Below are 113810 nucleotides of genomic sequence, written 5' to 3' on the forward strand. Positions count from 1 at the left end.
CGCGGTGCAGCGCGCGGTCGAGACGCGCGGCCTGCCGGAAGGGGTGTTCTCGCTGCTGTTCGGTTCGGGCAGCGAGATCGGCCAGGCCTTGGTCAGTGACCCGCGCATTCAAGCCGTCGGCTTCACCGGCTCCCGCGGCGGCGGCACGGCGCTGATGAAGACCGCCCAGAACCGTCCACAGCCGATCCCGGTCTACGCCGAGATGAGTTCGATCAACCCGGTGTTCCTGCTGCCGGAAGCCCTCAGGGCACGCGGCGCCCAGATTGCCGAGGGTTTCGTCGCCTCGCTCAACATGGGCGCCGGGCAGTTCTGCACCAACCCCGGCCTGGTCATCGCGGTGAAAAGCCCCGAGCTTTCCGCCTTCGTCGAGGCCGCGGCCGACGCCGTCAAGCAGAGCGCCGCCCAGACCATGCTCACCCCGGGCATCCACACTGCCTATGAGCAGGGCGTGGGCCGGCTCTCCGGCAACGGTAAGGTCAGGGAAGTGGCCCGCGGCCAGGTGGGCGAGTCGGCCCATCCGTGCCAGGCGGGGCTCTACGCCACCGCGGCCGAGGATTTCCTGGCCGATCCTGAGCTGCAGGAGGAAGTGTTCGGTTCCACCTCGCTGGTGATCGAGTGCGCCGACCAGGACGAGGTGCGCCAGGTCGCCTCACAGATTGAAGGCCAGCTCACCGCCACCCTGCAGATGGACGACGGCGACCTCGACGCAGCGAAAGCGCTGCTGCCGATCCTCGAGCGCAAGGCGGGGCGGATACTCGCCAACGGCTGGCCCACCGGCGTCGAGGTGTGCCACGCCATGGTCCACGGCGGCCCCTACCCGGCGACTTCCGACTCACGCACCACCTCGGTGGGCAGCGCGGCGATCTTCCGCTTCCTGCGTCCGGTGTGCTACCAGGCGCTGCCGCAGGGGCTGTTGCCCGAGGCGCTGCATGACGGCAACCCCTGGGGTGTGTCACGGTTGGTCGACGGCAAGCGCGAGGCATGAGAAGCGCAGCACCCCAGGGCGGCTAGAAGCAGGTTGCCAGGCTGTCCTGGACCTCCAGTGCCTCGTTCACCAGCAGCAGGTGATGCCACTTGTCGAAGGTGAGGCATGGATGGGAGGCGCCGAAGGCGACGATGTCGCCCACGGTGACATCGTCGGCGGCGTCCGGCAGGTGCACGAAGGCGTGCTGGTCCATCAGCTTGGCCACCTGCCACCCCGCAACGGAAAGCGTTGCGTCCGGCGCCCCCCCTTCGCGGTAGCGACGCAGGGGCACCGGCAACTGGTCGTGGCCGATGTCGCGCTTGCCCAGGGCGACGATCGCCAGGCCCGGCTCGGGCAGCGACTGCACCTGAGCGAAGACTTCCAGCGCCGGTTCGAGCCCGTGCTGCAGATCGGGGCGCCGCCTCAGCACATCGCGCTGGGCCTCGCGGTAGAGGCCGTGGTCGTGCACCACGTAGCAGCCCGGGCGCAGCACCGGCACGAAGCGATCGTCCAGCGAGGCGGCCTGGAACGCTTCGGCGATCAAGTCGTACCAGGCCGAACCGGAAGCCGTGACGATGGGCTCGGCCACGTCGAAGCGCCCTGCCGCATCCAGCGCCAGTGCAGTCTCGACCAAACGCTGGGCATAGTCGCTCACCGCGGCGGCGGGGTCTTCACCGTGCACCACGCCTTCATAGCCCTCCAGCCCGGCGAGGACCAGTGCCGGTTCGGCCGCGATGGCCTCGGCCAGTGCCTCCACGCCCGCCTGGTCGCGACAGCCGCAACGCCCTACCGGTACGCCCAGCTCGATCAGCACCGCTAGCTTGAGATCCCGCTCGGCGAAGAAACGCCCCAGCTGGCGCACGTTCTCGACCCCATCCACTACGCAGTAGACCTCGGCGCCGGCTGCGATCAGCTCCGCCACCATGGCCATGTTGGCGCGTCCCACCAATTGATTGGCCATCAGCAGGCGCCGCATGCCATGCGCGAAGGCCGCGCGGCACTGGGGCGCCGTGGCCAGGGTGATCCCCCATGCCCCAGCCTCGAGCTGACGCCGGAACAGGGCCGGCGTCATGGTGGTCTTGCCGTGCGGCGCCAGGCGAGCGCCATGCGCCTCGGCGAAGCGCTGCATCCATGCCAGGTTGTGCGCCAGCGGCGCCTCATGAATCACTGCCGCCGGCAGACTGACCCCACCCAACAGGTCGGCCCCCAGCTCGACGGTGCCCTTGTCGACGCGTCCGCCAGCGCCTGCGTTAGCCGCTCTTTTCATGTCACTGCCCTCTTCATGTCATTGCCCTCGGCTTCCTGCATGGCTGCCTCCTCTCGGCTTTCATTGCTCTCACTTGCTGCCTGATAGTTATTTTCATGGTAACTTGACGATTAGTTAGAAACTAACATAACTTTCAAGCGAGGCAAGACACAGGAGCCCTTCGGTGAGCCAAGAGATCGACATCCTTTCCCGCATTACGGCGGACTTCGCCAGCCTGCGCGACGCTGAAAAGAAGGTCGCCGAGCTGATCTTCGCCGATATCGACTTCGTCACCGAGGCCAGCATCAGCGAGATCGCCGCCCGGGCCGGCGTGAGCGATGCCAGCGTGACACGCTTCGCCCGCGCCGCGGGTTGCCACAACGTGCGCGATCTCAAGACCCGCCTGACACGATCGCTGGCCGCGGGCCGGCGCTTCATCCAGGAGTCGGCTCCCGAGGACGGCCCCGCCGCGGTCTACGAGATCGCCACCCAGACCCTGGCGGTGAACCGCGACCTGATGGCCCAGGCCGACGTGGCCGGCGCCGTGGATCGGCTCGACGCCGCCCGCCAGATCCTCGTCTTCGGTGCCGGCGGCGGCTCCAGCATGCTGGCGCAGGAGATGCAGTTCCGGTTGGTACGCCTCGGCTATGCGATCTGCGCCTATCCGCAGGCGCTGTTGCCACGCATGGTGGCCTCGACCCTCGACCCCGCTGACGTGGTGGTGGTGCTCTCGGTGACCGGCCATACGCCGGAGATGGTCGAATCGGCACGCATCGCCCGCCAGTACGGTGCCCAGGTCGTGGCGATCACCGCGCAGGGTTCGCCCCTGGCGGAAAATGCCGACGTGACGCTGCCGGTGGCGGCCCGCGAGACCGATTTCATCTATCACCCCTCGGCGTCGCGTTACGCCATGCTCGCCGCCATCGACGTACTGGCCTTGGAACTCGCCCTGCGCCATCGCGAACGCTCCCGCGACAAGCTGCGCCGTTTGAAACTCACCCTGGACGCCCATCGCGGCGGCGACAACCGCCAGCCGCTGGGAGACTGATATGCGCTACGACCTGCTGATCCGTAACGCCCAGGTCGTCGACGGCACCGGCGCCGCCCCCTTTCGGGCCGACGTGGCCGTACGCGGCGACCGCATCGCCGCCGTGGGCGACCTGGGCGATGTCACAACCACGGCCAGTGCGGCGGACGAGATCAACGCCGACGGTCTTTATCTGGCCCCGGGCTTCATCGACGTGCACACCCATGACGATACCAACGTGATTCGCACCCCCGAGATGCTGCCCAAGCTCTCCCAGGGCGTGACCACGGTGGTGGTGGGCAATTGCGGCATCAGCGCAAGCCCGGTGACGCTCGCGGGCGAGGTGCCCGACCCCATGAACCTGCTGGGCCAGGCCGAGGATTTCCGCTATGCGAGCTTCGCCGCCTATGCCGAGGCGGTGGAGGCGGCGACCCCCAGCGTCAACGTCGCCGCCCTGGTGGGCCATACCAGCCTGCGCAGCCAGGTGATGGACGACTTCGCCCGCCCCGCCAGCGATGCGGAAATCGCCGGGATGGAACGTCTGCTTTGCCAGGCGCTCGGCGAAGGCGCCCTGGGGCTGAGCTCGGGTCTCGCCTACCGCAACGCCTTCCATGCGCCCACGGCGGAGATGGAACCGCTGGTGGCCGCGGTGGGCCGGGCCGGCGGCGTCTATACCACGCATCTGCGCGACGAGTTCGCCGGACTGTTCGGCGCCATGGACGAAGCCTTCGCCACGGCTCGCCACGGCCGGGTGCCGCTGGTGATCTCGCATCTGAAGTGTGCCGGTGCCGGCAATTGGGGCGGTGCACCGCATGCCCTGGAAAAGCTCGAACGGGCGGCTCGTCACCAGGGTGCGCATTGCGACTGCTACCCGTACACGGCGGGCTCCTCGACGCTCGATCTGGGTCAGGTCACCGACGAGATCGAGATCGTCATCACCTGGTCCGAGCCGCATCCCGAGCAGGCCCGTCGGCCGCTCGCCGACATCGCCGCCGATTGGGACGTGTCGCTGCTGGACGCGGCGCGGCGCCTGCAGCCGGCCGGGGCGGTCTACCACAACATGAGCGAGGACGACATGCGCCGGGTGCTGGCCCATCCGCTGTCGATGGTCGGTTCCGACGGCCTGCCCAACGACCCGCATCCGCACCCGCGGCTGTGGGGGGCCTTTCCCCGCGTGCTGGCACGCTACAGCCGCGATCTAGGCCTGCTACCCCTGGCCGAGGCGGTGCGCAAGATGACCGGCCTGTCGGCCGCCAACTTCGGCCTCGACGATCGTGGCGTGATCCGCACCGGGGCCTTTGCCGACCTGACCCTGTTCGATCTCACCACTCTCGCCGATAGCGCCGACTACGAGACCCCCATCGCCCCGGCACGGGGGATCGAGATGGTCATGGTCAATGGCGTCATCGGCTATCGCCAAGGCGCGGCCACCGGCGAGCGTGCCGGGCGCATGCTGCGCCGTACGAGGCGCATCACCGATGCGCCTTCCCGACCCATTCACCCCATGGAGAACTTGTAATGAGCATTACCCGATACGGCGTCGAAGGCGGCGTCGGTACCGGCGGCCAGAAGCTGCCGTTCGCCCGCGCCGTGGAGGCCGGCGGCTGGCTCTACGTCTCCGGCCAGACGCCGATGCGAGACGGCGAGGTGGTCGAGGGCGGCATCGTCGAGCAGACCCGGCTCGCCTTCGACAACTGCCTGGCGATCATGCGCGAGGCCGGCTACGGCGTGGAGGACGTGGTGCACGTCACGGCGGTGCTCACCGACGCGCGCTACTTCTCGTCGTTCAACAAGGTGTTCCGCGACGTGTTCGGCGACAACCCGCCGGCACGCATCTGCAGCGTCCAGGACCTGGTGGTGGACTGCAAGGTGGAGGTGGACGTCAAGTGCTTCCGGCGTGACCGGACGTAAGAAAGGGGGTGCCGTGCCCCGGCAAGGGCACGACACCGGATCGTCGGCGGGGCCTCACAAGACAAGACCGGCCCGCCGGCAATCGTGACATTGCTTACACCGGCCGCGGCAACGGCCGGGCAAACAACGACAAGAGGCTACCATGAACAGTCAAATATTCCTTGCCACCTTTCTGGTGTACGTCGCCGCCATGATCGGCTTCGGCTGGTGGATCTCCCGCCACAAGCGCGGCAGCGGCGACGACTTCCTGCTGGGCGGTCGCAGCGTGCCGCTGTTCCTCACCATCGGCACCACCGTGGCCACCATGGTCGGCACCGGTTCGAGCATGGGAGCGGTGGGCTTCGGCTACGCCAACGGCTGGGCCGGAGCGCTGTACGGTATCGGCGGCGCCACTGGCGTGCTGCTGTTGGCACTGCTGTTCGCCCCGGTGCGCCAGCTGAGATTCATGACCATGAGCGAGGAGCTCGCCTACTACGTGGGTGCCAACCGCCTGGTGCGCAACCTGGTGGCAGTGCTGATCTATATCGCCTGCATCGGCTGGCTGGGCGCGCATATCCTGGGCGGCGGGCTCTATCTCTCCTGGATGGCGGGCATCGACCTCAACACCGCACGCATTCTGGTGGCGCTGGGCTTCGGCATCTACTGCGTGATCGGCGGCTACTTCGCCGTGGTGTGGACCGATACCGTGCAGGCGGTCATCCTGTTCGCCGGTTTCCTGCTGATGGCCGTGCTCGCCCTGGTCGAGGTCGGTGGCTTCTCGGGGCTGACCGCCGGAATGGATGCGGGCGCGGCCAGCTTCCTCGGCATCGGGGCGATCGGCGGCCTGCCGGCACTGTCGCTGGCGGCGGTGATCGCCATCGGCGTGCTAGCCACCCCCTCGTTCCGCCAGCGCATCTACTCCGGCGAGTCGGTCTCCTCGGTGCGCCGCTCCTTCGTGATTACCGGCGTGCTCTACCTGGGCTTCTCGATCATCCCGGCGATCATCGGCATGGCCACCCACGCCCTTAATCCCGGCCTCGACAACAGCAACTACGCGTTCCCCTTCCTCGCCACCGAGGTGCTCCCCCTAGGGCTCGGCCTACTGCTGCTGGTGGCGGGGCTCTCGGCGACCATGTCCAGTGCCAGCTCGGATGCCATCGCCGGGGTCTCCACGCTGATGCGCGACATCTACGTGCTGGCCACGGGCCGGGCGCCCTCGGCCCGCAACGTCGTACGCTTCTCCCGCATCGCCCTGGTTGCCACCATCGGCCTGGCGCTGGCGTTCGCCCTGACCTCGGACAACGTGATCACCTATATCACTCGCATGATCGCCACCATCATGGCCGGACTCTTCGTCTGCGCCCTGCTGGGTCGCTTCTGGCCGCGCTACAACTGGCAGGGCGCGGTAGCCACGCTGGCCAGCGCCTCGGCGACGTCATTGACGATCATCGCCAACGCCGACTGGAGCGCCTACTGGGGCAATCCCAGCCTGCCGGCGGTATCGGTGGCGCTCGTGGTCGGGGTGGTGGTCAGTCTGCTCACGCCGGCTTCTCGAGTCACGCCTGAGCAGGCCCTGGAAGTCCTCAACGAAGAGCGTCGGCGCATGGAGCAGGTTCCCGATGCAGCATTGTCGGAAGGCCAGGTCGCCGCACCCGGCCAGTAAAGGCACTACCGACTAACGACACGGCCCCGCCGAACGCTCGGCGGGGCCGTGCCGTTTCACCCGGTAGGCTTCAGCTCGTCAACCGCCGCACCGCCAGCTCCACGCCGCGCAGCTCGGCGAGCCCTTTCATGCGCCCGTAGAGCGGATAGCCCGGGCGGGTGTCGCGGTCCTGGTCGTCGAGGATATGGTGACCGTGGTCCGGCCGCAGCGGCAAGCGCGGACCACCTTCACGTTCGCGGCGACGCTCCTCCTCCACCAGCGCCTGGATCACCGCCACCATGTCGACGTCGCCGTCGAGGTGAGGCGCCTCATGAAAACTGCGGGGGTCGGGCGTCTCGCGCCGGGTCGAGCGCAGATGGGCGAAGTAGATACGTGGCCCGAAGCGCCGCGCCATGGCGGCCAGGTCGATGTCGTCGCGCACGCCGTAGGAGCCGGTGCACAAGGTCAAGCCGTTGGCCGGGCTGGGCACGGCATCGAGCAGCCACTGGGCGTCCGCCGGCGTGGAGACCACCCGCGGCAGGCCGAGCAGCGGGCGAGGCGGATCGTCCGGATGGATGGCCAGCCGTATCCCGACTTCCTCGGCGACCGGCACAATGGCGTGCAGGAAATACCCCAGGTTCTCGCGCAGGCGCTCGGCTCCGATATCGGCGTAGACATCCAGCGCCGCCTGGAAGCGCGTCAGGGTGTAGTGCTCCTCGGCCCCCGGCAGGCCGGCGATGATGGTATCGATCAGCGAATCGCGCCCGTCGGCATCGAGGCCGTCGAGATAGCGCCTGGCCTCGGCTTGCTCGGCATTGCTGTACTCGGCCTCGGCGCCGGGGCGCTTGAGCAGGTAGAGATCGAAGGCGGCGAAGGCCGTCTGGTCGAAGCGCAGCGCCAGTTCCCCATCCGGCAGGTGCCAGGCGAGATCGGTGCGGGTCCAGTCGAGCACCGGCATGAAGTTGTAGCAGACGATGTCGATACCGCAGGCCGCCAGGTTGCGCAGGGTTTCCTGATAGGCCGCGATGCAGCGTTCGCGCTCGGGCGTGCCCTGCTTGATTGCCTCGTGTACCGGCACGCTCTCCACCACCGACCACGAAAGTCCCGCGGCCTCGATCGTCGCCTTGCGCTCGCCGATGGCCTCGACCGACCAGACCCGGTCGTTGGGCACGTCATGCAGCGCCGTGACGATGCCGGTGGCACCGGTCTGGCGAATCTCGTCGAGGGTGATCGGGTCGCTGGGGCCGAACCAGCGCCAGGTATGTTCCATGACGGACCTCTCGCTATCAGGTGGGTGTATCGAGCCGCGCAAGCGCGGCGTCGAGGCCAAGCGTCGTCAGGCAGCGGTAGGCCGACACCACCTCCGCCGCGAAGCCGGAGTGCTCGGCTAACGCCGGAGGAACCACGGCATCGAGTTCGAGAAAGGCCAGCACCAGATTCTCATGATCCTCGCCATGGGCTTCGTGCAGCAAGGCGAACGTGCCCGCCATAGGATCGTCAACGGCATGGGCATTGCCGTGCAGGTCGCTTCCGGCGGTGTAGCGGATCCATGCCGCAAGACCAAGTGCGATGCACGGTACATCGCCTCCCGCTTCTAGCCGCGCCAGAGCGCCATGCAGCCAGCGCTGGGGCAGCTTCTGCGAGCCGTCCATGGCGATCTGATGCAGACGATGGCGCAGGCTGTCGTTGGCGAAGCGATAGAGCAGCTGCTCGGCGTAACCTTCGAGGTCGGTGCCGGCCGGCATCGCCAGGGTCGGCGCCGCCTCACGCAGCATGTAGCGATGCAGCAACGCCATCAGGTCATCGCGGCTCACCGCGTCGAACACCGTCTCGATATCGTCCAGCGCGCCCAGGTAGGCGAGCAGCGAATGGCTGCCGTTGAGCATGCGCAGCTTCATGGTCTCGAACGGCGCCACGTCGGCGACCATCTCCACGCCCTCGTCTTCCCAGGCCGGCCGGCCGAGAGGAAAATCGTCCTCCACCACCCATTGCGAGAACGCCTCCCCTACCACCGCATTGGGATCGTCGATACCCAACTCGGTAAGGCGGGCGAAGTCGGCCGCGGTCATCGCCGGCACGATGCGGTCGACCATGCTGCAGGGAAACGCCACCTCGCGCTCGATCCAGGCGGCCAGCTCGGTATTACCACAGGCGGCCAACTCGACCACGGCGGTGCGGGTGCGCTTGCCGTTGTCCGGCATGTTGTCGCAGGAGAGCACGGTGAACGGCGGCAGTCCCGCCTCGCGGCGGCGTGCCAGCGCCTCGACCAGGATGCCCAGCGCCGTGCGCGGTGCCTGGGGATGCTCGATGTCATGGGCGATCAGCGGGTCGTCGCGCAGCAGGCTGCCCTCGGCGGGGCTGAGAAAATAGCCCTTCTCGGTCACCGTCAGGGTGACGAGGCGCGTCTCGCGCGACACCAGCCGAGCCAGCAAGGCATCGAGATCGCGGCCCCACTGGCCGCCTGCATCGCGACCGCTGAACAGGGTTTCCTCTATCACCCCGATCTCGCGCAGGGTGACGTGGTCGCGATCGGCGTACTCGGCAACATGGTAGTGGTAGTCGGCGTCGCGCAGCGCATCGACCAGCGCCACGCCGCCGCGCAGGTTGGCGCTACTCACGCCCCAGGCGCCATCGCCGCTGCGCTGGCGATAGCGCTCCAGGTAGACCGCCTGGTGGGCGCGATGGAAAGCGCCGAGCCCCAGGTGGACGATGCCGATGCGCCCGGTCGACGTGGCGGCGGGTAGGCGTATCACGTCGTTCATCTTGCCCCCATCATCAGGTCGGGAAGCCAAAGCGAGATGGCCGGCACGTAGGCCACCAGTAGCAGTACCACGAGGTTGCAGGCCAGAAACGGCAGGATGGCGCGAGCCACGGTGAGCATCTGCAGCTTGCCGATGCCCGACACCACGAACAGGCACACACCCACCGGCGGCGTGGTCAGGCCGATCATCAGGTTGAGGACCGCCATCACCGCAAAGTGCACCGGATCCATGCCGACCCCGGTGGCCACGCCGAGCAGCGCCGGGAACAGGATGATCAGCGCCGCGATGGTTTCCATGAAGGCGCCCACGAACAGCAGGATCAGGTTGATGATCAGGATCACCACGATGGGGTTGTCACTGATGGACATGATCAGCGCGGCGATGGTCTGCGGGATCTGCTGGCTGGTGAGGATCCAGCCGAACAAGTTGGCCAGGCCTACCAACAGCAGCAGCGCCGACGAAGTCAGCACGGTGTCGGTGAGAATCGCCGGCAGCTTGCGCCAGGTCAGCCCCTTGTAGACGTACATGCCGACTACCAGCGCGTAGAGGCTGGCGACAACCGACGCCTCGGTGGGCGTGAAGAAACCGCCGATGATGCCGTAGAGGATGATCGCGGTCATCAGCAGCGCCCAGAAGGCGGTGCGGCCTTCGCGCAGCAGCTCGCGCAGGGTGGCGCGACGCTCCTTGGGATAGCCGCGCTTCACGGCCAGCAGGTAGACGGTGATCATCATCGCCACGCCCAGCAGCAGGCCGGGCACGGCCCCGGCGAGAAACATGCGTCCCACCGAGATGCCCGCCAGCGAGCCGACGATGATCATCGGCACGCTGGGCGGAATGATCGGGCCGATGGTCGACGAGGCGGCGGTGACGGCGGCGGCGAACGGCTTGTCGTAGCCGGAGCGCGCCATGCCGGGAATCATCACCGAGCCGATGCTGGCGGCATCGGCCACCGCGGTGCCCGAGATGCCACCGAAGATCATCGAGCCGCCCACGTTGGCCAAACCCAGGCCGCCGCGGATATGACCCACCACGGCGTTGGAGAAACGCACGATATGCTCGGTGATGTTGCCCACGTTCATCAGGTTGCCGGCCAGCACGAAGCCGGGAATGCACAGCAGCACGAAGGTATCGATGCCCGAGTACATGCGCTGCGGCACGATGGTCAGCGAGATGTCCTCCAGCAGCAGGTAGGCGAGCGACGAGATGCCCAGCGCAAAGGCGATGGGCAAGCCCAGCACCAGCAGCACCAGAAACACGCCGAACAGCACCATCACTTCCATGATGCGGTCTCCCGGTCGGCGCCAGCGGGTGCTCGCAGCACTGCGGCCAGTCCTTCGACGAGACCGATCGCGCTGTAGAACAGCACCAGGGCGAACAGCAGCACGGTGGAAAAGAAGATGTAGAGCATGGGCACTCTCAGGGTGGGCGAGGTCTGCCAGGCCCCGTTCTGGGCGAACTGCCAGGCGCCGGGCAGCACCATCAAGGCGAAGCCGCCAATCAGCAGACAGATCAACGCCTGGTAGGCGGCACGGGCGCGAAGCCCCAGCAGATGATGGTAGAGTTCGACGTTGACGTGCCGGTGGCGGCGAATCGCCACCCCGGACGCCAGTGCCACCATGTAGATGAACAGGTAGCGCGACAACTCCTCGGTCCAGGCTAGGGTGAATGGCAGGAACAGCCGGCCCGCGATCTGCAGCAGTACGGTCGCGGCAATCGCGACCAACGCCAGGTTGGCGAGCAGTACGAACAGGGTGTCCACCCAGCCGATGACCCGGCCCAGCGAGCCTTGGAGCCTGGGTACCGCGGATAAGGCGTCGAGGCTGGCCACTATCTCCTGACCGTCGGGATCGGCTTCGCCCTCGGCACGCTGTGGGGAAGTGTCCATAGGCGTTCCTCGCTGGGGCCCGGCGGACCCCGTTGGAATGGGCGGGCACGCGGCCCGCCCCGGTGTATCAGAGGGCCTGGATGGCGTCGAACAGCTCGCGCTGCTCGTCGTCGAGGGCCGCTTCCACGGCCGGCCGCGCCTTCTCGGCGAAGGCCTCGGTATCGACCTCGACGAACTCCATGCCGCGCTCCTGCAGGGCCTGCTCCAGGCGCTGCTGATCCTCCTCGAACAGCTCGGCCTGGTAGGTCTGCATTTCCTGAGCCGCGTCGCGCACGACCTGCTGCAGCTCCTCGGGCATGCTCTCGAGCTGGCTGCGGCCGATCACCACGTAGATCCAGCTACGCACGTGGCCGGTGAGGTTCACGTAGTCCTGCACCTCGTTGAAGCTGGCGCTCTCGATCAGGCTGAGCGGATTCTCCTGGGCCTCGATGGTGTTCTGCTGCAGGGCGGTGAATACCTCGCTGAAGGCCATCGGCGTGGGTCGCGCGCCCAGCGCCTCCCAGGTGTCGACGAACAGCGGCACGTTGGGCACGCGCAGGCGAAGGCCATCGAGATCGTCGGGATGGCGGATCGGCCGGTTCGAAGTCAGCTCGCGCGGGCCGCGCTCGAACCAGGCCAGCGGCACCAGGTTGGCGCGCTCGGTGATCTGGGCCTCGATCTGCTCGCCAATCTCGCTATCCACGGCCTGGCGCAGATGCTCGGAATCGCGGAAGGCATAGGGCACCGCCATCATCGCCGCCTTGGGCGCCCAGTTCTGCAGGCTCTCCCCGGTGATGGTCATGTCGGCGGTGCCGAGCTGGATGCTGTTGATCACGTCCATCTCGTTGCCGAGTTGCTCGTTGGGATAGAGCTGTACCTCGATGCGCCCTTCCGAGTTCTCCTCGACCAGTTCCTTGAAGCGCTCGGCGGCCTGGTGCCAGATGTTCTGCTCATTGGCCAAGTGGCCGAATTTCAGCGTGACGTCGACAGCCAGGGTGGCCTGGCTTGCGATCAGGGCCGTCCCGAGGACGGCGCCGGTGACGAGTCGTTTGATCATGGCGTAACTCCTGTTTTTTGCCAAACTGGCTGTTGTTGCTGTTATGGGCATCGCGTCAACGCGATGCGGCTATCACGTCATGCTGGCTCAGGTAGCGATATCGGCGCTTATGTCGATAAGCACCTTGCGAGCCCTTTCGGGATGATGATCGAGCATGTCGATGGCTCCGGGCATCTCGTCGAAGGGCAGGCGGTGACTCACCAGCGCCAGCGGATCGAGACGTCCGGAGGCCATGCGCTCGAGCACGTCCGGAAACTTGCGGTTGTTGAGCCGGGACCCCACCAGGGTCAGCTCCTTCTTGATCACCTCCAGTTGCACCAGGTCGCTGGGAGTGGGATTGAAGCCGAGCAGGCCGATGCGCCCCGCCGGCGAGGCGATGCGCAGCATCTGCGGCAACAGGGCCGGCACGCAGGCGGCATCGGCGATCAGCGGAATGCCCTCGCCGCCCGTCAGTTCGCTCGCCGCGGCCTCGACGTCCTCCTTTCCGTGCCAGGTGCGCGTGGCGCCGAATTCGCTGGCCGCGGCCAGGCGCTCCTCGATCAGGTCGATCACGGTGATGTCCTCGATGCCCTGGGCGCGGGCCATCTGCAGGAGGGTCAGACCGATCACCCCGGCGCCATAGACCAGCAGGCGGTCGCCGCGCAGCGGCTGCATCCGCTCCAGCACGTTGGCGGCGATGGAGTAAGGCTCCACCAGCGCACCGGCTTCCAGCCCCAGACCCTCGGGCAGACGATGGACATTGCCGGCGGGCACGTTGACCCACTCCTCGAAGCCGCCGTCGCGATGCACACCGATCACCTGCAACGCGCTGCATACGTTGGGGCGACCGATACGGCACGGATAGCACTTACCGCAGTTGACCACCGGGTCGACGCACACCCTGTCGCCGAGCTCGATACCCTCGACGCCCTCGCCGAGCGCCTCGACGATGCCGGCGAACTCATGCCCGGTGATACGCGGAAAACGCACGAAGGCGTTATCGCCGTGGATGATGTGCATGTCGGAACCGCAGATCCCGGCGAAGGCCACCTTCACCAGCACCTCGCCGGCAGCGGCGCGGGGCACCTCGACATCGGCGATGGCGTAGTCCAGCGGCGCATTGACCTGAAAGGCTTTCATCGATGCATTCTCCTTACCAGTGCCACAGGGTGCCGTCCTCCAGACGGTTGACCGGCAGGCTGGCACGCTTGTAGGGGTGCTGCTTGGCCATGGCTTCATCGATGTCGACACCGTGCCCCGGCGCTTCGCCAACCAGGAAATGGCCATCCTCGAAACGATAGTCGTGGGGGAAGACGGCGTCGGTCTCCGGCGTATGGGGCATGTGCTCCTGGATGCCGAAGTTGGGCACCCAGGTGTCGAAGTGAACCGCCGCACCCAAGCACACCGGCGACAGGTCCGTCGGCCCGTGGAAGCCGGTGCGCACGTGGTAGAGCCCGGCCAGGTCGGCGATCCGCCGCATGTGGGTGATACCGCCGCCGTGGGAGAGCGGCGTACGGATATAGTCGATCCACTGGTTCTCGATCAACTCGCGATAGTCATGGATCGAGTTGAACACCTCCCCCACCGCCAGCGGCGTGGTGGTGTGCTGGCGAATCAGCCGGAAGCTCTCCTGGTTCTCGGCCGGCACGCAGTCCTCGAGCCAGAACAGGTGATAGGGCTCGACCGCCTTGCCCAGCCGTGCCGCCTCGATGGGCGTGAGTCGATGATGCACGTCATGCAGCACATGCAGCTCGTCGCCGAAGCGTTCGCGCACCGCGGCGAACAGCTTGGGCACGTGGTTGAGGTACTTCTCGGTGCTCCACACATGCTCGGCGGGAAGCTCGGCATCCGCCGGCTCGTAGCGCTCGCCCTCACGCTTGGCCACGCCGTAGATGGTGGGAATGCCGGGCACGCCGGCCTGCACCCGCACGGCGCGATAGCCGAGCTTGACGTGCTTCTCCACCTCGGCGAGGCAACCCTCGATATCGCGTCCGGTGCAATGGGCATAGGTCATCACCTGTTCGCGACTCTTGCCGCCGAGCAGTTGGTAGAGCGGCATGCCCGCCGCCTTGGCCTTGATGTCCCACAGCGCCAGGTCCACCGCCGAGACCGCCGCCATGGTCACCGGCCCCCGACGCCAGTAGGCACCGCGATAGAGATAGTGCCAGATATCCTCGATGCGACTGGCGTCGCGCCCGATCAGGGCGGGAATCACATGCTCCTCAAGGTAGGCGACCACCGCCATCTCACGCCCGTTGAGGGTAGCGTCGCCGATGCCGTAGGTGCCCGACTCGGTGACGATCTTGAGGGTAACGAAGTTGCGCCCCGGCGAAGTGACGATCACATAGGCATCGCTGATTTTCATGAAGGTTCCATCGCTGTGAAAGGAATTAGGGCACGGCTCATCTCTCGAAGAGATAGCGCTGCACGTTGTCGTAGCACACCGCCCGCACCAGCTCGCCGATGCGATCGAGATCGTTCGGCAGCTCGCCACGCTGGATCTGCGCGCCGAGCATCTGGCAGAAGATGCGGCGGAAGTAGTCGTGGCGGGAGAACGACAGCAGGCTGCGCGAATCGGTGAGCATGCCGACGAAATGGCGCAGCAGGCCGAAGTTCATCTGGGTGACGAGCTGGCGCTCGATACCGTCGCGCTGGTCGTTGAACCACCAGGCGGCGCCGAACTGCAGCTTGCCGGGGATGCCGTCGCTGGCGAACGAGCCGACCAGGCTCGCCAGCATCTCGTTGTCGCGGGGGTTGAGGTTGTAGACCACGGTGCGCGGCAACGCCCGGTCGCGGTCCAGGGCATCGAGAATCGCCGCCAGCGGTTCGGCGTAGGTCACATCGCCGATGGCGTCGAAGCCGCTGTTGACGCCGATCTCGGCCAGGCCGCGTTGGCTGAGGCTGCGCAGCGCGCCGAGGTGGAGCTGCATCACCCAGCCGCGGCGGGCGTATTCGCGCCCCAGCCACAGCAGTACTGCGGTAGTGAAACCGGCGTTCTCGTCGCCGGAGAGCGTTTCGCCACGACGGCGGCGGTCGAGTCGCCGGTCGAGTTCGGCCGCGCTCGGCGGCGCAACGAACACCGGCCTTTCCAGGCTGTGGTCGGAGAGGCAGCAGCCGTGGGTGGCGAAGTGATCGAGACGCTGGTGCAGCGCCGACAACAGGTCGTCGAAGCCGGCAATGGTCACGCCGCTGGCACGTTCCAGCTTATCGAGGTAGTCGGCGAAGCCGGGCTCGCCGATCTTGAGCACGGCGTCGGCACGGAATGTCGGCAGCATGGTGGGCACCGCCCCGCTCTCGGCATGCCGCCGGTGCAGCGCGAGGTCGTCCACCGGGTCGTCGGTGGTACACACGGTGCGCACCTTGAAGCGCCCGAGAATGCCCTGGGCGCTCAGTTCCGGCGTGGCCAGCCGCTCGCGTGCGGTGGCCCATATCTCCTCGGCCGTGGCCGGCGAGAGCAGCGTGTTCTCGATCCCTAGCGGATGACGAAGCTCCAGGTGCGTCCAGTGGTAAAGCGGGTTGCCGAGGCAGTCCGGCACCGTTTCGGCCCAGGCCTGGAAGCGCTCGCGGTCGCTCGCCTCACCGGTGATGCGCCGCTCGTCGATGCCGGCGATGCGCATCGCCCGCCACTTGTAGTGATCGCCCTTGAGCCACAGCTCGGTGAGGTTGTCGAAGCGCACGTCGCCGGCAATTTCCTCCGGGCTCAGGTGCGAGTGGTAGTCGCAGATCGGCATGGCCGCGGCATGCTCGTGGTAGAGCCGGCGAGCCGGCTCGTTCTCGAGCAGGAAATCCGATCCCATGAAGGCGATCTTGTCGGAGAAAGTCATTGAATCCTCCATGATTGACGCGCCGTCGAGCTCAGCCCATCAGCAGGTTGGGCAGGAACAGCACGATGTCGGGGAAGAAGATGATGCCGAGCACCACCACGAATACCGCCAGGGCGAAGGGCAGCAGCTCGCGGCTGTAGTCGAAGAAGGAGCAGCGCAGGATGCCGCACACGGTGTACATCGAGATGCCCACCGGCGGGGTCATGCCGCCGAAGGTCACCAAGGTCATCATCAGCAGGCCGAAGTGCACCGGGTCGACGCCGGCGGCCTTGACCACCGGCACCAGGATCGGCGTGAGCAACATCACCACCACGGTGGCCTCGAGCAGCATGCCGAGCAACACCAGAAGCACGGCCAGTGTCAGCAGCAGCGTCGCATGGCTGGAAAACACGCCCAGCGTCAGCTCGGCGATGGTCTGCGGTACCCGCTCGAAGGAGACCACGTAGCCGATGATCCCCGAAAACATGATGATCAGCATGATCATGCCGATGTCGCGTACGCTGGCATGCATCGCCGTGAGGATCTCGCGCAGTCCCATCTCGCGATGGATCACACAGCCCACCAGCAGCGCATAGGCCACCGCGAACGCCCCCGCCTCGGTGGGGGTGAACAGGCCGTAGCGGATGCCCACCAATAGCCACACCGGGAACAGCAGCGCCCAGATGCTGCTGCGCGCGGCCGCGAGCACTTCGCGCCCAGAAGGCAGCCCCTCTCGCACCGGCGTGTAGCCGCGGCGCCTGGCCACGAAATAGGTGGTCACCATGAGCGCTACCATCAGCAGGAAGCCGGGCACCACGCCGGCAATGAACAGCCGTCCGATCGATACCTCGCCCAGGTAGCCGTAGAGGATCAGGCCGATGCTCGGCGGGATGGTGGCGGTGATCAGCCCGCCGATGGAGAGCACCGCACCGGAGAAGCCCGGGCTGTAGCCCTGCTGAATCATGCCCTTCCCCAGCACCCGCGATTGCATCGCGGCATCAGCCACCGCCGAGCCCGATACGCCACCCATCAGCGTGCTGAGAACGATGCTCGCCTGGGCCAGCCCGCCGCTCATCCAGCCGGCCAGCAGCGTGGAGAGACGCATCAGTCGCGGCGTGATACCGCTGGCATTCATCAAGTGGCCGATGAAGATGAACAGCGGCACCGCCAGCAGCGGGAACGATTGAGTCGCCGAAACGATGCGCTGCGCCCCGATGTTGGTAGGCAAAAACGTCTCGGGAAGGAAGAAATAGGTGAACCCGGCGATACCGATGGCAAAGGCCACGGGCATGCCGATGGCCATCAGCACCAGCCCCAGGCCAAGTAGCAGAGCGGCCGTCATAGCGTCTCCTCCACCCCTTCGTCATCCGGCATCAGGCTCGCCACGATGCCCTTGGCCACGATGCGCCGCAGGAGCGAAACGATCATCAGTGCCGCCCCCACCGGCAGCGCCAGGGTGATATAACCATAGCTCAGCCCGGCCACGCCCATCGGGCGCTGCCAGTTGGACAGCGCCAGCGGAAAGCCGTACCACACGAGCAGGGCCAGGAAGCCCAGCATCAGCACCAGGCACAGCCCGGTGACCAGATGCTGCAATGGCAGCGGCAGGCGTACCGACAGGGCGTCGATGCGCACCTGCCCGCCATGTCGCAAGGTGATGTCGGCGCCCAGCACGGCGGTCCAGATGAACAGCAGCTGGGCCAGTTCGGCGCCCCCGGCGAAGGGCTGGCCGATGGCGCGAGCCGTCGAACTCACCAGCAGCGTCAGTGAGGTGCCACCCAGCAGCGCAACGGCCAGCCACGCCTCGAATCGGTCGTACCAGTACCACATAGGAGAAATCCTCGAACCAGGATGCAGTCAGCTCGGCCGCCTCGGCGGCCCGGCCCCTGCCGCATGCTCGGCAGGGGCCGGCCGGCTCACTCTCCCGCGGTCAGTTGGTCGCGGTATTGGTCGTAGCCAAGCTCCTCGTAGACGCCGGCCACGCGTTCGCGGAACCGCTCGACGTCCACCTCGGTGAAGGTCACCCCCTCCGCCTCCATGCGCTCGCGCACGGCATCCTGGGCATCGGCGGTGGCCTGGCTGGCGGCCTCACCGGCGCTTCGCAGTTCCTCGTCGAGAATGGTGCGCAATTCCTCCGGCAGCGACTGGTACCACTGTTCGGACGTGGCGAGCCCGGTCATCAGATGAATATGGCCGGTCAGGGCGATGTGGGTGATCACCTCGTGCAGGTTCTGGCCTTCGGCAGCGGTGAGCTGTGCCTCGGCGCCGTCGATCGCGCCCAGTTGCAGCGCGGAGTAGACCTCCGACCAAGGCAACGGCGTGGGCGTGGCACCCATCGATTCGATGGTGCGCAGCCAAACCGGCGAGTTGATGGTGCGCACGCGCACGCCGCTCAGGTCCTCAGGCGTCTCGACCAGCTTCTGCGTCAACATATGGCGCGAGCCTTGGAACCAGTTGTAGTTGAGCAGGCGCAGGCCGCTGCTCTCGGCTAGACGCTCGACCCACTCCCGGTAAAGCTCGGACGAGGTGATGCGCTCGTAGTCGGTGTAGTCCTCGACCAGGTAGGGCGCGCTGAGAATGCCCAGCTCCGGCTGGTATTCCGAGAGCCGCCCGGCATCGATCAACACCGCGACATTGGCGCCGCTGCGGATCTGCTCGACCACGTCCTCGTCGGAGCCGAGCTGGCTGTTGGGAAAGACGCGCACGGTGAGCTCGCCATCGGAGCGCTCCGCGATCGTCTGGCTGGCTTCCTCCATGGCCTGCACAATGGGGTCCTGGGCGCTGAGCGCCGAGGAGAGATTCAACTGATAGGCCGCGTGGGCCAGGTTGGCGGTCGCGGACAGGGCGATGGCCGCGGCGAGTGCGGTGGTCTTCATGTGAGCCTCCTGACGTATCTTGTGGTTATTGCGTCTCATGCCTGGCGTCTTGCTACGTGACTACATGCTGCCGACGGCAACAGCGCTAGGCGCACCGTCGAACATCTCGGGAAAACGGCGCATGAGTTCGGGCAGCGAATGCAGTATCTCGCGCTGATGAATACTCATGGCCCGGCCGGCCGCTTCGGGGTCCCGCTCGACAATGGCATCGACGATCATCGCGTGCTGGTCGGTCAGCTTGGCGATCGGCGTCGACTCGGGAATGCTCAGGTAGCGGACCCGATCGAGCTGTGCCTTGACCTCCTCGGTGACGCGCCATGCCGCGGTGTGCCCCACCCCCAGCGACAGCGAACGATGGAAGGCCTCGTCGAGCTTGAAGAAGCGGTCGTAATCGTTGGACTCGATACAGCGACGCTGGCGTTCGATCAGCTCGCGCAACTCGTCCAGGGTGTACGCTGCCATCCCCTCCTCGGCCGCGGCACGGGCCACTGCCACCTCGATCGCCTCGCGCACGAAGCGCGCCTCGAGCACGGCCTTCCGGGAGATCCGCACCACGTAGGTACCGCGTTGCGGACGCACCTCCACCAATCCCGCCTCCGACAGCCGGATGAAAGCCTCACGCACCGGCTGACGGCTTACCGAGAAGGCGTCGGCCAGTTCCTTCTCCGACAAGGCCTGGCCGGGGGCCAGCACCATGCGGATGATCGATTGGCGCAGCACCCGATAGAGCCGCTGGCGAACCGAACCGTCGTCGCGCGCTTCCTGCCACAGGGCTTGCAGGGGGGTCGTCATGGCACCTCTCCGTCTTGTCATCGCCAGCTCTGAACATACTAGTATGGTAGTATGGCAATTGCCAGGCCAGCACGAAAAAGCCCAGGTCGGTTTCCCGACCTGGGCTTGGATCGTGTTCGCCGCTAGTGGCGAACGGTACGTTTAGGCAGTCGTGCGTCGACGGACCGGCGCATCGCCATCCTCGCGGCGACGGCGCGGTGCACGCTCGGGCGCGCCGCTGTCCTCACTGATTTCCAGCGCGCGACCGGCGACGCGGGCGCGAGCCATCTTGGCCAGAATGCTGGCGGGCAGCGAACTCGGCAGCTCTACCACAGAGAAAGCGTTGCGGATGTCGATACGCCCGATCCGCGAGCCTTCGATACCGCCCTCGTTGGCCAGCGCACCGACCAGTTGGCCCGGCTTGACGCCGTCCTTGTGGCCGACCGCCACACGATAGCGGGTCATGCCCTCGCTCGGGCCACGGTCGCGGCGCGGCGGCCTGCCGTCGCGCGGGGCACGCTCGCCACGATCGGCACGCTCCTTGCGCGGCGCCTGCAGGCGGCCGATGGGTGCCTCGTCGGCGCGGGCCAGGGCGGCAAAGGCACAGGCCAGCTCGATCGGATCATGGCCTTCCGCCACCAGACGCTCGACCAGGGCGCGTTGCTCATCGGCGCCGGCGGTCAGGGAGCCGATAATGCGCTGATGGAACACTTCGTCACGATGGGCGCGGATGGCGGCCTCGTCGGGCACCTCCATCTCGCTGAGCTTCTGGCCGGTAGCCTGCTCGATCCAGCCTACCTTGCGGCCTTCGCGGAAGCCGACGAAGGTGATCGAGATGCCGGTACGCCCGGCCCGGCCGGTACGGCCGATGCGGTGGGTATAGGCCTCGGCATCCTGGGGCAGGTCGTAGTTGAAGACGTGGGTGATGCGCGGCACGTCGAGGCCACGAGCGGCCACATCGGTTGCGATCAGCACGTCGACCTTGCCTCGCTTGAGGCGCTGGATCGTGCGCTCACGCAGGCTCTGGTCCAGGTCGCCGGAGAGGCTGGCCACGTTCACGCCACGGGCGGAGAGCTGTTCCATCAGCGTGGTGCAGGCCGCCCGGGTACGCACGAAGACGATCGCGGCGTCGACCGGCTCGACTTCCAGGATGCGCGACAGCGCCTCCAGCTTGGCCCCGCCATCGACGCGCACCAGGCGCTGTTCGATGTTCTCGCCAGTGGTGGTACGCGACTCGATCGCGACCTTGACCGGATCGACCAGGTAGCGGTTGACGATACGCTCGATCTCGGTCGGCAGAGTGGCGGAGAAGAACACCCGCTGAGCTTCCTTGGGAGTATCGGCGACCACGCGCTTGACGTCGTCGATGAAGCCCATGCGCAGCATCTCGTCGGCTTCGTCCAGCACCAGCGCGGAAAGGCCGTCGAGCTTGAGGCTGCCGCGGTCGAGGTGATCGATCACCCGCCCCGGCGTGCCCACCACCACCTGGGCGCCACGCTTCAGCGCACCCAGTTGTTCGCGATATTCCTGGCCACCGCACAGGGTGGCCACTTCCAGGCCCTGCAGGTTCTGGCCGTACTTGGTAAAGGAAACGGCCACCTGTTGGGCCAGTTCACGGGTCGGCGCGAGCACCAGCACCTGGGGCTCGCGTCGGGTCATCTCGAGCCGCGAGAGCAGCGGCAGGGCGAAAGCCGCGGTCTTGCCGGTGCCGGTCTGGGCCTGGCCCAGCATGTCACGCCCTTCCAGCAGCGCCGGAATGGTCTGTGCTTGAATCGGTGAAGGAGTTTCGTAACCCAGTGTTTCGACAGCGGCGAGAACGGCAGGCAGCAGAGCAAGATCGCCGAAGCTCGGCGAGGCGACAGAAGTCGAGGTCATCAATCACACCTTGGTAGGCCGGCACTCGCCGGCAATCACATTGAGGCATCCCCGACACAAACACTGTAGGTCGGTGGCCCTGTCGTCGCGGGCCTACACGGCCTGGACAGGACGGATCACGTTATCGTGGGACGCCGGTCGCACCTGGCATCCGGTTCGCGCCATCGGGCGGGAACCGCTGTGGCGACCTTTTTGCGCCGATGCCGCCCGGTTGGCGGCATCCTGTGGCGCTCCATCTTCACATCTCGGACATTGCAGCGTTTGCTGTCAGTCTCGGTGATTGCCTCTCGTACGCGTGGCATACGGAGCGAATCGTCATGATGGCGGGGTCAACACATGCGAGGAGGGCGCATGCTATCACGCCGCATGCCGTCTTGCCAGCGTCATCGCCATTCTGCGACTGCCACCGAACTGCCACTCGAACATCATCGTTTCGTCATTAGGCGCACCTAGAGTGACGCCATGAGATCGATCTCATGGCGTTCACGAATAGGTCGAGGTGGTGATGGCAAACCTGATCAGCGTGGCGAAACTCGCGGGAGTCTCCCGGGCCACGGCGGCCCGGGCCTTTTCTTCGCCGGAAAACCTACGCCCCGAAACCCACCGGCGTGTGATGGAGGCGGCCCGTGCCCTTGGATTTCGCCCCAACAAAGTGGCGCAACAGCTGCGCACCCGTGCCACCCTGATGCTCGGCGTCATGGTCCCCAGCCTCGACAACCCAGTGTTCGCCGAGCAGTTGCAGGCCATGGAGGAGGCAGCCCGAGCCGCTGGCTATTCCCTGATCGTCACCACAAGCGGCTACGACCCTGGCCGAGAGGAAGCCATCGTCGAGGAGATGTTACGCCAACGGGTCGACGGGTTGGCCCTCACCGTGGCCGAGGCGGACCACAGCGCGGTGCTCGTCAAGCTACGCCGGGAGAGCACGCCTTGCCTCCTGGTGCACAACCCTCCCGTCGCCCCGTGCTTTCCTTCTGTTGGGGTGGACAATCGCGCCGCCATGGCCGACGCGACCCGCTACCTCATCGCCCGGGGTCATCGGCGCATCGGCATGATCGGTGGCCCGTTACTGCAATCGGACCGTGCCCGGCTGCGCCACGAGGGCTACCGCGAGGCCATGGAGGCCGCTGGCCTCACGCCTCTTGCCTTGATCGAAATGCCCCGCCACACCCAGGTCGCCCTATCCCGACTGGAACCCGCCCTGGGAGGGGCTGAGGGGCTGACGGCCGTGCTCTGCACCAACGACTTGCTGGCCATCAGTCTAATCGGCGAACTACGACGCAGCGGACGCTCAGTGCCAGGAGACTTGTCGGTGATGGGCTTCGATGGCATCGAGCTTGGTCGTCATCTTTATCCCTCGCTCTCCACCGTGGTACAGCCCCGCGCCGAGTTCGGTCGCGTAGCGGTGGACACCCTGCTTGCCCTGATACGGGGAGCGACCCCACAGCCGCTCCCCCTGCCCCACGTCCTGCGTGAGGGCGAAAGCGCCGGCGCACTTCCGGCATCCCGCCAAGCCCCAGAACCCTACGATCCATAGAGGAACACACCATGACCTTTCCACGTCTACGCCATACCCTGCTGGCTGCCGCTCTGCTAGGCATCAGCGGACTTTCCTCCGCCGCGCAGGCCAGCGGCAATGCGATCTGCTACAACTGCCCCCCGGAATGGGCCGACTGGGGTTCCCAACTGCGTCTGATCCAACAGGAAACCGGCATCAACGTGCCGCAGGACAACAAGAACTCCGGCCAATCGTTGGCTCAACTCGTCGCCGAGCGCAACAATCCCGTAGCGGATGTCGTCTACTACGGCGTCAGTTTCGGCATCCAAGCCATGGAAGAGGACGTCATCGAGCCCTACCAGCCCTCGCATTGGGACGAAATTCCCGATGGACTCAAAGATCCAGAGGGCCATTGGTTCACTATCCACTCCGGCACCATGGGACTGATGGTCAACGTCGATGCTCTCGATGGCGCACCCGTTCCCACCTCCTGGTCCGACCTGCTCAAGCCCGAATATCGCGGCATGGTCGGCTACCTCGATCCTGCCAGTGCCTTCGTTGGTTATGTCGGCGCAGTGGCCATCAACCTGGCTCTCGGCGGTGACATGGATGACTTCACTCCGGCTATCGACTATTTCAACGAACTCGCCGACAACCAGCCCATCGTGCCGCAGCAGACCAGTTACGCACGGGTGCTTTCCGGCGAGATTCCCATTTTGCTCGACTACGATTTCAACGCCTACCGAGCCCGCCACAGCGACGGTGCGAACGTGGAGTTCGTGATTCCCGAGGAAGGCAGTGTGGTAGTGCCCTACGTCATGAGCCTGGTGAAGAACGGCCCCAACCCCGATAACGGCCGCGCGGTGCTGGACTTCGTGCTGTCCGATCAGGGGCAAGCGGTGTGGGCGAACGCCTACCTACGCCCGGTGCGTGAAAGCGCCATTTCCGAGGAAGCCCGCGACGTCTTCCTGCCTGACAGCGACTATACCCGCGCCAAGACGGTGGACTACGACGCCATGGCCGAGGCGCAGCGAGGCTTCTCCGAGCGCTATCAGACCGAGGTGCGCTGATGCTTCAGCAGGTCAACCGGCGCCAGCGAAAGCTGGCGCTGTTCACCCTGGCCCCGGCAATGGCGGTGTTCGGCGCCTTCTGGTTATTGCCCTTCACGCGTTTGGTGGCAATGGGAACGGAGCTTGACCGGGCCAGCGGCATGAGCGCTTATTTCGCCATTCTCACCCAGCGCCAGTACCTCGTCAGCCTGGGCACCACCCTAGGGATATCGCTGGCAGTCTCGGCATTGGCCGTTCTGATCGCCGGCGTGGCAGGCTTCTTTCTCGCCCGCCACTCCTTTCCCGGCAAGGCGGTATTGGTCGCCATTCTCACCTTCCCGCTGGCCTTTCCCGGTGTGGTGGTGGGCTTTCTCGTCATCATGCTGGGAGGGCGTCAGGGCGCCTTGGCGCAATTCAGCATGTGGCTGCTCGACGAGCGCTGGATGTTCGCCTACTCCCTCTCGGGACTCTTCGTTGGCTATCTCTACTTTTCCATCCCTCGCGTCATCACTACCGTCATGGCGGCCTGCGAAACCCTGGACCGCAGCTTGGAGGAGGCCGCACGCTCACTGGGTGCCGGCTCCTGGCGGGTCACTCGGGACGTGATCATACCCGGCATCGCTCCGGCCCTGCTCTCCACTGCGGCGATCTGCTTCGCCACTAGCATGGGTGCCTTTGGCACCGCTTTCACCTTGGGCACAAGAATGAGCATCATGCCGCTGACGATCTACGGCGAGTTCACCAATTACGCCAACTTCGCCATGGCCGCGGCACTCTCGGTGGTGCTCGGCGTGATCACCTGGCTGGCATTGAGCCTGGCCCGCAAGCTGGCCGGTACCAGCCTGGGAGCACCGGCATGAATCGCCTACGCTTCTACTTGCAGTTGGGCTTCACCCTGTGGGTGTGCCTGTTCATGATCGTACCGGTCATCATGTCGGTCATGGCCGGACTCACCACCAATTACTTCGTCGGCCTGGAGAGCGGCCTGACGCTACGCTGGGTACAAGAGGTATGGGCACTCTACGCCGATACCATCTGGCTCTCTATCCGGCTCGCCCTGGCCTGCCTGTGCTTCACCGTGCTGCTTGGCGTGCCCGCGGCATACGGCTTGCTGCGCAGCAAGCGCCGTTGGGCCAACGCCATGGAAGAGGCACTGTTGCTGCCGGTGGCAATACCCGGGCTGGCGACGGCGCTGGCCCTGCTGCTGGCCTACGGTCACATGCGAGGATTCCGCGAGAGCTGGCTGTTTATCCTCATCGGGCATGTTCTCTTCACCCTGCCGTTCATGATCCGCCCGGTGCTGGCGGTAATGCGTGGCGCCCGGCTGGCTGAGCTGGAGGAGGCCGCCGCCAGTCTTGGCGCCGGCTTCAGGCAACGCTTCCTCGGCGTGGTGGTGCCTAACTGCGTAGGCGGCATACTCGCCGGAGCGCTGATGGTGGTGACGCTTTCCATTGGCGAATTCAACATCACCTGGATGCTGCACACGCCTCTCAACAAGACCTTGCCGGTAGGCCTGGCCGACAGCTACGCCTCGATGCGGCTGGAAATCGGCTCCGCCTACACTCTCCTCTTTCTCGCCATGACCCTGCCTCTACTTGTCGTGATCCAATGGGCAGGGCGTGTCGCCAATCGTTCGAGAACGCCATGACTTCCACCTCCCTCACTCTTGAAGGGTGCGGACGCACCTTTCCCGGCGGCCAAGTTGCGCTGCACCCGTTGGATCTCACCGTCGCCGCCGGCGAAACCCTGGTTCTGCTCGGCCCATCCGGCTGTGGCAAGACCACCACCCTACGCATCATTAGCGGTCTGGAAAGCCCGGACGCCGGAGGTCGCGTTCGCTTCGGCGAGCGTGATGTCACCGCCCTGCCCATCGAGAAACGCGACGTAGGCATGGTATTTCAACATTATGCGCTGTTTCCCAACATGAACGTTGCCGACAACATTACCTACGGCCTGCGGATCAAGGGATTGTCCCGCGACACGATCCGCCAGCGGCTGGACGAGGTAATGGCCATGGTCGATCTCCAAGGCTTTGGCGCGCGTCGCATTCACGAACTCTCCGGCGGCCAGAAACAGCGCGTTGCGCTGGCGCGAGCCATTGCAGTGCGGCCAAAGATATTGCTCTTTGACGAACCACTGGCCGCACTGGACGCGAAGCTGCGCGACCGGCTGCGCCTGGAAATCGGTCAACTGCTGCGCAAGCTCGGCATTACTGCCGTTTACGTCACTCACGATCAGGCCGAGGCCATGGCTCTGGGCGATCGTATCGCCGTGATGCAGGCGGGGCGCATCGCCCAGCTCGCCACACCGAGGGAGATCTATCACCGCCCTACCAGCATCTTCGTGGCCGATTTCATAGGCGCCGTCAACCGCCTGGAAGTACACGCCACTCTCGCTGACGGCCTACTGCGCGTGAGCGGAGGCGAACTGCGCGCACCGCACCTGGCCGGAGCAGCAGCGGTCTATTGCCGCCCGGAAGACATTCAGATAGCGGCGGATGGCAACGCTGACGTACGCGGCAAGGTGCGACAGAGCCTCTTTCTCGGCCAGAGCCAGCGCCTGTTGGTAGACCTCGGCGACAACGCATGCCTACAGGTCGAGACCGCTTCGCGCCGTCGGTGGCGCACTGAAGATCCCATCGGCCTCCGGCTACCTCCAGAAGCCCTGTTCCATCCCGAGCGTCATGCATATCCGACCAAGGAGCTGGAGGCAAACCATGCATGATCCGAGCCCAAGTGAACATTGCCTGATTGCCCAGATCAGCGATCCACACATCAAGGCCGAGGGGCGCCTCTCTTACCGCCAGGTGGACACCGCCAGGGCGTTGCATCGGGCCATCGAGACCCTCAACACCCTATCTCCCGCGCCGAAGCTGGTACTGATCAGCGGCGACCTGACCGACTTCGGCCGACCGGAGGAGTACGCCGCTTGCAAGGCGTTGTTGGCGAAGCTCCACGTGCCCTACTACCTGGTTCCCGGTAACCATGACGATCGCACCGCCATGCGCGATGCCTTCGCTGAGCAAGGTTATCTTTTCCAGCACCCTCGTTTCCTGCAATGGGTCGTGGAAGAGCATCCGGTGCGGCTGATCGGTCTGGACTCCAGCGTACCCGGGCAGTCCCATGGCGAACTCTGCGCCGAACGCCTCGACTGGCTCGACGAGACCTTGAAGCAACGGCCCGGGCGTCCCACCCTGGTGATGCTGCACCACCACCCTTTCGCCAGCGGCATCGCCCACATGGACCGTCAGCCCCTGCGCGAACCGACGGCGCTGGCAGAGGTTATTGCACGTCACCCACAGGTGGAGCGGGTGCTCTGCGGCCACCTGCATCGCGCGATCCAGACACGCTTCGCCGGAACCCTGGCAATGAGCTGTCCCGGTGTATCGCATCAGGTCAGTCTCGATCTCGACCCGAACGGACCGTCAGGCTTTCACCTCGAGCCACCGGGCTATCTGCTGCACCAATGGCGCCCCACCCACGGTCTGGTGACTCACCAAGGCGTCATTGGCGATTATCCCGGCCCCTTCCCTTTCTTTGACGAACACGGCCTGATCGATTGATCGGCGAAAAAGGGGGCGTGTTATTATCCTGCCCTTGTCCTCATGAGGAGTGCTCATGCCCACCCTTTGGGTCGATGCCGACGCTTGCCCCCGGGTCGCTCGCGACATCATCGTACGTGCCGCCGAGCGCACCGCCACGCCGGCCTGGTTCGTCGCCAACCATACGATCCCTCTGCCGCCCTCGAGGTGGGTCAAGTCGCTGTCGGTGAGCCATGGCTTCGATGCCGCCGACAACGAAATCGTGTCCCGCCTCGAGGCCGGCGACCTGTTGATCAGCTCCGACCTGCCGCTGGCCATGGAAGCCATCGACAAGGGCGCCGCGGTGATGACCACCCGCGGTGAAATCCTCGACCGCAACAATATTCGCGCGCGGGTGCAGATGAGGGATTTCATGGAGACGCTGCGTTCCAGCGGCGAGCACACCGGCGGGCCCAAGGGTTACAGCGACGGCGACCGGCGCGAGTTCGCCAACGCGTTGGACAGGTGGCTGGCAAAGCAGCCCAGGAAATAGCCGCCCGCCGCTCAAGCCGCCGGACGACCGGTACTCTTGCGCACGATGAGCTGTGTGCTCAAGGTCTGCCGTCGCACCACGGCCTCCCCCGCCAGCAGGTTCAGCAGCGTGTGCATCGCCTGTTGGCCGATCTCGTGGCGTGGCTGGCTGACGGTGGTCAGCTCCGGCTCGCAGTACTCGCTGAAGCCGATGTTGTCGAAGCCCACCACCGAGAGCGCCTCCGGCACACGGATGCCGAGCTGACGGGCCGCCTTGAGCACGCCGATGGCCATTTCGTCACTATGACAAAAGATCGCACTGGGCCGATCCGCGCCATCGAGCAGTGCCAGGCCCTGCTGGTAACCCGAACGAAAGCCGAAATCGCCTTCCATCACGTGCGCCGAACTCGACAACCCCCCAGCGGTCAGCGCGTCACGATAGCCACGGGTGCGTTCGCGGCATATGGGGTTGTCGACGGGACCGGATATTGCGGCAATTCGCGCGTGGCCCAGCGAGACCAGGTACTCGATGGCATGGGCCGTGGCCTGGTAGTTGTCGATGGTGACAGTCGGCAGGTCGACGTCGGAAAAAAATTCGCAGGCCATGACCAGCGGCGCATCCGCGCGGGCATCGGCGTGCCTGACCAGCCCACGCGGAATATCCGCCGTCAGCAGAATGATGCCGTCGGCCTGGTTGGTCGGCAGCAGGTTGAAATAAGCCTCGGCCCTGGCCGGGTCGCGCTCGCAGTCGCCGATCAGTACCTGATAGCCGGCCTGGTGGGCCACCTCCTCCATGCCGTTGATGATCTCGGAGAAGAACGGATTGGAGATGTCGGGCAGCAGCGTGACGATCGTTCGCGACTCGGCACGGCGCAGGTTGCGTGCCGCCACGTTAGGGGCATAGCCGACCTCGTCAATGGCACTTGCCACGCGCAGCCGGGTGGCCTCCGACACCTTTTCGGGGTTGGCGAGTGCTCGCGACACGGTGGCCGTGGAACAACCTGCCGCCAAGGCGACATCCTTGATGGTGGGCATGGAGGGGGGGCGCTTGGAGGTGGCTCGTCGAGAGAGTGCGCGCGAGGCTGTTGGCTTGTCTTTTTGCATAACGTGGTCGTCCGGCCGCGGTGACGACGTGGCCGGCACTGCCCCGCCACGCTCGTTTCCATTGTGGGTTCCCCCTTATCAGAATGTAAAGCTTTACACCAACGCCTGGATCGAGCCGAAAGCGGTTCCTTTCGCTCACGCTGCGTGAGCGGCTCGAAACCTCCTTCTTTAGTCTAAAGCCATCTTCGCAGGTACCTCGCCTGGCGAGGCTTCCAACCCGGCAGCCAGCGATGATCGCCCACTCCAGCAGCCCTTTCCTGCCGCCTCGAAGCTCCTAGGCGTCACCTTGACCCTTACCGACCTGGCTGCTGCAATGTAAACCATTACATCAATCAGACCATCGGCAGGCGGGCTACCCGCCCGCCCCCGACAAGACCGACAAGCGAGGTGCTCGATGAAGACCATCAGGGGGCCGGCTCTGTTCCTGGCCCAGTACGCCGGCGACGAGCCGCCCTTCGATAGCCTGAAAGACATAGGGCGTTGGGCGTCCGGCCTGGGCTTCGAAGGGGTCCAGATCCCCTCTTGGGACAAGCGCCTGTTCGATTTGGAGCGCGCCGCCGAGAGCCGGGCATACTGCGAGGAAGTCCAGGCCATGCTGGCCGAGCACGGCCTGTCTATCACCGAGCTTTCCGCTCATCTGCAGGGGCAACTGGTGGCGGTACATCCGGCCTATGACAGCCTGTTCGATGGCTTCGCGCCGGCCGCCCTGCACGGCAATTCCGAAGCACGACAGGCTTGGGCCGTGGAGCAACTCAAGCTCGCCGCCCGGGCCAGCGCCAACCTGGGGCTGAAGGCGCTGGGCACTTTTTCCGGTTCGCTGCTGTGGCCCTTTCTCTACCCCTTCCCGCAGCGTCCTGCCGGCCTGGTAGAAGAGGGTTTCGCCGAGCTGGCCAAGCGCTGGGAGCCGATTCTCGACATTTGCGATAGCGAAGGCATCGATCTCTGCTTCGAGATTCATCCCGGCGAGGACCTTCACGACGGCGCCACCTTCGAGCGCTTCCTCGCCGCTGTCGACGAACACCCGCGCTGCTGCATTCTCTACGATCCGTCGCACATGGTGCTACAGCAGCTCGACTACCTGGCTTTTCTCGATCGCTACCATCCACGCATCCGCATGTTTCACGTCAAGGACGCCGAGTTCCACCCCACCGCCCAGCAGGGCGTCTACGGCGGCTACGGCTCCTGGGTGGAGCGCGCCGGACGCTTCCGCTCGCTGGGCGACGGCCAAGTGGACTTCAAGGGCATCTTCACGCGCCTGGCGCAGTATGATTTCGCCGGGTGGGCGGTGATCGAGTGGGAATGCGCCCTCAAGCACCCCGAACAGGGTGCCGCCGAGGGAGCGCGCTTCGTCGCCGAACACATCATTCAAGTGACCGACCGCGCCTTCGACGACTTCGCCGACGCCGGCACCGACCGCTACGCCAACCGCGCCCTGCTGGGGCTCGAATGACCCGAGGAGACCCGACATGAACGCAACACCACGCCATGCGACGCCGCGGCGCCTGCGGCTGGCCATGGTTGGCGGCGGCCAGGGGGCGCTGATCGGCGGTGTGCATCGCATCGCCGCGCGCATGGACGGCCGCTTCGACCTGGTCGCCGGCGCCTTCTCGTCACAAGCCGAGCGCAACCGGGCCACGGCCCGCGAGCTGGGCGTGGACGAGGCGCGCTGCTATGCCAACTACCAGGCGCTGCTGAATGGCGAGGCCGAGCACGAGGAGGGTGCCGAGGTCGTCGCCATCGTTACGCCCAACCACTTGCACTTCCCGGCGGCCCTGGCCTGCCTGGAGGCGGGCATGCACGTGGTCTGCGAGAAACCGATGACCCTAAGCGTCGACGAGGCGCAACGTCTGGCCGAGGCGGTAAGAGCCAGCGGCAAGCGCTTCGTACTGATGCATAACTACGTCGGCTACCCGCTGGTCCAGCACGCCCGCGAGCTGGTAGCACGCGGCGACCTTGGGTGCATTCGCAGCGTCCAAGTGGAGTACGTGCAGGAGTGGCTCAGTGAAGCGCCGGGACCCGACAACCGCCAGGCCGCCTGGCGCCTGAACCCGGCCAGGGCCGGAGCGGCGGGTTGCCTGGGCGATATTGGCGTCCACGCCTTTCACCTGGCTCAGTTCATCAGCGGCCAGCGCGTCAGCGAGGTCAGCGCCGAGCTGTTCAGCGCCGTGACGGGGCGCGAACTCGACGACAACGTCCACGCCCTGCTGCGCTTTGCCGACGGTGCCCGGGGCATGCTGTGGGCGAGTCAGACTGCCCCGGGCTTCGAGAACGCGCTCAGCATTCGGGTAGTGGGTGAGAAGGCCAGCCTGCGCTGGGCCCAGGAATCGCCCAACGAGCTCTTCTTCGCTCCCCTCGACGGCCCGGCCCAGCGCTTGACACGACGCGACGACCGGCTCGGCGCCGACATCGCCCGGGGCATTCGCATTCCCGGCGGCCATCCCGAGGGGTATCTGGAGGCCTTTGCCAATCTCTACCAGGCAATGAGCGACGGCCTGGACGGCGATATCGTCTCGCCCTGGCTACCGGGGGTGGAGGATGGCGTCGATGGAATGCGCTTCATTGCCGCCACTCTCGCCTCCAGCCGCGCCGCGGGCGCCTGGACGCCATTGCAAACCACGGAGGGCGAGCCATGAGCCGTCCCATCCTGCGCCTGGAAGGGGTCGGCAAGGCCTTCGGCCCGGTCACGGTGCTCGAGGATATCGCCTTCGATCTCGCCCCAGGCGAGGTGATGGGCATCCTCGGCGAGAACGGCGCCGGCAAGTCGACTCTGCTCAAGATCATCAGCGGCGTGTATACGCCCAGCGCCGGCCGCGTGACCCTTGACGGCCACGCCTTCACCGCGCTCGACCCGATCACGGCACGCCGCCATGGTGTGGCCATGATTCCCCAAGAGTTCAATCTGGTCGCTACCCTGCGGGTCTACGAGAACGTCTTCCTGGGCCAGGAGCTGCGTCGCGGCGGCCTGCTCGACCGCGCCCGCATGCGCCAGCGCACCCGCGAAGTGTTGCATTCACTGGAGGTAGAGCTCGATCCCGATCTGCCCATCGAGCGGCTCAGCGTCGCCGAGCGGCAGATGGTCGAAGTGGCCCGGGTTCTGGTCCACGACGCGCGCATCGTGATTCTCGACGAACCCACCACCGTGCTGACCGACCGGGAGGTCGCGGTGCTGTTCGACGTGGTGCGCACGCTGGTCGCCAAGGGCGTGGCGGTGTTGTTCATCTCGCACAAGCTCAAGGAGGTCAAGCAGCTCTGCGAACGACTGCTGATCCTGCGTGACGGCCGGCAGATCGAGCTGTGCCAGGCCGGCGAACTCAGCGAGGAAGAGATGGCGTGCAAGATGGTCGGCCGAGAGCTGTCGCAGATCTTCCCTGACAAGCGCTCCATGCGGGGCAAGGAGGCACTGCGGGTAACCGGCCTGGGTATTGCCGGCCTGCTGCATGACATCGACTTCTCCCTGCATCGCGGCGAAGTGCTGGGTCTATCGGGGCTGGTCGGCTCGGGGCGCACCGAGATCGCCGAGGCGATCATGGGACTGCGGCCCAGGAGCGTCGGCGTGATCGAGGTGGACGGTAAGCCACTGGCCATCGACTCGCCGCGCGTGGCGCATGCCAACGGCCTGGCCTACCTGTCGGAAGATCGCCAGGGCAAGGGGCTGGTGCTGTCGTTCAACGTGATGGAGAACATCACCGCCTTGAGCCTGCCGCGCTACGTGCGCGGGCTGATACGCCACCGCGCCGAGCGCCGTCGCGCCGAGGAGTACCAGCAGCGCCTGGCGATCAAGGCGGCTCGGCTCGGCGACCCGGTGCAACTGCTCAGCGGCGGCAACCAGCAGAAGGTGTATCTCGCCAAGCTGCTGGACATCGACCCCGAGGTGCTGATCCTCGACGAGCCCACGCGCGGCATCGACATCAATACCAAGCAGCAGATCTACCGGTTGGTCCGCTCGCTGGCCGACCAGGGCAAGGCGGTGCTGATCATCTCCTCGGAGCTGGAGGAGATCGTCGGCCTGTGCGACAGGGTGCTGGTGATACGTGAAGGACGCATCGCCGCCGAGCTCGACGACGATAAGATCAACGAACAGGACATCATGCTCTATGCCGCCGGAGCGCGCCAGCGCGGCCAGGCAGGGGCCGAGGTACAGTGAGATGAACGACGTATCGAACTCCAAGCCAATGGGGCAGCCAGGCCTGCAGCGGCTGCGCCGGCTGCCGCTCAACGCCACCATTCTGGCGCCGTTGCTGGCGCTGCTCATTCTTTTCGTGCTCTCGTCGCTCGCCAGCGAGTACTTTCTCAATGCGCGCAACATCTCCAACGTGCTGCGTCAGGTCTCCTACACTGGCATTATCGCCATCGGCATGACCTTCGTGATCATCGCCGGCGGCATCGACCTGTCGGTGGGCTCGATGGTGGCCCTGGTGGGGGTGCTGCTGCTCTACGTGGTCAACGCCATCGCCGACCCCATCCAGGCCGTACTCCTCGGCATGCTGGCGGCGGTAGTTGCGGGTTCACTGTTCGGCCTGTTCAATGGGCTGCTGGTCACACGAGGGCGAATGGCTGCCTTCGTGGTTACGCTGGCCAGCATGTCGATCTTCCGCTCGCTGGCGCTCTATTTCACCGATGCCGCCGAAGTGACGACTCGCAATCCGTTCTTCTCCGAGGTCGGCGGCGGCTTCTTTCTTGGCCTGCCGATCCCGGTATGGGCCTTCTTCGGCCTCGCCGTGCTCGCCCATGTCCTGCTGTTCCACACCCCCTTCGGGCGCCACGTCTGCGCCGTGGGCGCCAATCCCCAGGTGGCCCGCTACTCCGGCATTCGCGTCGAGCGGGTGGTGCTCAGCACCTTCGTGATCGCCGGTGTCTGCGTGGGGATCTCCGCCATCATGCTGAGTTCGCGGCTCAACTCGGTCAGCCCCAGCGACGCCGGCTACTTCTATGAACTCGACGCCATTGCCGCCGTGGTGATCGGCGGCACCGCGCTGTCCGGCGGACGCGGTTCGGTGTGGGGCACGGTCATCGGCGCACTGATCCTCGGCATCATCAACAACATGCTCAACCTGACCGGTGTCTCACCCTACCTGCAGGGCCTGGTCAAGGGGGCCGTGATCCTGCTGGCGGTGCTGCTGCAGTACCGACGCACCGGCTGACTGGAGACCATGGCCGGCGAACGACGCCGTGCCGACATCGCTGGGTACGCCAGCCCATTCGCTCGACCCTCAATGCAACGGGAGTGACAACAATGACGATAACACGCGTTCTCAAGCAAACCGCCCTGGCAACGGCCCTGGCCGTCACCTCGCTTGCCGCCAGTGCCGACGATTATCACATCGGCGTGACCGTACCCTCCGCCGACCATGGTTGGACCGCCGGCCTGCTGTGGTGGGCGCAGCGCGCCACGGAAGAGCTGGCCGAGCAGTACGACGACGTCAGCTTCACGGTACTGTCGGCGAGTTCGGGAACCGCCCAAGTGTCGAACGTCGAAGACCTGATGATTCGCGACATCGATGCGCTGGTGATCCTGCCCCACAACCCCGCCACGCTGCAGCAGGTGATCGCCGAGGCCTATGAATCGGGCATCTACACGGTGGTGGTCGACCGCGAGCTGGAAGAGCCGGCCCAGGACGTCTTCCTCGCCGGGGACAACCCCGGGCTCGGCGAGCAGGCAGCCCGCTACATGGCCGAGGCCCTTGGCGGCGAGGGCGGCATCCTGGTGCTCGAGGGCCCCTCGATCCCGATCAACTCCCAGCGCGTCGACGCCTTCAATGCCGTGATGGCCGATTATCCCGGCATCAACATTCTTGATTCCCAGACCACCGACTGGAACCCGCAGAAGGCTTTGAGCGTGACCGAGGACCTGCTCGGCAGCAACTCGCACGTCGATGCAATCTGGGCCGGCGATGACGACGTCCTGCTGGCCGCGCTGCGCGCGGTAGAGGAAAACCAGCGCGACGACGTCCAGTTAATCGTCGGCGGGGGTGGTTCGCAGCGAGTCATCGAAATGATTCGCGACGAACATCCGGTGGTTCGCGGCACGGTGACCTATCCCCCCAACATGATCGCCTCCGCCATCGCCCTGGCCGTGCACGGCGTGAAGGGCGAGCGTCTGGGGAACATGTATCACGGCGTGCCGTCGCGGGTGATCCTGGCCGCCGATCTGATCACCGTCGACAATGTCGAAGCGTTCTACCAGCCGGATGCCGCCTACTGAACGAGCGGCATCACCCGCCGCTCCCAGCGGGAGCGGCGACAACGTCATCCTTTATTGCGAATTCCCTGTCCCGGCAGTCGTTCACGGTCATGCGGGCGCTCGAAGTCGAGCAGCGGCCCCTTGGGCACGATGCGCGTCGGGTTGATGGTATCGTGGCTGTAGTAGTAGTGGCGCTTGATGTGCTCGAGGTTCACCGTCTCGGCCACGCCAGGCCATTGGAACAGCTCGCGCAGGTAGTTCGACAGGTTGGGATAATCCTCGATGCGCCGGAAATTGCACTTGAAGTGGCCATAGTAGACGGCATCGAAGCGCACCAGGGTAGTGAACAGGCGCACGTCGGCCTCGGTGAGCCATTCACCGGCCAGGTAGCGGTTCTCGTCCAGTCGTGCCTCGATGCGGTCGAGCGCCTCGAACAGTGCCGTCACGTGCCTCTCGTAGACGTCCTGTTCCGTCGCGAACCCCGACTTGTAGACACCGTTATTGATGTGCTCGTAGACATCCTCGTTGACGGCGTCGATGCTCTCGCGCAGGTCCTCTGGGTAGAAGTCGAGGCGATTGTCGGCAAGCTCATCGAAGGCGTCGTTAAGGATGCGTACCAGCTCGGCGGACTCGTTATTGACGATGCGCCCTTCCCGCTTGTCCCACAGCACCGGCACCGTCACCCGGCCGGTATAGTGCGGATCGGTCAGGGTGTAGAGTTCTCGGTGGTATTTGACGCCATTGACCGGATCGCCGCTGGCGCCCTCCTCCTCATGGTAGGTCCAACCCTGATCGAGCATCAGCGGGCTGACCCAGGAAACGCCGATCAGGTCATCCAACCCCTTGAGCTTTCTCATGATCAAAGTGCGATGCGCCCAGGGGCAGGCCAGCGATACATAAAGATGGAAGCGCCCCGCTTCGGCAGCCACGGCACGCTGCCCCTCGGGACCGGCTCGGCCGTCACGCGTCACCCAGTCGCGCAGCTTGGCGGATTCACGCACGAACTCGCCACCGTGCGTCTTGGTGTCGTACCACTGGTCGTGCCACTTGCCCTCGATCAACAGGCCCATGTGTCTCCTCCGGACGTTAGAAAGGGTCTGTTAGCAGGGTAAGACGATCTCGCTGCCACTCAAGCGCAGTTTTTCCGCCCATAGCGTCGAAAAAAACGGATGCTCGGATAGAACGAACGGTCACTTCCGGCTCGGACAGGTATTGGCCACCGCCTCATGCAGCGCGCGGGCCATGGCGTGGGTGGCGGGTCCCGCCCGGTCGCGATCGCGGAAGATCATCTGCATCGGCACTTCACGGATGCCACCGGCCGAGAGCGGCAGCGGGCGTATCAGGCCCGCTTCCAGATCGTCGCGCAGGCGCGTCTCGGGCAGCCAGGCGAACCCCAGGCAGCGCCGGATCATGTCGATGGAGGTCTCGAGGTGACTGACCGTCCAGCGCTGCTCCGCCTTGAGCCATCCGGCGTCCATCGACTGGCGCAGCGCCGAGTCGCGCACCACCAGTTGGCGATGCCGCTGCAGGTCGCGCAGATCGAGCTCGCGATCGAGCGCGTGTAGCTCGTGGTCGCGATGGGCCACGGCAATGAAACGGATCGAGACCAGCGGTTCGCCGAGGAATCCTTGTGCCGCCAAGCCGGAAACGGCCAGATCGGCGCGGCCATCGTAGAGCATTTCGATGCCACCGTTGAGCACCGTCTCGTGGAGTTGCACGCGAACGTAAGGATACTCGGCGGAGAAACGACTCAACGCCACGGCCAGGGCATCGGTGGGAAATATCTGATCGATCGACAGCACCACTTCAGCCTCGAGTCCCTCGGCGAGGCGTCCGGCGACATCCTCCAGCGCTTCGGCACTTTCAATCAATTGGCGCGCCCGGCGCAGCAGCATCTCGCCGGCTTCGGTCAGGCGGACCTGTCGTCCCACCGGCTCCAGCACCTCTACGCCGAGCTGTTGCTCCAGCTTGTGCACGGCATGGTTGAGGGTGGAAGGGCTCTTGTGCACCGCCTCGGCGGCGCGGGCGAAACCGCCGTGATCCACCACGGCGGCAAGCATCTGCCACTGGGCCAGGGTGACGCGCGACATATTCGATTACCTCGAATGTTCGTTGCAAAACAATGCGCTTAATCTTCGAAAAAAACGGCCTAGAATGCCAGGCATATCCTACAATCGGAGGTCATCGACATGACCGCTAACGTCAACCGGCGCATCGAGCGCCTGATCCAGAGCCACCCCAGCCAGGACGGCGATGGCGTCAAGATTCAACGCATCCATCGTTTCGACGGCGAGCTCGACCCCTTCCTGATGCTCGACGAGCTCGGTTCCGACCGCCCCAACGATTACGTCGGCGGCTTTCCACCGCATCCTCATCGCGGCATTCAGACGCTCACCTACATCGTGCACGGCGGCATTACGCATGAAGACCATCTCGGTCACAGCAGCACGATCCATGCGGGCGATGCCCAGTGGATGCATACCGGACGCGGTATCGTTCACTCCGAGATGCCGCTGACCGATAGCCAGGGTCTGCATGGCTTCCAGCTGTGGATCAACCTGTCCGCCCGCGACAAGCTGAGCGAGGCCCGCTACCGCGACGTGCGCAGCGACGAAATGCCGCGTCTGGCGAGCATGCGTGCCGAATTGGTCGCTCTCGGCGGCCAGTGGCGTCGCATCGACGGTAACGGCGTCGCAGGACCTCTGGATTCGCTCGCAGGCGATTCCGCCGTGGCCCATGCGACATTGCAGCCCGGCGGTGAGTTGGCGCTGGCCGTCGGCAGCGAAACACTTGCCATCTATGTGTTCGAAGGCACGCTGGAGATTGCCGGCGAGGCAGTCGCCGCCGGCCAGCTGGCCCGTCTGGGCGCAGGCGATACGCTTACGCTCAGCAGCGTCGAAGGCGCCCAGTGTCTGATACTCGCCGGCACGCCCCATCGCGAGCCGATCGCCCACTACGGCCCTTTCGTGATGAACGACATGCGCGAGATCGACCAGGCGCTGAACGACTATCGCAACGGCACCTTCACCGATTGAGGCCATTCGAAACCGCACGCGATGATTCGGCCAACGGCTCAACGTCTGCTACCTTTTTTTACTTCAAGGGGTTGTCTTGGCCTCTTGCGTCACGTTCAATGACAGACAGTTGAACACTGTTCGACAATGAAACTCGACCGGGAAGCGTTGAAGAAACGCCCCGGCCGAGGTGTTTCTGTACGTATGTACAGTCTAGGCAGGCCATATATCATGGGTTAAGGTTCCCGTGCCTTTTTATGTTCTTGTCATCTTTCTTTATATGGCCGATATCCAACATGTTGCGAATCCTCCATTCGCTGCCACGCGCGCATAAGTTGTTGTTGATCCCCGTCGCCACGATGGTGACCGTGCTGGGCACGCAGAAGATCGTCACCCTCGTCGAGAATTCCCAGCGACAGGAGCAGACACCCCAAACCGTCCTGTTTCCCCTGTCGCCAGAGGCCCAACCCGGCCTTCCCGCGCTCAACAACGAACGCTATTCCGTCGCCGACGCCATCGAGATCGCCACCCAGGCCATCGATGCCACACGCGAATACATTCCGCTCTCCCAGCTGCAGCCCAGCGAGATCATCGACCTGAAGGGAGCCGCCTACGCCCAGGCCCCCCCCGAACAGGCGACAGGGACCGAACCAGCGCCCCCCGCTGCCGAGCTCGATGCCGCTACCGCTGTCGACAGCGGCATCGAACTGACAACGGTTCTGGATTCGGGCGCTTTGCATATGGCCCTGGTCATCGGCACCCTCGCCACCGGCATGCTCGACGAGACCCGGACCGACGACGAGGCGCTGGCTGCCGATGCCACCTCGTACGAGGACACCCATATACCCGAGGAGGAACTGGGCCTTTTCGAGGACAGCCCGATCCACTTCGATCAGGAAGTCGCCGCGGCCGAACCCTTCGTGCCCGAATGGCGCACCTACACCGTTCAGCAGGGCGATACGTTTGCCGTGCTGGCACAGAATGAGCTGGGCCTCGGCTACAGCGAGGCCATGCGCCTGCTCGAGAGCCTGCCCGACCAGCGCCTGCTGACCCATTGGCGGGTGGGCAACACCTTCGAGTATCAGCTCGACGAAGAGGATCGGTTGTTGACCATGCGGGTGATGAAGAACGCCCGCGAAGGCATCATGCTGGAGCGCGAGGAAGATGGCTTCGACGTGGCCACCATCGAACGCGCCGGCGAAGCCACCCAGCGCCTGTTCGCCGGCAGCGTGAGCGGTAGTTTCGCTCGCTCGGCCCAGGCAACCGGTCTCTCCAGCACCGAAGTCGCTCAGGTCTCGCGACTTCTCGAGAAGAAGCTCGACTTTCGCCGCGACACTCGCCGCGGCGACGAATTCCAGGTGCTGATCGAGTCCGACATCATCGACGGCGCCAGCTTCGATTCCCGCGTGCTGGCCATCGAATATCAGGGTGCCCGCATGGACCTGACCCTGATTCGCAACAGCGAAGACAACAATTTCTATACACCCGAGGGCCAGAGCCTGGACCCGGCCTTCAGCCGCTACCCCTTCGAAGGCAGCTATCGCATGAGCTCCGGCTACAATCCGCGGCGCCAGCATCCGGTCACCGGGCGGATCAGCCCGCACCGCGGCACCGACTGGGCCATGCCCATCGGCACCGCCGTCCGCGCACCGGCGGACGGGCGCGTCGAAAAGGTCGGCAATCATCCGGTAGCGGGACGCTATGTGGTGATTCGTCACGACAACGGCTACCGCACGCGCTATCTGCATCTCTCGCGGGCAATGGTCAACCGTGGCGATCGCGTCTCGATGGGCGAGCGCATTGCACTGTCCGGCAATACCGGCCGCAGCACCGGCCCGCACCTGCACTACGAAGTCATTGTGAACAATAACCCGGTCGACGCCATGAAGGTCGACTTGCCCGAGAGCCAGAGCCTCGAAGGCGAACGCCTGGTGGCCTTCCAGCGCGAAGCCGAGCCACTGCTCGCCGTGCTGCGTTCCGGCCAGACCGGCCCGGTGGTGGCTCACACATCGCGTGATGCCGAGCCCGACGACGACTGACGTCGAGCGCTTCCCAGACTGCGACGCCCTGCCCTCCGGCAGGGCGTCGCGCTTGGCACCTACCGGCGGTCCGATGGAATAAAGTCTCACAGGCCTGCCGAACTGCCGATACGGAGCTCTCGCGTGCCCCCGCCCCAGCATCGACGCCCTCCTCTTACCCCACCCCAAGACGGCAGCCGCCTGGAAACCTTCTTCGGCGTATTCCGCTACAGCCGCCGTGCACTGGCGCTGGTTTGGCAGACCTCACGCTTCCTGACCCTGGGATTGGCGCTCTGCACCTTGGTCGCCGGCGTATTGCCGGCCGTCGCCGCCTGGATCGGCCAACTGATCGTCGACGCCGTTGTGGCCGCCATGGCCCATCAACGAGAGACCGAAACCGCATTGAGCTGGGCCGATACCTGGCCCGTCATGCGTTATGTGGTGGCCGAAGCCGGCGTGATCGCGGCCATCGCCCTGGCTCAACGCGGCCTGTCGGCGCAGCAGTCACTGCTGCGCGCCCTGCTCGGCCAGAAGGTCAATGTCATGATCCTGGAAAAGGCCGGCACCTTGTCGCTCGCTCAATTCGAGGACTCCGAATTCTACGACAAGCTCACCCGAGCCCGGCGCGAGGCCTCCACCCGGCCGCTGGGGCTGGTCAACAAGACCTTCTCGCTGCTTCAGAACGCCATATCGCTGACCAGCTTCGGCGTGCTGTTGATGCAATTCTCGCCCTGGGCGATCCTGCTCCTGGTGATCGGTGCCCTGCCTGTGTTCGTCTCCGAAGCCAAGTTTTCCGGCGACGCCTTCCGCCTGTTCCGCTGGCGCTCGCCGCAGACCCGCATGCAGATGTACCTGGAAACCGTGCTGGCCCGCGAGGACAGCATCAAGGAGGTCAAGCTGTTCGGCTTGGAGCCGCTGCTGCTCGAGCGCTACCGCAAGATCTTCGACACTCTCTACGACGAAGACCGCCGCCTGACCCTCCGTCGTGAGACCTGGGGGTTCCTGCTCGGCCTGCTGGGAACCCTGGCGTTCTACGGTGCCTATGCCTGGGTGGTGGTGGAAACGATATCCGGAACGTTGACCTTGGGCGAGATGACCATGTACTTGATGGTCTTCAAGCAGGGCCAGTCGGCGCTGTCGGCGAGCCTCACCGCCATCAGCGGCATGTACGAAGACAACCTCTACCTGTCGAACCTCTACGAATACCTGGAGCAGCCGGTGGCAGCCGAGGCCGGCAGCCTCACCGAGGGCATACGACCAGGCGACGGCATACGCTTCGAAAGGGTCGGCTTCACTTATCCCGGTGCCGACAAGCCGGCGCTACGCGATGTCTCGCTGCATCTGGTACCGGGGCAGAGCCTGGCCCTGGTGGGTGCCAACGGCTCGGGCAAGACGACCTTGATCAAGTTGCTGACCCGCCTCTACGAACCCAGCAGCGGTCGTATCCTGCTCGATGGCAGCGACCTGAGAGAATGGAACGTGCAGACCCTGCGCCGGCGCATCGGCGTGATCTTTCAGGATTTCGTGCGCTACCAGCTCAAGGTGGGTGAGAACCTGGGGGCCGGCGACGTCGAGGCCTTCGCCGACGAGGCACGCTGGCAGGAGGCGGCCCAGCGCGGACTGGCCGACGAATTCATTCGTGCTCTGCCGGGCGGTTACCATACCCAGCTCGGCCGCTGGTTCAAGGGCGGCCAGGAGCTTTCCGGCGGGCAATGGCAGAAGATCGCCCTGGCCCGCGCCCACATGCGCGAGGGAGCCGATATCCTGGTCCTCGACGAGCCCACCGCGGCCATGGACGCCGCCTCCGAAGCAGCGATCTATGCCGACTTCCGTGAGCATCGCCGGGACAAGATGACCCTCCTTATCTCGCACCGCTTCTCCACGGTGCGCGCCGCCGACCAGATACTCGTCATCGACGACGGCGAGGTGATCGAGCGCGGCGACCATGCCGGCCTGATGGCGCAGGACGGCCGCTATGCGCGGCTGTTTAGGCTGCAGGCCGAGGGCTATCGCTAGGCGCTGCATGAAAAGTGCCTTCGCTTGCCCATACGGCGTCAAAAAATCGCTCACAAAGGCTAGCCTGTTGGCTCGATCATCGGTTGACGCTTGTTGAGCGATTGTCTATAAGAAAAGGGTCGCATCGTCGATTCGGCACATTCCACCCCAACCATCCCCATCAAGAGACGCGTTCCTCATGCGCTGGCTACCACAAGGCGACAAGGCAAATTGGCAATATCGCGTATTCCATCGCGCGATGCGTACCCGTTTGCTGCAGCCGTGGGCCGGCCGTCGAGACGACGACACCTGAAGGACGCTGGCCGCGGCACTTGTCGCGGCCAAGCATGATGCATTTCCCGCCTACCGCGCACAAGTTCCCGGCCTCCTCTCAAGGAGACCGAGACCATGGCAGCACTCCATACCATCCGTCGACTGCTGAGCGCACTGCGCACCCACTATGCCAACCGTCGTCGTGACGCCTCGCTACGCGATTGCGACCCACGCATGCTCAAGGACATTGGCCTGCGCTGGGAGCGCGGCAAGCTGGTGGCGATCCACCCGGAGCACCCCGCTTCCGGCGAGGCACGGGCAAACGGCAGTGCCGGCAGTAAGCTCAGCGCAGCCGAACGCCTGCATGGCGTCTGTCCCCGCTGCGGGGCGCGCCTGGCTTAGCCAAGGCCCCGGTCACAGGACGTGACCGGGGCCTTTCCCATATCCGCTGGCTCACAGCGTCAGCGGATGATCCAGCGCGTGCAACAAGGCATCGTCTCGCTCGTAGATATCGGGACGGAACGAGAGTTCACCGTCATCGCCGGGGTTGACCGTCCAGTAGTGGAGAATGACCGGCATGCGATGGGTCAGGCGAACATTCTGTGTCTCGCCGCTAGCTATCCGCCGCTCCACGTCGTGACCGCTGCGGGTATCGTCTAACAGCAGCTGGCCCAGCTCGCGAATGTTCTCCACCCGGATGCAGCCTGAGCTGAAGGCACGCTGTTCGCGAGAGAAGAGATTCTGGGCCGGAGTGTCGTGAAGATAAACCATGTGATCGTTGGGAAAGCGGATGACGAGTTGCCCCAGGGCATTCTGCGGTCCCGGCGCCTGGCGCAAGACAATGTTGCCGGGATTGCCCCAGTCGATCTCCCAGGGGTCGAGGGGCGTGCCCGACGGGCTCAGCACCTGGATCCGCTCGCGCCACAGGTAGCCGAGATCCTGCCGCACCCGAGGCAACACATCCTCGCGTTTGATGGTGGGCGGTATCGTCCAGGTGGGGTTCACCGTCAAGTGGGTGATTTCCGACCGTAGTGAGGGGGTGCGCCGATAGGGCCGGCCCACCACGATGCGCGAACGCCAGATCTGGCCGTCAGGACGATAATAACTGAGCCGGTAGCCCGCAATGTCGACCAACACGAAGGACTCCGGCAATCCATGCAACAGCCAGCGGGCACGCTCCATGTTGAGGCGGATCTGGTCGATACGGCGCTCCACCGGCACGTTGAGTGCCGCCAGCGTCTGGCGCCCGACGATCCCATCCGATTCCAACAGGTGCCGCCGCTGGAAGCGCTTTACCGCGGCCTCGAGGCTGGCATCGTAGCGGTGCGGTTCGGGCGCCTCGAGCTCTCCCCCAGGGAAGATGTCGTTATCGGCGACCATTATCTCGAGTTCGCCAATGGCCGCCAGACGCTCGCGCAACAGTGGAACATCGTCGTCGACATCCCCCGGGCGCAACGCATGCTCCCGCTCCGGCAGGCGCGGCCAGCCTCCCCGCTTCTCGATGTTGCGATAGCGCGCCAGCCCCGAGCGCAACCGCTGATAAGGAACGAAATCCGGCCGCACTTCGCCGATCAGTGCCTCGAATCGCTGCTGGTCCACGGCACCGGACACTGCCGCCAGGGAGTCATCGGGGGGCGCTACCGGCACCTCCCAACCGGTAGCGAGCGCTTCGGGGTCGACCTTGCCGCGCTGCAGATGATCGAGTGCCATCAGCAGCTGCCGCGTGGCAAACAGATCGTACTGCGCCTGCGCCTCGACATTGGCGGCGTCCTCATAGGCCTCTCGATGCCGATTTCTCAACTCATCCGGGCGATAATCCTGTGGCCGGAGCCCATCGCTTTCGAGGGTATGCAACGCCGAAGTGAACGCAGCCACCGCGTCGTCATCCCGCCATGCCGGGCGATAGTCACGCAGGGCATAGAAGTCCTCTAATCGCGCCTCTGCCTTAGCCGCCTGACGGGCCAGCTCCCCCACCACGCCCGGCTCCTCTTCCCATGCGCTTGCTGCCTCCCCCTGCTCCGCCCAGGCCAGGGGCGCGAGGCCAAGCAGCAGCATCAACATTCCCATCCATGTCATAACCCGCATCTATAGCTCCTGCTCCGTTGATGTCTGGTCTGGTCTTCCTGGCCTCTCCCTTCATAATAGGGCCCGGTGCATGGCTGCCATGTCAGCCGGGTCCGTTTACCTTATTCACCCTTTTCTGTTTCTGCGAGCGGCACCTGCCGCTCGCGGCGTCAACGTATAGGCACGCTCGATGCGCTTACTACCGACCCTGCCATTTTCGCTACCGTCCCTGGCCGCCTCCCTACTGGCCACCCTCCCCCCTGCCCAGGCCGATGATTTCCTGGCCCAGGCCGGGCTCGCGTTACCTTCGTCCGCCCCGCTGGCCCAGACCTTGACTCGCCTCGCCCCTGGCGCCGATCCGCGGGTGATGCAGCTTGCCGCCAGCGCCCTGGCCTGCGCCGAGCCCGATGCCGAGCGTCTGGCGGTGATCGACTTTTCGCGCCCGTCCAGCGAACCCCGCCTGTGGGTCTTCGACCTGGCCGAGGAAGCGCTATTGTTCGAGGAGCTGGTTTCCCACGGCCGAGGTTCCGGCGGTGCCGAGGCCACCGTATTCTCCAACACACCCGAGAGCCACCAATCGAGCCTGGGCCTGTTCCGCACCATGAACAGCTATTACGGGAGCAACGGCTACTCGTTGCGCCTGGAGGGGCTGGAAGCGGGCGTCAACGACTTGGCCTACGAGCGCGCCATCGTGATTCACGGCGCCGACTACGTCAGTGAGACGTTCGTGCGCCAGACCGGCCGCCTGGGACGCAGCCACGGCTGCCCGGCCGTGCGACAGGAGGTCACCTATCCACTGATCGACAGCATCAAGGAGGATCACTACCTGTTCGCCTACTACCCCGATCCGGAGTGGCTGCAGAGCTCCGCCTACCTGCGCTGCGATCGCGACCCGCGACAGCTGGCCATGCAATAGCCGACGCCCCACGGCACCAGCGGGGGGCAGTCATCGCCGCACTGCACCACCACGACGCCGTCCATTGTGCCGGCGCCTCTTGCCGCCTTCGTCAGCCAAATCCCAAACGATTGAAGGAGAAAAGTTTCCACCAGCCTGGCAAGCCGATTGCTTGGTATAGCGCAACAACGGCTAGGCGTGGACCAGGCTTCCGAGAGCACGAGTGCGCCAGACCTGACCTTCAACGGAGAAGGACGAATTCCAACATCCCGTTCCGTACGAGGTCATCGTCCATGGAAATCCGTAACAAGGCCAATCGAATTCGCCTGCTCAATCTGCAGGCGCCACAGATGCGCGCCTTCCACTTCTCCTGGCTCGCCTTCCATCTCTGTTTCTTCGGCTGGTTCGGTATCGCCCCGCTGATGGCGGTTGTGCGCGACGACTTGGGGCTGACCAAGACCCAGATCGGCAATACCATCATTGCCTCGGTGGCAATCACCATCCTCGTGCGCCTGGTCATGGGGGTGCTGTGCGATCGCATCGGGCCACGCAGGGCCTACACTTGGCTGCTGTGTCTGGGTTCGCTGCCGGTCATGGCCATCGGCCTGGCCTCGAGCTTCGAAGCCTTCTTCCTGGCGCGCCTGGCCATCGGTGCCATTGGCGCCTCCTTCGTGATCACCCAATATCATACCTCGGTGATGTTCGCGCCCAACGTGGTCGGCACCGCCAACGCCACTTCGGCCGGCTGGGGCAACCTGGGCGGAGGCACCACGCAGATCCTGATGCCGCTCATTTTCTCCGGCATCCTGATGCTCGGCGTCAACGAGGCGCTCGGCTGGCGCCTGGCCATGGTGGTGCCCGGCGTGGTGCTGTTCGTCGCCGGCATCGGCTATTACCTGTTCACCCAGGACGCTCCCGACGGCAACTTCGACGAACTGCGCGCCCGCGGCGAGCTGCCCGAGGCCAACGGCGAGCACGGCATGAGCGCGAGCTTCAAGGCCGCCGCCAAGGACATTCGCGTGTGGGCGCTATTCGTGGTGTATGCCGCCTGTTTCGGCGTCGAGCTGACCATCAACAACATCGCGGCGATTTATTTCTTCGACAACTTCGACCTGACGTTGGCTACCGCCGGCATGATCGCCGGCCTGTTCGGGCTGATGAACATTTTCGCCCGCTCTCTTGGCGGCGTTTTCTCCGATCTGTTCGCCCGCAACGGAGGCCTTAAGGGGCGCGTGCGCTGGCTGTTCGTGGCCATGCTCTGCGAGGGCGTCGCGCTGATGTTTTTCTCGCAGATGCATGTGCTCACGCTGGCCATCGGCATCATGCTGGTGTTCAGCCTGTTCGTGCAGATGGCCGAGGGGGCCACCTTCGGCGTGGTACCCTTCATCAACAGAAAAGCGCTGGGAGCGGTAGTCGGCATCGTCGGCGCCGGCGGCAATGCCGGTGCCGTGGCGGCCGGTTTCCTGTTCCGCTCGGAGTCGATCAGTTATCAGCAGGGGTTGTTCTACCTCGGCATCGCCGTGGTGATCGCCTCACTGTGCACCCTGGCCGTACGCTTCTCGCCCGAGGTCGAGGCCGAAGAGCAGGCGGCCTACCGCGACGCCTTGGGCGAGGAAACCGGAGCCGGCGCCCTGAGCCTGCGCTGACAGGAAGCTTCCATTTGGGCATCGACAACGCAACACTGACGCCACCCACCCGGGCGGCGTCAGTGTTTAGCCTGTATGGCGCCAGCCCGGATGCCTTTGAGCGGCTATGCTGGTACAAACGCCTCTCTGCCGATGTTCTACTGGAGCAACACGTGGCCGAACCCAACAGCGTGATCGCCTTCTACGACGAGCGCGTGCTGGCGCACCAGCCCGATTCCGATGCCCCTTTTCTGCCCAGCCGCATGGACCGGCGCATTCGCCAGTTGCTCTCGTCGTTGAATGTCCCGTGGAAGTACCCGGAGCACGCCGGACGGCTCACCGCCATCCGCCACTTGCTGGAGCTGGAGCCGATACCCGGCCTGCGCTTCGAGAGTGGCAAAGCGGCAACGCGGGAACAGCTGGGGCGCGTTCACACCAGCTCCTACCTGACGCACATCTTCGAACTGCGCGGCAAGAATGCCTGGCTCGACGTGGATACGACCGCGGTCTCCCCCGGCAGCGTCGATGCCGCCGAGGTGGCCGCCGGCACCGCCATCGCCGCCGTCGAAGCGGTACTCGAAGGGCGTACCGAGTCCGCCTTCGCCGTGGTACGCCCCCCGGGGCATCATGCCGAGCCGGTCCGTGCCCGTGGCTTCTGCCTGTTCAACAACGTGGCGGTTGCCGCCGCCCATGCCCAGGCCGCCTTCGGCTGCCAGCGGGTAATGATCGTGGATTGGGACGCCCATCACGGCAACGGCACCCAGGACATCTTCTACGCCGATCCCGATGTGTTGTTCTTCGACATCCACCGCGCCTCGCCCTTCTACCCCGGATCGGGGCAGTTGGAGGATATCGGCGTGGGGTTGGGGGAAGGTACGACGGTCAACGTGCCCATGCCGGCGGGTGCCGGTGATCAGGCCTATCTCAAGGCTTTTCGCGAAATCCTCGTGCCCGCGGCCGACTGGTTCCAGCCGGACCTCATCCTGGTCTCGGCGGGATTCGACCCGCACCCCTTCGATATGGCCCTCAACGTCTCCTTCGAGGGCTTCGCCGCCATGACCGGCATCCTGCAGAGCCTGGCACGGCGTCACTGCCAGGGGCGGCTGGTCTTCGTGCTGGAAGGCGGTTACCACCTCATCTCCCTGTCACGCGGGGTCAAGACGGTACTGGACGTGCTGGCAGGCGGCGCCATTCCCGAACCGGGCATCATCGGGCTCAGCGAAGTCGAGGGGGCGGCCGACTTCCATCGCCAGGCCTTCACCTCCGAATAACCGCGAGCGCATGCGGGCCGTCGAGTCAGCCGGTCGTCACACGCCCGGCGCGAGAAAGCGGCGTATCCGACCAGCGACGGCTATCCTTCGCCATGACGGGCCGTCGCGATAGCGCAGCGGCGTCCCAACCCTAATGCATGGAGGTTACGATGAAAGACGGAATGAACGCTCGGGGAAGCTGCCTGTGCGGAGCCGTGAAAGTCGCCGTGGCGGCACACAAGCAGAACGTGGGCGCCTGCCATTGCCGCATGTGCCGGACCTGGGGCGGCGGCCCTTTGCTGGCACTGGAGTCCGTGGAAGACGTCGAGATCGAGGGCGAGGAGAACGTCTCCGTCTACGCCTCGTCGGACTGGGCCGAGCGGGGTTTCTGTCGACGCTGCGGCACGCACCTCTTCTACCGGCTCAAGACCGGCGATCATTATGCCGTTCCCGTGGGCCTGGTCGACGGCGGTGAAGCCTGGACCTTCGACTCGCAGATCTTCATCGACCAGAAGCCGGCGTACTACCGCTTTGCCAACGAGACTCACAACATGACCGGACAGGAAGTCTTCGAAGCCTTTCAGGGCAGTTGACGCAGGTTACCCTCGGCGGCGCATCGTTACGCCGACCTGGGCGACAGAACGCCCAGAACGCGTGAACGACGCTTGCGAACCGCCTTGTGAGCGGTACTTGCCGAACAGACCTCATGAACAGCTTAGCGAAAAGTCCCATCGAGCAGCACTCATCGAAACAGGAGCAATCCATGCCGATTTCCGTAGGCGACAAAATCCCCGACATCAAGATCAAGACCGTCGGCCCCGACGGCCCCGAGGACATCACTATCGGCGAGCTGTGTGCCGGCAAGCGCGTGGTCATCTTCGGCGTTCCCGGCGCCTTCACGCCCGGCTGCTCCAATACTCACATGCCGGGCTTCGTGGCCAAGGCCGACAAGGTTCTGGAAAAAGTCGATACACTGGCCTGCGTGGCGGTCAACGACGCCTTCGTGATGCGCGCCTGGCAGCATGACCAGAACGCCCAGTCGATCGTGATGCTGGCCGACGGCAACGCCGAGTTCACGCACGCCATCGGCATGGAGAAGGATGCCAGCGGCGCCTGCATGGGTACCCGCAGCCAGCGCTATGCGCTGATCGCCGAAGACGGCGTGGTGACCTACGTCGGTATCGATACCGAGCGTGGCGTCGTCGACAAGAGCAGCGTCGACACCATCCTCGCGCAGCTTCCCTAGTCGACCGGCCGCCACGGTCCCCGTCAGCAATGGGCCGGACCTGACGAGCGTTCGGCCTATCCTTCCTGCCTCCTCGTTAAAACGACGTCGACGCTACTGACCCAGCACATCGACGTCGTCGCCGAGCACGTCCTCGATGTAGAGCATCTGCACGGCAACCACCGCCACCACGGCGAGCGGCGTGGCCAGTATCACCCCCGCCACGCCGGCCACCGCCGCCCCGGCCAACTGCACCACCACGGTATAGGCCGGTGGCAGGCGTACCATGCCCTTGGCCGCCAGCGGCATGACGATATTCGACTCCAGCGTCTCCACCGTCGCATAAAGGGCAACGGCATAGAGCGCCAGCTCCGGCGCTTCGAGAAAGGCGATCAGCACGGTCGGTATCGCGCCGAGAATCGGTCCCAGATAAGGAATGAAGGTGAGCAGGCCGGCGATCAACCCCAGTGCGCCCGCCATCGGCACGTCGAGAAACATCAGGCCGAGCGCAATGGCGACACCGACGAACAGCATCGAGACCAGACGGCTCATCAGCCACAGCCGAAGGGAACGCCCCTGCATGCACAGCACTTGCCTCAGCCGCTCGCGCCGGGCCGGCGGGAACAGTTGCACCACATTGTCGACGTATTCGCCCGGGCTGAGTACCAGATAGAATCCCACCAGCAAGATCAGCAGGAAACTGGTAATGCCGCCCAGGGTAGAGGAAAAGAGGGCGGTGAAGCGATTGAACACCGGCTCGCCGAGCAACCGCGCAGGATCGTCGACCTCCTTGAGGGCCGCCTCGACGCCGGGCAGTGCCTGAGCCACCTCCATGAGCCGACGGAAGGCCTGCGGGAGCTGTTGCACCAGTTGGGGCAACTGTTCCATCAGCCGGGGGCCTATCAGCGCCCCCAGCCCACCCAGCGCCAGGCAGATCAGCAGCAGAGCGATGGCCAGGGCCCATCCTCGGCCAATCGGCAAGTAACGCTGGCACAGGCGCACCACGCCGTCGATCGCCACCGCCGCCAGAATGCCCGCGAAGACCAGCAGCAGCACATCAACGAGCTGGCCGGCGAAATAGAGCACTATCGCCATCAGGCTAGCGAGCCCGATGACGATCAGCACGCGTCGGGTAAACCGTGTGATCGTGTCGTCGCCACTCTCCCTGTCGGCCATGTCGGCGCCTTCCTCTGGGTAGCTGCGGATGATGCGGCGCCGTTCCAGGCACACGCAGCCTCAGCCTAGCAGATGGCGTCCGTCCAGAACTTCGCTAACTATACTCACTCCATGAACCACCGAACGAATCATGGAGGTGCCGGCGATGGCTGACGATGACAAGCGGAAGACCCAGGGTTATGACCGCTTCAAGCAGCACGAGGGCAAAGGCTATTCGGGGATGAGTGTCGGTCGTTCGCACAAGTGGTATTACGACCAGGGGGAGTGGCGCGAGCGCAAGCTCAGCCCCGACGAGTGGGAAATTTCCTACCAGACCACCAAGCGGCGGGCAGCCCGCGCGCCCGAAGAGTCCGGCGCCCCCGTCGGGACGGAATACAACTGGCTCATCGTGTCCCACCAGCGCGTCGACAAGCTCGATGCCAACAGCTACATGACCTGCATGGAGGGAAAGAAATTCAAGGTCGCGCACAAGCGAGCCAGCGGCCACGCCTGGAACGTCAGCGAAAAGACCCAGCGCAGGAAGGTAATCGAGTATCTCCAGCAGATGATCCGCGAGCTCGAGGAGGCCGACGAAGCGGAGCCCCTGCCCTACAGCGTCGGCGAGCACGCACATGTCTATGGACTCAACCTGCGCACCAAGGCCGAATTGTTAGACATGGCGAAGGAGTACGACATCTCCGGCACCTCCAAGATGAAGCGGGAAGAGCTGCTGGAAGCGGTGAAGGCGTGCATCGAGCAGGCAGGAAGGCCCCGGCCCGAGGAAACGACCGAGCAGCCGACGCCCGACGGGCATGCCGAGCGCAAGCCGGACGGTGACGCGACGAAGCTTGAGGCAAAGAGCAAGGACGAGCTTTACCGACTCGCCAGCGAGCGACGTATCAGCGGCCGCTCGAACATGAACAAGTCGCAGCTCGCACGCGCCCTCGCCGGCCGGGCGGAACGTGCCGGCGCGAGTTCGCGAGCTTAGTGGCGGTGACTTTCGCTCACCTGTGGGGCTTACTCGAGCAACAGCACCAACACGAGCAGCGCTAGCAGTGCGGCCACGCCCTTCCCGAACAGCACCGGGTCGCGTTCGACCAGCGGCGGGCGGGACTTCTTCAGGAACGCGGGGCTTTGCTGGCGCAGCTCGTAAGCGAACTCGGAAAGCGCCTCGAAGCGCCGCTTGGGCTGGGGATGCAGCGCTTTCCTGAGCACCTCGTCGACCCAGGCGGGCAGCTCGCGGTTGACCGAAAGCGCCGAGCGGTACGCGAGGCGGCGCTGGGCCGCTCGGCTGCGCGTCTTGGCCACTTCGGTGCCGTAGGGCAGCGCTCCGGTAAGCAATTGGTAGGCGATCACCGCCAGCGAGTACATATCCGAGCGCGGCGTGGCCGGCTCGCCGAGGAAACACTCCGGCGCCGTATAGGCGGCCGTGCCCAGCGGATCATTCGCCTCTTCTGGCCGGCCTTCTGCAATCCCGGCCACGCGTACCGAGCCGAAGTCGATGAGGGTTGCGTGCCCCGTGGCATCGACCATGACGTTGTGCGGCCTCACGTCCTGATGCACCATCTCGAGGCGATAGAAGGCACGCAGACCGCGGGCGATCTGCTCGACGAGGCTGCGCACCGTTCCCAGCTCCAGACGCGGCTCGTCGCGCAACCACTGGGCCAGCGTACGACCCTCGATGAACTCCGTCACGCTGTAGAGGTAGCGCCGCCGGCGCCCCGACCGGTGCGCCTTCACCACGTGCGGGTTGTCGATGCGCCGGGCGATCCACTCCTCCATCAGGAACCGCTCCACGTGCTTCGGGCTCTCGCGCAGTTCGGTCGCCAGGATCTTGATGACCACCTTGTCTGAGGTTGCCTGGTCCACGGCCAGGTAGGCATGGCTGCGATCGCTGGCGTGGAGCTGGCGCAGGATGCGATAGCCATCGAAGACCATGCGCGGTTCGAGCTGCGGCGGGAACGGCAGCCTCGCCTCGCCCGAATAGAGCTCTTCGGCCTGGCCCAGCGGCACTTCCTCCACCCTCACCACCTGTACCGTCAGGTTGTCGTCGCTGCCCGCGTCGAAGGCCGCCTGCACCAGAGCGTGGGCCGCCGCGTCCAGGTCGGTGGCGTGTTCGGCGAGGATCTGGCACATGCGCGCTTCACTCAAGTGCTCGTAGACGCCGTCGGTCATCAGCAGGAAGCGTTCCCCCGCCTCGACGGGCAGGGCCAGGTAGTCGATCTCGAGCTGCTCGCTGACGCCCATCGCTCGACTGAGGTAGCTCCGCTCGGGCGACATCCAGGTACGATGCTCGCGGGTCAGCGGTTCCAGGGCGCCGCCCGCTCTTCCTTCGACCAGGCGGTAAAGGCGCGCATCGCCAACGTGGAAGACATGCGCCGTGCGCGACTTCAACACCAGCGCGGTGAAGGTGCAGACGTAGCCGCGATCCTTGTCCCAGCGATACTCGCTGCGCCGGGTCTGGGCGTGCAGCCAGGAGTTGGTGGCCATCAGCACCCGCTGGGCCGCGGTTTTTACCGTCCAGCTCTCGGCGGTGCCGTAATAATCCTCGATGAAGCTCCTCACCGCCGCCTCGCTGGCGATCCGGCTCACCGCGCTGGCGCTGATGCCGTCGGCCAGCGCCACCACCACGCCCTTGCTCGAGAGTTCCGGCTCACGGGGTATGTAGGCCCCATGGAAGTCCTGGTTGACCGGCTTGCGCCCCGCCGTCGAACACTGGCCCAACGAGACCCGCAGCGACCCGCCGGTTTCGAAGGCTGACACGGTCAGATATCGCGCAGCGGCGCGGTGCGCACGTGGGTGACATACAGCGTCAGGCCGGTCAACGAGAGACCGCCGATCAAGTTGCCCACCACCACGGGAATCTCGTTCCAGATCAGGTAGTCGGCGATCGAGAAGCCGCCGCCCATCATCATCGCCGAGGGGAACAGGAACATGTTGACGATGGAGTGCTCGAAGCCCATGAAGAAGAACAGCATGATCGGCATCCACATGGCGATCACCTTGCCGCCCACGGTGGTCGAGATCATCGCCCCCACCACGCCGAGCGAGACCATCCAGTTGCACAGGATGCCGCGAATCAGGATGGTCAGCATGCCCGCCGCCCCGAACTCCTTGTAGCCCACGGTGCGGCTGTGGCCGATAGTGGCGATCTTCTGACCCACCTCATCGGGTGGCGTGGAGAAGCCGTAGGTGAAAACGATCGCCATCAGCACCGCCACGGTCAGGGCGCCGGCCAGGTTACCGCAGAAGACCTTGCCCCAGTGGATCAGGATGCGCTCGAGGGTAACGCCGGGGCGACGGTCGAGCCAGGCCAGCGGCGTCAGTACGAACACGCCGGTCAGCAGGTCGAAGCCCATCAGGTAGAGCATGCAGAAGCCGACCGGGAACAACGCGGCCCCGAGGATGGCCGAACCGGTCTGCACCGTGATGGTCACGGCGAATACCGCCGCCAGGGCCAGGATGGCCCCGGCCATGAAGGCGCGGATCAGGACGTCCCGGGTGGCCATGTGGAGCTTGGACTCGCCGGCATCCACCATCTTTGTCGCGAATTCCGAAGGAAGCAGATAGGACATAACGTTCTCGACGCTCGTGGCGTTTCTCCGTATCGAAACTGGCGCGACAAACGCAAGGGCGCCTGAAGCCGGCGTGCAGCTCCAGGCGCCCTTGCCTGTGTTCGTCGCGTTGTCGTAGGCCTACGAAACCAGGCAGCGGCGATCGTCGTTGATCCTGCCGGCAGCCTGCGGTTGCAGCCTTGCCCTATACCTAGCACGTTGCGTGCCAATTCATCGCTCGCGCGGCAGAAAGCGCGCCAGGGCGGAGCCGCGGCGCACTTGCTACGGCTTGCTCAGCTTTCGCCAGGCTTCGACATGTCCGCATGGCCCACGCTATCCGTGGCGGAAGCGACCATGCCGGTGCAAGTCAGAGAGCGGGCGCCCAGCCTTGGTGCAGCACAAGGCCAGGGCACCTCAGGCGCGGACGGTTCAGCGGGAGGGAGATGCCTCGGTCTGGGCCGACGGGGCCGCGGCCGGGCTGGTCGCGACCATGTGCACCACGCTGCCGACCACGATCAGGCAGGGCGACGGCAGCGGCGTGGCGGCGAGCTTCTCGGGCATGTCGGCCAGGGTACCGACCAGCGAGGCCTGCTCGGGCAGGCTGGCGTTGGCCACCAGCATGATCGGCCAGTCGTCGGGCAGCCCGGCGCGGCGCAGCCCACTACAGATGGCGTCGACCTTGGTCAAGCCCATGTAGAAGATCAGCGTCTCGTCCTGGCGCGCCAGCTCGGCCCAGTCGGGCTCGCCGCCCTTGCGGCACAGCTGCGCGGTAACGAAGCGCAGCTGCTGGGCGTGGGCGCGATCGGTCAGCGGAATGCCCATGCCGGCCGCGGCCGCCGAGGCGGCGGTGATACCCGGCACGATCTCTGCTGCCACGCCGGCCTCGGCCAGCGCGGCGAACTCCTCGCCCATGCGCCCGAACACGCCGGGGTCGCCGCCCTTGAGCCGCACCACCGATTTGCCCTGCCCTGCCAGCTTCACCAGCAGCGCACCGATCTCGGCTTGGGGCACGCTGTGATGGCCGCGCGCCTTACCCACGTAGTAACGCTCATGGCCGGCGGGAATCAGCGCCAGCACGTCGTCGCCCACCAGGCGGTCGTAGACCACCGCATCGGCCTGCTGCAGCAGCCGAGCAGCCTTGAGCGTGAGCAGCTCGACATCGCCGCTGCCCGCCCCCACCAGGTAGACCCGGCCGGCATGGCAATCGCCGTCCAGGGTCACGGTCGGTGCGGCAACGCGGGTGGATCGCCCGAACGGCGAGCGCACGATATGCCCCAGGCCGTGCAGCCGCGAGAAGGCGGCCTGCAGTAACTCAGGCGACAGCATTGTCTTCAAGTGGCTCAGCGCTCGCATGGGCCGTCTCCTCTTCGATAAGCGATTTCAGCTCGGGAATACAACTGCCGCACTGGGTGCCACAGGCCAACCGGGCGCCCAGCGCCTCGACGCTGTCATCGCCTTCACGGATGGCCCCTAGGATAGCGCGTTGGCCCACCTGATGGCAGCTGCAGACCACCGGGCCCTGGTGGGCGGCGCCGTCGTCGCAGCCGGCCAGCAGGCGCCGACGGTGCGGCGGTGCCAGCCCTTCTCCGATGGCGGCCTCAGCGAAGCGGGCGGCCAGCCAGGTCAGGTTGGGTAGCTCCCTGGGCGCGCCCGACATGAACCACCAGCGCAGGCGACCCGCTTCATCGACGCCGGCGGCGCGCAGGCGGCCGCTGGCGGGGTCGGTGCACCACAGCGTGGGAGGTACCGGCAGCTCGGCTTCCAGCCAGGCCAGCCAGTCGCGTTCAGCCTTCTCAACCCCGCCGCGGGCGCCTTCCACCCCGCCGCAGGCGCTCAGCTCGCCGCCCGCCAGCTGCCAGCGCTGGCAGTCGCCCAGGGGAATGCGTGCCCAGTAGCGGCTCTCGTCGCACCAGGCCGCTTCCGCCACGCCCAGGTCATCGACCACCAGCAGCGTGGCCTCCCAGCCCAGTGGCAGCGGCTCCAGCGACACTGCGCCATGCTTGGACTCCGGCTGGCCGGAGACCGGGTCGAGGTACGCCTCGAGCAGCTCGCCCATGCGCGCCGCCCCGCTGAAATGGCGGCTCCAATGCATCGGCACGAACACCTCGCCGCGGCGCTGGCCGCGCGACACCCGCACCCGGCCGATATAGCTGCCGCCCGCGCCGTGCAGCCGGGCCAGCGCATGCTCTTCCACGCCCAACTCGCTGGCATCTTCCGGGGCGATCTCGATGAACGGCTCGGCGCGGTGGTTCATCAAGCGTGGCGCACGCCCGGTACGGGTCATGGTGTGCCACTGGTCGCGAATGCGCCCGGTGTTGAGCCGCAGCGGCCGCGCGGCGTCCAGCACCTGTGCCGGCGGCCGCGGGCGCACCGGCTGCATCCGCGCACGGCCGTCCGGCGTGGCGAAGCGGCCATCGGTGAACAGCCGGGCGGTGCCGTGGGGGGCGCCAGCATTCACCGGCCACTGGATCGGCGCCAGGGCGTCGTAGGCGGCCCGGTCGAGCCCGACCAGGCCGGAGATGTCGAACAGCCGGCGGCCCTCGCCCGGATTCTCACCGTTCTCGAAGCCCGAAAGCCGGGCGTGCTCGTCGAAGATCTCGCAGGGATGGGCGTAGTCGAAGGCCTCGCTGAAGCCCAGCCGCTTGGCCACCTCGCAGACGATCCACCAGTCGTGGCGCGCCTCCCCCGGTGGCGGCAGGATGCCGCGCTGGCGCGAGATGCGCCGCTCGGAGTTGGTCACGGTGCCGTCCTTCTCCGACCAGCTCGAGGCCGGCAGCACGATATCGGCATAGGCCAGCAGGTCGGCGTCGGCCATGCACTCGGAGACGATCACCAGCGGGCACTTCTCCAGCGCCGCGCGCACCCGGTCGGCCCGCGGCAGGCTCACGGCCGGGTTGGTGGCCATGATCCACAGTGCCTGCACCTCGCCGCGCTCGATCGCCTCGAACAGCGCCACCGCCTTGTGACCAGGGCCGTCGGGCAGGCACGGCACCCGCCGCTCGGTGGCCCAGAAGCGCGTGACGCGATCCCGCGCCCCGGGAGTGTCGTAGTCCATGTGGGCGGCGAGCTGGTTGGCCAGCCCGCCCACCTCGCGCCCGCCCATGGCGTTGGGCTGGCCGGTGATCGAGAACGGCCCGGCCCCGGGCAGGCCGATCTTGCCGCCCGCCAGGTGGCAGTTGATGATGGCGTTGCCCTTGTCGGTGCCGCTACTCGATTGGTTCACGCCCTGGGAGAACAGCGTGACCACGTGCAGGTGGCTGGCGAACCAGTAGAAGAAGGTTTCCAGGCGCTCGGCATCGAGGTCGCAGTCGGCGGCGATGGCCTCCACGCCGGCATCCTGCTCCCGCGCCGCGGCCAGTGCCTCGTCGAAGCCCTGGACGTGCTGCTCCAGATAGACCCGGTCGAGCTTGTTGCGCTTGGCCATCCACGCCAGCAGCCCGGTGAACAGGCGCGCATCGCTGCCTGGCTTGAGCCCCAGGTAAAGGTCGGCGATCTCGCAAGTGTCGGTGACCCGTGGGTCGATCACCACCACCCGCAGCAGCGGGTTGCGCTGCTTGGCCACCTTCAGCCGCTGGTAGAGCACCGGATGGTTCCAGGCCAGGTTGGAACCCACCAGCACCACCAGCTCGGCCTCTTCCAGGTCCTCGTAGCTGCACGGCACGGCGTCGGCGCCGAAGGCGCGCTTGTGGGCGGCCACGGCCGAGGCCATGCACAGCCGTGAGTTGGTATCCAGGTGCGGCGTGCCGAGAAAGCCCTTGAACAGCTTGTTGGCGACGTAGTAATCCTCGGTCAGCAGCTGCCCGGAAAGGTAGGCGGCCAGGGCCTGCGAACCGTGGGCCGCCTGTACCGCCGTGAGCCGCTCGGCCACCGTGGCCAGCGCCGTCTCCCAGTCCACCTCGACACCGTCGACCCGCGGCCGGGTCAGGCGGCCGTGGTGGCCCAGCGTCTCGTGCAGGGCCGAGCCCTTCACGCATAGCCGGCCGAAGTTGGCCGGGTGCTCCGGGTCGCCCTGTACGTCGACGATCCGCTCGTCCTCGACGCAGGCCACCACGCCACAGCCGACGCCACAGTAGGGGCAAGTGGTTCGGGCCTCGCGCATGTCGATCTCCTGTCTCGTCGTTCGCGAAACGACGACGCCCGCCAACGGCCGTCCTCAAGAGGTGGCGGTTGGCGGGCGTCGTTGCCGCTTGGGGCGCTGAACGTTGCGCTCCCATTGAAGTTACTTGCCCCATATCAAGCAGGAAGCGTGCCATGCGGCGTATAACGCGACCGTTTCAGGCAGATGTCTCTCCGCTGTTGCCTCCCGGCCGGCTTCCTCATGCGGCAACGCACCATGAACCGGCAGGGTCCACACTCGCGTTGCACCAGTCTGGTGCCTGAATGCCAGCCAGAACGCTGCGACGCAGCAACCGCCCCCGAGGCCGCCCTTCGCCAGGCAGCGCCAGGAGCGCGGCAAATCACATTTGGAATGGATCTTGCTAGGCAAGGGATGGAGCCCTAGCCAGACACGAGCGACGTCACTATGCCACCCCCCCTGAACATCCTGCTGGTCGACGACGAGGTGGTACGCGCCGCCATGGTCGAAGAGGCATTGATGGCCGAAGGGCACCGGGTCATCTGCCGGCTCGCGAGCCCGGCCAGCCTCAACGAGATGGTCGAACGCCACCAGCCCGACGTGGTGATCATCGACATGGAGAGCCCCGACCGCGACACGCTGGAAAGCATGGCGCTGCTCAACCGCGAGAACCCGCGCCCGGTGGTCTTCTTCGCCGACCAGCACGACTCCGACATGCTGCAGGCCGCGCTCAAGTCCGGCGTCAGCGCCTATGTGGTCGACGGCCTGGTACCCGAGCGGGTCGAAGCCATCGTCGAGGTGGCCATCGCCCGCTTCGACGCCTTCCAGAGCATGCGCCAGGAACTGGACAAGGCACGCAACCAGCTGACCGAGCGCAAGCGCATCGAACGCGCCAAGGGCCTGCTGATGAAGCACCAAGGCTGCGACGAGGAGCAGGCCTACCGCATGCTGCGCAAGCTGGCCATGGACCGCGGCCAGCGCATCGCCGAGGTCGCCGACAGCGTCATCGACATTCTCGCCCGCCTGAACCCGACAGCGCCCGCCTCCGAACCACGGGGATCCCGCTCATGAGCCACCCGCAACACCACGCCGACTCGCCGGAACTCGAGCGCATCTCCCTCGGGTTCGTCCCGCTGCTCGACGCCGCCCTGCTGATCGTCGCCCGCGAACGGGACTGCTTCGCCGCCCAGGGGCTGGATGTCAGCCTGTCGCGGGAGAACGCCTGGACCACCCTGCGCGACAAGGTCGCCGCCGGCCTGCTCGACGGCGCCCAGATGCTCGCCCCCATGCCGCTGGCCATGAGCCTGGGGCTGGGGCGCGCGCCCTGCGAAACGCTGGCCCCGCTATTGCTCAGCCGCAACGGCAACACCGTGACCCTGTCCGACGCCCTGTGCCAGGCCAGCGGTGCCACGCTTACCAGCGACCCGACCGACAGCGCCCTGGCGCTGGGCAACTGGCTGCGCGGCCAGGGCAGCGGCAAGCGCCCGCGGCTGGCCATGGTCTACCCCTACTCCTGCCAGCACTATCAATTGCGCGAATGGCTCACCCTGGGCGACATCGCCCCCGACCGCGACGTGGAGCTGGTCGCCCTGCCGCCGCCGCGCATGGTCGAAGCCCTGCGCGACGGGCAGATCGACGGTTTCTGTGCCGGCGAGCCCTGGGGCACCCTGGCCCGCCACTGCGAGGTGGGCAGGCTGGTGACCACCGGCGCCCAGCTATGGCCCAACCACCCGGAAAAGGTGCTCGGCGTGACGCGCTCCTGGGCGCAGCGCTACCCGGCCACGCTGGCCGCCCTGCTGCGCGCCCTGCGCGATGCCGGCGAATGGCTTTACGCCTCGCCCGAGCACCGCCGCCAGGCGCTCGAGTGGCTCGCCCTGCCGCCCTATCTCGACCGCTCGGTGCGCCACCTGCAGACCCTCGCCCACGACGAAGCGCCCATTTACCAGCAGCTCTGCGGGCCCGACGTGCTGCGCCCCACGCCGCAGGCCGCCCTGCACTTCGCCGAGCCCATCGTCAGGCAACTGGAAGACGCGGGCGGGCGCTTCGACCCGGCGCTGCTGGCGGCTTGCTACAGCCCTGTGCATTTCGATGCCGCCACGCACCACTGATGTGCACGACCGGCGGGAGCCGAGCTCCAGCCGGCCGCTTTTCAGTAACTCAACCTCATGTTCTTTAAATGAAATTAGCTGTGTTCTGGCATTCTGGCCGGGTTCTTGAACTGTACTGAGTGAGGCGATCAATGGCGATCGCCGACACATATTCGACAACGACGTCTCTGCGCCTCCCGATTCGATACCAGATCGATAGGGGCCGCGCCGAGGCGTCGTTGCGTTTTAACTCAGTCACTCAAGCATCGAGAGGAGCTGCCAGCCATGCGCCAGCGACATCCCGCAACGGCATCCAGCGAACACCTGGTCATCGTCGGCAACGGCATGGCCGGCCATCGCCTGGTCGAAGCGCTCCTCGCCCGGCCGGAGCGGCCCGCCCGTATCACCGTGATCGGCGCCGAAACGGCGCCGGCCTACAACCGCATCCTGCTCTCGCCGCTACTCGCCGGCGAGATGGAGCGCGAGGCACTCACCCTGCGCGACGCCGAGTGGTACGCCAAACAGGGCATCGAGCTGGTGCTGGGCGAGCGGGTGGAGACGATCGAGCGCAGCGCACGGCGCCTGACCACCGATGCCGGCCGCGAACTCGACTACGACCGCCTGGTGCTGGTCACCGGCTCCCATCCGGCCCGCCCGCCGGTACTGGGGCTCGAGCTGCCGGGCGTTCACGTCTTCCGCGACCTGCACGACGCCGACGCCCTGGCGCGCGCCGCCGAACAAGGCAGCAATGCCGTGGTGATTGGCGGCGGCCTGCTCGGCCTGGAAGCGGCCGAAGGGCTGCGCAAACGTGGCATGCAGGTGAGCCTGCTGCAGCGCGACGACCGCCTGATGAACCGCCAGCTCGACCTCACCGCCGCCCGCCTGCTCGAGAACGAGCTGCGCGGCCGCGGCCTCGACATCCATACCGATGCCCAGCTCGAGCGGCTGGAAGCCGACGCAAACGGCCTGGTGTGCGCCGCGCATTTGGCCGGTGGTACCCGGCTCGCCGCCGACTGCGTCGTCGTCGCCATCGGAATCGTGCCCCACACGGCGCTTGCCCGCACTGCCGGGCTCGAGGTCAACCGCGGTGTGGTCGTCGACGAGTGGCTGACCACCTCCGACCCGGCGATCCACGCCCTGGGCGAGTGCTGCGAGCACCGCGGTAACCTCTATGGCCTGGTCGAGCCGATCTGGCGCCAGGTCGAGGTGGTGGCCGAGCGGCTCTGCCGCCCCAATGCCGAAGGTGTACCGGGCTACGTTGAGAAACCGACCGCCACCAAGCTCAAGGTCAGCGGCGTCTCGCTCTACGCCTTCGGCCCCACCGAAGCCGAACCCGGCGGCCATGAAGTGCTCAGCTACCGCGATCCCCAGCAGGGCGACTACCGCCGCCTGCTGCTGCGCGATGGCCGCCTGGAGGGCGCCGTGCTCTACGGCGACACCGCCTCCGGCCCCTGGTACTTCGAGCAGGCCCTGGCGGGCCGCGATCTCACCGCCTGCCGCCCAGCCCTGCTGCTAGGCGCCGCCGATGCCCAACTCCTGCTCGACGACGCCCTGAACGAATCACCGCAACGCCCCGCGAAGGAGGCCGCATGAACACGCCCGCGAAACCGCAACTGATCGTTATCGGCAACGGCATGGTCGGCCACCACCTGGTCGAGCAGCTGGTCGAGCAGGGCGCCACGCAGCGCTACGCCATCACCGTTTTCGGCGAGGAGCGCCACCTGGCCTACGACCGCGTGCACCTCTCCGAGTACTTCAGCGGTCGCGACGCCGCCTCGCTGGCGCTCTCCACCAGCGAGTACTACGCCGAGCACGGCATCGAGCTGCGCCTGCACGAGGCGGTGACCGCCATCGACCGCGACAAGGGCGAGGTGATCACACCCCAAGGCCGCTACGCCTACGACCGCCTGGTGCTGGCCACCGGCTCCTACCCCTTCGTGCCGCCGATTCCCGGCAACGATCGCGAAGGCTGCCTGGTCTACCGCACCCTGGAGGACCTCGACGCCATTCGTGCCGCCGCCGAAACCGCCGCCACCGGCGTGGTAGTGGGCGGTGGCCTGCTCGGGCTGGAAGCCGCCAACGCCCTGCGCGGGCTCAACCTCGACACCGCCGTGGTGGAGTTCGCCCCGCGGCTGATGCCGATGCAGGTGGACAGCGAAGGCGGCGAGCTGCTGCGCGAGAAGATCGAGGCGCTGGGCGTGCAGGTGCTCACCGGCCGCGCCACCCAGGAGATCGTCGACGGCGAGGCCAGCCGCCACCGCATGGTGTTCCAGGACGACAAGGTGCTGGAAACCGACCTGATCGTCTTCTCCGCCGGCATTCGCCCCCGCGACGAGCTGGCCCGCGACTGCGGCCTGGAGATCGGCGAGCGCAGCGGTGTGGTGATCGACGACAACTGCTTGACCAGCGACCCGGCGATTCTCGCCGTTGGCGAGGTCGCACTGTGGAACAACAGCATCTTCGGCCTGGTCGCCCCCGGCTACCAGATGGCCAAGGTCGCGGCCTCAACGCTCCTCGAAGGTGGCGAAACCTTCCGCGGCGCCGACATGAGCACCAAGCTCAAGCTGATGGGCGTCGACGTGGGCGCCATCGGCGACGCCCACGGCGACCGCACCCCCGGCGCGCGGCAGTACCGCTTCCTCGACCCCATCAAGCAGCAGTACCGCAAGCTGGTGGTCTCCAGCGACGGCAAGCGCGTGGTGGGCGCCATGCTGGTGGGCGACAACAGCGTCTACGACACCCTGCTGCAGTACTACGCCAACCGCATCGACCTGCCCGAGGACCCGGCCGCGCTGATCCTGCCCGCCGGTGGCGAAGCCGCCCCCGCGCTGGGGCCGCACGCCCTGCCGGAAACCGCCACCATCTGCTCGTGCCACAACGTCACCAAGGGCGACGTGTGCGCCTCGATCGATGCCGGCGCCGTGGACCTCGGCGCGGTGAAAGGCGCGACCAAGGCCAGCACCGGCTGCGGCGGCTGTGCCGCGCTGCTCAAGAACCTGGTGGACCATGAGCTCGAGAGCCGCGGCGTGGAGATCGACAAGTCGATCTGCGAGCATTTCGCCCATACCCGCCAGGAGCTCTACGACATCGTGCGGGTGGAAGGCATCAAGACCTTCAGCGAGCTGGTGAATAAACACGGCCATGGCCTCGGCTGCGATATCTGCAAGCCGGCGGTGGCCTCGATACTCGCTTCCTGCTTCAACGAGCCGATCACCGACGCGGCCCACATCCCGCTGCAGGACACCAACGATACCTTCATGGCCAACATGCAAAAGAACGGCACCTACTCCGTCGTTCCCCGCGTGCCGGGCGGCGAGATCACTCCCGAAAAGCTGATGGTGCTGGGCCAGGTGGCGCAGAAGTACGCGCTCTACACCAAAGTGACCGGCGGCCAGCGCATCGACCTGTTCGGCGCCCGCCTGGAGGACCTGCCGGCGATCTGGGGCGAGCTGATCGAAGCCGGCTTCGAGACCGGCCACGCCTACGGTAAGTCGCTGCGTACGGTGAAATCCTGCGTGGGCAGCACTTGGTGCCGCTACGGCGTGCAGGACAGCGTGGGCATGGCGATCCAGCTGGAGCACCGCTACAAGGGCCTGCGCGCGCCGCACAAGATCAAGTTCGCCGTTTCCGGCTGCACCCGCGAGTGCGCCGAAGCCCAGAGCAAGGACATCGGCGTGATCGCCACCGAGAACGGATGGAACTTATATGTCTGCGGCAATGGCGGCATGCGCCCGCGCCACGCCGAACTCTTCGCCACCGACCTCAATGACGAGCAGCTCTACCGCATCATCGACCGCTTCCTGATGTTCTACATCCGCACCGCCGACCGCCTGCAGCGCACCTCGGTGTGGCGCGAGAACCTGGAAGGCGGCCTGGACTACCTCAAGCAGGTGATCCTCGAGGACAGCCTCGGCATCGGCGAAGAGCTCGACCGGCAGATGCAGGCCGTGATCGACACCTACGAGTGCGAATGGGCCAACGCCATCAGCGACCCGGAGAAGCTCAAGCGCTTCCGCAGCTTCGTCAACGACGCGCGCCCGGACCCGGACATTATCTACACGACCGAGCGCGGCCAACTCCGCCCAGCATGATGGAAATCGGCGAGCGAATCGCTCGCCGATTTCCCGACACCATTGCTAGGAATCATCTTATGACAATCGCCAATGCAGCAGCCAAGACCATGACCCAGACCTGGCAAACCCTCTGCACCCGCGCCGACCTGGTGCCCTACTCCGGTGTCGCCGCCTGGGTGGAAACGCCGGAAGGCCCGGCCCAAGTGGCGATCTTCTATATCCCAGCCGGCCCGAACACGTCGCAGCCAGCCGGCCAGGCGCAGGAACTCTACGCCCTGGACCACCACGACCCCTTCTCCAATGCCAATGTCATCGCCCGCGGCATCGTCGGGGATCTCAAGGGCCAGCCCGTCGTCGCCTCGCCGATCTACAAGCAACACTTCCGCCTGGAAGACGGTCAATGCCTGGAAGATGAAAGCGTAGCGCTGCGCACCTGGAAGGTGAGCTTCAAGGGCGATGAGGTATGGATTGAGGCGTGAGGTTGCGGCCTTAGAAACAAGAAGCCGCCGACGCTGGGGAAGCGTCGGCGGCTTTGGATAAGCCCGTTTTCATCTCAACCGCGGAAGGCAGCCTCGATCTCGGCGATGTCGATTTTCCGCATCGTCATCATGGCATCGAATGCTCTCTTGGCGGCGGCGCGGTCGGGGCTGGTAAAGGCCTTCGTCAGCGCGATCGGCGTAATCTGCCAAGAGATGCCCCACTTGTCCTTGCACCACCCGCATTGGCTTTCCTCGCCGCCATTGCCGACGATGGCATTCCAGTAGCGATCCGTCTCCTCCTGACCCTCGGTCGCCACCTGAAACGAGAACGCCTCGCTGTGCTTAAACATAGGCCCGCCGTTCAGCCCCAGGCACGCAACGCCCAACACGGTGAACTCGACCGTCAATACGCTCCCCTCCTTGCCCGATGGGTAATCCCCAGGCGCGCGGTGCACCGCCTCGAGCGATGAATCGGGGAAGGTCTCGCCATAAAATCGCGCGGCTTCCTCAGCGGCGCCATCGTACCAAAGGCAGATCGTATTCTTTGCCATGTGCTTCATGATCAGCTCCGTTTCGTGGGTCATTGCTGTGGGTGGCAACCTAACGTCGAACGGAGCTGGCCGAAATCGACAGTGGTGGTGGTGGCTAACGTCTCAATCCGACGCTGGAGTGGGGGAGCTCCAACGTCGGATTGAATGATTTGTTAGGCACTGGCCGAGCCTCCACGCAAGGCTTTAACGGCAGCCTCTGTGCAACCATGCAGCTCCGAAGCAAGCTGCTCACACTCGGCAGCGAAGGCTTGGAGTTCCCGAAGTTCTATCCTGCGATTGCCGCCACGCAACGAGACGATTGCTTCTCTATGTGTGAACCCGCCATCGGAATGCAGGATGCCGAGAACCAACGGGTTGTGAGCAATCAAGTTACGCGTGACGAGTAGTTCTTTCGCGCGGGACAATTTGGCAGCTAGTTGCTCAAAAGCATGGCCAGGATGTGCCTCAAGCAGCTCATGTATCAGATCGATCCGCTGCCCAAGCTTGAACGACCTCACTGACCTCTGAATCCGATCCTTCGGGATCTCTTGCAAGCAGGTGACTGTTAGATGCTCGATGGAGCCAAACGCCACGAAGCTCTGGCCGATCGCAGCTGCCCACTTGCCGTTGAGGTCTACTAGCTTGACCAAGATCTCTCCCCCGTGCCTAACAGTGATTGGACCGCACGTCCTGATATTGAATGAACATCCTGCGCGTTCACTAATATTATCTGACGCGCTTTCTTCTCCCAACTCATTGATTTTCCTTCAGCCTAAGTATAGCTCGGCCACCTATGCAGAATTCGCGCGCTTGTGCGTTTTGTCGGAACCAATAAAACTGTATGCATATCCAAATCATGTGGGAGCTGCTCTATGGATACGCGCAACAAGCCACCGAAGCTGATGGACCGGGTGAAGGCTACCATGCGAGTGAAGCGCTATAGTCCACGCACCGAGAAAACCTACTGCTACTGGATACGCTACTTCATTCGCTTCCATGGCGTGCGCCATCCTGCCATCATGGGAAGTTCCGAGTACGCGCCTTCCTGGAGTACCTTGCGGTGGAACGCCAAGTGGCAGCCGCCACGCAGAGCCACGCACTGAAGCTGGGTAAAGGATAACGAGTCATTCAGGCACGCTACCGCCAGGAGATGCCGATCCTCAGCCCCCTTCCCTGGCGGTCACAGGCCACCAACATGCCTTCATCGGGATGAGAACCCGCTTCGAAGCATGTGATTACTTGCAGCTAATTAAATGAACCATCGGCATGTGTCGCCGCATCTTGAGGAAAAGCGTCTTACGATGCGGGTCCGGATTGATATTGCCTCGCCTGATACCCAGCCCTATGTAACATCCTGCACTCCTCGGCATTTTGGATAGGTCGAACAACCCCAGAACCGGTTGCCGGCGCTTGCGCCCCGTTTTGAGGTGCGCAGCACCATTGCGCTTCCGCATTTCGGGCAGGTTCGGTCGGAGCTGGATTCGAAGCGGGCCTTGAGCTGTTTGACGTGCTGGCGGTGTGTTTCACGGCTTGGCGCCAATCGGCCGGTTTCGATTCTTTCCAACGCTTCCTGTACCTGAAAATCGTTCAATACAAGCTCGCGGAACGACTTGATGTACCTCACATAGCCGCCACCGATAGTGACGTTGTCCGGCATGTTGGTCTTGAAGACGGCGCCACCCGAGAAGACCAACACCGAATGAATGGCTTCCAAGGGCACGTCGAGCAGGGCTTCCAGCGCTTTCACATGCTTGAAGTTCTGGCGCAGCGGGTTCTGGAACTTGAAGCTCTTGCGGTAGATCTTCTGGGTCCACTGCGCCTGCTTCTCGCTGCCGAAGATTCAGCTCGTCATGTGCTTGGTTTCGATGACGAAAATGCCGTAGCGGGAGACAAGGACGTGGTCGATCTGGGTGGTACCGTCGGGCGTGGCAAGCGTGACGTTGTGGATGCCTCGGTACTCATCCGCCGGAAGCCGCACCTTGGCGATCCGCTTGACGAAGGCTTCACCGAACAGGCCCTTGAACCAGCGAGACTTGAGGATGCCGAGCGCCAGCGCGACCAGGAGGAGCCACCACAGCGGGCGTACGCAGCAAAGAGGATCGAAGTGTAATCCAAGGCATATCTCGCTCTGATTCGGCCGGAGAGTTTATCTCAGCCCGCGTGGCTCAAAAACTAACGCCTTCTTCCGTGTAATTCTAAGTAACGAATCAGAAATTTGACCTTGGTCGCACAACATGGGAAAAGACTTACGCTATGTAAGCCATTTCTCACATGCGCTGCTTTTCAGCATGTAGCAACAGAAAGCGCAGCGGCGCGGGCCTGGCATTAATCGTCTTATGCCAAGCTAGAGGCGGAATGAAGGTGAACGCAGCGCCGTCGCTGCGTGCTGTTGCTATCCCCCGGGTTTCTAACCACGAACCGCCGCTTCGATCAAGGTACGCCATGCTAGACTGGCAAGGAGGCCAACGGCCCCGGCTGCCACTTCCGTCCGCTGTGCGGACGTTCGATGGGGCAGACTGAAGCGCCCTACGAAAGGCAAGGAGGCTATATGTCGACATCTTCAGATAATGGCGATCGCTTGACGGATTTAAAAAAATTCGGAACTGACCCCGGGTCATTGCATGCGGACACCTATATCCCCAAGAACTTCCAAAAGAACGGACCGCTCATTGTCGTGCTACACGGCAGCACCCAGTCAGCGGAAAGCTATGATCTCGGATCAGGCTGGTCCGATCTGGCCGACGAATGCGGGATAGCACTACTGTATCCGGAGCAAAGGAAAATCAACAACCCCCTTAGCAGCTTCAACTGGTTCAAGTCTGGTGATACCCGCCGTGGCGGCGGCGAACCACTCTCTATTCGACATATGATAGAGCAAGTCGTTGATGATCATGCCATCGACCCGGCGCGCGTCTTCATCACGGGAATGTCTTCGGGTGGCGCCATGACATCTGTGATGTTGGCGACCTATCCGGAGGTGTTCGCGGGAGGCGCGATCATCGCCGGACTACCCTACCGCAGCGCGGACTCTCTGATGCAAGCGATGGTTCGCATGAAGGGTTTTGGCGGCCCGTCGGATAGCGAGCTCGACGCGCTAGTACGCGGCGCCTCGACATTCGACGGCCCATGGCCAACGATCTCGGTCTGGCATGGCGGCAGCGATTCGACCGTCGACAATGCCAACGCCGATTCTATCGTCCGGCAGTGGCAGAAGATCCATAAGGTCGAAGGACCACCGACACGGGTGGAGAAGGTCGACGGTTTTCCCCGACAGGTATGGTGCAACGCGGACGGGCGGGAGGTGATCGAGGAATACATCATCGGAGGAATGGGCCACGGCACGCCGATCATGGCCGGGGGAGACGAGGGCCTCGGGGAGGAGGGCAAGTATATGTTGGAAGTCGGAATTTCCTCGACCCGCCACATAGCGCATTTCTGGGGCCTTACGTAGTAGGGGAACTGTGGCCGGACTTAAACAGGACTTATCTCCGGCCAGATTCGTCTCTAGTGGCATGCGCCCATGACGACATCCATTCGACATCGGCAACCTGGAGCCCTTTCGTGTCTCGTGCTATCGGAATTCCCGCTGTCGAAGGAAACATCGGCGCCCATATTGTCACGCCCCGAAGGTATGCATGGCGGCCGACTACCTCGAACGCGATACGCCGCGGCCGGCTTTCATTCGGCCCGGCTGGTGGAGACCGACGATCCGAACAGTCCTGTGCATGTGATTGGCACTTTGACCGGCCGATTTTAATGAAAACCTCCCAGGAGATTAAAACTCGCCAATTAAATCTCTGCCTAACTTTTGTCAGAAAAAAAGACTCAAGGACATTTTGCAGCCAGTCACCCGGAACCGCGGCAGCATTAAGTGCAGCATCTCTGCGAAACTCAGGTTCTTACGGCATGATTTCCCTTGAGGCTTAACGTTAGCCGCGCGCGCCGCCATAAGCATTGTCCGGATTTGTAAGCCAATGCTTATGGCGGTCGTGGTGATGACCTTTGTTCGGCTTTCTACAAGTGTTTATAGTATTCAGGTCCGCTATCCCAGCGATCATGCCTACCATCCACGTAAACTACTGGTATTTTTTCCAGCTCACTTTCTGAAATGCCCTCTAGACAACCTATGTTAACCCCATACATCTTACCTATGGGCGTGTCGCTGCCGACACCAAAGACCCTCACACCACAATGCTTACAGAAAAAATGGTGATTTTTCTTGGAACCAAAAGAATATTTTATCAACTCACTTTCACCTGTAACTTGTCGAAACCCTTCTGGTTTTGCTACGGAAGGCCAAAATCTAGTACGTCGACAAATGGAGCAATTGCATCGGAAGCTTGGCTGCTCAATATCTAGTTCTGCTTCTATTACAACCTCGCCACAATGACAACTCGCCCTATAGGTTTTTAGCATATAAGACTCCTAATGGCTTGACTATGAGGAAAACGTCCGAAGGGACACTACCTGAGCGCTCAGGCGCGATCAACAATACTATACTGTGCGCTGTCCGCTTCCCAACCCTGTAAAAATAACAGAATATTAAAGTCCCTGACGCATCCCACCCTCTCGACACCCGGAGTCCGCTCATGTCTCGCGCTATCGAAATCGCTGCCGCCGACGGCACCATCGATGCCTATATCGTCACGCCCGGAAGCGCCGAAGGCCCCTTGCCCGGCGTGGTGCTGTTCACCGATATCGGAGGCTTGCGCCCCTGCTACCACGAGAAGGCCCAGCAGATCGCCGACAACGGTTATGCCGTGTTGATGCCTAACATCTATTACCGCGATGCGAGCGGCCACGTCGTGCCGGAAGGCAAGTCTTTCCGCGATCCGGACGTACGACCAACCCTGATCGAGTATGCCGGCCGACTCACGCCCGAAGCGCAATCCCGCGACTTTGCCGCCTTACTGGGCTGCCTCGATAACGAAGCGGAGTTCGCCGACGGCAAGATCGGCGTGGTCGGTTACTGCATGACCGGCGCCTTCGCGCTGCGCATGGCGGCCGATTACCCTGAACGCGTTGCAGCCGCGGCCGGCTTTCACTCGGCCAGGCTGGCGGAGGCCGACGACCCGAACAGCCCCGTGACGGTGGTCGGCACCATCGAGGGGCGCGTCTATCTCGGCCACGCCGACCAGGATGCGTTGCTGCCCCCCGAGCAGATCGCACGCATGGATGAGGCGCTGGCCGCCGCCGGCGTGCATTTCACCACGGAACTCTACAGGGGCGCCGCCCACGGCTTCACGGCCAAGGATGCTTCCTCCTACGACGCGGTCGCCGATGCCCTGCATCACAAGCGACTCGCCTTGCTCCTGGAGGAAACGCTATAGCGGAAGCGCCTCGCTTCATCGTGACCCTGCTGATGAGGCCGCGATGGCGGGAACCAGCATCCTGATCGCCAGGTCGTTCAGGCGGTCGGCGATCGCCACCGGGGCCCGGCTGTCCTCGGCTCGCAGCCAGAGGTAGCTGTAGAAGTACATGCCGAGCACGCCCTTGAGGACGATAGGATCGTACGGGCGAAAGACACCGGCTTCGGCGCCTTCCTGCATCGTGTCTCGCCATGCCGCCTCGTATCGGCGATGCAGCTCGAGGACCTCGGTGCGCCAGGGCTCGGACAACGAATGCAACTCACGGAAGCACACCGTCAGTTCGGCCTGGTGCGAGGCGATCTTCTCGATCAGTTCACGCCCGAGCATACGGAGGCGGGCGGCGGGTTCCGCCTCGTCCTGCAGGGTACGTTCGGCGGCCTCGACCAGATCGGCGATGTACTCCCGCGCGATGTCATGGAGCAGGTCTTCCTTGCTCTTGATGTAGTGATACAGGGTGCCGCGTCCCAGCCCGGTCGCCTCGCCGAGTTCGGCCATGCCGATGGCGTGATAGCCGCGCTCGGCGAACAGCCTCGCCGCCACCTTGAGAATGGCGTCACGCCGACCGGCACCTGGCCGACCACTGCCACGCGTCATGCCTTCGTTTCCCCCTCTGGCGTTTGGCTGCCCTCCACTGCGTGTCGGGAGGCCCAGGCGAAGCCGAGCAGACCCACGATCGGGCCGGGAACCAGCAGCCAGGCGGCGCTCAGCCCCACGTGCTCGAACAATGCCGTGGTGGCTGCGATGGAGACGACGGTAATGGCAAAGCCAATGGAGTTCTGAATGGCCAGCGCGGCACCGACCAGCTCGCGTGGGCAAGCCTGCGCCGACAGGGCGGAAAACTGCGGTGAATCGGCGACCACGGTGGCGCCCCATACCAGCAGGAGCAGGCCCAGCGCCATTCCCGGCAGTGCCTGCCAGAACAGCGCGAACGCCACGGCGCAGATGCCCGAGGCGGCCAAGGCGGTCAGCGCCACCTTGGCACTGCCGTAACGCCGCGACAGCCCCCCGCCGATCACGCAGCCCAGCGCCCCGACGCCGATGATGCCGAATGCCATGCCGGAAACGCCGAGCGCGCTGTACTGGTTGGCCAGCACCGTCTGCGACACCAGCAGCGGCACTACCGTCCAGAAGGCGTACAGCTCCCACATGTGGCCGAAGTAGCCCAGCGCGGCCGCGCGAAAGCGAGGGATGCGGAACGCGTCAAGCACCGTGGCCCGCCGCCCTGCCGGAGAGGGGGAAGACGCCTGACGCTGGCGGGCATCCGGCAGGTATGGCCCATCCCCCAGCCAATGGATCAACGCCGCGCCGAGCAGGGCGAGTCCGGAGGAGGCAAGGATGACCGTCTGCCAGGGCAGATCGGCTCCCACCTCCCGCAGCCCATGGGGCAACGCCGTGCCCAGCGTCAGCATGGCGACCAGCTGGGCCAGCGCCTGACCGGTACGTTCCGGGGCCCAGCTGACGATCAGCTTCATGCCCACCGGATAGATACCCGCCAGCGACAAGCCAACCAGGAAACGAAACACCAGGGCGCTGGCCAGCCCCTCCGACAACAGGGCGAAACAGGCGTTGAACAGGGCGCCGGCCAACGCACAGCAGACGAAGATCCGGCTGGCGCGATAGCGATCCGCCAGGCCGCCGAGCGCCATCGTCAACGTGCCGAAGATGAAGCCCACCTGTACCGCGCTGGTCAGCCAGCCGATATCCGCGGCGCTGACGTGCCAGGTACGCATCAGGTCGTCCGCCGCGCTGTTGGCACTGAACCAGAGCGAGGTGCCGAGCAGCTGGGCCATGGCGATCGTTGCCACGGACCACGTATCGCTTCGGGGGAATCTCTCGTCGCTGCCGGACGTCATGGTGTTTCTCCGGTTCATCGGATCAGGCGCTGGACCGCCCAGCCCGGGTGAGCAGCCGGTGCGATCCGACACTCTGAACTCCGTGCCCGAATCGATCGACCGATCGGTACAGTATCGACCAGAAGAATTGGGCGTCAATACAGCCAATCGCGAACCTTCTGCACTCGGCAGGCCTGCGTTGGGTCGATACCGGCTAGGGGTCACCCGAGCACACCAATGGCGTGCCACCGAGCAGGCGACGACAGGGTCGTGTATGGTGCCAGCGTAAACCGTAAGCGGGCCGGTCGCGACGCCGGAGGATCGGCATCTCGATGACAGAAAGACCTATCACGGAGCGCGACTGGAAACCCTGCGGAACGGGGGGCGACGGCCATTACCATCAAGACGGATGCTTACCATGCGCGACTGGCTGGAACGACAGCAATCCTGGATCTATTGGCTTTGTATTCTGGCGGGCCTGGCCATGGGGCTGAGCCAGCCAGACATGACAGCTCGGCTGGAGGCCTTCCTTTGGCCGCTGCTTGGAGGCTTGCTATATGCCACCTTTACTCAGGTCCCGCTGACGCGAATTGGCAGGGGAATGAAGGATTGGCGCTTCATGACGGCCCTGTTGCTCGGCAACTTCGTCATCATTCCCCTAGCCCTGGGTGGGCTGACGGCTCTCCTTCCCCTATCGCTCGCCGTGCAGGCTGGCGTGCTGCTGGTGCTGCTCGCCCCCTGTACGGACTGGTTCATCAGCTTCACGTATCTCGGAAAGGGAGACGCAAGCAAGGCCATTGCCGCCACACCAATGCTCTTGCTCGTGCAGTTGCTGGCTCTTCCCGTCTATTTCTGGCTTTTCCTTGGCGTGGAAGGGTTGCAGGCGGCGGTCAGCATCCACTTGCTCGGCGCCTTTGGCGGATTGATTCTTACCCCACTCGCCCTGGCCTGGATGACGGAACGATTGGCTGAGCGAAGCCACCATGCCCAGCGCCTGGTTCAGGGCTTGGGCATGCTGCCCGTGCCGCTCCTGGCGCTGGTGGTCTTTGTCATCGCGGCATCGCAAGTGACGACCGTCGTCGGCCTCGCCGGCGTGCTGATGCAGGTACTGCTTATTTTCGTCGCCTACCTGGTCTTCGCCGCTTTCCTCGGCAAGACCCTCGGCAGGGTATTCCGGCTGCCCACGCCAGCGGCCAGGACCCTGACCTTCAGCTTCGGCACGCGGAACTCCTTCGTGATGTTGCCTATCGCCCTGGCACTGCCCGAGGCCTGGCAAGCTGCCGTAGTGATCATCGTCTTCCAGTCCCTGGTAGAGCTATTCGGCATGGTAGCTTACCTGAGGTGGGTGCCGAGTAAATGGATCCCTGAGCCCGCCTCCCCATAGCCACACGACTCGCCGGACTCTCTCCCAGGCTGCGGTCTGTGCGACATGATTGACGTAGGTTGCCGGCATCCATTTCGCCTCAATCGCGAGAGTAAGCCACGCCCCTCCAGTCAGCGCTTACTTACTCGGCATGCGCTGTAAGAATGCCCGGTGGCGAAAGATACGGCCGCGCTGGAGAATGCCGAGCGTCACGATGACGCCACCAAGCAGCGCCAAGCCAAAGATCCCCAGCGCAGCGGTATGGCCGACAGCATCGATCAAAATTCCTGTCGTGATGACCGGAAGGCTGAAGCCGAGGTAAGCCATCAGGAAGTAGCCGGCGCTCGCCCGCGCGGGATGCTCCCCCGCCAGGTCGAGTACGCCACTCAACCCGCCCAGGTAGAGGAAACCGTAGCAGGCGCTACTGGCCGCGACGGTACCCAGCAATACGGCCACCAAGTCTCCCTGCAGGGCGCCCCGGGCGATCAGTGCGTACGCCAAGGGCAAAATGATCAGGCCCACCTGAGTGGCCGTCTGCGGAGCCAGCTTCCTTGCCCATGGCTGGAAGAGCACGCCACAGCTGCAGACGCCGAACGTTGCGAAGCCGGCCCAGCCCGACAGGCCTTGCTGGGCCAGGGTGGAAGGCAGAATCGCGATGACCAGCCCTACGGTTGCCCAGGCCAGCAGAATGGCGAGCCCATAGCCGAGGGTGCCGGGAGGATAGGTCGGTAAGCGCAGCATCTCGGCCTCAGCCCGCCGTGGGGAATCGTCCCTGAGAGTCAGCACCAGCAGAAGGGCCAACGCAGCGGCTCCCAGATAGAGCCACAGGCTAGGTGGCGTCAGGCTCGGCGTGTGAAGCACGAACCAACTGGTGACGGCTGCGCCGAACCCGAATCCCAGCGCCGTACTGGCCGTCACCCAGTTGGCCGGAGCCCGGCTATCCCCTGTCTCGAACAGCACGGCCATGTAGGCGGGCGCCACGGCGGAGGTCAGCGCCGTGCCGATGCCCATCATGAAGCGCGCGATACCCAGGGTAACCAACCCAGGCATAGCGAGTGTCAACGCCGTCGCAGCCAGGCACAGCATCAGCGCAGTGACGATCAACGGTTTGCGCCCTACCCGCTCGGCAAGCCCATTGAAGCCCAGCAGCACCGGCAGGATGCCAACCACATAGCAGGCAAAGGCCACGGTCGTGGCCCCCACGCCGGCGCCGCTACGCGCTGCCAAGGCATCGTAAAGGGGCGCTTGCAGGTTGACGGCCGTGGTAATGACGCAGAGGGCGAAGGCGAGTCGAATGGGTTGGGATCGGCGCATGGTCAGGGCTCATGATGCATGTGGAAAAGAACGCGGGCTTCAGGTCGGCCGCGTGAAGGACAATTGCATCTTCGTGCCCCGCATGGAAAGGTACGATTTCGCTGCTTTTCGCGAAGCTGTTCCAGGATTTTCTTGTACGGTTGCCGTGGGGCGTATCAACGATGAAGTTGGAATTGGACAAACATTCGAACAAGCCCCTGGTAGAACAGCTGGTCGAAAGCCTGATGGGATGGATCGAGCGTAATGGCGGCGGTGGCGGGAGCCGCTTACCTTCGATAAGACACTTGGCCGCGGAGCATGGCATCAGCCGGAATGTCGTCATCGAAGCCTATGAACGGCTAGTGGCACATGGGCTGGTACGTTCAAGACCGGGATCGGGGTTTTATGTCGCCAATACGGCGCCGACGGCCCTTGCCAAGGTGAAGCTGGCACCGGGTCAGTGGGACGATATCACGAACGATATGTGGCGCCTCTTCCAGGCTGACGAAGATCACCTGAAACTCGGCTGCGGCTGGTTACCCAACCCCTGGCGTGAAGGCGATGACCTGACCTATGCCATTCGCCAAGCGGTGCGACAGGGCCGCTCGGGCATCTTCGACTACAGTACGCCACTGGGACCATCGGATCTGCGCGGCTTGATCCAGGAGCGCGTGCGGCTATTGGGCATCGAGGCCTATGCCACTCAAATACTGATGACAAGCGGCGGTAGCCACTCGCTGGATCTTCTGGTGCGTTTTCTACTCGAACCCGGGGATGTGGTATTCGTCGAATCGCCAGGGTATTACAATCTCATCGGCTTATTGCGCTTGCAGCGTATTCATGTCATCGGCGTGCCGCGCCTGGCCAACGGCCCCGATATCGACCGCATGGAAGCATTGCTGGCCCAGCACAAGCCGAAGCTGTTTTTCATCAATAGCGTATTCCATAACCCCACAGGTGCTATTCTGGCGCCTGCCATCGCTCATCGTATCCTGCAACTGGCCGAGGCCCATGATTTTCAGGTCGTTGAGGATGACATATACGCCGATTTCCAGCAGGAACCCAGCATCCGCCTAGCCGCCTTGGATGGCCTGGATCGTGTCATTTACCTGGGCAGTTTTTCCAAAAGCCTGTCCTCGTCGTTGCGTGTCGGCTTCCTCATTGCCAAGCAGTCTCTGCTCAAGCCTCTTGTCGATATCAAGATGCTAACCAGCATTTCTTCCTCCCGCTTCGCCGAACAAGTCGTGACCACCATGCTCCAGAACGGCAGCTACAGAAAGTTGACGGAACGCCTCAGGATCAAGCTCTCGGAGCAAATGGCCGCGGCCATTACCATGTTGAAGCGCGCCGGCTGGGAGGTCTTCGTCGAGCCGGCAGGCGGTATGTTCGTCTGGGCACGCCACCCATCAGCCGACTCCTCGGCCCAACTCGTCGACCAAGCCCGCCGGATGGGCGTTACGCTGTCGCCAGGACACCTGTTCCTGCCGGAAGGAGGCGACACTCCCTGGGTCCGGCTCAATGTGGCTTATATGAGTGACCCAAGAGCTAGTTCTTTCATCTGCGAGCCTGGCGGAACACTGGCTCACGGCACCCTGTAGCACAGCTCCGCGAAGCCCGTGCCCACCTGGCGGACGGAGACCAGCTCCAGCGGCGGGTTGGTGATACGGCGTGGAAACAACGGCTTGCCGCTGCCCAGGGTGACCGAGCCCACCTGCACGAGGATTTCGTCCAGCAGGCCGGCATCATGGAACTGGCCCGCCAGATCGCCACCGCCCACGACCCAGAGGTTCTTCCCGCCTGCCGCTTGCGCCATCTCGGCATGAACGGGCGCGACGCTGCCCTGCACGAAGCGAAGATCCGCACCTTCGAGGCTCGGTAGCTTGCGGTTCGAGAAGACCCAGGTCGGCTGCGTATAGGGCCATGACGAACCGGTTGCCTCGGCGACTTTCTCCGAGTGCTTGAGCAGCCACTCATAAGTGGTGGAGCCCATGACCAGCGCCCCGACCCCTGCAAAGAAGGCGGAATAGCTCGTATCGTTGATGTCTCCCAGCGGGAAGAGCCAGTCCAGGGAGTCGTCTTCGGTGGCAATGAACCCATCGAGACTCGTGGCTGCGTAGTATTGAGTTTTCATTTCCTGTGCCCCTCCAGTCAGCGCTTACTCACTCGAAAAGCCAGCCATCAGCGGTCATGCATGCCTTTTCCATCAAGAATGCGCGCTATGCACTTCTCGATTCTGGAGGCTCGGGTGCTGGACTGCTTGGCACCGGAAAAATGCAATATATAGCCTCTCTTCCGTCCAGGTGTGAGTGCTTCGAATGCGGCCTTCAAGGCGACATTTCCCGCTAGCGCCACCTGAAGTTCTTCGGGATACTCCAGCTCATGCTTCTCGGAGAAATCCACCTTTGCGCCGGCTTTCTCTAGCTCGATAGCGTCCTGGATATACGCTCTAATCGTGTTTTCCTGCTCATGGATGTCTCGAGCCTGTGTAAAACGAATCTGGCGCATCGCCTGCGAGTGCTCACCCGGTGCCACGAGAATGCCTTTGGGGTCCTCCAACAGACTACCTTTGAAGAAGCCGAGCGCGCAGTACGCTTTCATTCCGAAGATTACCGCGACATTGTTATTCTGGAACAAATAGCAGAGCTTTCCCCATTTGACTTCTTCATCGAGTCGACAATCGAGAAGTAACGCTCGCAAGTTCTTCCTTTCTTCCTGCCACTCGGGCTTGTTCAAGAGCGCATCCACCTTGGGGCTTATACGTTTCATTGTGAGTACCCTTGTTGGCCGGTTGAAATGATGCACCCACCAGTCAGTGCTTACTTACTCGCATATCCCGCTAGACGAACCATTCCAGGTGGTTATGCCGGTGACCATGGCTCGCCCCTTTTCAACGTGATGTTTCGTTCTCGAGCGAACGTACCACCCGACAGGGATTGCCGGCAGCGAATACGCCTGCGGGTATATCCCTGGTCACCACGCTGCCGGCGCCGATGACCGAGCGGGCGCCGATGGTGACGCCGGGGCAGAGGATCGCCCCGCCACCGATCCAGACATCATCGTTAATGGTGATGGGTTTGGCGGCTTCCAAGCCGCTGCGGCGCTGCTCGGCGTCGAGCGGATGGGTGGCGGTATAGATCTGCACGCCAGGGCCGAACATCACGTGGTTGCCGATAGTGACGGCGGCCACATCGAGAATCACGCAGCTGAAGTTGAAGAAGACTCGATCACCCAGCGTGATATTGCCACCATAGTCGCAATAGAAAGGGGGCTCGATGAAGGTGCCCTTGCCCATGGCGCCGAACAGTTCGAGCAACAGCCGCTTGCGCTCCTTCCCCTGGTCGTCGCTGGAGTCGTTGAACGCCTTGGCCAGCAGGCGAGCGCGATGCCGCTCTTCGGCCAACTGCGGGTCGAGCGGGTTATAGAGCTCTCCGCTCAGCATCTTCTCTTTTTCCGTGCGCATCGTTCCTTCGTTCCTATCGCGGTAGGCAACCCTGCCGCCCCTGCAGCTCGAACTTACTCACTCTAGACCAAGCGATGGCACCGTTCCTGCAATCAGGCCGAGTGATTCAGCACGCTACGGAAGCGCCCTGTCATCATCCCAACAACCGCCACACCAACGGCAGGAACAGCGAGGTGAATACGCCCGTCAGGCTCATGCCGAGCGAGGCGAAGGCACCGGCGGTGGGGCCGAGTTCGAAGGCACGCACGATACCAATGGCGTGGCCGTTCACGCCGAGGGCGAAGCCGAGGATGCGCTTGTCGGTGACCTTGAGCAGGCGGGCCAGTAGCGAGACGAAAATGGTGGTCAGCACACCGGTGATGAGCAGCCCGCCCAACATCAGCGAAAGCGAGCCGCCGATCTGCTCGATGATGCCCATGGCCAAGGGCGCGGTGACCGACTTCGGTGCCAGCGAGGCCAGCACGTCAGGTGGCGCCCCCAGCAGCCAGGCGATCAGCACGGCATAGAGCGCGGCCAGCACGGCGGCGAGCGGCACGCAACAGAGAATCGGCTTCCATAGTGCGAAGATATGCTGCCGCTGCTGGTAGAGCGGCACCGCCAGGGCGACCGTGGCGGGGCCAAGCAACAAGGTCAGCCAAGCGACATTGCGTTGATAGTCGGCGAAATCGAAGCGCAGCAGCCACAGGCTGGCCGCCGTGAGCACGGCGCCGAACAGTACCGCCGGGCACCAGCTCGGCCGGCCCATCCGTTCGAACAGATGGATGCCGCCCAGGTAGGCGGCAAGGGTCAGCGCAACGGCGAGTATCGGCGTGTTCAGTAGGGAGGCGTGCAGCTCGCTCATGGCTGGCGCCCCTGCTCATCGGCGTTAACGGCTTCCCGGGGCATGAAGCGCCGCATCAGCCAGAGCGTGGTCAACACGCTGAGGAAAGTGCCTATGCCCAAGGCGACCATGATCGCCGTCCAGTGACCGGCGAACTCGTCGATCACGAAGAACACGCCCACCACACCGGGCATGATCAACATGGCGAGCAGGGGAATCAGTGCCTGGCTCGCCATGGCCACGCTCTCGTTCAGGCGTCGCTTCGCGAGCAGCCAGGCCAGCAGCAACAGCAGCCCCGCCATCGCGTGGGAGATCGGAAGCGAGAGCAGCTCGACCACGGCATGGCCGAGCAGTTGGAAACCGAGCAGCCACAGGAACCCACGCAACAACTTCATGCCATCTCCATGCAAGCCGGGAAAGTGTCCGCTTGCGGCTGCACGAAACGAACGGCAGCCGACGAAGCCGAGAACGGGACATCGCGAAAAGATTAACATGCTACCGTTCGCGCGTGGACGGCCTCGACTCCGCGCCTGCGTTTCCGCCGCCCCAGTAAGCGTTCACCCACCCAAAAAACCCCATGGCCTGGTGCGCTCGGCTCGAGCGGCTGCCCGACGCATGGAGGCGGTCACGCCGCTCACGGCGTTTCGAGTGGCTCGGCCCGGTAGGCCTCATGCAGCAGTTCGACAAACGCAGCCGCCTGGGGCATCGGCACGCCGCCGATCCGGCTGGCGGCGATGCCCGGCGTCCAGGAATTCATCACGACGGCTCCCGCCAGGATCGGCAGGTCGGCCGACGTCACGATTCGATCGCGCTGCGGGATACCCAGGCGATCCAACTGCCGGCGCAGGATGCCCATGGTGGTGCCGTAGAGCTTTTCCGCCTGCGGCCATATCACCGCCTCACCGTCCCAGAAGGCGAGATTCCATATCGTTCCTTCACTGAACCGGCCCATACGGTCGACGAAGGCCGCATCATCGAAGCCTTGCTCCGCGGCACGGCGAAGAAAGTAGGTCTTGGCCAACTCGCCGACATGCTTCACTGCGGGCAGCGTTCGCTCATACTCGTACGTCGCGAGCCTCAGCGGGCCCTGCGGTCCAGACGAAGGTGGGCTTGTTCGTACCAGCACCTCAGGCGTTACCTCGGGGCCGGCCACGGTGAATTCGCCCGCGGGCGAATACACCGTGGCCACCAGGGAAAGATCGTCGGGGCCCGCCGCGATCGCCGTTCGCAGGTAGCGCCGGATCTCGTCATCGGGCAGTGCCTGGCCAAACATTTCGTGCGACGCCAGGCGAAGCCGCTCCAGATGGAGGTCCAGCCCACGCACCCTACCCCCGCGCACCTGCATGGCCGTGAAGTGGGCATAGCCGGCGAACGACAGCGGTGAGAGCCGTTCCACCGTCGCTTCCCTTCCGTTGCACTGCGTGACATGGGCTTCCGGACTTGCGGTCATTTCGTTCACTCCTGGGTTCAAGGTTCGGCCCATGGTCTTGCGTTGACGCCTCCTTGAGAAACGAGTATTTCTCGATGCATCCTCAAACTTGGCTTGAAGATCGATGAGCAGTCGACTGTTACCCGGCACCCGTGCACTGAGAACGTTCGAAGCCGCCGGCCGGCACTTGAACTTCACCCGTGCGGCCGAAGAGTTGGGATTGACGCCGGCGGCGGTCAGTTACCAGATAAAGGAGATGGAGGAGCAGCTGGACATCACGCTGTTCACCCGCACCAGCCGGAGTATGCGGCTCACACCGGCCGGGGCGGTGGTTTTCGAGGCGGCAAGCGAGGCCTTGGAAAGCCTGCGGCACGCCGTCGGCCGCGCGAGGCGCATGACGCGGGAATCGGGGCCGCTACGTCTGACGCTGGGAGCTCGCTTCGCGACGAATTGGCTGCTGCCCCGGCTTGCCCGGCTACGGGAATCGGTCCCTTCTCTCGAATTGTCGTTCGACACCACCGATGAAGTGCGCGACTTCGATCTCGACGAAGTGGACGTCGCCATTCGATTCGGCACCGGCCGCTACGCGAACACCCGGTCGGATCATCTGTTCGAAACGTCTGTGGTGCCGGTCTGCAGCCCGACGCTGCTCGAAGCCGACCCCGACCTGAAGACACCAGGGGACCTGCTGCGTCATACGCTCTGCTACGTGGACTGCCGCGTGGGGGGCAAGGCTTGGCCGAACTGGCCGATGTGGATGGCGGCCGCGGGAATCGATGATTTCGATGGCAGCCGCTGCGTGGGCTTCTCCGACGTCAGTCATGTCGTGCAAGCGGTGCTCGACGGCGGCGCCGTGGGGCTCGCCGAGCCGGCCATGATCGCCGGCGAACTCTCCCAAGGTCGGCTGGTTCGGCTATTCGATGTCAGCCTTGAGGTAGCACCGGACTACGCCTATTACTTGGTCTATCCCGAGAGCAGCGCCCAAGACCCTCGCATCCAGGCGTTTCGCGAATGGTTGTTCGAGGAGGCGGGTCATATGGCTCCCTACTCGTCCTTCGGCCCGATCCAGACGAAGGGATTGTGCGCCACCTCCCAGAGATAGCCGTCCGGGTCGGCGAAATAGCCCGAGTAGCCGCCCCAGAAGACCTTCTGGCCGGGCTTGACCAGCGTGGCGCCGGCGGCCACGGCCTGTTCCAGCAGCTCGTCGACCTCTTCATCCGAGGCCAGGTTGTGCGCCAGCGCGATGCCGGTGAATCCGCTGCCTTCAGGAGATATACCCGCATCCTCGGCCAGCGCGTCGCGGCCGTAGAGCGCCAGCCAGGTGCCGTTCAGGGTGAAGAAGGCCACTTCCGGCGGCGACTCCATCCTGGGAAGCCCCAGCCCCTGCTCATAGAACCGGATCGATGCCTGCAGGTCGCGGACGCCGAGCGTAATCATGCTGATCCTGGGTTTCATGTGTCCCCTCCCCTTGCCGAATGGGATAACCGGAATCGTCTTGCCGCCTCATCGCTAACCGTAATGCGCCCTGTCGGTTTCCGCCATGCCTGCCCACTCGTTTCGTCACGGGCGAGGCGTCGCGTCGGGCAGGGCCCGCGCGGCGAACATCCAGGCCGGCAACTGGGCCCGTTGCAGCCAGGGCAACCTGGCCAGCAGCGCGATGACCACCAGCGCGAAGCCAAGCCGTGCCCACAGCAGGCCGGAGAGATCGGCACCCAGTAGCAAGATCAACAAGGTATCCTCGATCAGGCTATGGCAGAGACCGAGGAAGCTTAGCGTAAGCAGGATGTCCCGCGGGGTCAGGCGGCCGGAATGCGCCTCGCGCAGCAGCAGGCCGGCACCGAAGCTCAAGCCCAGCGTAATGCCGATGACGGTGATGTTCGCTCCCGCCGGACCGATGCCCAGCAGGCGCAGCAACGGAAACAACAGCTTGTGAATCAGCCGCTCGACCCTGAGCCAGCGCAGCAGTTGAAGAAGTGCCATCAATCCCAGGATTACCACGAAGATGGTGGCCAGGGTGATAGCCTGGTCCTGCAGCCAGGCCGTCAGCGAGGCGTCCCGCGGCGCCGGTTCCCAGGCGACGCGGTTGGCGTGCTGCAGCCAGCCCCCCAGCGAGTAGCTCAGGTGCAGCAGCCAGCCCAGCAACCAGGCGCCGCCCACCCGCAGCAGCAGCGTCAGCCACCAGGGCACGCCGGCCTTGCGCGCCACCGCCCCTTCCACCGGCAACGAGTGGCCCACTGCCATCAGTGCCCCTAGTACCGTCACCTGGGCCACGCTAAGCGCCGTGTCCCGCGTGACTTCAAAGAAGATGACCAACCCGGTGTAGATGTTGGTCAGCAGCGTGGCGGCCCACACCATGCTGAGCGGCTCGGGCAGGCCGAGAGGCGACATCAGCGGCGAGAGCCAGTGCCCCAGTTGCTCGGTCATGCCCAGCATCTCGAGCGCCTTTACGATCACCAGCGCCGGCACCATGACTTTGAGCAGGGTCAGGTAGACCGCCCAGGCTTCGCGCAGCAGTTGCCGAGCCGACCGCAAGCAGAGGGAAATTCTTCGCTGTGACATGGTACCGGGTTCCGAAAACTGGATGAGGTAGCTTACTTTACGCATGTGCCGAACCAAGCGATGGCTTTTTCGGGCTCGAGCGAGAAGAATGGGCTTTTTTAAGCGAGGCGGGAGACATTTTCTGCACTATGGACAGACTCGACCTGAAAATCCTCGACCAGTTGCAGCAGGATGCCAGCCTGACCAATCAGGCGCTGGCGGAACACGTCGGGCTCTCGCCCTCGGGCGAAGGCGTACAGAAGTTCCGCACGCTGATTTCGCGAAAACGCAACAAGTTCGAGACCCGGCTACCGCTGGGCGTGTAGCGCCAACTCCCTTGGTGCCCCCGGCTCCTTCCCGGCCGGCTAACGCTTCACTGCGATATCGAAATGAAGCACGTCCTCGCGAACGCCGAGTGACGAGTAAAGCGCAATGGCGGGCGCATCGCCCAGGTCCGCCTGCACGTAGATGACATAAGCGCCCCGCTGCGCCGCAATGACTTTGAGATGCTCGATCAAGGCGGTAGCAATGCCCTCACGCCGGTGCGCTTCCGCTACCGCCAGGTCGTAGATATAGATCTCGCTGCGCTCCTGCTCGAACTTCACGAGCTCGTAGGCCGCCAGTCCTCCCACCACTTCGTCATCCTTCAGCGCCGCCAGGGCAATGAAGGTATCGCTGCCGAGCAGGCGCTGCATGTAGTCCTGGCCGGGGCGGGCCTTGGTGTAGGTAGCCACCTCACCGAAGGCTTCACCCAACATGGACAACAGGTCATCCATCAACACCGTGTCATGGCGCAACAGGCGCTTGATGTCGCACTTGGCTGACGCATCCATCGCTCACCTTTCGGTTGGTTGAGATTGAGCTCCGCTTGGTAAGCTTCGTCATGAACGATGCGATCGTCTATGCTCAAGCTTTACCTCTCGCACGGACGCGATGTCGTATATGTCTCGATTTCATCTGACCTCAGCGAGGGATTGGCTCGATCGCCTGGATCATTCTCGTCATGCCCTCCCCCTGCTGTTTGTGGCCTCGATGCTTGAGACGCTGCTGATCCCCATCCCCATCGAGATCATCCTCATCCCGTGGATGCTATGCCACCCCTACCGCAAGTGGACGGTTGCCGGGGTCGCGCTCGCCGGCAACTTGACGGCTGCCTCGCTGGGCTATGCCTTGGGCGTCTTCGCCATGGACCAATGGGGGCAGCAACTGGTGGGTCTCTTCGGTAGCCAGGAGGCCTTCGATGCGTTCCGTGAACGGCTGCAGGCGGAAGGGTTCATGGCCGTGGCAACCATCGGTATCGTTCCGATTCCCTTCCAGATCGCCATGCTGGGAGCCGGCGCAAGCGGCTACCCTTTTCCCCTCTTCCTGCTGGCGGCGATGCTGGGGAGAGGCATCCGCTACTTCGGCCTGGCGCTGCTCGTCACCCTGGTGGGCGATGCCACCATGCGCCTGTGGCAACGCCACGCTCGAACCGTGGGCCTGATTGGCGTGGTGCTGTGTGCCATCTGGGTGTGGTATGAGATGACGGCCTGACGATTCGCGGAGGCGGTGATCGGATCCGTGGACGCCCTATTCGCGCCGCGCGACAAGTAACCCGGCCCCGGCGTTGGCCAACAGTCCTGCGCATCCGCGATTGAACAGCTGCCGCATGGCGGGGCGTGAGAACCACTGCCGCAGGAAAGCCCCCACGTAGGCATATCCGGCAATCGCCACCCACTCAAGCAGCAGGAAGAGCCCACCGAGTACGGCAAACTGCCATGCGACGGAACCAGCCGGATCGACGAACTGCGGTAGAAACGCGGTGAATATGAGAATGGCCTTGGGGTTGCCCGCTGCCAGCAGGAATTCCTGACGCGCCAGACCTGACAGGCTGCGCTGTCGCTCTTCTACCGCCAATTCTTCGTCAGAATCGGCATACCAGAGCTGATAGGCCAACCAGAACAGATAGGCAGCGCCCAGCAGCTTGACGACCAAGAACAGTTTTTCGGAAGCATGAAGTACCGTTGCCAACCCGGATGCCGCCAGCGCAATCATCATTACGAACGCCGTCAAGCGACCGATACCCGCTAAGCAGGCAACGCTGACACCGTATCGCTTGGCATTGCTCATCGAAAGCAGATTGTTCGGCCCCGGCGCTAAATTCAGCGCGAAGCAAGCCGGTACGAAAAGCAGTAATGTCGTCAGGTCCATGTTGGTATCCTGCTTGGTCGGCGGCACCACCGACGTGCGCGTCAGTACATCGAGCCGGCACGTTGCGCCTGCTGGCGCAGCCGCTCGAATTCCTCGTTGCTCACGGCATTTCGGTCGGCATCGAGTACATGCCCGCCGATGGCGGCAATCGATTGGGTAATCCGTATCAGGGTGTCGGGGTTGCGCGCAACGCTACGCTTGTTGATGAAATGAATCAGGATGGAAACGCCGTGGACGATGGGCTGGTCGTCGCCCTTGTGGATGGGCGGCAACATGCCGGGAGGTGACGAATTGGCAATGGTCAGCTTGTACCCGGCAAGCGGGTCGCGAATCTTGTAAACGCCGAGCTTGGTATCATAGCGTGCGTTGAACTCCTTGAGCAGCCGGGCGAGACGGCGGTTGGTGTCCAGCCCCGGCCAGTCGAGAATCACGAATAGGCACTGCTTGATCTCGGTGCCCGAGCTTACCTCGAACCGGTGACGTGGCGTCGTCGTTTCCTCCGCGGCCGTAGGCATCGCTTTTCGCGTCGGTGAAGGGGAGGGTATGGTGGGCCGAGTGGGTATAGCCGGACTGTTCGGCGTGCGCGCTGTCGGCGTTACCGATGACCCCGGTGTCTCTCGTGCCCGACGGCTGCGCAGAAACGCCACCAGGCATACCAGCGCTAGCAACAGCGCCACCCCCGCTACGATCAGTACCCCAATGACCGGATCCATCCCGTTCTCCCCTTCGCCAACCCCGCGATATGCCGCCTCCTGCCTTCAGCCGGTTGCCGGAGCGAAAGAGGGACCTGCGGGCCATCTGGTTCTGTGCGGCTTCGATACTGTGCCGATCGGACACGTCCAGATTACTCCTTGGTGTCATATGTCACCAGACTGTTTCCTAACGTTAACCCAGCCTCCATTTCCTCGCCATACGTTGGCTACAGCCTAAAGACCTGCCCCTTTTCGGGCTTTGCCGCACGGTTCAATGCCCGCGACACTCGCTGCGTAACCGGCTTCGGCAGCTAGCGTTGAAGTATTTCGATGGCGACTCGCGCCGGCAGGCTCCATGCTAGGGGTGTCCAGAGCGAAAGGGAGGTATCTTCCGTTTTACGTGACACTGGCCATCGACAAGCCGGCCTACCTGCCACGGAACGACGTGAGGGCCAGTGTCGTCAGGTGCCGTCTACTCAGGAGCGATGCCCCGATGGTACGACTCGACAAGAAAGCCAAGCGGCTTTATGTGCTGGACACCAACGTCCTGCTGCACGACCCCGCTGCCCTGTATCAGTTCGAGGAGCACGAAGTGGTCATACCGATGACCGTGCTCGAGGAACTCGACAAGCTAAAGAACGGCCTGCGCGAGATTGCCCGCACCGCCCGCCAGGTCAGCCGTACCCTCTCCGATCTCACCAACCAGGTCACTTTCGACGAGATTCAGCAAGGCATTCCGATCCCACGCGCCGGTGGCCATACCCTCGGCAAGCTGCGCTTTCTCTGCTACCCCGAACTGAAACCGCTGGAACACCTGGAGGACAGCCCCGACAACGTTTTGCTGGCCGAGACCTGCCGTCTGCGCGATGAGCGCACGGACGCCTCGGTGATTCTCGTCACCAAGGATATCAACCTGCGGGTCAAGGCCGCCGCACTGCACGTGCCGGTAGAGGATTACCTGACCGACCGTGCCTTCAGCGACAGCGATGCCATGCCCGAAGGCGTACGCATCTATCCGGATGCCGAAGGACGCAGCGGCCCCTGGGGCCGGCTCGACGTCAACGTCGAGGTGGAGCGGGTCGACCATCATACCTTCTATCGGCTGGAGGGCCGCGTGCCGAGCGATTGGCATCTGGGCATGCTGGTGTCCGACAGCGAGAACGGCGCCAGCTTCGAGGCGATCGTTCGCGAGATGTCGCCCAGCCAGGCACGACTCCAGCTCTTGACCAACTACCGCCACAAGGATGGTGTGTGGGGCGTGCATGCCCACGACAGCCGCCAGAACTTCGCCCTCAATCTGCTCATGGACGACGACATCGACCTGGTCACCATCGCCGGCAGCGCCGGCACCGGCAAGACCTTCATGACCCTGGCGGCGGCCTTCCAGCAGACGCTGGATGCCAAGCGATTCGAGCGGATCGTCTTTACCCGGGCACCGATCTCGATGAGCGAGGACATCGGCTATTTGCCCGGCACCGAGGAGGAGAAAATGTCGCCGTGGATGGGCGCCTTCCATGACAACATGGACAACCTGCTGCGCGACGAACATGACGGCAGTACCAGCTGGAGCCAGGACGCCACGCGCAGCCTGATCGGTTCCCGCGTGCAGATTCGCGCCCCCGGTTTCATGCGGGGACGCACCCTGAACGATACTTTCTTGATCATCGACGAGGCTCAGAACTTCACACCCAAGCAACTCAAGGCCCTGCTCACCCGCGCCGGACGCAACACCAAGATCGTCTGCCTGGGCAATGTCGGGCAGATCGACACGCCCTATCTCACCGCCAATACCTGCGGCATGGCGGCTGTGGTGGAACGCTTCAGCAACTGGGCGCATGCCGGCCACGTGACCCTGCGCAGCGTGGAACGCTCGCGCCTAGCCCTGGCCGGGGAAGAACTGCTCTGAACCGAGCGCCGGGCCTGGGATTATCCAGGCCCGACTCCCACCAGGCTCCCCAACCAGAAGCCAAGCAGCAAGAGTCCCCCCACGCTCACCATCAACGGAATCGCCAGCCGCCGGAAGTGAGACTCGAAGTGGGTCAGATCGTCCAGGGCGGCTATCATGCGTCGCTCCCTTTTACCGAAGGCGCTGCGTACCCCCGCGTTCCATGCTTCCAGCGAGGCGCTGAGCGCCGCCAACCCCGCCAGGACCCAGCGTGCCAAGGCCGCGTAGCTCCACCACAGATCGCCCGCTTGCAGGCGAGACAGGACACGCGGCTCGCCGTGCCTCAGCGAAGCCGCCACCAGTACCAGCCCGGCCAGTCCCAGCCCCAACGCCGCCGGCCACAGCAGCCCCGGCAGATCGGCCAGCGGCGGCCAAGGCACATGCTTGCCCAAGGGCAGCCACAGCGGTACGCCGGCCGCCAGCATCACGCCGACCAGCCAGGCCAGCGCCATGGGCGAGCGCCAGGCGATGGCGGGCTCTCCGCGCTCCTGCCACTGCCGCCACAGCGCCCGCGTCATTAACACGGTAGTGCCCACCGCCGCCACGCTGAGCCATGTCGCAAGCGTCGCATGGTCGCTGTCGTGCAATGCCTTTTTCATGAATTCCTTGGCCATGAGTCCCGATGCGAAGGCACCGGAAAGCGACAGGGCCGGTAGTGTCAGCAACGCCCCTGTCAGCCAGGCCGGGAGACGCGGCGGATGTTCGCTGATGCCCACGCCGAGGAACAGGGCGCCTTTGGTCATACCGTGATGAGCGGCGAACAGAGTCACCGCGGGAGCCAACGCGGGCCAGAGCGCCGGCGCGCTCAGCCCCGCCCCCACCAATGACGCGATCATGCCCAGTTGACTGACGCTGGAGTAGGCCAGCACGGCCTTGGGCTGGCGCTGGGCCACGCCCAGCAGCGCGGCCGCGAAGGCTCCCGCCAGCCCCGCCACGATGATGACCTCGCCCAGTGGGGCGAGCCCCGCCTCGGCACTCCCCAGCGGCAGCGTACTCAGCCAGCCCAGCAGCCCCGCCTTGACCATGACCCCGCTGAGCACCGCGCTGGCCGGCGTGGGCGCTACCGGATGCGCCAGCGGCAGCCACACGTGCAGGCCCGCCACGCCGGCTTTGACCCCGAATCCCAGCCACAGCAGGGTGGCCATCCACAGGCCCTGTTCGGCCTCGGTCACGGACGCGCGCAGCTCGGTCAACGTCAGCGCTTCTCCGCTGCCCGCTGCCCACAACAGGCCGGCGAGAATCATCGCCTCGCCCAGTAGCGCCATGACGAGGTAGGCGAAGCCGCCGTGGCGGGCTTCGCGCTCGCCCGTATGTACCACCAGGCCGTATGCGGACAGCGTCATCGTCACGAAACCGAGATAGAAACTGGGAATGTCCTCGGCCACGATCAGCAGCAGGTTGCCGGCGAGTGTCAGCGGCCATAACAGGGCGAATCTCAGCAGGCGGCGGAATTCGCCATCGTCGTGCGCCGTGCCGTGCCGTTCCTCGGCCAGATAGCCGCGCGCGTACCAGCCGGCCACCCCCCACAGCAGCGCGGCGAACAGCAACCAGGGACGACGTGCCTCGTCGAGTTGCCACAGCCCACCCAGCATCCAGCTCTCCACCGCCAGTTCCGACTCGCCGGGCCAAAGCGCCAGCAGAATGGCCGGCAAGGGGGCCGAAACCCACCAGGCATCGAGCAGCGGCGGCCGCGGTCCGAGCCGTTGCGGGTCGCTCTGCTGAACGGCAAACCAGAGCGAACTGCGCAGCAACAGCAGCAATGGCCAGATCGGCACGAGGGCAAGCAGAATCTCTCTCATGGCCGATACTCCCCGTTGGCCATGAAGATAGCCAGATCCAGCGGGCTGAAGGCGACGCCCGCCAGCAGCCCCGTCGCCAGACTGAACATCGCCGTGGCGGCTGTGGGTAGCAGCAGCCAGGTGCTGGTCTCGAAGCGGCCCAGGTTACGCTCCTCCGGCCACCGACCCCTACCGTGCGCCGGGCCCGGCCGGAACCACAGCCGGTGCACGATCGGCAGGAAATAGGCCGCATTGAGCAGACTGCTGGCGACCAGTACGACAATCACCCAGGGCATGCCGGACTGCAGCGCGCCCATGCCCAGGTACCACTTGGTGATGAAACCGGCCACCGGTGGCATGCCGATCATGCCCAATGCCGCCACGGTGAAGGCCAGGCTGGTCATCGGCATACGCCGCCCGGCGCCGTCCAGCTCGTCGATACGATGGATGCCGAGCTCCTCGGCGTAGTTGCCCGCACAGTAGAACAGCGTGACCTTCATCAGCCCCTGGTGCAGCAGGTGCGACAGCCCCGCAATCGTGCCGAAGGGGCCGAACAGGCTGATGCCGAGAATGATGTAGGAGACCTGGCTCACCGTGGAGAAGGCCAGACGCGGCTTGAGTTCCTGCTGCGACAGGGCGCGCACGGAACCGTAGAGAATGGTGACGACGGCAATGCCCGTCAGCAGCGACAGCAAACCCAGCTCGTGGCTCAGGCCGATACCGTAGACATCATAGACCAGCCGCACGATACCGAACGCCCCCGCCTTGACCACCGCCACCGCATGCAGCAGCGCGCTCACCGGTGCGGGGGCCACCATGGCCCGCGGCAGCCAGCCGTGCAGCGGCACCAGGGCCGCCTTGACCCCAAGCCCCATCAGCAACACCACGAACAGTACGATCAGCATCGGGTGGGCGTCCGGCCCCAGGTCGGCCAGCATCTCGCGCTGCCCGAAGGACACATCCCCCACCAGCACGTGCATGGCGACCACGCCGAGCAGCAGCACCAAGCCGCCGGTCAGGGTGTAACGCAGGTAGATCGTGCCCGCTCTCAGGGCTGCCGGATGACCGCGATGCACCACCAGCGGATAGGTGGAGAGCGTGAGCATCTCGTAGAACAGCAGGAAGGTGAACAGGTTGCCGGCCAGGGCGATACCCACGGTGCTGGCTATGCACAGCCCGAAGAAACCGAAGAAGCGCTTGCGGTTGGGAGAGTCCTCGAGATAGCCGATGGCATAGGCCGTGGTGGCCAGCCACAGCAGCGCCGACAGGCCGGCGAACATCAGGCCCATGGCATCGACCTGGAGCAGGAAGCTGGCGCCTTCCACCACGGTGAAACGGAAGCTGTAATCGCGCCCTTGGTAGAGCCCGAATACCATAACTATCACCATCAGCAGCTTGAACAGCGCCGCGCCCAGGTTAACCACCGCCCGCGCCCGCCAGGCACGCTCCGGCAAGGCGAAGATCACCGGCACCACCAGCAGCGAAGCGGCCAGGGCGATGACCGGCAGCCAGGCCTGGCTCATGACTCCCCTCCTGCCGCCCGCAGCAGCGACAGCGGCCACTCCGCTACCAGCCCCAGCAACAGCGAGGCCAGCGCCAGCACAAGCGCGACCGCATCCATGCTCCAGGGCACCGGGCGAAAATCGAGCGAGGGAGCGTCCTCGACGAAGGAGTAGCGGAACACACGGAAGACATAGGCGGCGCTGAGCAGCGTGCCCGCGGCCAGCACCGCCAGCCAGATCCACTGACCGGCCATCAGGGCGGCGTTAAGCAGCAGCCACTTGGCGGTGAACCCCATGCTCGGCGGCAGCCCGACCAGACTGATCGCGGCGATGCCGAAACTGAGCAGGGCGAGCGGAAAGCGACGGCTGGCGCCGGCCAGCTCCCGGAGGTGCGACTTGCCGGTGGCCAGCACCAGATTGCCGGCGGCGAGGAACATGGCCGCCTTGGCTATGCCATGAGCGGCCAGCTGCAGCCAGGTACCCTCCCAGGCAACGGCGGCCACGGTCGAATCGGTGCCCACCAGCAGCGGAAAGCCCAGCAGCAGGTAGCCCAACTGCGAGACAGTGGACCACGCCAGCATGTCCTTGAGCTTGGCTGCCCGCCACGCCATCACCCCACCCCACACCACGGCGGCGGCAGCCAGTCCGCCGACCAACCAGGCAGCCGGCGCCGACCGAGGTGTCAGCACCAGCCACAGCTGCAGCGCGATGAAGAAGGAAGCCTTGATCACCAGACCGGCATGAAGTGCGCTGATCGGTGTCCACGCCGCGGCGTGAACCGGTGCCAGCCAGGCGTGCAGCGGAAACGCCGCCGCCTTGAGCAGCAAGCCAGCGCTGAGCAGCGCCACCGCCACCCACAGCAGCGGCCCCGGCTCGGCGGCTTCGGTCAACCCCGCGAGATCGAGCCTGCCCCAGGCACCCAGCAGCAGTGCGATCCCGAGCAAGAAGGCCAGCGATCCGATGAGCGCCAGCAGCAGGTAGCGCAGCCCCGCCACCAGGGCATCGGCCTTTCCCGGAAGTAGCATCAGCCCGACGGCGACCAGCCCCATCAGTTCCAGGCCGAAATAGAGCAGTAACAGGTCGGCGGCGAGCCAGATCAGCGAGAGGCTGGTGGCCAGCAGCCCCAGCAGCGGCCAGAACCAGGCCTGACGACGCGCAGGCGCCTGCACGTCCACGCGAAGGTAGGTGGGGGCGTAGAGGGCGCTGGCCAGCAGGATGGCCTGGGTCAGCAGCAGCATCAACAACGCCAGGCCATTGACCCGCCAGTATAGAGACAAGGGTCCCAGCGGAACCGTCCAGACCCGCCCCTCGCCAGCGACTTGCAGAAAGAGCCAGCCCAGCGCCAGCAGTGGCAGCACCCCGACCACAGCCACCGGCCAGCCCCGTGCGGGGCGTGCCAGTCCCCCGAGCAGTCCCAGCAGCAGCGGCAGCCCGAGCACGCCGCCCAACGCCGCCAACTCTTCCGCCTGGGCGGGAAGCGCATTGCTCACCAGGCCCAGGCGCTCGATCATATGGCGTGTCCACCGGCGGCGTGCTGCCTGCCGTGCTGGGCCTCCAAGGCCTCGAGGCGTCGTATCAACAACGCCCCCAGCGCGGTACCCAGCATGGCCACGACCAAGCCCGTGATGATCAACCCATGCGCGGCCGCGCGCTCGGTCTCATCGGCCAGCGATACCAGAATCAGAAAGATACCGGTCCCGATGACGTTGAACCCCAGCAGGCGACGAATCAGATGGCGATGCAGGGCGAAGGCCCACAACCCCAGGCCGAGCAGCCCCATACCGCAGGACCAGAGCGCCACCGAGGCGCGACCCTCGGCCAGGTCTTCCAGCGCGAGGCCGAGCATGGCGAGCATGGCCAACGCCGGCAGCAGGCGCATCAGGGCACGCCCGCGCGGTGGAGGGTGATCGTGCCAGCCTGCCAATAGCCCACTCGGCCTCTTGGCGGTGGGGCCAACACCCAGCGCATGGAAGAGAAAGGCACCGGTCAGTACCGCGCCAAGCAGGAGCTCGATCGAGGCCAGCCAGGGAAATCCCATCCACCACCAGGAGAACGACACGGTCAAGGCAAACAGCACGAACCATGTGCAGGCTCGTACCAGATGCCGATTGAACAGCGTCAGCGCGCCCAGCAGCAGAAGACTGGCGACCAGCAGTATCTCCATGAGGAGCGACGGCATCCTGCCGTCCTCTTAGTGATGCCTGCGGTTGACGACTTCTTCGATCATGGCTTCGAGTTCGTCGCTCGGCCCCTGTTCAAGCAGGGTCTCGGCCTCGTGGTAGAGGCACAGGAACCGCTTACAGGAAGCACAGAACACCTTGTCGTCCGGGTTGTGTACCTTGGACACGCGATAGAGATGGCTGCCGCAGCTAGGGCACGCTACGGGAAGGCGAATATCCTCGGAAATGTCGGGCATCATCACAGACTCCTTGTGCTGATTGGCTAGGCATTACCTTTCTACCTTGGGTCGCAACCGGTCCGAGTTCAAGGTCATGACGCAACTCCCGCTTGTCGATGCCCAAGCTGACGGCACTGTCGATCTCCCTTTCCGACGCCCCCGGCATCGGTAGTGCCGTCATCCGCGCAGGTTCAAGGGGTCGCTCCGGCCACCTTGCCTCAGGCGGCAAGTCGCAAACCGACGTTGAGCAGGGCCAGACTCGCCAGCAGAATGAGGACGTTGAGTCCCATCAGCGGCAGCAGCGGCGCGAGTTCGCCCTGCGCCACCTCGGCCGGCAACCGCCACAGACCCCGTACCAGCCAGACCAGCGCCGGCAGTGCCAACCCTATCAGCCAGGCGGTGTTGGGCAGCGCACCGGCCAGCCATGCCAGCGGCACCAGGCCAAAGGCCACGGCGAGCAAGGTTGCCGCCAGTCGGGCCGCTCCTCGGGCTCCCAGGCGGATCGCCAGATGATCACGCCCCACCCGGCGGTCGGGCTCGATATCGGGCAGTTGATTGATCAGCAGCAGCGCGCTGACCATCAGCGTCGGCGGTAGCGACGCCGCCATCGCCGTGGCCGAGAGCGTGCCGGTCAGCGCCTGGTAGGCGCCGAGCACCATCAGCAGGCCGAACCCGGCACCGGGCGCCAGCAGGCAGAGCCAGGGCCGGCGGGTCAGCCAGCCGGTATAGGCGATGACCAAGGCGAGCCCCAGCATGCCGTATACCAGCATGACCGGCCCCACCCGCCACACGAACCAGATGCCGATTCCCACCACACCGGCCACGCAGGCCAGCGCCGCCGCCCGCACGGTGCCGGCGGCCTCGGGACGTTCCGGCAATGCCCCACTGCCTCCCGAGAAGGGAGTGCGCTCGGTCATGTCGTCAAGCCCGGTATGAAAATCGTGATGCTCGTTGAACAGGTTGACGGCGGCGTGAGCCAGGAGCGCACCGATCAGCACCAACATCACGTCGAGCCGGGCCACTGCGTGGCCGTCGGCCCACGCGGCGTTAATCGCCAGCCCCGCGCACAGCGGGGCCAGGATGAGGAAGCGGGGCCGGCTACTGCGTAGCCAGGCAGGCAGCGCGGCGGCCGCGGCGTGGCTGGCCATGACGCTCAGCTCAGTCGTGCATTCAGCCATTCGGCGATGTCGCCGATCTGCTGAGGACACACGGCGTGAGCCATGGGGTAGCTACGATAGTCAACCGGATAGCTCAGCGTCCGCAGGCGGTCGCAGGCGGCCTTGCCCAGCGACTCGGGCACCACCGGATCGTAGGAGCCGTGATGGATCTCGATCGGCAGTTCGCGATTGGCCTCGGCCAGGGTGATAGTGTCGGCGGTGGCGAAGTAGGTCGACAGGGCCAGCAGCCCGCCCAGCGGCGCCTCGAACGAGAGCGCCGCCTGGTAGGCCACGGCGCCGCCCTGGGAAAAGCCGGCGAGAATGATGCGACGACTGTCGATGCCGAGTTCGATCTGCTCCTGCATCAGCACCTGGATGCGCTCGGCGGAAGCCACCAGCTGCGCCGTGTCGACACGGCGATCGAGGCTCATCTCGTGGATGTCGTACCATGCCGGCATCACCATGCCGCCATTGATGGTCACCGGCAGCCGCGGCGCATGGGGCAGGATGAAGCGGACGTCGAGACCGGCCCTCAACGGCAGCGCCGGCACCAGGGGCTCGAAATCGCGGCCGTCGGCGCCCAGCCCGTGAAGGATGAAGACACAGGCATCGGCCGACCGGCCGCTCTTCGGTTCGATGATCAGTTCACCGGGGTCGCTCATGGGCGTTGCTTCCGTTCTGGTGGATCGCGAAAGCCGTCACCCTACCGCAAACCGCGAACGACGGCGAGATACCTGCGCCTCAGAACGGCCAGATGAGCGGTATCAGCGGCAGCGCCACGGCGGCCGTGAGCACATTGAGCCACCCACCGACGCGCAGGAAATCGGAGAAGCGGTAGCCGCCGGGGCCGTGCACCATCAAGTTGGTCTGATAGCCGATCGGCGTGAGGAAACTCGCCGAGGCGGCGAACATCACCGCCACCACGAACGGCATGGGGCTGACGCCGAGGCTCTCGGCGCTGGCCATTACCACGGGAAAAGTGATCACGGCGGCGGCGTTGTTGGTCACCAGCTCGGTGAGCAGCGCCACCAGCAGGTAGGTACCGATCAGCAGCAACCACGGATCGCCGCCGGCGAAACCGAGGGCTAGGTCCGATAGCGCGGCCGCCGCCCCCGACGCCTCCAATGCGGCACCCAGCCCGAAGGAAGCGGCTATGGTCAGCAGCACTTGGGTGTCGAGCCCGCGCTTGGCCGCCCCCACCGAACAGCAACCCGTGATCAGTGCCAGCGCCGCGCCCAGCATGGCGGCGTTCATCATGCTCATTACCCCGAAGCTGGCAAGTGCCACCACGCCGAGCAGGATGCTCCAGGCCAGCGGGGCCTTCTCGTGAACCGGCCGGGCCTGACCGTTGAGCTGACTGATCAACAGGAAGTCGCGCGACTGGCGGTGACGCTCGATGAAGGGCGGTCGCGCCTCCAGCAGCAGCACGTCGGCCGGCTGCAAGCGCACCTGGCCCAGGTTGCCGGCGACCCGCTCGCCACCGCGACACACCGCGAGCACGGCGGCGCCGTAGAGGGTGCGAAAGTGGCCGTCGCGGATCCGCTGCCCAACGAACTGGCACTGGTCGGAAACCACGGCCTCCACCAGGCGGCGCTCCTTGAAGTCCTTTTCCAGGCTCGATTCGCCGTGGCGCGACGGCACCAGGCCACGAATCTGCTGCAGTTCCACTGCGCCATCGCTGGTGCCGGCAAAGACCAGACGGTCGCCGCCCTTGAGCCGCTCCCCGGGGCCGACCACGCTGACCACGTTACCGTCTCGTTCGATCTCGACCAGGAACAGTTCCCGCAGGTGACGCAGCCCGGCCTCCTCCACGGTGCGATTGACCAGCGGCCCCGCAGGATCGACCTCCATTTCGATGGTGTATTCCCGCGGGTTATCGAAAGCGGTGCCCACGTCGCGCCGTGCCGGCAGCAGGCGCGGCCCCACTAGCATCAGGTAGAGCAGCCCAACCACGGCCACCGGCACCCCCACCCAGGCGATATCGAACAACCCCATGGCCAGGTCGGGATAGCGCTCGAGCAACAGCCCGTGCACCACCAGGTTAGTGCTGGTACCGAACAGGGTAATGGTGCCTCCCAGGATGGAGGCGAAGCTGAGCGGCATCAGCAGGCGCTGGGCCGGCAGCCGCAGGCGGCGACTCCAACTGAGCACCGCGGGAATGTAGGTGGCGACGATGGGAGTGTTGTTGAGAAACCCGCTGAGAGCGGCCACCGGCAGCAGCAAGCGAGCCAGCGCACCGCTCTCACCGCGCGGGCGGCCCAGCACGTAGCGGATGATCAGATCGATACCACCGGTCTCGCGGATGCTCGCCACCAGCACGTACATGAAGGCCACCGTGAACAGACCCGTACTGGAAAATCCGCCGAGCGCCTGCGACGGCTCGATCACGCCCAGCGTCAGCAGCACGATGACCGCCCCCAGCAGAATGATATCGGGGCCCAGGCGGGAAAAGGCCATCAGCGGGAAAGCGGCGAGAACGACGGTGAGCGAGAGCCAGGCATCCAGCGACATAGAGGTGTCCGAGCGACATTGAGCCTCTATTGTGAACGCCGAACCTTATACGAAAAAGTTATTTTTGGAAATTCTGAAATAACTTTAAGGAATAAAAGAAAGCGTCTTGCCACTCGAAGGGACCAGTGGATTGACGCTCCATAACGAAAAGGGCCCGCTTTCGCGGGCCCTCTCTGTCGCCGTTCGGCGCATCAAGCTATCGGAGCCGAAGGCTTAGCCGATGACCTTGATGTTGGAAGCCTGGAGGCCTTTCTTGCCCTGAGTGACGTCGAAGGAAACCTTCTGACCGTCCTGCAGAGTCTTGAAGCCGTCAGCCTGGATCTCGGAGAAGTGAGCGAACAGATCGTCGCCATTGTCGTCCGGAGAGATGAAGCCGAAGCCCTTGGTGTCGTTGAACCACTTAACAGTGCCAGTTGCCATTATCGAATTCCTCTAACAGCATTGATTTTCCGGGAGATACCCGAGTTGCAGTGGGTAAAACAAGAAACTTTTCACCGGGAAATCTCGACGCTGTGAGCGTTTCGATGACCACTTGCGATGTTCGACTTGCTAACCAACTGCACGCATCTTGCTCCTTTCGAGCTCCCACGTCAATACTATTTTGCGTGTGTGACGTAAATCTTACCGCTCGCTCAGAATCCAGCCCGCCGCCTTCTCGGCGATCATCAGCGTCGGCGAATTGGTGTTGCCGCTGGTGATGGTCGGCATGATGCTGGCATCCACCACCCGCAACCCCTCGACGCCATGCACGCGCAGGCGCGAGTCCACCACCGCCATGGGGTCGTCGGCGCGGCCCATCTTCGCCGTGCCCACCGGATGGAAAATGGTCGTGCCGATGTCGCCGGCGAGTCGCGCCAGGTCCTCGTCGCTCTGATATTGCACCCCGGGCTTGACCTCTTCCGGACGGTACTTGGCGAAGGCCGGCTGCTCGGCGATGCGCCGGGTGACCCGCAGCGAATCCGCCGCCACGCGACGATCCTCCTCGGTGCTCAGGTAGTTGGGGGCGATGGCCGGCGCCTGACGCGGATCGCGGCTCTTGATACGCACGCTACCGCGGCTGGTGGGATTGAGGTTGCATACGCTGGCGGTAATCGCCGGGTAGTCATGCAGCGGCTGGCCGAAGGCCTCCAAGCTCAGCGGCTGGACATGATACTCGATATTGGGATGTTCGTACTTCTCGCTGCTGCGAGTGAAGGCGCATAGCTGCGATGGTGCCATGCTCATGGGCCCGGTGCGACGCAGCAGGTACTCCATGCCGATCGCTGCCTTGCCCAGCCAGGAAGCCGCCAAGGTATTCAGCGTCTTGGCACCGGACACGCGATAGACCGAGCGGATCTGCAGGTGGTCCTGCAAGTTCTCCCCAACGCCCGGCAATTCATGCACGAGCGGAATGCCGTATTCGGCCAGCAACCCCGCCGGGCCGATGCCGGAGAGCTGCAACAGCTGTGGCGAGCCGATGGCCCCCGCCGCCAGGATCACGCCGCGAGCCGCCTTGGCCCGCATGATGGCACCGTCACGCTCCAGCTCGACGCCGGCGGCACGGGGTCGTCCGCCCTCTCCGGTCTCGAACAGCAGGCGGTGCACCTGAGAGGAGTGCCACAGCGTGAAATTGTCGCGCTTTTCGCACACCGGCCGCAGGAAGGCCTTGGCCGCATTCCAGCGCCAGCCGTCGCGCTGGTTGACCTCGAAGTAGTCGACGCCTTCGTTGTCGCCGCGGTTGAAGTCCCGCGTACGAGGAATGCCGGCCTGCACCGCCGCCTCGGCGAAATCGTCCAGCACCTCCCATTTGAGACGCTGCTTTTCCACCCGCCATTCCCCACCGTGGCCATGGTAGTCGCGGTGAGCGGCATCGGCGTCGCCCTCATTGTCCAGCCGGTAATGGTCCTCGTGCTTGACGAAGTCGGGCAGGCAATTCTCCCAGCGCCAGGCATCGTCGCCCACCGCCTCGGCCCAACCATCGTAATCGCGGGCCTGACCGCGGATGTAGAGCATGCCGTTGATGCTCGAGCAGCCGCCCAGGGTCTTGCCGCGCGGGTAGATCAGCGAGCGCCCGTTGAGACCCTTGTCGGGCTCGGTCTTGAAGCACCAGTCGGTACGCGGGTTGTTGATGCAGTAGAGGTAGCCCACCGGGATGTGCACCCAGTGGTAGTTGTCGCGGCCGCCCGCCTCGATCAGCAGCACCCGGTTGGCCGGGTCGGCGCTGAGGCGGTTGGCCAGCAGGCAGCCGGCGGTACCGGCGCCCACCACGATGTAGTCGAATTCCCGCTCTGTCATGGCGCGCTCTCTCGACATGCCCCGTTCAAGGCAACCCCGAGGGGAAGACCCGTAAATGACCTCCTCTTCGGTCTTCCCTCGGTGCCTCTCACTGACGTCTTGGAATTGTGCAGCTTGTGGTTAAGGCTTACTTGTGGGTCGGCATGGCAAATTCGGCGCCCGCGTTGATCGAGTCCGACCAGCGCTGCATGATCGACTTCTGCTTGGTGTAGAAACGTACGCCTTCTTCGCCGTAGGCGTGGGTATCGCCGAACAGCGAGCGCTTCCAGCCGCCGAAGCCGTGCCACGCCATGGGCACCGGAATCGGCACGTTGATGCCGACCATGCCCACCTGGATGCGGCGGCCGAACTCGCGTGCCACGCTGCCGCTCTCGGTGAAGCAGCTCACGCCGTTGCCGAACTCGTGGTCGTTGATCAGCTGAATCGCGGTGGCGACGTCGGGTACGCGCACGCAGGCCAGCACCGGGCCGAAGATCTCCTCCTTGTAGATCGTCATCTCCGGGGTGACGTGGTCGAACAGCGAGCCGCCCATCCAGAAGCCTTCGGCACAGCCGTCGCCGGCGGTGGCAACGTCGAAGTCACGGCCGTCGACCACCAGCTCGGCGCCTTCGGCCACGCCCTTATCGATGTAGCCGGTGATACGCTGGTGCGCCTGGGCGGTCACGATCGGCCCCATCTCGGCGTCGAGTTCGAGCCCGTTCTTGACCTTCAGCGCCCGGGCGCGCTCGGCCAGTCTCGGCACGATCCTGTCGGCCACGTCGCCCACCAGCACCGCCACGCTGATCGCCATGCAGCGCTCGCCGGCACTGCCGTAAGCGGCGCCGATCAGGGCATCGACGGCCTTGTCGAGGTCGGCGTCGGGCATGACGACCATGTGGTTCTTGGCGCCGCCCAGGGCCTGCACGCGCTTACCGTGGCGCGCGCCGTTCTCGTAGATTCGGTTGGCGATCGGCGTCGACCCTACGAAGGAGAGCGCCTGCACGTCGGGATGCTCGATCAACGCTTCGACGGCTTCCTTGTCGCCCTGCACCACGTTGAACACGCCGTCCGGGAGCCCGGCCTGCCGGAGCAGGTCGGCGATCAGCAACGAGGCGCTGGGGTCGGTGGGGCTGGGCTTGAGGATGAAAGTGTTGCCGGCAGCAATGGCCACCGGGAACATCCACATCGGTACCATGGCCGGGAAGTTGAACGGGGTGATGCCGGCCACCACGCCGAGCGGCTGGCGCACGGTCCAGTTGTCGATGCCGCCGCTCACCTGCTCGGTATAGTCGCCCTTGAGCAACTGCGGAATACCGCAAGCGAACTCGACGATGTCGATGCCGCGGGCCACTTCCCCCTGGGCGTCGGTAAAGACCTTGCCGTGTTCTCGGGTGATGGCGCGTGCCAGCTCGTCCTTGTGGGCATTGAGCCGCTCGAGGAACTTGAACAGCACCCGTGCACGGCGGATCGGCGGGGTATCGGCCCAGGCCGGAAAGGCGGCCTTGGCGGCGGAAACCGCCGTATCGACGTCGGCACGCGAGGCCAGTGCCACCCGGCCGGAGACCTGGCCGGTGGCAGGATTGTAGACGTCCTGCAGGCGGCCGGATTCGCCGGACGTCATTTGCCCGTCGATATAATGCGAGATCGTATTCTGGGTCATGGGTATCCGTCTTTGTCGTTGGCGTGCTTCGTCGTGGGGCGCGCCACTCGTCACGAGGACCGATTGACGCAGTCATTTGACCTTCTAGCCTACCGTGTCAATGGGCGATATCAATTGAGGATTTTGAAAGCCAGATATAAGCTCAACCAATATCACTGAGCCAATCCCCACACGCCGACAGGCTGCCATGCACGATCCACAGACCCTACGCGCCTTCGTCACCGTCGCCCGCGAGGGGAGCGTCTCCCGGGCCGCCGAACGGCTGCACCTGACCCAGCCCGCCGTCAGCCTCAAGCTCAAGCACTTGCAGGAGGGGCTGGGGCTGATGCTGTTCCGCCGTCGCCCCCAGGGCCTGGCGCTGACTGCCGACGGACACGCTCTGTTGCCCGCGGCGGAGCGTGTGCTGGCCGCGCTGGCCGCCTTCGAACAGAATGCCCACTCGCTGCACAGCACACTGCATGGACGGCTGCGCATCGGCACGATCGTCGATCCCGAGTTCATCCGCCTGGGGGCGTTCCTGCACCGCCTGGTGGAACGCGCCCCTCAGCTCGAGACCGAGTTGCAGCACGGCATGAGCGGCAGCGTTCTGGAGCGGGTCCGGCGCGATGCGCTCGACGTCGGCTTCTTCCTCGCCCCGCCCGGCGAGGGCCCCGGGCCGGATGCCCCCGAGATCGCCCACCGCGAGCTGACTCATTTCCATTACCATATCGTCGCTCCGCCGGGATGGGGTGACCGGCTCAAACGGCCCGACTGGCCGAGCCTTGCCGCGCTTCCTTGGATCGTCACGCCGCCGGACTCCGCCCATCATCGCCTGCTGCACGGCGCCCTCGACCCACTGGGCCTCGTGCCCAACGGCGTGGCTCAGGTGGATCAAGAAGCCTGTATGCTCGACCTGGTGCGTGCGGGGGTAGGCCTGAGCCTGGCCCGTGACGCCTTGGCCATGGCCGAGCGCCAGGAGCGCGGGCTGATCGTCGCCGAGGGCGTGCGCCTGCCCTGCGCGCTATGCTTCATCTGGCGCCGCGATCGTGGCGATGACATGGTGATACGCGAAGTGCGCGAAGTGCTGACCGGCGTCTGGGGTAGCTTCCCCTGAGCAGAGGACCCGGCGCGAATTCCGCGTCGGGCCCCTGTGCGGACATCCTTTCGTTGGTTCGATAGCGAAACGTCGCCGGGGCAGCGCCCCCACGATTGGGTCAGTCGCGCTCGACTTCGACCACCCCGCTCTCGCCCTGCTGGCTTCGCACCTCGATGTCGCGGCCGTCGGCGTCGCGGCCCTCGATCTCGATGCGGCCATCGCGGTCGACCTGGATCTCCTCGAACTCGGCCAGGCCCTCGGCCGCCGCGGCTTCCATCGCCATGCGAACGTCTTCCTCGCTCATGCCCCAGGCCCCACCTTCACGACGCTTGCGCTGCTCCTCGAGGGATTCGCCATTTTCCAGCGACAGACGTACGTCGGACTGCCACTCGTCATCGAGCCAGCCTTCGATCTCGACGCTGTCGCGGCTCTTGGCTTCGATCTCCTGATAGTGTTGGAAGCCGTAGGCCGCCCCCTGCTCCAGTACCGCCTCGAGGCGGTCTGTCGCCAGGCGGCCATCGGAGGCCTGCGCCGAGGTGCCGGCGAACATCAAGGTGGCTAGCGAGCCGATCAGGATCATCTTGCGTTTCATGGTAGTGCCTCCATTCATGGTCACGGACTAGGTGCCCCGTAGCGGGAACAGGTCAAGTTTTAGCATCCCTCACCTTGCCCGAAGCTGACAGCGACGTTCATGCTGTGTTCATGTCAGGCCCGGCATCCTTGGCGACATGACGATACCTCCCCTTCGATTATTGACACGCCTTTCGCTCGCAACGCGCGGTCGCCGAGCGCTGGCAGCGCTTCTCGCCGTGTCGGCGTTCCTCGGTCTGGCGGCGGGCCACGGGCTGGCCGACGATCATTGGCGTGACCTCCACGAAGCGGTACGCAGCGGGCGCCTGGTCGCCTTGCCGGAGATCCTCGACTGGCTGGAGGCCCGCTACGAGGGCCATGTGCTCGAAGTGGAGCTGGAGCGCGACGACGGCCGGGCGATCTACGAAGTGGAAATGCTCGGTCCCCAGGGCCAGGTGGTGGAGTTCGAATTCGACGCCGAGAGCGGCGAGCTGATCGGCATGGAGGGCGTCAACATCGACGGCATGCGGCGCAAGGAGGAGGCGCAATGAAGGTGTTGCTGGTAGAGGACGACGATGCGTTGGCCGAGGCGTTGGCGGAGGCGCTGCACGAGGCGGGCGTGCTGGTCGAACGGGCCGGCGGCGGCGGTGAGGCCGATTTCCTGGTGCGCACCGAAGCCTACGATGCCGTGATCCTCGACCTGGGCCTTCCCGACGGCGACGGTAGCCGCTGGCTTGCCGATTGGCGGGAGGATGCCATCGAACTGCCGGTGCTGGTCCTGACCGCGCGCACCCGCTGGGCCGACAAGGCCGCCGGCTTCTCCGCGGGGGCCGACGACTACGTCACCAAGCCGTTCGAGACTGCCGAAGTGCTGTTCCGCCTGCGCGCCCTGGTGCGCCGCAGCCACGGCCACGCCCACCCAGTGCTGCGCATCGGCGAACTGGCCTTCGACACCCATACCGGCAGCGTCACCCTGGCCGGCCGCCCGGTGAGCCTGACCGCACAGGAGTCTCGCCTGCTCGCCTACCTGGCCCACGCCGCTCCACGAGTGGTCAGCCGCAGCGAGCTCGCCGAGCATGTCTACGACCGCGACCACGAGCCCGACTCCAACGTCATCGACGTCCAGATCAGCCGGCTGCGACGCAAGTTGGGGGCCGAGCGCATCGAGACCCGCCGCGGCCTGGGCTATCGGCTGATCGGCAACGCCGAGGTCTCATGAACCGGCTACGCCGATGGTCGCTGGCCAGCCGCCTCATATTGGCCACCCTGCTGATCCTGGCGGTTACCCTGCCGCTGGCCGGTATCGGCCTTGCCCAACATTTTCGCACTACCGCCACCGGCGCCTTCGATCGACAGTTGGAGGCGCTGCTCAACGTGGTGATCGCCGGACTCGCCTGGGACAACGTGCGGCAGCGGCTGGTGCAAGAGCGCAATCTCGGCGATCCGCGCTTCGAGCAGGTCCTCTCCGGCTGGTACTGGCAGGTGAGCGACGGCGAGCGGGTGCTGACATCGCGCTCACTATGGGACCAGCGCCTGCCCGTACGGGAATCGACCGGGGTGGTCCGGCACGATCTCGTGGGGCCGCGCGACACACCGCTGCGGGTCATCGAGCGCGATATTTACCTGGCCCCGCTCGAGGCGCCGCTGCACATCAGCGTGGCGGCGCCGCGCGAAACGCTGGACCTGGAGCTGGATCGCTTCGCCCGGCTGGTGGCGCTGTCGCTCGCCGGTCTCGGCCTGCTGGTGCTGATCATGCTGGCGCTGCAGGTGCGCTGGGGGCTGGCGCCGCTGCGGCGAATGCAGAGCGACCTGGCACGCGTGGAGAATGGCGACGCCGAACGGCTCGACACCCGTCTGCCCGCCGAGCTGGCCCGCCTTGCCGGCGCGATGAACGCCGTGTTGAGCCGAGACCGGCGGCTGATGGCGCATGCCCGACACGCCGCCGGCAATCTGGCCCATGCCCTCAAGACGCCGGTCAGCGTACTGAGCACTCTCGCCGATCGCATCGAGGAGCCGCGCCGCAGCAGGATTCGCGCCGAGCTCGACCGTATCGATACCGCCGTGCGCCACCATCTGGCTCGCGCCACCGCGGCGGGCGATGTCGGCTTGGCCCCCAGAGTCGGGGTGGCCGAGGCACTGACCCCTATCCTCGACGGCCTGGGGCGGCTCGCCGGGCGCCGCGGCGTGACCCTGGAGCATCGATTGTCGACGGGCCTGCGCGCGAGAATGGAACCCCAAGACCTGAAGGAACTCGTCGGCAACCTGCTGGACAATGCGCTGCGCTGGGCAAATGGCCGGGTTCGACTCGACGGTTACGAAGAGGGCGGCGGCATCTGGCTCTGCGTGGAGGACGACGGGCCCGGCATGGACGAGACCCAGCGCCAAGCCGCCATGGGCCGCGGCGCTCGCCTGGACGATCAGCGCTCCGGCAGCGGCCTGGGGCTGGCCATCGTCGCCGATCTGGTGGCCCTGCATGGCGGCCGGCTGGTGCTGGATGCCTCTCCCCTGGGTGGCCTGTCCGCCCGGGCCTGGTTGCCGACCCGGCCATTGACCGAGGCCCCGGCACCGACGGATTAGACGCCTTTGACGATTCTCGCAGCATGCCATAGGCAGCGATGAAGGTGCCTGGCCCAGAACGGTCAGGACGATACCCCACTGATGCCGGAAGAGCCGCGGGAGGAATGGAATGCTCGTTCCTTGCCGTGTAACAAAGAGTAGCAACGCGTTGAAAACAGGCCGCACCAGGTTTCAACGCTGCCCGGTTTTCCCGTGTGCGCCCGGATCGCACTGAATCGCTTGAGAATTCCGTACGAAATGAAGACGTCGATACGAGCGCGTTGGCAAGCATCGTGCCGCTTTTGTGGCTGGCTGCGTTGCGCGCTTGCTGATAGCCTGCCAAAACCAAAAAAGAAATGAGAAAAGTGTGCGCAGGCAGGCCCAGGCGAGGCAGCAACGTTATACGAGGCCACCTCTCCCATCCTGACGCGCATGAGGTCTGACGAGCCCCGTGATGGCCATTGCGCAGGGTACACCAAGCATGCTGAGGCGTTTCTGCCTTCGCTTTCGCGACCCGCAGTTGGAAGACGCCTACCGGCACGATACCTTTCCCCGCACCCTGATTCATGGGCGTACGGCGATTCTGGTCGGTATGCTGGTCTACCTGCTGTGCGGCCTGCTGGATATCTGGTTTGTCCCGCCCGAGGCCAACTCGGGTGTCTGGCAATCGCGTCTCACCGCCATGCTGGTCCCGTCCTTGGTGCTGGCTGTCAGCTTCACCGCGATCTTCCAACGCCTGGCGCAGTGGTGGCTAGCCGCCGTATGCGTCGCGGCCGGCTTCGGGATGATCGCCATCCAGTCGCAAGTGCCTCTCGAGAACGCGGCTTACTATTACCCTGCCATGGTCATGGTGACCTTCTACACCTACAACTTCATCGGGGTTCGCTTTCCCTATGCTCTGGGCATCGATGCGCTGCTCCTCGTGAGCTACAACCTGGTCTTTGGGCTACTGCTGGACTATCCCGGTCATATCCTCTTCAGTCATAACGTTTTCATCGTTTCGGCCAACTTGATCGCCGGAACCACGGGCTATCTCGTGGAGCGCCAGGGGCGACAACTCTACCTGCGCGAGCAGCAGCTCGAAAAGGAACGACACTACCACCATGAGCGCTCGCTGCACGATCCATTGACGGGATTGCCCAATCGTGTATTGCTTCATGACCGCATCCAGCAGGCACTGGCCGCCAGCCAGCGCCAGCGGCAACTCCAGGGCGGTCTTTTCATCGACCTGGACGGGTTCAAGGCGATCAACGATCGCCTTGGGCATCAGATGGGCGACCTACTGCTCATGCAGGTCGCTCAACGCCTGAAGAACAGCGTGCGCAGAGTGGATACGGTGGCACGAATCGGCGGTGACGAATTCTTCGTGCTGGCCCGCGATCTCGCTTCCGAACAGGATATCCACCACCTGGCGGAAAAGCTGCTGGCCAGTCTCAGGTCGCCGCTGGCCGGCGTACCGGAGACGCTTTCCCTTCGGGCCAGCATCGGTGTGTGCCTGTTCCCCTATTCCGAAATGAGCGTCGACGACATTATCCACCGCGCCGATATGGCGATGTATCGGGTCAAAACGGCGCAAAAGGATGGCTACTGCCTCGCCGAACTGGAGCCATGACGTTCAGGCAGGGGTCGCCCGGAATGCATTCGGCACATCGGCTCAGCCCGCCTGTATCGCCACCTTGAGCACGCCGTCGCGCTGATGCGAAAACAGATCGTACGCCTCGACGATATCTTCCAGCCGATAGCGATGGGTGACCAAACCGCCCAGATCGAGGCGACCGGTCTCGATCACCTGCATCAGCCGACGCATGCGCTCCTTGCCACCGGGACAGAGCGAGGTGACGATGCGGTGGTCGCCCAGGCCGGCATGGAAAGCGTCGAGCGGAATCGTCAGGTTCTCGGAATAAACGCCCAGGCTCGAGAGCGTACCTCCTGGCTTGATGGCCCGCAGCGCAGCTTCGAAGGTGGCCTGCAACCCCAGCGCCTCGATGGCAGCGTCGACGCCGCGTCCGCCGGTCAGGCGCCGAATCTCGGAGACGACATCGACCTTGCGGAAGTCGAGGGTGATATCGGCCCCCATGTTTCGGGCCATTTCGAGTCGCGCCTCGACGCCGTCCACGGCGATGATCAATCCAGCTCCACGCATACGGGCCCCGGCGGTGCCACACAGGCCGATCGGCCCCTGGGCGAAGATTGCCACGCTGTCGCCGATGCGAATCCCGGCCGACTCGGCGCCGGCAAATCCGGTCGACATGATATCGGGGCACATCAGCACCTGCTCGTCGCTCAGGCCATCAGGCACCGGCGCCAGATTGGCCTGGGCGTCCGGCACGCGCAAATATTCCGCCTGGGCACCGTCAATGGTATTGCCGAAGCGCCAGCCGCCCGTGGGCTTGTAACCATGGGCGTGATGCCCGCCATCCTGGGCGCTGCAGCCGTCCTGGCAGGCATAGGAGGTGAAGCTGGGACAGATGGCCCCGGCAATCACCCGCTGCCCCTCGTGATACCCCTTGACATTGGCGCCGAGCTTTTCGATCACGCCCACCGGTTCATGACCGATAGTGAGCCCCTTCTCCACCGGGTATTCGCCCTTGAGGATATGGACGTCGGTGCCGCAGATGGTCGTGGTAGTGACTCGGATCAGGGCGTCGTCCGACCCGATTTCGGGAATCGGCTTGTCGTCGATCTCGATGCGCCCAGGCTCGACGAAAATGGCCGCTTTCATCATGGCAGGCATGATCTCATCCTCGTGTCGTGACGCCTGCAGTCGGCAGGCTTCATCAGGTTCGACCAACCGTGAAGGAGTTGCCTTGATCTATATCAATTCATTATTACACGCTGTCGATGATCGACGAGGGCTACATGACAGGGACGCCAGTCACCCAGACGTGGAGGTGGAAGGCGAACAGGTAATAGACAGCCAGGCCGACCGCGAAAGTGATCAAGGTGCCTGACATTCGCGGCGTCACTTCCGGAGCGGGCGCGCGACGCCGAGCGGTGCGAAAATCGAGCACGGCCCAGAGCAGGAAGGCACCGAAGAAGACGATATCGCCAAGCCGGCCGTTAGCCAGAAGATGAGCGAAAGCCCAGACTTTCACTGCGAGAACCATGGGATGCCCGAGCTTGGCCTTGATGTGGTTACGCGGCACATAGGCAGCCACCAGCAGAATGAAGGCAGGAATCATCAGCAGCGCCACGAGATGACGCAGACCGACCGGCGGCGACCATACCCAGACGGGATCGAGGCGCATGCGCCCATATCCCCAAATGGCCAGCGCCAGGCCGATGACAGCCACCAGCGAGAAGAGCGCCTTCCAGCGTTTCTCCCCCAGGCGCTGGATCTGCGCGGTACGCCAGTCTTCGGCGACGATGCGGAGGGAATGGGAGCCGAGAAAGATCAGCAATCCCAGAATCATGACGAGCATGGAACATTCCTTATACGGGTGCGGGTGGAAAACGAATGGGTGCAGCGAGCCGTAGCGCCGACCCGCTCAGCTTAGCCAGCACGTGGCATGACACCAAGTTTCGTCGGAGCTGGCGGAGCTTGAAGCGAGCGGCGGCTGGCCTAACCTGAAAGCCAAACGACTACGGAGCATGGACGCAATGCCCGCTTCACCCGATTCGCCAAGACCCGATACGTCCGGAAGGGCGCCGAGGGAAGTGCCAACCGCGCCCGATGCCAGACGCTCGCTCGGCTACGCCGCGCTGATCGGCATCGGCGTGATGGCGGCCATCGACGAAATCGTCTTCCACCAGCTTCTGCAGTGGCACCATTTCTTCGATCGCGCGACGCCGACGATCGGCATCATCTCGGATGGCTTGTTGCATGCCGCCGAGCTGCTGTCGTTGGTGATCGGCACCTTCCTCTTGCTGGATTTGGCACGCCAGCGTCGGCTGGCAATGCGCCTGGTCTGGGCCGGCGTGCTGTTCGGCATGGGCGGTTTTCAGCTCTTCGACGGGATCGTCAGCCACAAGCTGTTGCGCATCCATCAGATTCGCTACGACGTGGACCTGCTGGCCTACGATCTGGCCTGGAACTTGTCGGCCATCGCCCTGCTGCTGCTGGGCGCCTGGCTCTATCGCCGCACACGGCAGCTTCGGCGACGCTGAGTCATGCCCGAGTCACACGGCCTCGGTGCGGACGCCTCGCCGCTCACCCTGATACCGCTGGTATCGGTCGCGGCGCTCATGCTGGTATACCTCATGGCCGCCCGGCATCAGCGGCAAGTCGGCAACGGTTGGAGCGGTTGGCGCTGTGTCTTCTTCGCCGGAGGCAGCCTGCTGCTCGCCGCGGCCCTCGCCCCGCCGGCCCTGGCCTGGGCTCATCACGACCTGCGAGGCCACATGGCCCAGCACCTCGTTATCGGCATGCTGGCACCGCTCGCCTGGGTACTGGCCGCTCCCGTCACGTTGCTGCTGAAGACGCTACCGGCCGCAGCGGCCCGGCGCCTGGTCGCCCTATTGCAAAGCCGGCCGCTGCGAGGAGCCTCCCACCCGATCGCGGCACTGCTGCTCAACGTGGGCGGCATGTACCTGCTCTATCTCACCCCGCTCTACGCCGCCACTCAGCAGTGGCCGGTATTGCACGCCTGGATGCATCTGCATTTTCTGCTCGCCGGGTACCTTTTCTGCTGGACCATTCTCGCCGGTCCCGACAGCGCCCCACAGGCGCATAGCCTGCACCTGCGCCTGTGGGTGCTGTTCGTATCGATGGCCGCTCACGCCATCCTGGGGAAAATCATGTACGGTTACCTCTGGCCACGAAATACCGGCCATGACGTGGAGGAGATCCAGGCCGCCGCCATGTGGATGTACTACGGTGGCGACCTGGCCGAAGCCTTGCTGGCCATCGCGCTGATGACGATGTGGTGGCGCATGCCACGTCGGCGGCGGGAAGCGTTGCCGCGCCTCTTTTAGTCCGCGCCGTCCGGACGGGCCAGAGGATGGTACGCGGGCCCTTCGATCACCTCTCCTTCGGTATCGAAGCGGCTGCCATGGCAAGGGCAGTCCCAGGTCGACTCCGCAGCATTCCAGTGCACCACACACTTCATGTGCGGGCAGATGGCGGAGAGCACCTTGAGCTCGCCGGCAGCGGTGCGGTGGAGCGCCAGTTTCTCGCCGTCAACGGTCGCGACTCGGGCCTGCCCCGGACCGATACTGTCAAGATCCTCGAGCTTTTCGGTGCCCAGGTAATCCTTGATCATGTGCTTGGTAACCGTGGCGTTCTCTCTGGCGTACTGCATCGCCGACTTCCCGGGGGTGATGCGCCTCGCACCGAAGCGCGCCTGCCAAGGATTGTCGCGGTCGAGTACCTGGTCGGCGATGATGCGACCCGCAAGCGTACCCCAGACCAGGCCGTCGGCGGCAAAGCCGGTAGCCATATAAACATTGTCGTGTCCGTGCACTCTGCCGATGTAGGGAAGCCCATCCGGCGAACTGTATTGCTGGGCCGACCATTGATGGGTAAAGGACTCGACATTGAAGTGGGCTTCGAGATATTCGCGCAAGCGCTGATAGTGATCGCCCTTGTGCTCACCGGTCTTGTGCTTCTCGCCGATCACCATCAGATAGCGTTGTTCGCCGTGTCGATAACTACGCAACGAATGGAAAGGATCGAGCACCCACAGGATGCCCTCCGGATAATCGCCGCTACGTAGCCGGGCGCTGACGGCATATTCCCGCGACACCAGCATGCCCGCCTGCAACAGGTTGATCCCCTTAGGCGTGTGCGTGGCAAAGACAATGTGACGCGCCGAGATACGGGCCGCCTCGGTGCTCACCCAGCCCTCCTTGGCGTTCACTTCGCGTACCGGGCAGTGCTGGTGGATGACCACACCGTCATCGATCAGTTGGGAAGCCAGGCCCTGCACATAGTGCAGCGGATTGAACTGGGCCTGATCGGCAACCCGTATGCCCCAGCTATCGAAGGGCAGCCCGGGACCGTCGGCTTCCGCAGCATCGAGACCGGCGCTGACCATGGCATCGAGCTCTCCATTCAGATCATGCTCGGCATGCTGCCTGTCATCGGTAACCAGCCGGTATGCCGGTTGACGCTTGAACTGACAGTCGATGGCGAAGCGCTCGACCAGCCGCTCGACATGATCGACCGCCTCGGCGCGCGCGCGCACCACGTCGGCCGCCACCGCATCCCCCCATTTGCTTCGCAGCGGCGCCAGCCCCGAGGCGAGCGTGCTGTACAAGTTGCCGGTAGAGCCACCGGTAACCCCGGCGCCGACATGAGAGGCTTCCAGTACCATCACGCGCTGGCCCGCCTCGGCCAGCGCCTGGGCCGCGGTGAGGCCGGTGATGCCTGCACCGATCACGATCACGTCCGTCTCGGTGTTTTCGTTCAGCGGCGCGTACTCCGCCACACCACGGCTGCCTAGCGTCCAGATCGCCTCCATAACGACTCCTTCCGTCGTGAAATTGCCTTGTCCTGCCCCAGTTATAGAAGCTGACGGAGGGAGGCGCTAATGAAGCACGGCGCACCATCGTCGGCCCCCGGCATCAGTTTGCCGAGCAAAACCCTGTCTCGGTTAAAGGTTCGGCCAGCAAGGCCGATAAATAAAGCAGGCAGTCATGCCGGTCGGGCCTGCTGGCGCGAGCGATACAAGCAGCGTCGACCGCCTTACCGAGCCAGGCATCGCTTCCGGCTAGAGAGTGAAATCACCGCACTAAGCGCGAGCCGTTCACATGCCGAACAAGATTGTCTTGAAAATCGTCTACTACGGCCCCGCCATGAGCGGCAAGACGACGAATCTGCTGCAGCTTCATGCACTGCTTGATCCGCAGCGCATGGGCGAACTCATGGTCATGGAGACACGCGATGACCGAACCCTGTTCTTCGACATGCTGCCGATCGGTTTTCAGCAGGAGCAGACGCTCGACATACGTCTCAAGCTTTATACAGTGCCAGGCCAGGTGGAGCACGACAGCACGCGAAAGGCAGTGTTGTCTCGCGCGGACGGGGTCATCTTCGTGGCCGATTCGCAGTTGAACCAGCAGGAAAACAATGCCGTTTCCTTCGAGAACCTCGCCGACAACCTGCATAAAGTGGGTCTCGATATCGAACGTATCCCCCTGGTCGTGCAATTCAATAAGCGCGATCTGAGTCGTATCGTCGAAGAGAAAACCCTTCGCGAGCGATGGTCGTCTTCCGCGTGGTGGCCGCTGGTTCTCTCCAGCGCGCTGAAAGGACATGGAGTCATCGAGACCTTCGAGCGGCTGTTGGAACGTCTTTATCCCGCCGTTAACGAGGCGCATGGCCTGTCCCGACATTACGGTATCGATCGTTCCGTTTTTCTCGAGCGCCTCACCCGTTGCCGGGAGGACCACCATGTACGATGACCGTGAGGAACTGAGCCTCGACGAATTGCTTCCGCCTGCCCAGGTGACCCGCGCCATGATTCTGCTCACGAACCTTTGCGGAGCCGAAATCGTCCTGCTGCGTCATCCTGAAGCCCAGGCGACGCCG

106 protein-coding genes and 1 pseudogene (1 of these 107 running past the window's edge) are annotated in these 113810 nt (G+C 64.7%); 50 read left to right on the plus strand and 57 right to left on the minus strand.

The window, feature by feature from the left end; all coding sequences use genetic code 11:
* Positions 1–985, plus strand: a 985-nt coding sequence (locus tag F0A17_RS18665) for an aldehyde dehydrogenase family protein (protein WP_149329882.1), incomplete at its 5' end; no start/stop codon positions are given.
* A gap of 22 nt (positions 986–1007) precedes the next feature.
* On the opposite strand, the gene F0A17_RS18670 is transcribed toward F0A17_RS18665, so the two are convergent.
* On the minus strand, positions 1008–2231 hold the full coding sequence (locus F0A17_RS18670) for an amino acid deaminase (RefSeq protein ID WP_149329883.1): 1224 nt from the start codon (positions 2229–2231) through the stop codon (positions 1008–1010).
* A gap of 163 nt (positions 2232–2394) precedes the next feature.
* Here F0A17_RS18670 and F0A17_RS18675 point away from each other — a divergent pair, with 163 nt between their 5' ends.
* From F0A17_RS18675 to F0A17_RS18690, 4 genes are all read left to right on the plus strand, one after another.
* Entirely contained in the window at positions 2395–3258 is an 864-nt protein-coding gene (locus tag F0A17_RS18675) for a MurR/RpiR family transcriptional regulator (protein WP_149329884.1), read from the plus strand.
* A 1-nt stretch (position 3259) separates the two neighbouring features.
* Positions 3260–4756, plus strand: coding sequence for an N-acyl-D-amino-acid deacylase family protein (locus tag F0A17_RS18680; RefSeq protein WP_149329885.1), 1497 nt, complete (start codon positions 3260–3262; stop codon positions 4754–4756).
* On the plus strand, positions 4756–5148 hold the full coding sequence (locus tag F0A17_RS18685; RefSeq protein ID WP_149329886.1) for a RidA family protein: 393 nt from the start codon (positions 4756–4758) through the stop codon (positions 5146–5148). The genes F0A17_RS18680 and F0A17_RS18685 overlap by 1 nt, the downstream gene beginning before the upstream one ends.
* Before the next feature lie 142 nt (positions 5149–5290).
* The gene (locus tag F0A17_RS18690; protein WP_149329887.1) at positions 5291–6790 is read left to right on the plus strand and encodes a sodium:solute symporter family protein; all 1500 of its coding nucleotides are present in this window, start codon (positions 5291–5293) and stop codon (positions 6788–6790) included.
* A gap of 70 nt (positions 6791–6860) precedes the next feature.
* Here F0A17_RS18690 and uxuA read toward each other — a convergent pair whose 3' ends face one another.
* The 13 genes from uxuA to F0A17_RS18755 all read right to left on the minus strand — a co-directional run bounded on the left by uxuA (position 6861) and on the right by F0A17_RS18755 (position 21756).
* The gene (gene uxuA, locus F0A17_RS18695; RefSeq protein WP_149329888.1) at positions 6861–8039 is read right to left on the minus strand and encodes a mannonate dehydratase; all 1179 of its coding nucleotides are present in this window, start codon (positions 8037–8039) and stop codon (positions 6861–6863) included.
* A 16-nt stretch (positions 8040–8055) separates the two neighbouring features.
* Complete coding sequence (locus F0A17_RS18700; protein WP_149329889.1) at positions 8056–9531, minus strand: mannitol dehydrogenase family protein; 1476 nt, start codon at positions 9529–9531, stop codon at positions 8056–8058.
* Complete coding sequence (locus F0A17_RS18705; protein ID WP_149329890.1) at positions 9528–10811, minus strand: TRAP transporter large permease; 1284 nt, start codon at positions 10809–10811, stop codon at positions 9528–9530. Before F0A17_RS18705 ends, F0A17_RS18700 begins: the two co-directional genes overlap by 4 nt.
* Positions 10802–11416: a TRAP transporter small permease gene (locus tag F0A17_RS18710; RefSeq protein WP_149329891.1), complete on the minus strand. Its 615-nt coding sequence runs from the start codon at positions 11414–11416 to the stop codon at positions 10802–10804. The genes F0A17_RS18705 and F0A17_RS18710 overlap by 10 nt, the downstream gene beginning before the upstream one ends.
* Before the next feature lie 67 nt (positions 11417–11483).
* Positions 11484–12452, minus strand: a complete 969-nt coding sequence (locus tag F0A17_RS18715; RefSeq protein WP_149329892.1) for a TRAP transporter substrate-binding protein — start codon at positions 12450–12452, stop codon at positions 11484–11486.
* 87 nt (positions 12453–12539) lie between these two features.
* The gene (locus tag F0A17_RS18720; protein WP_149329893.1) at positions 12540–13571 is read right to left on the minus strand and encodes a zinc-binding alcohol dehydrogenase family protein; all 1032 of its coding nucleotides are present in this window, start codon (positions 13569–13571) and stop codon (positions 12540–12542) included.
* A gap of 13 nt (positions 13572–13584) precedes the next feature.
* The gene (gene manD / locus F0A17_RS18725) at positions 13585–14796 is read right to left on the minus strand and encodes a D-mannonate dehydratase ManD (RefSeq protein ID WP_149329894.1); all 1212 of its coding nucleotides are present in this window, start codon (positions 14794–14796) and stop codon (positions 13585–13587) included.
* Between the two features lie 37 nt (positions 14797–14833).
* Positions 14834–16255, minus strand: a complete 1422-nt coding sequence (gene uxaC, locus F0A17_RS18730; RefSeq protein ID WP_149329895.1) for a glucuronate isomerase — start codon at positions 16253–16255, stop codon at positions 14834–14836.
* A 31-nt stretch (positions 16256–16286) separates the two neighbouring features.
* Positions 16287–17576 (minus strand): TRAP transporter large permease, encoded by a 1290-nt coding sequence (locus tag F0A17_RS18735; RefSeq protein WP_149329896.1) that lies wholly within the window; start codon positions 17574–17576, stop codon positions 16287–16289.
* Positions 17573–18064 carry a TRAP transporter small permease gene (locus tag F0A17_RS18740; protein WP_149329897.1) on the minus strand — a complete coding sequence of 164 codons (492 nt, stop codon included), beginning with the start codon at positions 18062–18064 and terminating at the stop codon, positions 17573–17575. Before F0A17_RS18740 ends, F0A17_RS18735 begins: the two co-directional genes overlap by 4 nt.
* 86 nt (positions 18065–18150) lie before the next feature.
* The gene (locus F0A17_RS18745) at positions 18151–19110 is read right to left on the minus strand and encodes a C4-dicarboxylate TRAP transporter substrate-binding protein (protein ID WP_149329898.1); all 960 of its coding nucleotides are present in this window, start codon (positions 19108–19110) and stop codon (positions 18151–18153) included.
* Positions 19111–19170: 60 nt separating this feature from the next.
* Positions 19171–19902, minus strand: a complete 732-nt coding sequence (locus F0A17_RS18750; RefSeq protein WP_149329899.1) for a GntR family transcriptional regulator — start codon at positions 19900–19902, stop codon at positions 19171–19173.
* 141 nt (positions 19903–20043) lie between these two features.
* A complete protein-coding gene (locus tag F0A17_RS18755; protein WP_149329900.1) occupies positions 20044–21756 on the minus strand; it encodes a DEAD/DEAH box helicase in 1713 nt (570 codons plus the stop codon).
* 505 nt (positions 21757–22261) lie between these two features.
* Between F0A17_RS18755 and F0A17_RS18760 the strand changes: the two genes are divergently transcribed.
* The 7 genes from F0A17_RS18760 to F0A17_RS18790 are packed head-to-tail and all read left to right on the plus strand — an operon-like array spanning position 22262 to position 28373.
* Positions 22262–23290, plus strand: a complete 1029-nt coding sequence (locus tag F0A17_RS18760; protein WP_149329901.1) for a substrate-binding domain-containing protein — start codon at positions 22262–22264, stop codon at positions 23288–23290.
* Positions 23291–23301: 11 nt separating this feature from the next.
* A complete protein-coding gene (locus F0A17_RS18765; protein WP_149329902.1) occupies positions 23302–24321 on the plus strand; it encodes an ABC transporter substrate-binding protein in 1020 nt (339 codons plus the stop codon).
* Positions 24321–25160 (plus strand): ABC transporter permease, encoded by an 840-nt coding sequence (locus F0A17_RS18770; protein ID WP_149329903.1) that lies wholly within the window; start codon positions 24321–24323, stop codon positions 25158–25160. The genes F0A17_RS18765 and F0A17_RS18770 overlap by 1 nt, the downstream gene beginning before the upstream one ends.
* Entirely contained in the window at positions 25157–25948 is a 792-nt protein-coding gene (locus F0A17_RS18775; protein WP_149329904.1) for an ABC transporter permease, read from the plus strand. Before F0A17_RS18770 ends, F0A17_RS18775 begins: the two co-directional genes overlap by 4 nt.
* A complete protein-coding gene (locus F0A17_RS18780) occupies positions 25945–27024 on the plus strand; it encodes an ABC transporter ATP-binding protein (protein ID WP_149329905.1) in 1080 nt (359 codons plus the stop codon). The genes F0A17_RS18775 and F0A17_RS18780 overlap by 4 nt, the downstream gene beginning before the upstream one ends.
* Complete coding sequence (locus tag F0A17_RS18785) at positions 27017–27862, plus strand: phosphodiesterase (protein WP_149329906.1); 846 nt, start codon at positions 27017–27019, stop codon at positions 27860–27862. Before F0A17_RS18780 ends, F0A17_RS18785 begins: the two co-directional genes overlap by 8 nt.
* Before the next feature lie 55 nt (positions 27863–27917).
* The gene (locus F0A17_RS18790; RefSeq protein ID WP_149329907.1) at positions 27918–28373 is read left to right on the plus strand and encodes a YaiI/YqxD family protein; all 456 of its coding nucleotides are present in this window, start codon (positions 27918–27920) and stop codon (positions 28371–28373) included.
* Positions 28374–28384: 11 nt separating this feature from the next.
* Here the strand turns inward: F0A17_RS18790 and F0A17_RS18795 are convergent, their stop codons facing one another.
* The gene (locus F0A17_RS18795) at positions 28385–29386 is read right to left on the minus strand and encodes a LacI family DNA-binding transcriptional regulator (RefSeq protein ID WP_149329908.1); all 1002 of its coding nucleotides are present in this window, start codon (positions 29384–29386) and stop codon (positions 28385–28387) included.
* A gap of 463 nt (positions 29387–29849) precedes the next feature.
* On the opposite strand from F0A17_RS18795, the gene F0A17_RS18800 reads away from it, so the two are divergent.
* The 5 genes from F0A17_RS18800 (at position 29850) to F0A17_RS18820 (ending at position 35657) form a co-directional block, all read left to right on the plus strand.
* Positions 29850–30905: a sugar phosphate isomerase/epimerase family protein gene (locus tag F0A17_RS18800; protein ID WP_149329909.1), complete on the plus strand. Its 1056-nt coding sequence runs from the start codon at positions 29850–29852 to the stop codon at positions 30903–30905.
* Positions 30906–30921: 16 nt separating this feature from the next.
* Positions 30922–32088 (plus strand): Gfo/Idh/MocA family protein, encoded by a 1167-nt coding sequence (locus F0A17_RS18805; RefSeq protein WP_228716963.1) that lies wholly within the window; start codon positions 30922–30924, stop codon positions 32086–32088.
* Positions 32085–33599, plus strand: a complete 1515-nt coding sequence (locus F0A17_RS18810) for a sugar ABC transporter ATP-binding protein (RefSeq protein ID WP_149329910.1) — start codon at positions 32085–32087, stop codon at positions 33597–33599. Before F0A17_RS18805 ends, F0A17_RS18810 begins: the two co-directional genes overlap by 4 nt.
* 1 nt (position 33600) lies before the next feature.
* A complete protein-coding gene (locus F0A17_RS18815) occupies positions 33601–34596 on the plus strand; it encodes an ABC transporter permease (RefSeq protein ID WP_228716964.1) in 996 nt (331 codons plus the stop codon).
* A gap of 92 nt (positions 34597–34688) precedes the next feature.
* Positions 34689–35657 (plus strand): substrate-binding domain-containing protein, encoded by a 969-nt coding sequence (locus F0A17_RS18820; protein WP_149329911.1) that lies wholly within the window; start codon positions 34689–34691, stop codon positions 35655–35657.
* Between the two features lie 44 nt (positions 35658–35701).
* Here F0A17_RS18820 and F0A17_RS18825 read toward each other — a convergent pair whose 3' ends face one another.
* Positions 35702–36706: a glutathione S-transferase family protein gene (locus tag F0A17_RS18825; protein WP_149329912.1), complete on the minus strand. Its 1005-nt coding sequence runs from the start codon at positions 36704–36706 to the stop codon at positions 35702–35704.
* Between the two features lie 120 nt (positions 36707–36826).
* On the minus strand, positions 36827–37726 hold the full coding sequence (locus F0A17_RS18830) for a LysR family transcriptional regulator (protein ID WP_149329913.1): 900 nt from the start codon (positions 37724–37726) through the stop codon (positions 36827–36829).
* 99 nt (positions 37727–37825) lie between these two features.
* Here F0A17_RS18830 and F0A17_RS18835 point away from each other — a divergent pair, with 99 nt between their 5' ends.
* From F0A17_RS18835 to F0A17_RS18850, 4 genes are all read left to right on the plus strand, one after another.
* The gene (locus F0A17_RS18835) at positions 37826–38671 is read left to right on the plus strand and encodes a pirin family protein (protein ID WP_149329914.1); all 846 of its coding nucleotides are present in this window, start codon (positions 37826–37828) and stop codon (positions 38669–38671) included.
* Positions 38672–38946: 275 nt separating this feature from the next.
* Positions 38947–40689, plus strand: a complete 1743-nt coding sequence (locus F0A17_RS18840; RefSeq protein WP_149329915.1) for a peptidoglycan DD-metalloendopeptidase family protein — start codon at positions 38947–38949, stop codon at positions 40687–40689.
* Between the two features lie 123 nt (positions 40690–40812).
* On the plus strand, positions 40813–42684 hold the full coding sequence (locus F0A17_RS18845) for an ABC transporter ATP-binding protein (RefSeq protein WP_422671122.1): 1872 nt from the start codon (positions 40813–40815) through the stop codon (positions 42682–42684).
* 387 nt (positions 42685–43071) lie between these two features.
* Positions 43072–43338 carry a DUF1127 domain-containing protein gene (locus tag F0A17_RS18850; RefSeq protein ID WP_149329916.1) on the plus strand — a complete coding sequence of 89 codons (267 nt, stop codon included), beginning with the start codon at positions 43072–43074 and terminating at the stop codon, positions 43336–43338.
* Positions 43339–43389: 51 nt separating this feature from the next.
* Here the strand turns inward: F0A17_RS18850 and F0A17_RS18855 are convergent, their stop codons facing one another.
* Positions 43390–45021 (minus strand): L,D-transpeptidase family protein, encoded by a 1632-nt coding sequence (locus F0A17_RS18855; RefSeq protein ID WP_228716965.1) that lies wholly within the window; start codon positions 45019–45021, stop codon positions 43390–43392.
* Between the two features lie 169 nt (positions 45022–45190).
* Here F0A17_RS18855 and F0A17_RS18860 point away from each other — a divergent pair, with 169 nt between their 5' ends.
* The 5 genes from F0A17_RS18860 (at position 45191) to F0A17_RS18880 (ending at position 50016) form a co-directional block, all read left to right on the plus strand.
* The gene (locus F0A17_RS18860) at positions 45191–45916 is read left to right on the plus strand and encodes a murein L,D-transpeptidase catalytic domain family protein (RefSeq protein ID WP_149329917.1); all 726 of its coding nucleotides are present in this window, start codon (positions 45191–45193) and stop codon (positions 45914–45916) included.
* Positions 45917–46188: 272 nt separating this feature from the next.
* Complete coding sequence (locus F0A17_RS18865; protein WP_149329918.1) at positions 46189–47541, plus strand: MFS transporter; 1353 nt, start codon at positions 46189–46191, stop codon at positions 47539–47541.
* 152 nt (positions 47542–47693) lie between these two features.
* The gene (locus F0A17_RS18870) at positions 47694–48791 is read left to right on the plus strand and encodes a histone deacetylase family protein (RefSeq protein WP_228716966.1); all 1098 of its coding nucleotides are present in this window, start codon (positions 47694–47696) and stop codon (positions 48789–48791) included.
* 149 nt (positions 48792–48940) lie between these two features.
* Complete coding sequence (locus F0A17_RS18875) at positions 48941–49363, plus strand: GFA family protein (RefSeq protein WP_149329919.1); 423 nt, start codon at positions 48941–48943, stop codon at positions 49361–49363.
* A gap of 170 nt (positions 49364–49533) precedes the next feature.
* Positions 49534–50016: a peroxiredoxin gene (locus F0A17_RS18880; RefSeq protein ID WP_149329920.1), complete on the plus strand. Its 483-nt coding sequence runs from the start codon at positions 49534–49536 to the stop codon at positions 50014–50016.
* Positions 50017–50109: 93 nt separating this feature from the next.
* On the opposite strand, the gene F0A17_RS18885 is transcribed toward F0A17_RS18880, so the two are convergent.
* Positions 50110–51171: an AI-2E family transporter gene (locus tag F0A17_RS18885; protein WP_149329921.1), complete on the minus strand. Its 1062-nt coding sequence runs from the start codon at positions 51169–51171 to the stop codon at positions 50110–50112.
* Between the two features lie 130 nt (positions 51172–51301).
* Here F0A17_RS18885 and F0A17_RS18890 point away from each other — a divergent pair, with 130 nt between their 5' ends.
* A complete protein-coding gene (locus F0A17_RS18890) occupies positions 51302–52138 on the plus strand; it encodes a Rho termination factor N-terminal domain-containing protein (RefSeq protein ID WP_149329922.1) in 837 nt (278 codons plus the stop codon).
* A gap of 29 nt (positions 52139–52167) precedes the next feature.
* Here F0A17_RS18890 and F0A17_RS18895 read toward each other — a convergent pair whose 3' ends face one another.
* The 4 genes from F0A17_RS18895 to F0A17_RS18910 all read right to left on the minus strand — a co-directional run bounded on the left by F0A17_RS18895 (position 52168) and on the right by F0A17_RS18910 (position 58803).
* Positions 52168–53913 (minus strand): bifunctional protein-serine/threonine kinase/phosphatase, encoded by a 1746-nt coding sequence (locus F0A17_RS18895; protein WP_223111576.1) that lies wholly within the window; start codon positions 53911–53913, stop codon positions 52168–52170.
* Positions 53914–53915: 2 nt separating this feature from the next.
* Positions 53916–54725 (minus strand): formate/nitrite transporter family protein, encoded by an 810-nt coding sequence (locus tag F0A17_RS18900; RefSeq protein ID WP_149329923.1) that lies wholly within the window; start codon positions 54723–54725, stop codon positions 53916–53918.
* Between the two features lie 408 nt (positions 54726–55133).
* A complete protein-coding gene (cobA, locus tag F0A17_RS18905) occupies positions 55134–56057 on the minus strand; it encodes a uroporphyrinogen-III C-methyltransferase (RefSeq protein ID WP_149329924.1) in 924 nt (307 codons plus the stop codon).
* Positions 56017–58803, minus strand: a complete 2787-nt coding sequence (locus F0A17_RS18910; protein ID WP_149329925.1) for a nitrate reductase — start codon at positions 58801–58803, stop codon at positions 56017–56019. The genes cobA and F0A17_RS18910 overlap by 41 nt, the downstream gene beginning before the upstream one ends.
* 423 nt (positions 58804–59226) lie before the next feature.
* On the opposite strand from F0A17_RS18910, the gene F0A17_RS18915 reads away from it, so the two are divergent.
* From F0A17_RS18915 to nirD, 5 genes are all read left to right on the plus strand, one after another.
* Positions 59227–59850, plus strand: coding sequence for an ANTAR domain-containing response regulator (locus F0A17_RS18915; protein WP_149329926.1), 624 nt, complete (start codon positions 59227–59229; stop codon positions 59848–59850).
* Positions 59847–60887, plus strand: coding sequence for a CmpA/NrtA family ABC transporter substrate-binding protein (locus F0A17_RS18920; RefSeq protein ID WP_149329927.1), 1041 nt, complete (start codon positions 59847–59849; stop codon positions 60885–60887). The genes F0A17_RS18915 and F0A17_RS18920 overlap by 4 nt, the downstream gene beginning before the upstream one ends.
* 264 nt (positions 60888–61151) lie before the next feature.
* A complete protein-coding gene (locus F0A17_RS18925) occupies positions 61152–62459 on the plus strand; it encodes an NAD(P)/FAD-dependent oxidoreductase (protein WP_149329928.1) in 1308 nt (435 codons plus the stop codon).
* Complete coding sequence (gene nirB, locus F0A17_RS18930) at positions 62456–64957, plus strand: nitrite reductase large subunit NirB (protein WP_149329929.1); 2502 nt, start codon at positions 62456–62458, stop codon at positions 64955–64957. Before F0A17_RS18925 ends, nirB begins: the two co-directional genes overlap by 4 nt.
* A gap of 59 nt (positions 64958–65016) precedes the next feature.
* Complete coding sequence (gene nirD / locus F0A17_RS18935) at positions 65017–65418, plus strand: nitrite reductase small subunit NirD (protein WP_149329930.1); 402 nt, start codon at positions 65017–65019, stop codon at positions 65416–65418.
* Between the two features lie 74 nt (positions 65419–65492).
* Here nirD and F0A17_RS18940 read toward each other — a convergent pair whose 3' ends face one another.
* Together F0A17_RS18940 and F0A17_RS18945 are read right to left on the minus strand one after the other, a co-directional pair.
* Positions 65493–65978: a VOC family protein gene (locus F0A17_RS18940; protein WP_149329931.1), complete on the minus strand. Its 486-nt coding sequence runs from the start codon at positions 65976–65978 to the stop codon at positions 65493–65495.
* A 143-nt stretch (positions 65979–66121) separates the two neighbouring features.
* Complete coding sequence (locus F0A17_RS18945) at positions 66122–66598, minus strand: hypothetical protein (RefSeq protein WP_149329932.1); 477 nt, start codon at positions 66596–66598, stop codon at positions 66122–66124.
* A 222-nt stretch (positions 66599–66820) separates the two neighbouring features.
* Between F0A17_RS18945 and F0A17_RS18950 the strand changes: the two genes are divergently transcribed.
* The gene (locus tag F0A17_RS18950; RefSeq protein ID WP_223111577.1) at positions 66821–67051 is read left to right on the plus strand and encodes a phage integrase N-terminal SAM-like domain-containing protein; all 231 of its coding nucleotides are present in this window, start codon (positions 66821–66823) and stop codon (positions 67049–67051) included.
* A gap of 239 nt (positions 67052–67290) precedes the next feature.
* On the opposite strand, the gene F0A17_RS20855 is transcribed toward F0A17_RS18950, so the two are convergent.
* On the minus strand, positions 67291–67605 hold the full coding sequence (locus F0A17_RS20855) for a topoisomerase DNA-binding C4 zinc finger domain-containing protein (RefSeq protein ID WP_228716975.1): 315 nt from the start codon (positions 67603–67605) through the stop codon (positions 67291–67293).
* Between the two features lie 84 nt (positions 67606–67689).
* A pseudogene (locus F0A17_RS20860) lies at positions 67690–67926 on the minus strand (nuclease-related domain-containing protein); the annotation flags it as partial.
* 570 nt (positions 67927–68496) lie between these two features.
* On the opposite strand from F0A17_RS20860, the gene F0A17_RS18960 reads away from it, so the two are divergent.
* Positions 68497–69399, plus strand: coding sequence for an extracellular catalytic domain type 1 short-chain-length polyhydroxyalkanoate depolymerase (locus F0A17_RS18960; RefSeq protein ID WP_149329933.1), 903 nt, complete (start codon positions 68497–68499; stop codon positions 69397–69399).
* A gap of 563 nt (positions 69400–69962) precedes the next feature.
* Here the strand turns inward: F0A17_RS18960 and F0A17_RS18965 are convergent.
* Positions 69963–70364 (minus strand): GFA family protein, encoded by a 402-nt coding sequence (locus F0A17_RS18965; protein WP_149329934.1) that lies wholly within the window; start codon positions 70362–70364, stop codon positions 69963–69965.
* Positions 70365–70537: 173 nt separating this feature from the next.
* Here F0A17_RS18965 and F0A17_RS18970 point away from each other — a divergent pair, with 173 nt between their 5' ends.
* The gene (locus tag F0A17_RS18970; protein WP_149329935.1) at positions 70538–71278 is read left to right on the plus strand and encodes a dienelactone hydrolase family protein; all 741 of its coding nucleotides are present in this window, start codon (positions 70538–70540) and stop codon (positions 71276–71278) included.
* Between the two features lie 15 nt (positions 71279–71293).
* On the opposite strand, the gene F0A17_RS18975 is transcribed toward F0A17_RS18970, so the two are convergent.
* Positions 71294–71911 (minus strand): TetR/AcrR family transcriptional regulator, encoded by a 618-nt coding sequence (locus F0A17_RS18975; RefSeq protein ID WP_149329936.1) that lies wholly within the window; start codon positions 71909–71911, stop codon positions 71294–71296.
* Entirely contained in the window at positions 71908–73170 is a 1263-nt protein-coding gene (locus F0A17_RS18980; protein WP_149329937.1) for an MFS transporter, read from the minus strand. The genes F0A17_RS18975 and F0A17_RS18980 overlap by 4 nt, the downstream gene beginning before the upstream one ends.
* 397 nt (positions 73171–73567) lie before the next feature.
* Here F0A17_RS18980 and F0A17_RS18985 point away from each other — a divergent pair, with 397 nt between their 5' ends.
* Positions 73568–74533, plus strand: a complete 966-nt coding sequence (locus F0A17_RS18985) for an arsenic resistance protein (protein WP_149329938.1) — start codon at positions 73568–73570, stop codon at positions 74531–74533.
* Positions 74534–74650: 117 nt separating this feature from the next.
* Here F0A17_RS18985 and F0A17_RS18990 read toward each other — a convergent pair whose 3' ends face one another.
* Positions 74651–75826 (minus strand): MFS transporter, encoded by a 1176-nt coding sequence (locus F0A17_RS18990; RefSeq protein WP_149329939.1) that lies wholly within the window; start codon positions 75824–75826, stop codon positions 74651–74653.
* Between the two features lie 161 nt (positions 75827–75987).
* Between F0A17_RS18990 and F0A17_RS18995 the strand changes: the two genes are divergently transcribed.
* Positions 75988–77403 carry an aminotransferase-like domain-containing protein gene (locus F0A17_RS18995; RefSeq protein ID WP_149330068.1) on the plus strand — a complete coding sequence of 472 codons (1416 nt, stop codon included), beginning with the start codon at positions 75988–75990 and terminating at the stop codon, positions 77401–77403.
* On the opposite strand, the gene F0A17_RS19000 is transcribed toward F0A17_RS18995, so the two are convergent.
* The 6 genes from F0A17_RS19000 to F0A17_RS19025 form a co-directional block, all read right to left on the minus strand.
* Positions 77388–77936 (minus strand): dihydrofolate reductase family protein, encoded by a 549-nt coding sequence (locus tag F0A17_RS19000; protein ID WP_149329940.1) that lies wholly within the window; start codon positions 77934–77936, stop codon positions 77388–77390. The genes F0A17_RS18995 and F0A17_RS19000 overlap by 16 nt on opposite strands.
* Before the next feature lie 47 nt (positions 77937–77983).
* Complete coding sequence (locus tag F0A17_RS19005) at positions 77984–78571, minus strand: YdeI/OmpD-associated family protein (protein WP_149329941.1); 588 nt, start codon at positions 78569–78571, stop codon at positions 77984–77986.
* A 121-nt stretch (positions 78572–78692) separates the two neighbouring features.
* On the minus strand, positions 78693–79265 hold the full coding sequence (locus F0A17_RS19010) for a sugar O-acetyltransferase (RefSeq protein ID WP_149329942.1): 573 nt from the start codon (positions 79263–79265) through the stop codon (positions 78693–78695).
* Positions 79266–79398: 133 nt separating this feature from the next.
* Complete coding sequence (locus F0A17_RS19015; RefSeq protein WP_149329943.1) at positions 79399–80106, minus strand: LrgB family protein; 708 nt, start codon at positions 80104–80106, stop codon at positions 79399–79401.
* Complete coding sequence (locus F0A17_RS19020; protein ID WP_149329944.1) at positions 80103–80480, minus strand: CidA/LrgA family protein; 378 nt, start codon at positions 80478–80480, stop codon at positions 80103–80105. Before F0A17_RS19020 ends, F0A17_RS19015 begins: the two co-directional genes overlap by 4 nt.
* Before the next feature lie 239 nt (positions 80481–80719).
* Positions 80720–81535: an aminotransferase class IV family protein gene (locus F0A17_RS19025; RefSeq protein WP_149329945.1), complete on the minus strand. Its 816-nt coding sequence runs from the start codon at positions 81533–81535 to the stop codon at positions 80720–80722.
* Positions 81536–81638: 103 nt separating this feature from the next.
* On the opposite strand from F0A17_RS19025, the gene F0A17_RS19030 reads away from it, so the two are divergent.
* Positions 81639–82616, plus strand: coding sequence for a LysR substrate-binding domain-containing protein (locus F0A17_RS19030; RefSeq protein ID WP_149329946.1), 978 nt, complete (start codon positions 81639–81641; stop codon positions 82614–82616).
* Here F0A17_RS19030 and F0A17_RS19035 read toward each other — a convergent pair.
* The gene (locus F0A17_RS19035) at positions 82559–82969 is read right to left on the minus strand and encodes a VOC family protein (protein ID WP_149329947.1); all 411 of its coding nucleotides are present in this window, start codon (positions 82967–82969) and stop codon (positions 82559–82561) included. The genes F0A17_RS19030 and F0A17_RS19035 overlap by 58 nt on opposite strands.
* Before the next feature lie 105 nt (positions 82970–83074).
* Positions 83075–84073: a nucleoside recognition domain-containing protein gene (locus tag F0A17_RS19040; protein WP_149329948.1), complete on the minus strand. Its 999-nt coding sequence runs from the start codon at positions 84071–84073 to the stop codon at positions 83075–83077.
* A gap of 128 nt (positions 84074–84201) precedes the next feature.
* Here F0A17_RS19040 and F0A17_RS21040 point away from each other — a divergent pair, with 128 nt between their 5' ends.
* Positions 84202–84378: an Lrp/AsnC family transcriptional regulator gene (locus tag F0A17_RS21040; protein ID WP_149329949.1), complete on the plus strand. Its 177-nt coding sequence runs from the start codon at positions 84202–84204 to the stop codon at positions 84376–84378.
* Positions 84379–84417: 39 nt separating this feature from the next.
* On the opposite strand, the gene F0A17_RS19050 is transcribed toward F0A17_RS21040, so the two are convergent.
* On the minus strand, positions 84418–84885 hold the full coding sequence (locus F0A17_RS19050) for an AAC(3)-I family aminoglycoside N-acetyltransferase (RefSeq protein ID WP_149329950.1): 468 nt from the start codon (positions 84883–84885) through the stop codon (positions 84418–84420).
* 109 nt (positions 84886–84994) lie between these two features.
* Between F0A17_RS19050 and F0A17_RS19055 the strand changes: the two genes are divergently transcribed.
* A complete protein-coding gene (locus tag F0A17_RS19055) occupies positions 84995–85585 on the plus strand; it encodes a YqaA family protein (protein WP_228716967.1) in 591 nt (196 codons plus the stop codon).
* A 36-nt stretch (positions 85586–85621) separates the two neighbouring features.
* Here the strand turns inward: F0A17_RS19055 and F0A17_RS19060 are convergent, their stop codons facing one another.
* Entirely contained in the window at positions 85622–86242 is a 621-nt protein-coding gene (locus F0A17_RS19060; protein WP_149329952.1) for a LysE family translocator, read from the minus strand.
* Between the two features lie 41 nt (positions 86243–86283).
* On the minus strand, positions 86284–86955 hold the full coding sequence (locus F0A17_RS19065) for a cell division protein ZipA C-terminal FtsZ-binding domain-containing protein (protein WP_149329953.1): 672 nt from the start codon (positions 86953–86955) through the stop codon (positions 86284–86286).
* Between the two features lie 472 nt (positions 86956–87427).
* On the opposite strand from F0A17_RS19065, the gene F0A17_RS19070 reads away from it, so the two are divergent.
* Positions 87428–88840 (plus strand): PhoH family protein, encoded by a 1413-nt coding sequence (locus tag F0A17_RS19070; protein WP_149329954.1) that lies wholly within the window; start codon positions 87428–87430, stop codon positions 88838–88840.
* 20 nt (positions 88841–88860) lie between these two features.
* Here F0A17_RS19070 and F0A17_RS19075 read toward each other — a convergent pair whose 3' ends face one another.
* From F0A17_RS19075 to F0A17_RS19125, 11 genes are all read right to left on the minus strand, one after another.
* Positions 88861–90678 (minus strand): complex I subunit 5 family protein, encoded by a 1818-nt coding sequence (locus F0A17_RS19075; protein WP_149329955.1) that lies wholly within the window; start codon positions 90676–90678, stop codon positions 88861–88863.
* Complete coding sequence (locus F0A17_RS19080; RefSeq protein ID WP_149329956.1) at positions 90675–92180, minus strand: proton-conducting transporter transmembrane domain-containing protein; 1506 nt, start codon at positions 92178–92180, stop codon at positions 90675–90677. The genes F0A17_RS19075 and F0A17_RS19080 overlap by 4 nt, the downstream gene beginning before the upstream one ends.
* Positions 92177–93670: a complex I subunit 5 family protein gene (locus F0A17_RS19085; protein ID WP_149329957.1), complete on the minus strand. Its 1494-nt coding sequence runs from the start codon at positions 93668–93670 to the stop codon at positions 92177–92179. Before F0A17_RS19085 ends, F0A17_RS19080 begins: the two co-directional genes overlap by 4 nt.
* A complete protein-coding gene (locus tag F0A17_RS20725; RefSeq protein WP_223111578.1) occupies positions 93667–94338 on the minus strand; it encodes an NADH-quinone oxidoreductase subunit K in 672 nt (223 codons plus the stop codon). Before F0A17_RS20725 ends, F0A17_RS19085 begins: the two co-directional genes overlap by 4 nt.
* 12 nt (positions 94339–94350) lie before the next feature.
* Positions 94351–94578, minus strand: coding sequence for a hypothetical protein (locus F0A17_RS19095; RefSeq protein WP_149329958.1), 228 nt, complete (start codon positions 94576–94578; stop codon positions 94351–94353).
* A 197-nt stretch (positions 94579–94775) separates the two neighbouring features.
* Positions 94776–95735, minus strand: coding sequence for a prenyltransferase (locus F0A17_RS19100; protein WP_228716968.1), 960 nt, complete (start codon positions 95733–95735; stop codon positions 94776–94778).
* On the minus strand, positions 95711–96376 hold the full coding sequence (locus tag F0A17_RS19105; RefSeq protein ID WP_149329960.1) for an alpha/beta hydrolase: 666 nt from the start codon (positions 96374–96376) through the stop codon (positions 95711–95713). The genes F0A17_RS19100 and F0A17_RS19105 overlap by 25 nt, the downstream gene beginning before the upstream one ends.
* Before the next feature lie 79 nt (positions 96377–96455).
* Entirely contained in the window at positions 96456–98225 is a 1770-nt protein-coding gene (locus F0A17_RS19110; RefSeq protein WP_149329961.1) for an SLC13 family permease, read from the minus strand.
* A 213-nt stretch (positions 98226–98438) separates the two neighbouring features.
* Positions 98439–98645 (minus strand): cold-shock protein, encoded by a 207-nt coding sequence (locus F0A17_RS19115; protein ID WP_010629501.1) that lies wholly within the window; start codon positions 98643–98645, stop codon positions 98439–98441.
* Positions 98646–98846: 201 nt separating this feature from the next.
* On the minus strand, positions 98847–100499 hold the full coding sequence (locus F0A17_RS19120; protein WP_149329962.1) for a GMC family oxidoreductase: 1653 nt from the start codon (positions 100497–100499) through the stop codon (positions 98847–98849).
* A gap of 127 nt (positions 100500–100626) precedes the next feature.
* Complete coding sequence (locus tag F0A17_RS19125) at positions 100627–102138, minus strand: CoA-acylating methylmalonate-semialdehyde dehydrogenase (RefSeq protein WP_149329963.1); 1512 nt, start codon at positions 102136–102138, stop codon at positions 100627–100629.
* Positions 102139–102325: 187 nt separating this feature from the next.
* Between F0A17_RS19125 and F0A17_RS19130 the strand changes: the two genes are divergently transcribed.
* Positions 102326–103231 carry a LysR family transcriptional regulator gene (locus tag F0A17_RS19130; protein ID WP_149329964.1) on the plus strand — a complete coding sequence of 302 codons (906 nt, stop codon included), beginning with the start codon at positions 102326–102328 and terminating at the stop codon, positions 103229–103231.
* A 100-nt stretch (positions 103232–103331) separates the two neighbouring features.
* Here the strand turns inward: F0A17_RS19130 and F0A17_RS19135 are convergent, their stop codons facing one another.
* The gene (locus tag F0A17_RS19135; protein WP_228716969.1) at positions 103332–103805 is read right to left on the minus strand and encodes a PepSY domain-containing protein; all 474 of its coding nucleotides are present in this window, start codon (positions 103803–103805) and stop codon (positions 103332–103334) included.
* A gap of 136 nt (positions 103806–103941) precedes the next feature.
* Here F0A17_RS19135 and F0A17_RS19140 point away from each other — a divergent pair, with 136 nt between their 5' ends.
* The 4 genes from F0A17_RS19140 to F0A17_RS19155 all read left to right on the plus strand — a co-directional run bounded on the left by F0A17_RS19140 (position 103942) and on the right by F0A17_RS19155 (position 107951).
* Positions 103942–104334, plus strand: a complete 393-nt coding sequence (locus tag F0A17_RS19140; protein ID WP_149329965.1) for a PepSY domain-containing protein — start codon at positions 103942–103944, stop codon at positions 104332–104334.
* Positions 104331–105002, plus strand: coding sequence for a response regulator transcription factor (locus F0A17_RS19145; RefSeq protein WP_149329966.1), 672 nt, complete (start codon positions 104331–104333; stop codon positions 105000–105002). The genes F0A17_RS19140 and F0A17_RS19145 overlap by 4 nt, the downstream gene beginning before the upstream one ends.
* Entirely contained in the window at positions 104999–106360 is a 1362-nt protein-coding gene (locus F0A17_RS19150; protein WP_149329967.1) for a sensor histidine kinase, read from the plus strand. Before F0A17_RS19145 ends, F0A17_RS19150 begins: the two co-directional genes overlap by 4 nt.
* Before the next feature lie 433 nt (positions 106361–106793).
* Positions 106794–107951: a GGDEF domain-containing protein gene (locus F0A17_RS19155; RefSeq protein WP_149329968.1), complete on the plus strand. Its 1158-nt coding sequence runs from the start codon at positions 106794–106796 to the stop codon at positions 107949–107951.
* 42 nt (positions 107952–107993) lie between these two features.
* Here F0A17_RS19155 and F0A17_RS19160 read toward each other — a convergent pair whose 3' ends face one another.
* Positions 107994–109073 carry an NAD(P)-dependent alcohol dehydrogenase gene (locus F0A17_RS19160; protein WP_149329969.1) on the minus strand — a complete coding sequence of 360 codons (1080 nt, stop codon included), beginning with the start codon at positions 109071–109073 and terminating at the stop codon, positions 107994–107996.
* 121 nt (positions 109074–109194) lie between these two features.
* Positions 109195–109761, minus strand: a complete 567-nt coding sequence (locus F0A17_RS19165; protein WP_149329970.1) for an NnrU family protein — start codon at positions 109759–109761, stop codon at positions 109195–109197.
* A gap of 178 nt (positions 109762–109939) precedes the next feature.
* Between F0A17_RS19165 and F0A17_RS19170 the strand changes: the two genes are divergently transcribed.
* Together F0A17_RS19170 and F0A17_RS19175 are read left to right on the plus strand one after the other, a co-directional pair.
* Positions 109940–110446, plus strand: a complete 507-nt coding sequence (locus F0A17_RS19170; RefSeq protein ID WP_149329971.1) for a DUF2243 domain-containing protein — start codon at positions 109940–109942, stop codon at positions 110444–110446.
* Between the two features lie 3 nt (positions 110447–110449).
* Entirely contained in the window at positions 110450–111253 is an 804-nt protein-coding gene (locus F0A17_RS19175; RefSeq protein WP_149329972.1) for a cytochrome c oxidase assembly protein, read from the plus strand.
* Here F0A17_RS19175 and F0A17_RS19180 read toward each other — a convergent pair.
* Positions 111250–112740 (minus strand): FAD-dependent oxidoreductase, encoded by a 1491-nt coding sequence (locus F0A17_RS19180; RefSeq protein ID WP_149329973.1) that lies wholly within the window; start codon positions 112738–112740, stop codon positions 111250–111252. The two genes, F0A17_RS19175 and F0A17_RS19180, sit on opposite strands and share 4 nt — an antisense overlap.
* Positions 112741–113029: 289 nt before the next feature.
* Between F0A17_RS19180 and F0A17_RS19185 the strand changes: the two genes are divergently transcribed.
* The gene (locus tag F0A17_RS19185; protein WP_149329974.1) at positions 113030–113683 is read left to right on the plus strand and encodes a GTP-binding protein; all 654 of its coding nucleotides are present in this window, start codon (positions 113030–113032) and stop codon (positions 113681–113683) included.
* A protein-coding gene (locus tag F0A17_RS19190) for a sensor histidine kinase (protein WP_149329975.1) crosses the window boundary here: on the plus strand, positions 113673–113810 show its start. It continues 1002 nt past the right edge of the window; 138 of the gene's 1140 nt are visible here — the first part of the coding sequence; it begins with the start codon at positions 113673–113675; its stop codon lies off the right edge, out of view. The genes F0A17_RS19185 and F0A17_RS19190 overlap by 11 nt, the downstream gene beginning before the upstream one ends.

This window comes from Billgrantia pellis, from assembly GCF_008297955.1.
GTDB lineage: Bacteria > Pseudomonadota > Gammaproteobacteria > Pseudomonadales > Halomonadaceae > Halomonas > Halomonas pellis.

Coding starts and splice junctions, on each gene's coding strand:
- F0A17_RS19145 (WP_149329966.1), top strand. CDS start 104,331: ATGAAGGTGTTGCTGGTAGAGGACGACGATGCGTTGGCCGAGGCGTTG.
- F0A17_RS18680 (WP_149329885.1), top strand. CDS start 3,260: ATGCGCTACGACCTGCTGATCCGTAACGCCCAGGTCGTCGACGGCACC.
- F0A17_RS19150 (WP_149329967.1), top strand. CDS start 104,999: ATGAACCGGCTACGCCGATGGTCGCTGGCCAGCCGCCTCATATTGGCC.
- F0A17_RS18865 (WP_149329918.1), top strand. CDS start 46,189: ATGGAAATCCGTAACAAGGCCAATCGAATTCGCCTGCTCAATCTGCAG.
- F0A17_RS18950 (WP_223111577.1), top strand. CDS start 66,821: ATGGATACGCGCAACAAGCCACCGAAGCTGATGGACCGGGTGAAGGCT.
- nirD (WP_149329930.1), top strand. CDS start 65,017: ATGACAATCGCCAATGCAGCAGCCAAGACCATGACCCAGACCTGGCAA.
- F0A17_RS18830 (WP_149329913.1), bottom strand. CDS start 37,726: ATGTCGCGCGTCACCCTGGCCCAGTGGCAGATGCTTGCCGCCGTGGTG.
- F0A17_RS19040 (WP_149329948.1), bottom strand. CDS start 84,073: ATGTCACAGCGAAGAATTTCCCTCTGCTTGCGGTCGGCTCGGCAACTG.
- F0A17_RS19085 (WP_149329957.1), bottom strand. CDS start 93,670: ATGATCGAGCGCCTGGGCCTGGTGAGCAATGCGCTTCCCGCCCAGGCG.
- F0A17_RS19165 (WP_149329970.1), bottom strand. CDS start 109,761: ATGCTCGTCATGATTCTGGGATTGCTGATCTTTCTCGGCTCCCATTCC.
- F0A17_RS18970 (WP_149329935.1), top strand. CDS start 70,538: ATGTCTCGCGCTATCGAAATCGCTGCCGCCGACGGCACCATCGATGCC.
- F0A17_RS19030 (WP_149329946.1), top strand. CDS start 81,639: ATGAGCAGTCGACTGTTACCCGGCACCCGTGCACTGAGAACGTTCGAA.
- F0A17_RS20855 (WP_228716975.1), bottom strand. CDS start 67,605: ATGCCGGACAACGTCACTATCGGTGGCGGCTATGTGAGGTACATCAAG.
- F0A17_RS19140 (WP_149329965.1), top strand. CDS start 103,942: ATGACGATACCTCCCCTTCGATTATTGACACGCCTTTCGCTCGCAACG.
- F0A17_RS19095 (WP_149329958.1), bottom strand. CDS start 94,578: ATGATGCCCGACATTTCCGAGGATATTCGCCTTCCCGTAGCGTGCCCT.
- F0A17_RS19160 (WP_149329969.1), bottom strand. CDS start 109,073: ATGCCTGCCATGATGAAAGCGGCCATTTTCGTCGAGCCTGGGCGCATC.
- F0A17_RS18685 (WP_149329886.1), top strand. CDS start 4,756: ATGAGCATTACCCGATACGGCGTCGAAGGCGGCGTCGGTACCGGCGGC.
- F0A17_RS19015 (WP_149329943.1), bottom strand. CDS start 80,106: ATGAGCGAGCTGCACGCCTCCCTACTGAACACGCCGATACTCGCCGTT.
- cobA (WP_149329924.1), bottom strand. CDS start 56,057: ATGCGAGCGCTGAGCCACTTGAAGACAATGCTGTCGCCTGAGTTACTG.
- nirB (WP_149329929.1), top strand. CDS start 62,456: ATGAACACGCCCGCGAAACCGCAACTGATCGTTATCGGCAACGGCATG.
- F0A17_RS19050 (WP_149329950.1), bottom strand. CDS start 84,885: ATGGATGCGTCAGCCAAGTGCGACATCAAGCGCCTGTTGCGCCATGAC.
- F0A17_RS18815 (WP_228716964.1), top strand. CDS start 33,601: ATGAACGACGTATCGAACTCCAAGCCAATGGGGCAGCCAGGCCTGCAG.
- F0A17_RS19135 (WP_228716969.1), bottom strand. CDS start 103,805: ATGAAACGCAAGATGATCCTGATCGGCTCGCTAGCCACCTTGATGTTC.
- F0A17_RS18850 (WP_149329916.1), top strand. CDS start 43,072: ATGGCAGCACTCCATACCATCCGTCGACTGCTGAGCGCACTGCGCACC.
- F0A17_RS18920 (WP_149329927.1), top strand. CDS start 59,847: ATGAGCCACCCGCAACACCACGCCGACTCGCCGGAACTCGAGCGCATC.
- F0A17_RS20725 (WP_223111578.1), bottom strand. CDS start 94,338: ATGCCGTCGCTCCTCATGGAGATACTGCTGGTCGCCAGTCTTCTGCTG.
- F0A17_RS18810 (WP_149329910.1), top strand. CDS start 32,085: ATGAGCCGTCCCATCCTGCGCCTGGAAGGGGTCGGCAAGGCCTTCGGC.
- F0A17_RS19065 (WP_149329953.1), bottom strand. CDS start 86,955: ATGGATCCGGTCATTGGGGTACTGATCGTAGCGGGGGTGGCGCTGTTG.
- F0A17_RS18715 (WP_149329892.1), bottom strand. CDS start 12,452: ATGATCAAACGACTCGTCACCGGCGCCGTCCTCGGGACGGCCCTGATC.
- F0A17_RS18875 (WP_149329919.1), top strand. CDS start 48,941: ATGAAAGACGGAATGAACGCTCGGGGAAGCTGCCTGTGCGGAGCCGTG.
- F0A17_RS19125 (WP_149329963.1), bottom strand. CDS start 102,138: ATGACCCAGAATACGATCTCGCATTATATCGACGGGCAAATGACGTCC.
- F0A17_RS18965 (WP_149329934.1), bottom strand. CDS start 70,364: ATGCTAAAAACCTATAGGGCGAGTTGTCATTGTGGCGAGGTTGTAATA.
- F0A17_RS18980 (WP_149329937.1), bottom strand. CDS start 73,170: ATGACGTCCGGCAGCGACGAGAGATTCCCCCGAAGCGATACGTGGTCC.
- F0A17_RS18785 (WP_149329906.1), top strand. CDS start 27,017: ATGCATGATCCGAGCCCAAGTGAACATTGCCTGATTGCCCAGATCAGC.
- F0A17_RS18765 (WP_149329902.1), top strand. CDS start 23,302: ATGACCTTTCCACGTCTACGCCATACCCTGCTGGCTGCCGCTCTGCTA.
- F0A17_RS18795 (WP_149329908.1), bottom strand. CDS start 29,386: ATGCCCACCATCAAGGATGTCGCCTTGGCGGCAGGTTGTTCCACGGCC.
- F0A17_RS19155 (WP_149329968.1), top strand. CDS start 106,794: ATGGCCATTGCGCAGGGTACACCAAGCATGCTGAGGCGTTTCTGCCTT.
- F0A17_RS18775 (WP_149329904.1), top strand. CDS start 25,157: ATGAATCGCCTACGCTTCTACTTGCAGTTGGGCTTCACCCTGTGGGTG.
- F0A17_RS18825 (WP_149329912.1), bottom strand. CDS start 36,706: ATGGGCCTGTTGATCGAGGGCAAGTGGCACGACCAGTGGTACGACACC.
- F0A17_RS19005 (WP_149329941.1), bottom strand. CDS start 78,571: ATGAAACGTATAAGCCCCAAGGTGGATGCGCTCTTGAACAAGCCCGAG.
- F0A17_RS19060 (WP_149329952.1), bottom strand. CDS start 86,242: ATGGACCTGACGACATTACTGCTTTTCGTACCGGCTTGCTTCGCGCTG.
- F0A17_RS19115 (WP_010629501.1), bottom strand. CDS start 98,645: ATGGCAACTGGCACTGTTAAGTGGTTCAACGACACCAAGGGCTTCGGC.
- F0A17_RS18705 (WP_149329890.1), bottom strand. CDS start 10,811: ATGGAAGTGATGGTGCTGTTCGGCGTGTTTCTGGTGCTGCTGGTGCTG.
- F0A17_RS18985 (WP_149329938.1), top strand. CDS start 73,568: ATGCGCGACTGGCTGGAACGACAGCAATCCTGGATCTATTGGCTTTGT.
- F0A17_RS18960 (WP_149329933.1), top strand. CDS start 68,497: ATGTCGACATCTTCAGATAATGGCGATCGCTTGACGGATTTAAAAAAA.
- F0A17_RS19130 (WP_149329964.1), top strand. CDS start 102,326: ATGCACGATCCACAGACCCTACGCGCCTTCGTCACCGTCGCCCGCGAG.
- F0A17_RS19110 (WP_149329961.1), bottom strand. CDS start 98,225: ATGTCGCTGGATGCCTGGCTCTCGCTCACCGTCGTTCTCGCCGCTTTC.
- F0A17_RS18925 (WP_149329928.1), top strand. CDS start 61,152: ATGCGCCAGCGACATCCCGCAACGGCATCCAGCGAACACCTGGTCATC.
- F0A17_RS19080 (WP_149329956.1), bottom strand. CDS start 92,180: ATGAGCCAGGCCTGGCTGCCGGTCATCGCCCTGGCCGCTTCGCTGCTG.
- F0A17_RS18880 (WP_149329920.1), top strand. CDS start 49,534: ATGCCGATTTCCGTAGGCGACAAAATCCCCGACATCAAGATCAAGACC.
- uxaC (WP_149329895.1), bottom strand. CDS start 16,255: ATGACTTTCTCCGACAAGATCGCCTTCATGGGATCGGATTTCCTGCTC.
- F0A17_RS18835 (WP_149329914.1), top strand. CDS start 37,826: ATGACCGCTAACGTCAACCGGCGCATCGAGCGCCTGATCCAGAGCCAC.
- F0A17_RS18760 (WP_149329901.1), top strand. CDS start 22,262: ATGGCAAACCTGATCAGCGTGGCGAAACTCGCGGGAGTCTCCCGGGCC.
- F0A17_RS18780 (WP_149329905.1), top strand. CDS start 25,945: ATGACTTCCACCTCCCTCACTCTTGAAGGGTGCGGACGCACCTTTCCC.
- F0A17_RS18720 (WP_149329893.1), bottom strand. CDS start 13,571: ATGAAAGCCTTTCAGGTCAATGCGCCGCTGGACTACGCCATCGCCGAT.
- F0A17_RS18975 (WP_149329936.1), bottom strand. CDS start 71,911: ATGACGCGTGGCAGTGGTCGGCCAGGTGCCGGTCGGCGTGACGCCATT.
- manD (WP_149329894.1), bottom strand. CDS start 14,796: ATGAAAATCAGCGATGCCTATGTGATCGTCACTTCGCCGGGGCGCAAC.
- F0A17_RS18885 (WP_149329921.1), bottom strand. CDS start 51,171: ATGGCCGACAGGGAGAGTGGCGACGACACGATCACACGGTTTACCCGA.
- F0A17_RS18690 (WP_149329887.1), top strand. CDS start 5,291: ATGAACAGTCAAATATTCCTTGCCACCTTTCTGGTGTACGTCGCCGCC.
- F0A17_RS18995 (WP_149330068.1), top strand. CDS start 75,988: ATGAAGTTGGAATTGGACAAACATTCGAACAAGCCCCTGGTAGAACAG.
- F0A17_RS18745 (WP_149329898.1), bottom strand. CDS start 19,110: ATGAAGACCACCGCACTCGCCGCGGCCATCGCCCTGTCCGCGACCGCC.
- F0A17_RS19170 (WP_149329971.1), top strand. CDS start 109,940: ATGCCCGCTTCACCCGATTCGCCAAGACCCGATACGTCCGGAAGGGCG.
- F0A17_RS19035 (WP_149329947.1), bottom strand. CDS start 82,969: ATGAAACCCAGGATCAGCATGATTACGCTCGGCGTCCGCGACCTGCAG.
- F0A17_RS18820 (WP_149329911.1), top strand. CDS start 34,689: ATGACGATAACACGCGTTCTCAAGCAAACCGCCCTGGCAACGGCCCTG.
- F0A17_RS18915 (WP_149329926.1), top strand. CDS start 59,227: ATGCCACCCCCCCTGAACATCCTGCTGGTCGACGACGAGGTGGTACGC.
- F0A17_RS18710 (WP_149329891.1), bottom strand. CDS start 11,416: ATGGACACTTCCCCACAGCGTGCCGAGGGCGAAGCCGATCCCGACGGT.
- F0A17_RS19020 (WP_149329944.1), bottom strand. CDS start 80,480: ATGAAGTTGTTGCGTGGGTTCCTGTGGCTGCTCGGTTTCCAACTGCTC.
- F0A17_RS18940 (WP_149329931.1), bottom strand. CDS start 65,978: ATGAAGCACATGGCAAAGAATACGATCTGCCTTTGGTACGATGGCGCC.
- F0A17_RS18855 (WP_228716965.1), bottom strand. CDS start 45,021: ATGCGGGTTATGACATGGATGGGAATGTTGATGCTGCTGCTTGGCCTC.
- F0A17_RS18990 (WP_149329939.1), bottom strand. CDS start 75,826: ATGCGCCGATCCCAACCCATTCGACTCGCCTTCGCCCTCTGCGTCATT.
- F0A17_RS19075 (WP_149329955.1), bottom strand. CDS start 90,678: ATGAGAGAGATTCTGCTTGCCCTCGTGCCGATCTGGCCATTGCTGCTG.
- F0A17_RS18790 (WP_149329907.1), top strand. CDS start 27,918: ATGCCCACCCTTTGGGTCGATGCCGACGCTTGCCCCCGGGTCGCTCGC.
- F0A17_RS18755 (WP_149329900.1), bottom strand. CDS start 21,756: ATGACCTCGACTTCTGTCGCCTCGCCGAGCTTCGGCGATCTTGCTCTG.
- F0A17_RS18770 (WP_149329903.1), top strand. CDS start 24,321: ATGCTTCAGCAGGTCAACCGGCGCCAGCGAAAGCTGGCGCTGTTCACC.
- F0A17_RS21040 (WP_149329949.1), top strand. CDS start 84,202: ATGGACAGACTCGACCTGAAAATCCTCGACCAGTTGCAGCAGGATGCC.
- F0A17_RS19010 (WP_149329942.1), bottom strand. CDS start 79,265: ATGCGCACGGAAAAAGAGAAGATGCTGAGCGGAGAGCTCTATAACCCG.
- F0A17_RS19185 (WP_149329974.1), top strand. CDS start 113,030: ATGCCGAACAAGATTGTCTTGAAAATCGTCTACTACGGCCCCGCCATG.
- F0A17_RS18735 (WP_149329896.1), bottom strand. CDS start 17,576: ATGACGGCCGCTCTGCTACTTGGCCTGGGGCTGGTGCTGATGGCCATC.
- F0A17_RS19120 (WP_149329962.1), bottom strand. CDS start 100,499: ATGACAGAGCGGGAATTCGACTACATCGTGGTGGGCGCCGGTACCGCC.
- F0A17_RS18900 (WP_149329923.1), bottom strand. CDS start 54,725: ATGTCCTATCTGCTTCCTTCGGAATTCGCGACAAAGATGGTGGATGCC.
- F0A17_RS18890 (WP_149329922.1), top strand. CDS start 51,302: ATGGAGGTGCCGGCGATGGCTGACGATGACAAGCGGAAGACCCAGGGT.
- F0A17_RS18740 (WP_149329897.1), bottom strand. CDS start 18,064: ATGTGGTACTGGTACGACCGATTCGAGGCGTGGCTGGCCGTTGCGCTG.
- F0A17_RS18670 (WP_149329883.1), bottom strand. CDS start 2,231: ATGAAAAGAGCGGCTAACGCAGGCGCTGGCGGACGCGTCGACAAGGGC.
- F0A17_RS18750 (WP_149329899.1), bottom strand. CDS start 19,902: ATGACGACCCCCCTGCAAGCCCTGTGGCAGGAAGCGCGCGACGACGGT.
- uxuA (WP_149329888.1), bottom strand. CDS start 8,039: ATGGAACATACCTGGCGCTGGTTCGGCCCCAGCGACCCGATCACCCTC.
- F0A17_RS18700 (WP_149329889.1), bottom strand. CDS start 9,531: ATGAACGACGTGATACGCCTACCCGCCGCCACGTCGACCGGGCGCATC.
- F0A17_RS19175 (WP_149329972.1), top strand. CDS start 110,450: ATGCCCGAGTCACACGGCCTCGGTGCGGACGCCTCGCCGCTCACCCTG.
- F0A17_RS18860 (WP_149329917.1), top strand. CDS start 45,191: ATGCGCTTACTACCGACCCTGCCATTTTCGCTACCGTCCCTGGCCGCC.
- F0A17_RS19000 (WP_149329940.1), bottom strand. CDS start 77,936: ATGAAAACTCAATACTACGCAGCCACGAGTCTCGATGGGTTCATTGCC.
- F0A17_RS19070 (WP_149329954.1), top strand. CDS start 87,428: ATGGTACGACTCGACAAGAAAGCCAAGCGGCTTTATGTGCTGGACACC.
- F0A17_RS19055 (WP_228716967.1), top strand. CDS start 84,995: ATGTCTCGATTTCATCTGACCTCAGCGAGGGATTGGCTCGATCGCCTG.
- F0A17_RS18805 (WP_228716963.1), top strand. CDS start 30,922: ATGAACGCAACACCACGCCATGCGACGCCGCGGCGCCTGCGGCTGGCC.
- F0A17_RS19180 (WP_149329973.1), bottom strand. CDS start 112,740: ATGGAGGCGATCTGGACGCTAGGCAGCCGTGGTGTGGCGGAGTACGCG.
- F0A17_RS18910 (WP_149329925.1), bottom strand. CDS start 58,803: ATGCGCGAGGCCCGAACCACTTGCCCCTACTGTGGCGTCGGCTGTGGC.
- F0A17_RS19105 (WP_149329960.1), bottom strand. CDS start 96,376: ATGAGCGACCCCGGTGAACTGATCATCGAACCGAAGAGCGGCCGGTCG.
- F0A17_RS19100 (WP_228716968.1), bottom strand. CDS start 95,735: ATGGCTGAATGCACGACTGAGCTGAGCGTCATGGCCAGCCACGCCGCG.
- F0A17_RS19025 (WP_149329945.1), bottom strand. CDS start 81,535: ATGACCGCAAGTCCGGAAGCCCATGTCACGCAGTGCAACGGAAGGGAA.
- F0A17_RS18800 (WP_149329909.1), top strand. CDS start 29,850: ATGAAGACCATCAGGGGGCCGGCTCTGTTCCTGGCCCAGTACGCCGGC.
- F0A17_RS18840 (WP_149329915.1), top strand. CDS start 38,947: ATGTTGCGAATCCTCCATTCGCTGCCACGCGCGCATAAGTTGTTGTTG.